Annotated in this window: 113 protein-coding genes, 1 pseudogene and 1 riboswitch (1 of these 115 cut by a window edge); of the genes and pseudogenes, 40 read left to right on the forward strand and 74 right to left on the reverse strand. The window is 67.2% G+C overall.

All coding sequences use genetic code 11. From position 1 onward, the window contains the following. Together bufB and HTA01S_RS11995 are read right to left on the reverse strand one after the other, a co-directional pair. Positions 1-660, reverse strand: partial view of an MNIO family bufferin maturase gene (gene bufB / locus HTA01S_RS11990; protein WP_084236053.1) — the 5' portion only. It extends 318 nt beyond the left edge of the window; 660 of the gene's 978 nt are visible here — the first part of the coding sequence; the start codon lies at positions 658-660; its stop codon lies beyond the left edge, outside the window. A gap of 38 nt (positions 661-698) precedes the next feature. After that, positions 699-953 (reverse strand): BufA1 family periplasmic bufferin-type metallophore, encoded by a 255-nt coding sequence (locus HTA01S_RS11995; protein ID WP_407656107.1) that lies wholly within the window; start codon positions 951-953, stop codon positions 699-701. Between the two features lie 422 nt (positions 954-1375). Between HTA01S_RS11995 and nrtS the strand changes: the two genes are divergently transcribed. From nrtS to HTA01S_RS12010, 3 genes are read left to right on the forward strand one after another with little or no spacing between them, the layout of a single operon-like run. Beyond that, the gene (gene nrtS / locus HTA01S_RS12000) at positions 1376-1600 is read left to right on the forward strand and encodes a nitrate/nitrite transporter NrtS (RefSeq protein WP_068171463.1); all 225 of its coding nucleotides are present in this window, start codon (positions 1376-1378) and stop codon (positions 1598-1600) included. Next, positions 1597-2205: an RNA polymerase factor sigma-70 gene (locus HTA01S_RS12005; RefSeq protein WP_068171468.1), complete on the forward strand. Its 609-nt coding sequence runs from the start codon at positions 1597-1599 to the stop codon at positions 2203-2205. Before nrtS ends, HTA01S_RS12005 begins: the two co-directional genes overlap by 4 nt. After that, positions 2189-2425, forward strand: a complete 237-nt coding sequence (locus HTA01S_RS12010) for a zf-HC2 domain-containing protein (RefSeq protein ID WP_068171855.1) — start codon at positions 2189-2191, stop codon at positions 2423-2425. Before HTA01S_RS12005 ends, HTA01S_RS12010 begins: the two co-directional genes overlap by 17 nt. A 52-nt stretch (positions 2426-2477) precedes the next feature. Here the strand turns inward: HTA01S_RS12010 and HTA01S_RS12015 are convergent, their stop codons facing one another. Further along, entirely contained in the window at positions 2478-3359 is an 882-nt protein-coding gene (locus HTA01S_RS12015; RefSeq protein ID WP_245638073.1) for an AraC family transcriptional regulator, read from the reverse strand. A gap of 149 nt (positions 3360-3508) precedes the next feature. Between HTA01S_RS12015 and HTA01S_RS12020 the strand changes: the two genes are divergently transcribed. Both HTA01S_RS12020 and HTA01S_RS12025 read left to right on the forward strand, forming a co-directional pair. Beyond that, positions 3509-3952, forward strand: a complete 444-nt coding sequence (locus HTA01S_RS12020; protein WP_068171473.1) for a YybH family protein — start codon at positions 3509-3511, stop codon at positions 3950-3952. Between the two features lie 22 nt (positions 3953-3974). Then, positions 3975-4364: a nuclear transport factor 2 family protein gene (locus tag HTA01S_RS12025; RefSeq protein ID WP_068171476.1), complete on the forward strand. Its 390-nt coding sequence runs from the start codon at positions 3975-3977 to the stop codon at positions 4362-4364. Between the two features lie 116 nt (positions 4365-4480). Here HTA01S_RS12025 and HTA01S_RS12030 read toward each other — a convergent pair whose 3' ends face one another. Then, on the reverse strand, positions 4481-5428 hold the full coding sequence (locus HTA01S_RS12030; RefSeq protein WP_068171478.1) for a GlxA family transcriptional regulator: 948 nt from the start codon (positions 5426-5428) through the stop codon (positions 4481-4483). 109 nt (positions 5429-5537) lie between these two features. Here HTA01S_RS12030 and HTA01S_RS12035 point away from each other — a divergent pair, with 109 nt between their 5' ends. The 3 genes from HTA01S_RS12035 to HTA01S_RS12045 are packed head-to-tail and all read left to right on the forward strand — an operon-like array spanning position 5538 to position 8455. Continuing rightward, complete coding sequence (locus HTA01S_RS12035) at positions 5538-6338, forward strand: SDR family NAD(P)-dependent oxidoreductase (RefSeq protein ID WP_068171484.1); 801 nt, start codon at positions 5538-5540, stop codon at positions 6336-6338. Positions 6339-6367: 29 nt separating this feature from the next. Continuing rightward, on the forward strand, positions 6368-7261 hold the full coding sequence (locus tag HTA01S_RS12040; RefSeq protein ID WP_245638074.1) for an alpha/beta fold hydrolase: 894 nt from the start codon (positions 6368-6370) through the stop codon (positions 7259-7261). 9 nt (positions 7262-7270) lie between these two features. Further along, entirely contained in the window at positions 7271-8455 is a 1185-nt protein-coding gene (locus HTA01S_RS12045; RefSeq protein ID WP_068171491.1) for an acetyl-CoA C-acetyltransferase, read from the forward strand. Between the two features lie 45 nt (positions 8456-8500). Here the strand turns inward: HTA01S_RS12045 and HTA01S_RS12050 are convergent, their stop codons facing one another. Further along, entirely contained in the window at positions 8501-8935 is a 435-nt protein-coding gene (locus HTA01S_RS12050) for an Lrp/AsnC family transcriptional regulator (RefSeq protein WP_068171858.1), read from the reverse strand. Positions 8936-9066: 131 nt separating this feature from the next. On the opposite strand from HTA01S_RS12050, the gene ilvB reads away from it, so the two are divergent. Beyond that, entirely contained in the window at positions 9067-10890 is a 1824-nt protein-coding gene (gene ilvB / locus HTA01S_RS12055) for a biosynthetic-type acetolactate synthase large subunit (protein WP_068171493.1), read from the forward strand. A gap of 15 nt (positions 10891-10905) precedes the next feature. Here ilvB and HTA01S_RS12060 read toward each other — a convergent pair whose 3' ends face one another. Then, positions 10906-11457, reverse strand: coding sequence for a Spy/CpxP family protein refolding chaperone (locus HTA01S_RS12060; RefSeq protein ID WP_068171497.1), 552 nt, complete (start codon positions 11455-11457; stop codon positions 10906-10908). 82 nt (positions 11458-11539) lie between these two features. Between HTA01S_RS12060 and HTA01S_RS12065 the strand changes: the two genes are divergently transcribed. Beyond that, positions 11540-12163: a Crp/Fnr family transcriptional regulator gene (locus HTA01S_RS12065; RefSeq protein WP_068171500.1), complete on the forward strand. Its 624-nt coding sequence runs from the start codon at positions 11540-11542 to the stop codon at positions 12161-12163. 52 nt (positions 12164-12215) lie between these two features. Here HTA01S_RS12065 and HTA01S_RS12070 read toward each other — a convergent pair whose 3' ends face one another. From HTA01S_RS12070 to HTA01S_RS12115, 10 genes are all read right to left on the reverse strand, one after another. Continuing rightward, on the reverse strand, positions 12216-12461 hold the full coding sequence (locus tag HTA01S_RS12070) for a DUF2789 domain-containing protein (protein ID WP_068171504.1): 246 nt from the start codon (positions 12459-12461) through the stop codon (positions 12216-12218). 77 nt (positions 12462-12538) lie between these two features. Further along, entirely contained in the window at positions 12539-13819 is a 1281-nt protein-coding gene (locus tag HTA01S_RS12075) for an MgtC/SapB family protein (RefSeq protein WP_068171507.1), read from the reverse strand. A gap of 57 nt (positions 13820-13876) precedes the next feature. Next, positions 13877-14920 carry a YVTN family beta-propeller repeat protein gene (locus HTA01S_RS12080; protein WP_157572073.1) on the reverse strand — a complete coding sequence of 348 codons (1044 nt, stop codon included), beginning with the start codon at positions 14918-14920 and terminating at the stop codon, positions 13877-13879. Positions 14921-14943: 23 nt separating this feature from the next. Then, the gene (locus HTA01S_RS12085) at positions 14944-15426 is read right to left on the reverse strand and encodes a hypothetical protein (protein ID WP_245638075.1); all 483 of its coding nucleotides are present in this window, start codon (positions 15424-15426) and stop codon (positions 14944-14946) included. A 32-nt stretch (positions 15427-15458) separates the two neighbouring features. Then, complete coding sequence (locus tag HTA01S_RS12090; RefSeq protein ID WP_068171512.1) at positions 15459-17150, reverse strand: multicopper oxidase family protein; 1692 nt, start codon at positions 17148-17150, stop codon at positions 15459-15461. A 157-nt stretch (positions 17151-17307) separates the two neighbouring features. Continuing rightward, a complete protein-coding gene (locus tag HTA01S_RS12095; protein WP_218017346.1) occupies positions 17308-17787 on the reverse strand; it encodes a c-type cytochrome in 480 nt (159 codons plus the stop codon). After that, a complete protein-coding gene (locus tag HTA01S_RS12100; RefSeq protein WP_068171516.1) occupies positions 17784-18125 on the reverse strand; it encodes a copper-binding protein in 342 nt (113 codons plus the stop codon). The genes HTA01S_RS12095 and HTA01S_RS12100 overlap by 4 nt, the downstream gene beginning before the upstream one ends. Positions 18126-18135: 10 nt before the next feature. Continuing rightward, complete coding sequence (locus HTA01S_RS12105; RefSeq protein WP_068171518.1) at positions 18136-18627, reverse strand: cupredoxin domain-containing protein; 492 nt, start codon at positions 18625-18627, stop codon at positions 18136-18138. A 51-nt stretch (positions 18628-18678) separates the two neighbouring features. Beyond that, on the reverse strand, positions 18679-20067 hold the full coding sequence (locus tag HTA01S_RS12110; protein WP_157572074.1) for a multicopper oxidase family protein: 1389 nt from the start codon (positions 20065-20067) through the stop codon (positions 18679-18681). A gap of 12 nt (positions 20068-20079) precedes the next feature. Next, positions 20080-21186, reverse strand: a complete 1107-nt coding sequence (locus HTA01S_RS12115) for a TolC family protein (protein ID WP_169804773.1) — start codon at positions 21184-21186, stop codon at positions 20080-20082. 144 nt (positions 21187-21330) lie between these two features. Between HTA01S_RS12115 and HTA01S_RS12120 the strand changes: the two genes are divergently transcribed. Both HTA01S_RS12120 and HTA01S_RS12125 read left to right on the forward strand, forming a co-directional pair. Beyond that, positions 21331-22017 carry a heavy metal response regulator transcription factor gene (locus HTA01S_RS12120; RefSeq protein WP_068171871.1) on the forward strand — a complete coding sequence of 229 codons (687 nt, stop codon included), beginning with the start codon at positions 21331-21333 and terminating at the stop codon, positions 22015-22017. Then, a complete protein-coding gene (locus HTA01S_RS12125; protein WP_068171521.1) occupies positions 22017-23417 on the forward strand; it encodes a heavy metal sensor histidine kinase in 1401 nt (466 codons plus the stop codon). The genes HTA01S_RS12120 and HTA01S_RS12125 overlap by 1 nt, the downstream gene beginning before the upstream one ends. Here the strand turns inward: HTA01S_RS12125 and HTA01S_RS12130 are convergent. Then, positions 23393-24061 carry a Crp/Fnr family transcriptional regulator gene (locus tag HTA01S_RS12130; RefSeq protein WP_068171525.1) on the reverse strand — a complete coding sequence of 223 codons (669 nt, stop codon included), beginning with the start codon at positions 24059-24061 and terminating at the stop codon, positions 23393-23395. The two genes, HTA01S_RS12125 and HTA01S_RS12130, sit on opposite strands and share 25 nt — an antisense overlap. A gap of 151 nt (positions 24062-24212) precedes the next feature. Here HTA01S_RS12130 and HTA01S_RS12135 point away from each other — a divergent pair, with 151 nt between their 5' ends. Further along, positions 24213-24872 (forward strand): LTA synthase family protein, encoded by a 660-nt coding sequence (locus HTA01S_RS12135; RefSeq protein ID WP_157572076.1) that lies wholly within the window; start codon positions 24213-24215, stop codon positions 24870-24872. A gap of 42 nt (positions 24873-24914) precedes the next feature. Here HTA01S_RS12135 and HTA01S_RS12140 read toward each other — a convergent pair whose 3' ends face one another. Then, positions 24915-25628, reverse strand: a complete 714-nt coding sequence (locus tag HTA01S_RS12140) for a Crp/Fnr family transcriptional regulator (protein WP_068171532.1) — start codon at positions 25626-25628, stop codon at positions 24915-24917. 116 nt (positions 25629-25744) lie between these two features. Between HTA01S_RS12140 and HTA01S_RS12145 the strand changes: the two genes are divergently transcribed. Beyond that, the gene (locus tag HTA01S_RS12145) at positions 25745-26098 is read left to right on the forward strand and encodes a DUF1304 domain-containing protein (protein WP_068171535.1); all 354 of its coding nucleotides are present in this window, start codon (positions 25745-25747) and stop codon (positions 26096-26098) included. Between the two features lie 43 nt (positions 26099-26141). Here the strand turns inward: HTA01S_RS12145 and HTA01S_RS12150 are convergent, their stop codons facing one another. The 12 genes from HTA01S_RS12150 to cobM form a co-directional block, all read right to left on the reverse strand. Beyond that, entirely contained in the window at positions 26142-26495 is a 354-nt protein-coding gene (locus HTA01S_RS12150) for a (2Fe-2S) ferredoxin domain-containing protein (protein WP_068171538.1), read from the reverse strand. Beyond that, a complete protein-coding gene (gene cobJ, locus HTA01S_RS12155) occupies positions 26492-27469 on the reverse strand; it encodes a precorrin-3B C(17)-methyltransferase (RefSeq protein WP_084236055.1) in 978 nt (325 codons plus the stop codon). The genes HTA01S_RS12150 and cobJ overlap by 4 nt, the downstream gene beginning before the upstream one ends. Beyond that, positions 27466-28281, reverse strand: coding sequence for a CbtA family protein (locus tag HTA01S_RS12160; protein WP_068171540.1), 816 nt, complete (start codon positions 28279-28281; stop codon positions 27466-27468). The genes cobJ and HTA01S_RS12160 overlap by 4 nt, the downstream gene beginning before the upstream one ends. Before the next feature lie 12 nt (positions 28282-28293). Beyond that, positions 28294-28485, reverse strand: coding sequence for a CbtB domain-containing protein (locus HTA01S_RS12165; RefSeq protein WP_068171543.1), 192 nt, complete (start codon positions 28483-28485; stop codon positions 28294-28296). Positions 28486-28497: 12 nt separating this feature from the next. After that, entirely contained in the window at positions 28498-28935 is a 438-nt protein-coding gene (locus tag HTA01S_RS12170; protein WP_068171547.1) for a cobalamin biosynthesis protein, read from the reverse strand. After that, positions 28932-29684, reverse strand: a complete 753-nt coding sequence (locus tag HTA01S_RS12175) for a cobalamin biosynthesis central domain-containing protein (RefSeq protein WP_068171550.1) — start codon at positions 29682-29684, stop codon at positions 28932-28934. The genes HTA01S_RS12170 and HTA01S_RS12175 overlap by 4 nt, the downstream gene beginning before the upstream one ends. Further along, positions 29681-30475: a precorrin-2 C(20)-methyltransferase gene (cobI, locus tag HTA01S_RS12180; protein ID WP_068171555.1), complete on the reverse strand. Its 795-nt coding sequence runs from the start codon at positions 30473-30475 to the stop codon at positions 29681-29683. The genes HTA01S_RS12175 and cobI overlap by 4 nt, the downstream gene beginning before the upstream one ends. Further along, positions 30472-31773 carry a bifunctional cobalt-precorrin-7 (C(5))-methyltransferase/cobalt-precorrin-6B (C(15))-methyltransferase gene (locus HTA01S_RS12185; RefSeq protein ID WP_068171558.1) on the reverse strand — a complete coding sequence of 434 codons (1302 nt, stop codon included), beginning with the start codon at positions 31771-31773 and terminating at the stop codon, positions 30472-30474. The genes cobI and HTA01S_RS12185 overlap by 4 nt, the downstream gene beginning before the upstream one ends. A 135-nt stretch (positions 31774-31908) precedes the next feature. After that, positions 31909-33018, reverse strand: coding sequence for a cobalt-precorrin-5B (C(1))-methyltransferase (locus tag HTA01S_RS12190; RefSeq protein ID WP_068171560.1), 1110 nt, complete (start codon positions 33016-33018; stop codon positions 31909-31911). Next, the gene (locus HTA01S_RS12195) at positions 33015-33728 is read right to left on the reverse strand and encodes a precorrin-8X methylmutase (RefSeq protein WP_245638076.1); all 714 of its coding nucleotides are present in this window, start codon (positions 33726-33728) and stop codon (positions 33015-33017) included. The genes HTA01S_RS12190 and HTA01S_RS12195 overlap by 4 nt, the downstream gene beginning before the upstream one ends. Further along, positions 33685-34644 (reverse strand): sirohydrochlorin chelatase, encoded by a 960-nt coding sequence (locus HTA01S_RS12200; protein ID WP_068171562.1) that lies wholly within the window; start codon positions 34642-34644, stop codon positions 33685-33687. Before HTA01S_RS12200 ends, HTA01S_RS12195 begins: the two co-directional genes overlap by 44 nt. After that, positions 34641-35450, reverse strand: coding sequence for a precorrin-4 C(11)-methyltransferase (gene cobM, locus HTA01S_RS12205; RefSeq protein ID WP_068171566.1), 810 nt, complete (start codon positions 35448-35450; stop codon positions 34641-34643). Before cobM ends, HTA01S_RS12200 begins: the two co-directional genes overlap by 4 nt. A 203-nt stretch (positions 35451-35653) precedes the next feature. Beyond that, a riboswitch (cobalamin riboswitch) is annotated at positions 35654-35884 on the reverse strand. A gap of 291 nt (positions 35885-36175) precedes the next feature. Here cobM and HTA01S_RS12210 point away from each other — a divergent pair. Continuing rightward, entirely contained in the window at positions 36176-37762 is a 1587-nt protein-coding gene (locus HTA01S_RS12210) for a methyl-accepting chemotaxis protein (RefSeq protein WP_068171569.1), read from the forward strand. Between the two features lie 33 nt (positions 37763-37795). On the opposite strand, the gene HTA01S_RS12215 is transcribed toward HTA01S_RS12210, so the two are convergent. From HTA01S_RS12215 to mdeB, 15 genes are all read right to left on the reverse strand, one after another. Beyond that, positions 37796-38752, reverse strand: a complete 957-nt coding sequence (locus tag HTA01S_RS12215; RefSeq protein ID WP_068171573.1) for an alpha/beta hydrolase — start codon at positions 38750-38752, stop codon at positions 37796-37798. Between the two features lie 62 nt (positions 38753-38814). Further along, positions 38815-39939: an ABC transporter substrate-binding protein gene (locus HTA01S_RS12220; protein ID WP_084236056.1), complete on the reverse strand. Its 1125-nt coding sequence runs from the start codon at positions 39937-39939 to the stop codon at positions 38815-38817. Between the two features lie 54 nt (positions 39940-39993). Continuing rightward, positions 39994-40830 carry an alpha/beta fold hydrolase gene (locus HTA01S_RS12225; RefSeq protein ID WP_068171579.1) on the reverse strand — a complete coding sequence of 279 codons (837 nt, stop codon included), beginning with the start codon at positions 40828-40830 and terminating at the stop codon, positions 39994-39996. 34 nt (positions 40831-40864) lie between these two features. Then, the gene (locus HTA01S_RS12230; protein WP_068171584.1) at positions 40865-43309 is read right to left on the reverse strand and encodes an efflux RND transporter permease subunit; all 2445 of its coding nucleotides are present in this window, start codon (positions 43307-43309) and stop codon (positions 40865-40867) included. A gap of 10 nt (positions 43310-43319) precedes the next feature. After that, the gene (locus HTA01S_RS12235) at positions 43320-44483 is read right to left on the reverse strand and encodes a WD40/YVTN/BNR-like repeat-containing protein (protein WP_084236057.1); all 1164 of its coding nucleotides are present in this window, start codon (positions 44481-44483) and stop codon (positions 43320-43322) included. Beyond that, positions 44483-45841, reverse strand: a complete 1359-nt coding sequence (locus tag HTA01S_RS12240; protein WP_068171587.1) for a DUF1329 domain-containing protein — start codon at positions 45839-45841, stop codon at positions 44483-44485. The genes HTA01S_RS12235 and HTA01S_RS12240 overlap by 1 nt, the downstream gene beginning before the upstream one ends. 19 nt (positions 45842-45860) lie before the next feature. Continuing rightward, positions 45861-47549: a DUF1302 domain-containing protein gene (locus tag HTA01S_RS12245; protein WP_068171589.1), complete on the reverse strand. Its 1689-nt coding sequence runs from the start codon at positions 47547-47549 to the stop codon at positions 45861-45863. Between the two features lie 69 nt (positions 47550-47618). Further along, positions 47619-48386, reverse strand: coding sequence for a coniferyl-alcohol dehydrogenase (locus HTA01S_RS12250; protein WP_068171592.1), 768 nt, complete (start codon positions 48384-48386; stop codon positions 47619-47621). After that, positions 48383-49360, reverse strand: coding sequence for a branched-chain amino acid ABC transporter permease (locus HTA01S_RS12255; RefSeq protein WP_068171596.1), 978 nt, complete (start codon positions 49358-49360; stop codon positions 48383-48385). The genes HTA01S_RS12250 and HTA01S_RS12255 overlap by 4 nt, the downstream gene beginning before the upstream one ends. Beyond that, complete coding sequence (locus tag HTA01S_RS12260) at positions 49357-50277, reverse strand: branched-chain amino acid ABC transporter permease (RefSeq protein WP_068171602.1); 921 nt, start codon at positions 50275-50277, stop codon at positions 49357-49359. The genes HTA01S_RS12255 and HTA01S_RS12260 overlap by 4 nt, the downstream gene beginning before the upstream one ends. After that, the gene (locus HTA01S_RS12265) at positions 50274-51011 is read right to left on the reverse strand and encodes an ABC transporter ATP-binding protein (RefSeq protein WP_068171604.1); all 738 of its coding nucleotides are present in this window, start codon (positions 51009-51011) and stop codon (positions 50274-50276) included. The genes HTA01S_RS12260 and HTA01S_RS12265 overlap by 4 nt, the downstream gene beginning before the upstream one ends. Continuing rightward, complete coding sequence (locus HTA01S_RS12270; protein WP_068171607.1) at positions 51008-51730, reverse strand: ABC transporter ATP-binding protein; 723 nt, start codon at positions 51728-51730, stop codon at positions 51008-51010. Before HTA01S_RS12270 ends, HTA01S_RS12265 begins: the two co-directional genes overlap by 4 nt. Positions 51731-52001: 271 nt before the next feature. Then, positions 52002-53303 carry an ABC transporter substrate-binding protein gene (locus HTA01S_RS12275; RefSeq protein ID WP_068171610.1) on the reverse strand — a complete coding sequence of 434 codons (1302 nt, stop codon included), beginning with the start codon at positions 53301-53303 and terminating at the stop codon, positions 52002-52004. Between the two features lie 36 nt (positions 53304-53339). After that, the gene (locus HTA01S_RS12280) at positions 53340-54815 is read right to left on the reverse strand and encodes a benzaldehyde dehydrogenase (RefSeq protein WP_068171614.1); all 1476 of its coding nucleotides are present in this window, start codon (positions 54813-54815) and stop codon (positions 53340-53342) included. Positions 54816-55064: 249 nt separating this feature from the next. Beyond that, the gene (gene mdeB / locus HTA01S_RS12285; protein WP_068171617.1) at positions 55065-57644 is read right to left on the reverse strand and encodes an alpha-ketoglutarate dehydrogenase; all 2580 of its coding nucleotides are present in this window, start codon (positions 57642-57644) and stop codon (positions 55065-55067) included. Positions 57645-57746: 102 nt separating this feature from the next. Between mdeB and HTA01S_RS12290 the strand changes: the two genes are divergently transcribed. Together HTA01S_RS12290 and HTA01S_RS24695 are read left to right on the forward strand one after the other, a co-directional pair. Then, complete coding sequence (locus HTA01S_RS12290) at positions 57747-58232, forward strand: Lrp/AsnC family transcriptional regulator (RefSeq protein WP_068171620.1); 486 nt, start codon at positions 57747-57749, stop codon at positions 58230-58232. Between the two features lie 398 nt (positions 58233-58630). Then, positions 58631-60385, forward strand: coding sequence for a retron Ec67 family RNA-directed DNA polymerase/endonuclease (locus HTA01S_RS24695; protein ID WP_084236058.1), 1755 nt, complete (start codon positions 58631-58633; stop codon positions 60383-60385). A 484-nt stretch (positions 60386-60869) separates the two neighbouring features. Here HTA01S_RS24695 and HTA01S_RS12295 read toward each other — a convergent pair whose 3' ends face one another. Next, positions 60870-61886 (reverse strand): 1-aminocyclopropane-1-carboxylate deaminase, encoded by a 1017-nt coding sequence (locus HTA01S_RS12295; RefSeq protein WP_068171879.1) that lies wholly within the window; start codon positions 61884-61886, stop codon positions 60870-60872. A gap of 252 nt (positions 61887-62138) precedes the next feature. Between HTA01S_RS12295 and HTA01S_RS12300 the strand changes: the two genes are divergently transcribed. Further along, positions 62139-62609 (forward strand): Lrp/AsnC family transcriptional regulator, encoded by a 471-nt coding sequence (locus HTA01S_RS12300; RefSeq protein WP_068171623.1) that lies wholly within the window; start codon positions 62139-62141, stop codon positions 62607-62609. Positions 62610-62700: 91 nt separating this feature from the next. Continuing rightward, a complete protein-coding gene (locus HTA01S_RS12305) occupies positions 62701-64524 on the forward strand; it encodes a sigma-54-dependent Fis family transcriptional regulator (RefSeq protein WP_068171626.1) in 1824 nt (607 codons plus the stop codon). A gap of 22 nt (positions 64525-64546) precedes the next feature. Here HTA01S_RS12305 and HTA01S_RS12310 read toward each other — a convergent pair whose 3' ends face one another. Then, on the reverse strand, positions 64547-65452 hold the full coding sequence (locus tag HTA01S_RS12310; protein WP_068171629.1) for an NmrA family NAD(P)-binding protein: 906 nt from the start codon (positions 65450-65452) through the stop codon (positions 64547-64549). Between the two features lie 165 nt (positions 65453-65617). Between HTA01S_RS12310 and HTA01S_RS12315 the strand changes: the two genes are divergently transcribed. After that, entirely contained in the window at positions 65618-66001 is a 384-nt protein-coding gene (locus HTA01S_RS12315; RefSeq protein WP_068171632.1) for a winged helix-turn-helix transcriptional regulator, read from the forward strand. Between the two features lie 39 nt (positions 66002-66040). Here HTA01S_RS12315 and HTA01S_RS12320 read toward each other — a convergent pair whose 3' ends face one another. Further along, positions 66041-67309 carry a nitronate monooxygenase gene (locus tag HTA01S_RS12320; RefSeq protein ID WP_068171635.1) on the reverse strand — a complete coding sequence of 423 codons (1269 nt, stop codon included), beginning with the start codon at positions 67307-67309 and terminating at the stop codon, positions 66041-66043. A 316-nt stretch (positions 67310-67625) separates the two neighbouring features. On the opposite strand from HTA01S_RS12320, the gene HTA01S_RS12325 reads away from it, so the two are divergent. From HTA01S_RS12325 to HTA01S_RS12355, 7 genes are all read left to right on the forward strand, one after another. After that, positions 67626-69890 (forward strand): PAS domain S-box protein, encoded by a 2265-nt coding sequence (locus HTA01S_RS12325; protein WP_068171638.1) that lies wholly within the window; start codon positions 67626-67628, stop codon positions 69888-69890. Further along, positions 69887-70318 (forward strand): response regulator, encoded by a 432-nt coding sequence (locus HTA01S_RS12330; protein WP_068171640.1) that lies wholly within the window; start codon positions 69887-69889, stop codon positions 70316-70318. The genes HTA01S_RS12325 and HTA01S_RS12330 overlap by 4 nt, the downstream gene beginning before the upstream one ends. Positions 70319-70345: 27 nt before the next feature. Next, complete coding sequence (locus HTA01S_RS12335; protein WP_068171642.1) at positions 70346-70783, forward strand: universal stress protein; 438 nt, start codon at positions 70346-70348, stop codon at positions 70781-70783. A 471-nt stretch (positions 70784-71254) separates the two neighbouring features. After that, a complete protein-coding gene (locus HTA01S_RS12340) occupies positions 71255-72949 on the forward strand; it encodes an FAD-dependent oxidoreductase (protein ID WP_068171645.1) in 1695 nt (564 codons plus the stop codon). A gap of 21 nt (positions 72950-72970) precedes the next feature. After that, the gene (locus HTA01S_RS12345) at positions 72971-73195 is read left to right on the forward strand and encodes a DUF2783 domain-containing protein (protein WP_068171650.1); all 225 of its coding nucleotides are present in this window, start codon (positions 72971-72973) and stop codon (positions 73193-73195) included. Positions 73196-73220: 25 nt separating this feature from the next. Then, positions 73221-73763 (forward strand): VOC family protein, encoded by a 543-nt coding sequence (locus HTA01S_RS12350; RefSeq protein WP_068171653.1) that lies wholly within the window; start codon positions 73221-73223, stop codon positions 73761-73763. Between the two features lie 143 nt (positions 73764-73906). Next, on the forward strand, positions 73907-74551 hold the full coding sequence (locus HTA01S_RS12355; RefSeq protein ID WP_068171656.1) for a hypothetical protein: 645 nt from the start codon (positions 73907-73909) through the stop codon (positions 74549-74551). A gap of 142 nt (positions 74552-74693) precedes the next feature. Here HTA01S_RS12355 and HTA01S_RS12360 read toward each other — a convergent pair whose 3' ends face one another. From HTA01S_RS12360 to HTA01S_RS12385, 6 genes are all read right to left on the reverse strand, one after another. Continuing rightward, positions 74694-75791, reverse strand: coding sequence for a protein-glutamate methylesterase/protein-glutamine glutaminase (locus HTA01S_RS12360; protein WP_068171659.1), 1098 nt, complete (start codon positions 75789-75791; stop codon positions 74694-74696). 12 nt (positions 75792-75803) lie between these two features. After that, on the reverse strand, positions 75804-76520 hold the full coding sequence (cheD, locus tag HTA01S_RS12365) for a chemoreceptor glutamine deamidase CheD (protein ID WP_068171663.1): 717 nt from the start codon (positions 76518-76520) through the stop codon (positions 75804-75806). Then, on the reverse strand, positions 76507-77385 hold the full coding sequence (locus HTA01S_RS12370) for a CheR family methyltransferase (RefSeq protein WP_084236059.1): 879 nt from the start codon (positions 77383-77385) through the stop codon (positions 76507-76509). The genes cheD and HTA01S_RS12370 overlap by 14 nt, the downstream gene beginning before the upstream one ends. A gap of 50 nt (positions 77386-77435) precedes the next feature. Beyond that, on the reverse strand, positions 77436-79568 hold the full coding sequence (locus tag HTA01S_RS12375) for a chemotaxis protein CheA (protein WP_068171666.1): 2133 nt from the start codon (positions 79566-79568) through the stop codon (positions 77436-77438). Between the two features lie 46 nt (positions 79569-79614). Continuing rightward, the gene (locus HTA01S_RS12380) at positions 79615-79977 is read right to left on the reverse strand and encodes a response regulator (RefSeq protein ID WP_068171669.1); all 363 of its coding nucleotides are present in this window, start codon (positions 79975-79977) and stop codon (positions 79615-79617) included. A 61-nt stretch (positions 79978-80038) separates the two neighbouring features. Continuing rightward, positions 80039-80482: a hypothetical protein gene (locus HTA01S_RS12385; protein ID WP_068171671.1), complete on the reverse strand. Its 444-nt coding sequence runs from the start codon at positions 80480-80482 to the stop codon at positions 80039-80041. Positions 80483-80647: 165 nt separating this feature from the next. On the opposite strand from HTA01S_RS12385, the gene HTA01S_RS12390 reads away from it, so the two are divergent. The 5 genes from HTA01S_RS12390 to HTA01S_RS12410 all read left to right on the forward strand — a co-directional run bounded on the left by HTA01S_RS12390 (position 80648) and on the right by HTA01S_RS12410 (position 85009). After that, positions 80648-81799 (forward strand): hybrid sensor histidine kinase/response regulator, encoded by a 1152-nt coding sequence (locus HTA01S_RS12390; protein WP_068171675.1) that lies wholly within the window; start codon positions 80648-80650, stop codon positions 81797-81799. Further along, positions 81777-82406: a response regulator gene (locus tag HTA01S_RS12395; protein ID WP_068171679.1), complete on the forward strand. Its 630-nt coding sequence runs from the start codon at positions 81777-81779 to the stop codon at positions 82404-82406. The genes HTA01S_RS12390 and HTA01S_RS12395 overlap by 23 nt, the downstream gene beginning before the upstream one ends. Before the next feature lie 85 nt (positions 82407-82491). Further along, positions 82492-84072, forward strand: a complete 1581-nt coding sequence (locus HTA01S_RS12400) for an MFS transporter (RefSeq protein WP_068171683.1) — start codon at positions 82492-82494, stop codon at positions 84070-84072. A gap of 23 nt (positions 84073-84095) precedes the next feature. Then, the gene (locus HTA01S_RS12405; RefSeq protein ID WP_068171686.1) at positions 84096-84557 is read left to right on the forward strand and encodes a methyltransferase family protein; all 462 of its coding nucleotides are present in this window, start codon (positions 84096-84098) and stop codon (positions 84555-84557) included. Then, a complete protein-coding gene (locus HTA01S_RS12410; RefSeq protein WP_068171690.1) occupies positions 84554-85009 on the forward strand; it encodes a hypothetical protein in 456 nt (151 codons plus the stop codon). The genes HTA01S_RS12405 and HTA01S_RS12410 overlap by 4 nt, the downstream gene beginning before the upstream one ends. Before the next feature lie 77 nt (positions 85010-85086). Here HTA01S_RS12410 and HTA01S_RS12415 read toward each other — a convergent pair whose 3' ends face one another. The 3 genes from HTA01S_RS12415 to HTA01S_RS12425 form a co-directional block, all read right to left on the reverse strand. Further along, positions 85087-85440, reverse strand: a complete 354-nt coding sequence (locus HTA01S_RS12415) for a peptidylprolyl isomerase (protein ID WP_157572077.1) — start codon at positions 85438-85440, stop codon at positions 85087-85089. 272 nt (positions 85441-85712) lie between these two features. Next, entirely contained in the window at positions 85713-86894 is a 1182-nt protein-coding gene (locus tag HTA01S_RS12420) for an SH3 domain-containing protein (protein WP_068171698.1), read from the reverse strand. Between the two features lie 90 nt (positions 86895-86984). Further along, on the reverse strand, positions 86985-88670 hold the full coding sequence (locus HTA01S_RS12425; RefSeq protein ID WP_068171700.1) for a DUF262 domain-containing protein: 1686 nt from the start codon (positions 88668-88670) through the stop codon (positions 86985-86987). A 252-nt stretch (positions 88671-88922) separates the two neighbouring features. Between HTA01S_RS12425 and HTA01S_RS12430 the strand changes: the two are divergent. Then, positions 88923-89063 (forward strand): annotated as a pseudogene (locus HTA01S_RS12430) (transposase); the annotation flags it as partial. Between the two features lie 84 nt (positions 89064-89147). On the opposite strand, the gene fliR reads toward HTA01S_RS12430, so the two are convergent. The 13 genes from fliR to fliF form a co-directional block, all read right to left on the reverse strand. After that, the gene (gene fliR / locus HTA01S_RS12435) at positions 89148-89915 is read right to left on the reverse strand and encodes a flagellar biosynthetic protein FliR (RefSeq protein ID WP_068171703.1); all 768 of its coding nucleotides are present in this window, start codon (positions 89913-89915) and stop codon (positions 89148-89150) included. After that, positions 89916-90185, reverse strand: coding sequence for a flagellar biosynthesis protein FliQ (gene fliQ, locus HTA01S_RS12440; RefSeq protein WP_068171707.1), 270 nt, complete (start codon positions 90183-90185; stop codon positions 89916-89918). A 9-nt stretch (positions 90186-90194) separates the two neighbouring features. Continuing rightward, the gene (gene fliP / locus HTA01S_RS12445; protein ID WP_084236061.1) at positions 90195-90971 is read right to left on the reverse strand and encodes a flagellar type III secretion system pore protein FliP; all 777 of its coding nucleotides are present in this window, start codon (positions 90969-90971) and stop codon (positions 90195-90197) included. Continuing rightward, the gene (locus HTA01S_RS12450; RefSeq protein WP_068171710.1) at positions 90958-91323 is read right to left on the reverse strand and encodes a FliO/MopB family protein; all 366 of its coding nucleotides are present in this window, start codon (positions 91321-91323) and stop codon (positions 90958-90960) included. Before HTA01S_RS12450 ends, fliP begins: the two co-directional genes overlap by 14 nt. A 2-nt stretch (positions 91324-91325) precedes the next feature. Continuing rightward, entirely contained in the window at positions 91326-91745 is a 420-nt protein-coding gene (gene fliN, locus HTA01S_RS12455) for a flagellar motor switch protein FliN (RefSeq protein ID WP_068171713.1), read from the reverse strand. Continuing rightward, positions 91735-92739 (reverse strand): flagellar motor switch protein FliM, encoded by a 1005-nt coding sequence (gene fliM, locus HTA01S_RS12460; RefSeq protein WP_068171716.1) that lies wholly within the window; start codon positions 92737-92739, stop codon positions 91735-91737. Before fliM ends, fliN begins: the two co-directional genes overlap by 11 nt. A gap of 17 nt (positions 92740-92756) precedes the next feature. Further along, positions 92757-93323, reverse strand: a complete 567-nt coding sequence (locus tag HTA01S_RS12465) for a flagellar basal body-associated FliL family protein (RefSeq protein WP_084236062.1) — start codon at positions 93321-93323, stop codon at positions 92757-92759. 136 nt (positions 93324-93459) lie between these two features. Next, positions 93460-94863 (reverse strand): flagellar hook-length control protein FliK, encoded by a 1404-nt coding sequence (locus tag HTA01S_RS12470; protein ID WP_068171724.1) that lies wholly within the window; start codon positions 94861-94863, stop codon positions 93460-93462. Then, positions 94860-95333 carry a flagellar export protein FliJ gene (gene fliJ / locus HTA01S_RS12475; protein WP_068171727.1) on the reverse strand — a complete coding sequence of 158 codons (474 nt, stop codon included), beginning with the start codon at positions 95331-95333 and terminating at the stop codon, positions 94860-94862. The genes HTA01S_RS12470 and fliJ overlap by 4 nt, the downstream gene beginning before the upstream one ends. 16 nt (positions 95334-95349) lie before the next feature. After that, positions 95350-96810 carry a flagellar protein export ATPase FliI gene (gene fliI, locus HTA01S_RS12480; protein WP_174545190.1) on the reverse strand — a complete coding sequence of 487 codons (1461 nt, stop codon included), beginning with the start codon at positions 96808-96810 and terminating at the stop codon, positions 95350-95352. A gap of 114 nt (positions 96811-96924) precedes the next feature. Further along, on the reverse strand, positions 96925-97635 hold the full coding sequence (locus HTA01S_RS12485; protein ID WP_084236063.1) for a FliH/SctL family protein: 711 nt from the start codon (positions 97633-97635) through the stop codon (positions 96925-96927). Then, positions 97619-98614 (reverse strand): flagellar motor switch protein FliG, encoded by a 996-nt coding sequence (fliG, locus tag HTA01S_RS12490; protein ID WP_068171733.1) that lies wholly within the window; start codon positions 98612-98614, stop codon positions 97619-97621. Before fliG ends, HTA01S_RS12485 begins: the two co-directional genes overlap by 17 nt. A gap of 42 nt (positions 98615-98656) precedes the next feature. Further along, complete coding sequence (gene fliF, locus HTA01S_RS12495) at positions 98657-100336, reverse strand: flagellar basal-body MS-ring/collar protein FliF (protein ID WP_068171736.1); 1680 nt, start codon at positions 100334-100336, stop codon at positions 98657-98659. A 180-nt stretch (positions 100337-100516) separates the two neighbouring features. On the opposite strand from fliF, the gene fliE reads away from it, so the two are divergent. Beyond that, positions 100517-100831 (forward strand): flagellar hook-basal body complex protein FliE, encoded by a 315-nt coding sequence (gene fliE, locus HTA01S_RS12500; protein WP_068171739.1) that lies wholly within the window; start codon positions 100517-100519, stop codon positions 100829-100831. 113 nt (positions 100832-100944) lie between these two features. On the opposite strand, the gene HTA01S_RS12505 is transcribed toward fliE, so the two are convergent. The 4 genes from HTA01S_RS12505 to HTA01S_RS12520 all read right to left on the reverse strand — a co-directional run bounded on the left by HTA01S_RS12505 (position 100945) and on the right by HTA01S_RS12520 (position 104250). After that, a complete protein-coding gene (locus HTA01S_RS12505; RefSeq protein ID WP_068171741.1) occupies positions 100945-101238 on the reverse strand; it encodes a flagellar protein FliT in 294 nt (97 codons plus the stop codon). Positions 101239-101240: 2 nt separating this feature from the next. Further along, on the reverse strand, positions 101241-101675 hold the full coding sequence (gene fliS, locus HTA01S_RS12510; RefSeq protein WP_068171745.1) for a flagellar export chaperone FliS: 435 nt from the start codon (positions 101673-101675) through the stop codon (positions 101241-101243). Between the two features lie 192 nt (positions 101676-101867). Then, the gene (gene fliD / locus HTA01S_RS12515; protein ID WP_068171748.1) at positions 101868-103283 is read right to left on the reverse strand and encodes a flagellar filament capping protein FliD; all 1416 of its coding nucleotides are present in this window, start codon (positions 103281-103283) and stop codon (positions 101868-101870) included. Positions 103284-103425: 142 nt separating this feature from the next. Then, complete coding sequence (locus tag HTA01S_RS12520) at positions 103426-104250, reverse strand: flagellin N-terminal helical domain-containing protein (RefSeq protein WP_068171752.1); 825 nt, start codon at positions 104248-104250, stop codon at positions 103426-103428. A 614-nt stretch (positions 104251-104864) separates the two neighbouring features. Here HTA01S_RS12520 and flhD point away from each other — a divergent pair. The 6 genes from flhD to HTA01S_RS12550 all read left to right on the forward strand — a co-directional run bounded on the left by flhD (position 104865) and on the right by HTA01S_RS12550 (position 109447). Further along, entirely contained in the window at positions 104865-105203 is a 339-nt protein-coding gene (flhD, locus tag HTA01S_RS12525) for a flagellar transcriptional regulator FlhD (protein ID WP_068171754.1), read from the forward strand. A 133-nt stretch (positions 105204-105336) separates the two neighbouring features. Then, the gene (gene flhC / locus HTA01S_RS12530) at positions 105337-105873 is read left to right on the forward strand and encodes a flagellar transcriptional regulator FlhC (RefSeq protein WP_068171757.1); all 537 of its coding nucleotides are present in this window, start codon (positions 105337-105339) and stop codon (positions 105871-105873) included. A gap of 343 nt (positions 105874-106216) precedes the next feature. Further along, positions 106217-107077 carry a flagellar motor stator protein MotA gene (gene motA / locus HTA01S_RS12535; RefSeq protein WP_068171759.1) on the forward strand — a complete coding sequence of 287 codons (861 nt, stop codon included), beginning with the start codon at positions 106217-106219 and terminating at the stop codon, positions 107075-107077. A 264-nt stretch (positions 107078-107341) separates the two neighbouring features. After that, complete coding sequence (gene motB, locus HTA01S_RS12540; protein ID WP_068171764.1) at positions 107342-108376, forward strand: flagellar motor protein MotB; 1035 nt, start codon at positions 107342-107344, stop codon at positions 108374-108376. A gap of 49 nt (positions 108377-108425) precedes the next feature. Continuing rightward, entirely contained in the window at positions 108426-108812 is a 387-nt protein-coding gene (gene cheY, locus HTA01S_RS12545) for a chemotaxis response regulator CheY (protein ID WP_068171767.1), read from the forward strand. 20 nt (positions 108813-108832) lie between these two features. Then, positions 108833-109447 (forward strand): protein phosphatase CheZ, encoded by a 615-nt coding sequence (locus HTA01S_RS12550; RefSeq protein ID WP_068171770.1) that lies wholly within the window; start codon positions 108833-108835, stop codon positions 109445-109447. Positions 109448-109546: the final 99 nt, after the last annotated feature.

The following is a 109546-nucleotide window of genomic DNA, read 5'->3' on the forward strand; positions in this document are numbered from 1 at the left end:
GGGCAGTTCGCACAGGCTGCGCTGAGGGTCGCGGCCGTGGTTGATGCTGGAGACGTAGACGTTGTTCACGTCCAGCAGCAGGCCGCAGCCGGTGCGGTGAATCACCTCGCGCAGGAAGTCGCCTTCGCTCCAGGTGGAGCCAGTGAACTCGACATAGGTGGACGGGTTCTCCAGCAGCATGGCGCGGCCCAGCCGGGTCTGCACCTGGTCGATGTGGTCGCACACGCGCTGGAGTGTGGGCAGGTTGTAGGGCAGCGGCAGCAGGTCGTTGAAGAACACGCCGCCGTGGCTCGACCAGGCCAGGTGTTCGGAAAACAGCGCGGGCTGGTAGCGCTCCACCAGCCGGGCCACCGCCGCCAGGTGCTCGGCGTCGAGCGGGTCCTCGCCGCCGATGGACAGGCCCACGCCGTGGATGCTCAGCGGGTACCGCTCGCGGATGCGGGTCAGGTGGTGGTGCATGGGGCCGCCGGCCACCAGGTAGTTTTCCGCATGCACTTCGAAGAAACCCAGGTCGGGCCGCTGCGCGTGGACGTGGGTAAAGTGTTCGGGTTTCAGGCCCAGCCCGGCGCGCCGCGGCAGCGGCCCGGGAACGGGCGGGTGGGCCTGGCCGGGCGCGGCCGACGGAACGGGACCGGAGGCAGAAGCGGGGTGAAGGCTCATGGGGGTGTCTCCGGTGTCCGGCGGCCGCGTGGCCTGGGTCAGGCCTTTTCCTGGAAGGCCTTGAGCTGGCCAAAGCCGGTGGGCGACTTGGGCGATGCGGTCTTCTCGCAGCTGCCCTTGGGCACCAGCGACCAGGCGTTGCCCTGGTGGTCCACCTTGGAGGTGCCGGCGCAGGTGGTGCCGGGGCCGGCGGCGCAATCGTTCTTGCCTTTGAGGGCCACGCCAAAACATTTTTCCTTGTCGGCGTTCTGGGCGGCGGCCGGGCTGGCGGCCAGCGTGAGGGCGGCGCCCATGGCCAGGGCGAGAGCGGTGCCCGAGGCGATGCGGGCGGCGTTGCGGCGGGTGAGGGTGTGGTTCATGGTGATCTCCGGAATGGTTCGAGGGTGGGTTGCTTGCCAACAAGATGGGCTTGCAAGGTGTAGTCGCGGTCACGCAGGGGTTCTTACAGGGCACCCCAAGATTTCGCTCGGCGGCCGGCGAGACCCAGGCCGGCGCAGGCCCGCATCGGTGGCCGCTGTAACGAATGGCCATGCCCGAACGACCAGACAGCTCTTCACGCACCGTTTCACACCGGAGGTCCCCATGGGTTGGCTGCTGTTTCGCGGGGCGTGCTTGGACACCGATGCCAGGCGCGCGGGCCTATGCGCGAGAATCCGCCCCTGCGGTGCCATGGGAGCGTGGCGCCGCGCGTCGCATCGTTTCATCGGAGTGGTTCATGCAGGGTTTTTTCAGCACGGTGTTTTCCCGGCCGATCGTGATCGGCGCCCTGCGCGTGTCTTTCGTGGTGGGCTGTGTGCTCAACCTGATCAACCAGGGCGAGGCCCTGTTGGCCGGTGCGGGCATTTCGTGGGGCCACGTGGTGTTGAATTTTCTGGTGCCCTACGCGGTGTCCAGCTACAGCGCGGCCCGCAACCAGTTGACGAACCGGGCCGCACCGTGAGCGCGACGGGCCTGCCGCCGGGGGTCGATCCGGCTGAACTCAGCGCCCTGCGGGGCAAGATGCTCAAATTCGCGTCGCTGCAACTCGGCGACGCCCAACTGGCCGAAGACGCGGTGCAGGAAGCCCTGCTTGGTGCCTTCAAGAACACGGCCACGTTCGCCGGCAAGGCCAGTTTGAAGACCTGGGTGTTCGCCATCCTCAAAAACAAGATCACCGACATCCTGCGCCACAAGCAGCGCCATGTGTCGTCGCAGCAGGTGGTGGGCGATGCCGACGAAGAGGCGGACCTGAACGAGCTGTTCGATGCCCGCGGGATGTGGGCGTCCGACGAGCGGCCAGCCAGCTGGGGCAACCCCACGGAGACCCTGCACGACAAGCAGTTCTGGAAGGTGTTCGAACTGTGCCTGGAGGGGCTGCCCGGGCAGCAAGGGCGCGTGTTCATGATGCGCGAGTACATCGGCCTGGACGCGCGCGAGATCTGCGCCGAGGTGGGGATCACCTCGACCAACCTGAACGTGATGCTCCACCGCGCCCGGCTGCGGCTGCGCGAGTGCCTGGAGAACCGCTGGTTTGCGCAAGGAGGGCAACATGCTGAACTGTCGTGAGGTGACCCGCCTGGTGTCCGAATCCCAGGAGCGCAAGCTCTCGGTCGCGGAGCGGCTGTCGCTCAACCTGCACCTGATGATGTGCGACGGCTGCAAGAACTTCAGCCTGCAGGTGCCGTTCCTGCGCCGGGCCATGCGGGCCTACGCCGAGCGGGTGGATGAGGTGGTGGACGGCGCAGCCGAGCCACCGGCCCGGCCCCAGGGGGACGGCGAAGCCTGAGTGCTTGGGCGGCCCAGTCGATGCGGTGGTGGCTGAGCGCGTTCAGGCGCCGTCACAGCGACATTCTTTGCCCCCGTCGAAACTCCGCCGGGGTGCACGCCTCTTCGCGCTTGAAGAACTTGCTGAAGTTGGTGGGTTCGTCGAAGCCGAGCCTGTCGCCGATGGTGGAGATGGCCAAATCCGTATGCACCAGCAGGCGTTTCGCTTCCAGAACGATCCGTGCCGCGATGAAGGCTTTGGCCGTGATGCCCATGGAGGCGGTCACAGCGCGCGCCAGACTCTTCTCCGTGTAGCCGAGATGGCTCGCATAGTCGGCCACCTGGTGCCATTGCGGGAAGCGTTCCTCCACCAGCTGCTGGAACCGCTGGAAACGTTGCGATGCAGGGGAAACCAGTGACCCTGCTGCTTGTCGCCTGCCTTGCAGAATGCTCAGACGTGTCAGGAGTGCATGGAGCTGATGGCGCAGCAAGGCATGCACGTCTTCTTTGGGCGCGTCGATCAGCGTGTCCTCACGCAACTGCTCAACCAGGCTCGTCACCTTCTGCAGCTCTTGGCCGCTGAGCACCATGTGTTCAGGCAGCCTTCCCAGATCGGGTGCGAACCTGAGATCGTGGGAGGTCGTCGCAGCGGGCAACACGAACGCTGGTTGGAACAGCACGTTCCAGCCGTCCCAGTCTTCGTCCTGTCCGTAGTTGTGGGCCTGCCCTGCGCGCAACACGAGCAGCGACCCCGGCTCACAGGGGATCGACTTGAAGTCGACCACCTGGGTGCATTGCCCCTGCGTGACGCACACCAGGGTGTGGAACTCGTACCGGTGGGTCATGCGCACCTGCTCCTTGCCCCGTTGCCTCAGGTCGGCGACGGAAAAGACCTCCAGGTCGAGGGAGTAGCTGGCATCGGGTTGGTAGCCCAGGCGCTGAATGTCCTTGTTCACTTTCTGCCTTCCTGAGGGGCTATGGTTTTTCATTTTCGATGGATGCCGGTATGTCCGTTATCAATCATTGTTTGTCGGGAATTAACCGGGATTTTCGGTGTAGTTTGTCCAACAATAACCATAAATCAACCAACTTGAACGGACCCGCAATGAAGACCGCAGACGTCAGCAAGATCACCGAAACCATCCTGGCCCTGGAGCTGGCCATCAACGAGCGCTGGAACAAGGGCGATGTCGATGGGGCGCTGGAGGTGTACAGCGAAGACGTGAGCTATTTCGACCCGCTCACCGAGACGCGGTTGGATGGCCGCCCGGCCGTGGAGGCGTACTTCCGCCAGTTCTTTGAAGGCAAGCTCAACATCCTGCGCAACGAATTCCCCAACCCCCAGGTGATCGTCAGCGATGGCGGCGACATGGCGGTGCTGCACTACAACCTGGTCAACTTCATCCCCGACGGACAAGGCGGAGAGAAGCAGGGCGCGCTTTGGAACTCCACCCAGGTGTACCGCCTCATCGACGGCCGGTGGCGCGTGGTGCATGTGAACTGGTCGTTCACGCGCCATCCGGCGGCCATGCAGGGTTTGATGAGCTGAGTTTTCAACACAGGAGCACACCATGAACAACATCGACATTGCCAAAAGCTACATCAAGGCCGTACAAACCGGCGACCAGGCCACGCTGGGCAGCCTCATTTCGCCCGACGTGATCTGGCATCAGCCGGGCCATAACCGGTTCTCCGGCACGCACCGCGGCATGGCCGCCGTGGGCCCGATGCTGGGCAAGATGATGGAAGTCTCCCAGGGCACGTTCGCGATCACCCGGGCCGACCACTACATGGCCAATGGCGACTGGGTGGCCATCACCATCGAGTTCGCCGGTCAGGCCAATGGCTTGAAGCTCAAGCAGCCGGGCGTGGACCTCATCCGCATCGAGGGCGGCAAGATCGTGGAAGTGCGGCTGTTCTCCAGCGATCAGACGCAGGAAGATGCCTTCTGGGGGCAGTGACGCCTGCGTCGCGCGTGGGAAGTCCATCGGTGGGGCCGCTGGGCTTGTGTTCGGCGCGGGTGCCGACTGTCGACAATCGAGGCATGGCAAGACCGTCACCGTCATCTCGACACGCTTCAGGACCCCAGGCGGGCGTCGCGCCTGAGTGACTGAGGCGGCTTGCCGAAGCCCCGCATGAACGCCTCGCGAAGATGGCGCCGATCGCGAAAGCCCGTTTCGCGTGCAACCACCTCCAGCGGATGGCGGCTACGCTCGATCATCAAGCGCGCGGCCTCCACGCGCAAACGCTCTACCGCCTTGGCCGGCGACTGGCCGGTCTCGGCGGTGAACACACGGCTGAACTGGCGCGGGCTGAGGTTCGCGGCCGCAGCGAGTTCTTCCACACCCAGCGGCTGCGCCAGGTGGCTGCGGGCATGCTCCAGCGCGCGCGCGATGCGGTCCGAGCGCGGCGCGAGATTCAGGATCTCCGAATGCTGCGACTGGCCGCCCGAACGGCGCTGATGCATGACCAGCCGGTGTGCCACCGATCGCGCCACGTCGTCGCCCAGGTCCTTCTCGACGAGGCCGAGCGCCAGGTCCAGCTCCGCCGTCATGCCGGCCGAGGTCCAGATCGGGTCATCCGCGATGAAGATGCGGTCCGGCTCAACCTGGACATCGGGATGGCGCTGCTGCAGTGCGTCCGCATAGGCCCAGTGCGTCGTGGCACGTCGCCCTGCCAGCAAGCCGGCCTCGGCCAGCACGAAGGCTCCGGTGCACAGCCCCACGGTCCGACGCGCCCGAGCGCTGCACTTGCGCAGCGCATGCAGCAGGTCGGACGGCGAGGGCGTGGCCAACGGGTCGATCACGCCCACCACCATCCAGGTGTCGGCCGTGCTGCGTGCGGTGAAGGGCCTCGTCTGCAGGACCGTGCCCAGCGAAGCCTCCACGCTGCCGCCGGGCATTGAGTGACAAGTCACCTCGTAGAAGGGTTCGCCCGCCACAAGGTTGGCGAACTCGAAGACCGCCTGCGTGGCCAGCGCCATCACCTGGAAGCCGGCCGGCAGTACGTAGCCAATTTTGTGCATGAGTGGTCCCGGGAGCCTATGGCATAAAACACGACTATAAGCGTCATTTACGCCAGACGCCAGACGGCGCAACATTGGCTCCATCGCAACCCCGAAACGGAGCACCACCATGACGCAGACGAACCTGGGCACCGCCCTCATCACCGGAGCCTCCTCCGGCATAGGAGCCCTCTACGCCGACCGCCTGGCGCGGCGCGGCTACGACCTGATCCTCGTTGCCCGCAACCGCGAGCGCTTGAACCCTTTGGCTGAGGAAATCACCAGCCGCCACGGCCGCGCGGTGGAGGTCTTTCCCGCCGACCTGAACGATCCGGTGGCGCTGCGCAGCGTGGAGAACAAGCTCAAGCGCGATGCCAGCATCACCCTGCTGGTCAACAACGCCGGCATCGGCACGCACACGCCGCTGCTGGAGAGCGACGTGGACCAGATGGCGCGCATGATCGACATCAACGTGACGGCGCTCACCCGGCTGAGCTACGCCGCAGTGCCCGGCTTCGTGGCACGCGGCAACGGTGCGTTGATCAACATCGCCTCCATCGTGGCCGTCTCGCCGGAAACCTTGAATGGCGTGTATGGCGGCAGCAAGGCCTTCGTGCTCGCCTTCAGTCAATCGCTGCAGCACGAGCTGGCCGGCAAGGGCGTGCGGGTACAAGCCGTGCTGCCGGGTGCGACGGCCACCGAATTCTGGGCGCGCGGCGGCCTTCCCGTGGAGCACCTGCCGGCGCAGATCGTGATGCGTGCCGAAGACCTGGTGGATGCCGCCTTGCAGGGCTTCGAGCGCGGCGAGTCGGTGACGCTTCCTGCGCTGCATGACGGCACCCTCTGGGATGCCTTTGAGGGCGCGCGCAAGGCGATGGCGCCCCACCTGTCGAGCAACGAAGCTGCGTCGCGCTACCAGCCCTTGCGCTGAGCCCCCCTGAAAACTCAAGGAAACCCACCGTGTCACCCACCAGCATTGATTCACATTCCTCAATCATGATTCCCGGGACCGGGGAACACTTTCTCGATCCGCTCGGATCAAGCAAGAAACGCCTGGGGCGATTGCGCTATCTCTCGGGTGGAATGGGGCCACCGTTGGTCCTGCTGCACACCGTGCGCACCCAGGCCGAGCACTTCCGCCACCTCATCCCGTTGGTCCAGGATCGGTACACGGTGTATGCCCTCGATCTCCCTGGAATGGGCTATTCGGAGATCGTGCCGGGCGCTTCTTATGACGAGCCCGCGATGCGCGAGGCGGTCAAGAGCCTCATCACCCGACTCGACTTGCGCGACGTGACGCTGCTCGGCGAGTCGATGGGCGCGACGCTCGCCCTCACCACCGCGGCCGATCTGCCCGAGCGGGTGCGGCGTGTCGTGGCGATCAATGCCTATGACTACGCGGGCGGCATCGCGCGGTCCAGCCTGCTGGCCCGGTTCGTCGTGACCGGCGCGCTGGCGCCGGGTGTCGGCCAGACCATCGCGGGCGTCCAACCCAAGCCGATCGTGCGCGCCGTGCTCGGTGGGGGCCTCGGCAACAAGGCCGCCCTGCGCGATGACTACCTCGATGAACTGTTGAAGGTCGGCCGCCGCCCCGGCTATCCGGTCGTCGCTCGCGCGGTGTACGGGAACCTGCCCAGCCTCATCGCGGCCCGCGCCCGCTACCCCGAGGTCAAGGCACCCATCCACCTCATCTACGGAGAGAAGGATTGGTCCAGACCCTCGGACCGACAAGCCAACAAGCAGATCCTCCCCGCGGCCGAGTTTGTCCAGGTGCCTGGCGCCGGCCACTTCATCGTCCTTGAGCGCCCGGACTTGGTCGCCAAGGTGTTGAACGATCAACCCGCAACCACCTGAGGAGCTCTCATGCCTACCCCTGACATCGTTCTCTGCGCGCCGGTTCGATCCCCCATCGGAAGCTTTGGCGGCTCGCTCAAGGAAACGCCCGCGTCCGCACTGGGCGCCGCGGTGATTCGCGAGACCCTGCGTCGCTCCGGTCTGGCCGCGCAAGCCGTCGACACCGTGGTGATGGGACACGTGATTCAGGCCGGCACCCGGATGAACCCGGCGCGACAAGCTGCCATCGGCGGCGGGCTGCCTGTGCAGGTGCCCGCCCTGACAGTGAATCGGGTGTGCGGATCGGGTGCCCAAGCCATCGCAACGGCGGCACTCGAGATCGCGGCGGGGTATGCCGCGGCTGCGGTGGCCGGCGGCATGGAGAACATGGACCAGGCCCCCTATCTGGTACCCGGCGCGCGCTGGGGACAGCGCATGGGGGACGCCCAGATGCTGGACAGCATGCTGCGAGACGGTCTCCACGATGCCTTCAGCGGTCAACACTCGGGCTGGCATACCGAGGATCTTGTCGGTCGGTACGGCATCACGCGCGAGGACCAGGATCGCTGGGCCGCGCGTTCACAGCAACGGTTCAGTGCGGCTCAGGCTGCAGGCACGTTCGCCGAAGAGATCGTCGCCATCGAACTCTCCGGCCGCAAGGGACCGGTGAGCTTCTCCAGAGACGAAGCCCATCGGCCTGACACCACGGTCGAATCACTGGCCAAGCTCAAGCCGGCGTTTCGCAAGGACGGAACGATCACTGCCGGGAACGCGCCAGGGCTGAACAGCGGCGCAGCGGCGGTGATCGTTGCGGAGCGAAGTTTTGCCGAGAAGCACGGGCTACGGCCATGGGCGCGCCTGGTCTCGCACGGCGTCGCGGCGGTTGAGCCGGGCATGTTCGGTATCGGGCCGGTGCCGGCGGTCCAACTGGCCCTGGAACGCGCCCACTGGAAGCGCACGGACATCCAGCGCATCGAGATCAACGAGGCATTCGCCGCGATCACGCTGGCCTGCCTGCGTGAGCTGGACCTGCCGGAAGACATCGTCAACGTCGAGGGTGGCGCCATCGCCCACGGCCACGCCATCGGCGCAACGGGCGCCGTGCTGACCACGCGTTTGCTGCATTCGATGCGACGCGACGGCCTGAGGCGGGGCATCGTGACTTTGTGCATCGGCGGCGGTCAGGGCATCGCGCTGGCGCTTGAAATGCTCTGATGGAAAGGATGGCCATGGGCCTGTACGCAGAGACCCATGCCGCGTTCACAGCGGCATGCGCTCGTCCTTGAGCACGCGCAGCACGAAGCTCGATTTGCTGTGGCGGATGCCGGGGATCTTGTAGAGCTTCTCGCGCAGCAGCCGCTCGTAGTCGCGGGTGTTCTTCACCGCGATGCGGATGTAGTAGTCGTAGTCGCCCGAGATCAGATAGGCCTCCATCACCTCGGGAATGGTCGCCAGCGTCTTGCCGAATTCGTAGAGCGCCTCGTCGGTGTGGCTGTCCAGCGTGAGCTGCACGATGACCGTGTCCTGCCAGCCGAGCTTGGCGCGGTTCAGGTCCGCCGTGTAGCGCTTGATCACGCCCTCGGCCTCCAGGCGCTTGATGCGGCTCCAGCAGGTGGTGGGCGAGAGGTGCACCGCCGCACCGATCTCCTGCAGGGTCTTGCGCGAGTCGGCCAGCAACTCCCGCAGGATGGCCATGTCGTGGCGATCAAAGCTGGCCGGCGAATCTTCGTCAATGGGCTGCTTTGGCAGATGGATTTTCGGCTTTGCCACCAGAAGGTCTCCAATAAATCGAAAACATTCTGGCATGTTTGCAGAAAAATATGCCGATGAACACCGCCACCGCCGAACACTTTTCGGAAACGCCGCTTTCAGAGGCCCCGCTTTCGGAAGACCCGATCACCGCCACCGGGCCGCAGGCCGCCCGCAACGGGGCCGAGCTGCTGCTCGACACCCTGCTGGCCTGCGGCATCGACACGGTGTTTGGCTACCCCGGTGGCGCCGCGCTGCCGCTCTACGACGCGCTGTTCAAGCGGCCGGCCCTGCGCCATGTGCTGGTGCGCCACGAACAGGCCGCCGTGCACGCGGCCGAGGGCTACGCGCGTTGCACCGGCCGCGTGGGGGTGGTGCTCGTCACCTCGGGCCCCGGTGTCAGCAACACCCTCACCGGTCTGCTCGACGCCCACAGCGACGCGATCCCGGTGTTGTGCATCAGCGGCCAGGTGGCCACCGGCGTGATCGGCACGCAGGCCTTCCAGGAATGCGATGCGATCGGCATGTCGCGTCCCGTGACCAAATGGAACCACCAGCTGCGCGACGCCAGCGAGGTGGTGGCGGTCGTACGCAAGGCCCTGCGCATCGCCGCCTCGGGCAAGCCGGGGCCGGTGCTGCTGGACGTGCCCAAGGACGTGCAGCTCCAGTGCCCCGCGACGCCGGCTGGTGAAGACGGTGGCGATGAGTTCACGGCGCTGCCCCCGCTGCCGACCGCGGCGGCCCTGCGGCGCGCCGCCGGGCTGATCCTCGAGGCGCGCCAGCCGGTGCTGTACGGTGGCGGTGGCCTGATCAGCGCCGGGCCCGCGGCCTGCGAGGCCTTCACCCGCCTGGCCCGCTGGCTGCACCTGCCGACCACGCTGACCCTCATGGGCCTGGGTGCCTTTCCCGCGTCGGACCCGCGCTTTCTCGGCATGCTGGGCATGCACGGCACGCTCGAAGCCAACCAGGCCATGCACCACGCCGACCTGATCGTCTGCGTGGGCGCGCGTTTCGACGACCGCGTGACGAGCAAGCTCTCGGACTTCGCGCCGCGCGCGCGCAAGATCCATCTCGACATCGACGCCAGCAACATCAACAAGGTGGTGCCCGTGGATGTGGCCCTGCAGGGCGACTGCGGCGCCGTGCTGCAGGCCCTGCTGGCCAGCCTGCCCGCCGAGCCGCCCTCAGCGCAGCGGCTGGACGCCTGGTGGCAGCGCATCGAGGGCTGGCGCGGCTTTCACAGCCTGGGCTTCACGCCGCGCAGCGACGCCATCCTGCCGCAGCAGCTCATGCACGAACTGCAGCGGCAACTGGCGCCGCGCGACGCCATCGTGGCCACCGACGTGGGCCAGCACCAGATGTGGGCGGCGCAGCACCTGCGCTTTGAGGCGCCCCGGCGCTGGCTCACCTCGGGCGGCGCGGGCACCATGGGCTACGGCCTGCCGGCGGCCATCGGCGCGCAGATCGCGCACCCCGACAAAACCGTGGTCTGCGTCAGCGGCGACGCCTCCATCCTGATGAACATCCAGGAGCTGTCGACCGCCGTGCAGCACGGCACGCCGGTGAAGGTGGTGCTGTCCAACAACGGCTACATGGGCATGGTCCGCCAGTGGCAGGAGCTGGTGCATGGCAACCGCATCAGCCACAGCTGGAACGCCGCGCTGCCCGACTTCGTGGCGCTGGCCCGGGCCTTTGGCTGGGGCGCGCGCCGCGTGGGCGCGCCCGACGAGCTGGCGGATGCGCTGGCCGAATGCCTGGCCCACGCCGGCCCGTTCTTCCTCGACGTGCGCGTGGTGCCGCAGGAGAACTGTTACCCGATGATCCCGGCGGGACGCGGGCACCAGGAAATGATGCTGGGCGACCAGCGCTGGTACGCGTCGGAGCGGGCGGTCGCCGGGTGACGGTGGGCTGGGTGATCAATAGCCTCTGAGCTGGTTGTAGACCGCGATCTGCCGAGCGGTCAGCAGCTCCGACATGCTCAAGTGGTATTCGAGGTGGGCGGCACGCAGCTGCCCCTGTGCGTTCGCCACTTGCAGGGTCGCGGCCAGCAGGTTGTCCCGCGAGACCCGGTGCTCCTTGAAAAGCGCATCCAGCCGGCCTTCGGCGGCGATGACCTCGGCGCCCAGCGTTCGCGCCTGTGCCTTCATCTGCTCCAGCAATTGCTGGGTCCTCGCGCGCTGTTCTGCGCTCAGGCCCAAGGCATCCGCCAATTCCAGCACGTGCGATGGCCCCGGAAAGCCGTTGAGCTCGGCCGCCAAGGCCAGGGACATGCCCTTGCCTTCACGAAGATCGGCGACCTGCTGCGGCGAGAGTGCCTTGATGTCGCGGCCCTGCATGCCGGCGTAAGGCGTGGCCCGTTCCGGCGCCACGGACGGGTGGTGGGCGGCGTGCTGGGCGAGCGCCGCCGATGGCGCCGTGACCAGGATCGGTCCCGACAGCAGCGCGGTGAAAAGAATCGATGGGTGCATCGGCAGAACTCCGTGAGATCGTTACAGGGGACGGCCCGGATGATCCACGCCAGAGCGGCACACACCGTATGATTGTGATCATATGAAGATCGAAATTCCCTTGGAGTTGGAAACACTGCTCACCCCGGCGCTGATGGCGGCTGCGGAACCTGTGACCGTGGGCAAGGGCCTGCCTTTGTTCAGGCAACGGCAAAAGCCCCGGTTCATGCACTTCGTCGTCACCGGCGAGGTGCTGCTGCAGCGCATGGACGAACAAGGCGCCGCACTGGTGCTGCAACGGGTGCGGCGTGGTTTTGTGGCCGAAGCCAGCCTTCAGGCGCTCGTCTACCACTGCGATGCGATCGCGGCGACACCGTCCCAACTGGTTCGCCTTCCGTTGGCGGACCTCCGGATGGCCCTGGCGTCGGACGCCCGCTTCTCACAGAAGTGGATCAGCATGCTGAGCGCTGAACTCCGGCAAGCACGCCTTCAGTGCGAGCGGCTGTCCCTGAAAGGGGTGGGGGAGCGGCTGGTGCACCTGATCCGTACCGAAGGCGCCCAGGGCCGCTTGCCCATGGCCTCCGGGTTGAAGAGCCTGGCCGGGGATCTGGCGGTGACCCATGAAGCGCTCTACCGCGCCGTTGCGGCGCTGGAGCGCGAGGGCCGGTTGCAGCGGGTGGACGGGCATCTGGTGTGGACGCCACCCGGTCAACCGGCCAACCGGTGAATGGAGACCGAAACCCCGCGGTCAACGGGCGCTGACGGCCCTGACCGGCGTCTCAACCGCCGACGGGGGCGCGCAGGGCGATGTTCAACTGATCCACCACTTCGGCCCAGTCCGCATCCTCCAGCAGCTCTTCGCGCAACAGGGCTGCCTGGGCCGGCGTCCAGAAGGGCGCGTCGGCCAGCAGCACATCGTCTGGCAGGGGCGAGTGCGTTTTCAGGAACGCCCGGATGCCGGCCTCGTCCATGCGCAGACCCAGCTGGGCAAAGAGTTCGGAGAAACGGTGGAATGACTTTTCCATGGTGCTGATCCCTCTGTTCACATACGTGCCACATACACAACTTCTGAAGCCGTGGCCGGCGAGGCGTCACGCCAGCCTCACCCAAGCGCCACGCTCAGCGCCAACACGATCGCTCCACACGCCAGCGCGGCCAGGTAACCCAGAAACACAGGCTTGCCGACCTGCGAACCACCCGTCGTCCATGCGATACCGATCTTGGTCACCATGTTCGCCAAGGTCGCGAGGCCGAGCGCCGTGACGCTGGCGACCGTGGACAGTCCACCCGTGCCATGCAGCCGGGCGAGCGAGATCAGGATCGCGTCCACGTCCACCAGACCGGACACCGCCGACAGCACGTAGAGGCCGCTGGTGTCCAGCCACTGTTTCGCTGCGGGCACCAGCACGCTCATGACGGCGAGCAGCGCGCCAAAGCCGAGCGCGGTGCCGAGATCAAAAGGCGCCATGGTGTCGACGGCGCCTTCCCCCACCGAGGTGTGTGCCTGCTTGCGCCACCGCCAGAGCGCCACACCCAGCAACACCAGACCCGAAGCCACCAGGCTGCTGCCCAGGGTGGACAGCAGCGAGGGCTGCACCACGGCCAGCAGCACGAGCATGCGAAAGAACATCACGCCACACGCGGCCAGCGAGCCGGCCGCGGCCGGCCCCGCCAGGCGTGGCTGCTGGCGTGCGTAGCGGGCCAAAGCCAGTGTGGCGGCCGTGGAAGAGGCCAGTCCGCCCAGAATCCCGGTCCACAGCAGGCCTCGCTGCGCGCCGGTGATCCGCATCGCGAAGTGGCCCGTCAGCGACAGGCCCGCGATCAGGATGACCGCCCACCACAGCTGGTACGGATTGAGCGCGCCATAGGGTCCCAGACCGGTGTTCGGCAGATAGGGCAGGATGACCATGGACAACACCAGCAGCTGCAGCGAGGCCGTCAACTCGCGGTGGTCGATCACGCGCAGCCAGCCGTGCAAGGTGGGCTTGAGGTCCAGCAGCACGGCGCCGATCACGGCGGCCGACAGGGCCAGGGTGATGTTGCCGTGGGCCGCAAAGGCGCCCAGCGCCAGCGTCAACAGCATCGCCACGGGGGTAGTGGCGCTGAGATCGCCCGACAGTCGGGCGCGGCGGGCGTAGGACACCGTCAGCAGCAGGGAGAGCCCGAGCAGCGCACCCAGCAAGGGCCAGGCACCGAAATCGGGCTGCAAATGCCCCAGCACACCACCGAGCAGCCCGGTCAGCGCGAAAGTGCGCAGGCCTGCCACGCGGCCTCCCTCCGGCAGTTCGCGGTTGTGCCAGCCGCGCTCCAGGCCGATCACCAGACCGACGGCCAGCGCGGCGACAAGACCCTGGGCACCTGGCAGCAGTTCGTCGCCGTTCATCGCACCTTTCCCATGGCCGCCCGCGCAGCCCCTTGCGGCATCTTACGCACACACCCGTCAAGGCGTGGCGCTGATGCCGTTGGGCGCCTGGCCCACGGGAACGGTCTTCGCGATCTTGCGGTCTTTCAGGTCCAACACGGAGACGGTGTTGGCGTAGGTGTTGCTCACGTAGGCGTACCGGCCTTCCCGGTCGATGGCCACGCCATGGGCGCCGGCGCCGGTCACCACCGTCTTGGCGACCTTGAAACGCTCCAGGTCGATCAGGCTGACGGTGTTGCCGGGCTTCTGGCGCGAGCCCTGGTTGGCCACCAGCAGCGTGCGCGAGTCCGGCGTGGCGTAGAGCTGGATCGGGACCGATCCGACGGCGATCTTGCGGACCACCTGGCGCGTGGCGGGGTCGATCACGGCGACCGCGTTTTCCTGCGACAGCGAGACAAAGGCCCAGCGACCGTCTGGCGTGAAGCCGGTCTGCGCCGGGCCCTTGCCCACAGCCACCTGCGCCACCGCCTTCTGGCTGGCGGTGTCGATCACCGACACCGTGCCACCCTTGAGGTTGGCGACGTAGACCTCTTTGCCATCCGGGCTGATCCGAAGGCCGTGGGGAAACGGGCCGACCGGAATGCTCGCCACGAGCTTGCGTGCCGAGGTGTCGATCACGCTGACCGAGTTGTCGCCTCCGTTGGTGACGTAGGCCAGGCGGCCGTCGGGCGACACCACCACATGGGCCGGGTGCATGCCCACCGGCACCCGGGCGACGATGGCCTGGGTGCCGGTGTCGATGACCCAGACCGCCCCGGGCTGTGCCATCGCGCCGTGGGCGCCTGGGGCCATGCCCTTGTGCGCGGCAGCGTCGGCCATCGGGCCCGGCTCGCCGTTGTTGGTCACCCAGGCGAATTTCCCGTCGGGCGATACCTGCACGTTATGCGGCATCCGGCCCACGCGCACACTCGCCAGCGTCTGGAACGAAGCGGCATCGAGCACGCTGACCGTGTCGGCGCCTTCATTGGCCACATAGACCTGGTCGGCGGCCCAGGTGGCGCCCGACCAGGCCAGCAGGCCCATCTGCACCACGGCCCAGAACCCGTTGTTCCTGTTTGTCATCACGAACCATCCTTGTTGAAACATCAGAGTTGCCAGCGGAAGCTGCGGGGAGCGGATTCGCCCGGGCGGTGAATCCGCAGTTCGACCGCGGCCGGGCGCGGCGCCGGCACATCGAAAGCCAGCACGCCTTCGCGGTGGTGGCCGCCCGGAGGCGCGCCGACCCAGCCCGTGGGCTTGAACGTGCGTCCGTCGTCGGTGGTCAGGGTGGCGCTTTGAACGAGGTCATCGCTCAGGTCGGCACTGTGCGTGTCCAGCACGACCGCGAACTCCCACGGACTGCCCGCCACGCCGATCGACTTCGCGCTCACCTTGACCGTCACGCCCTGCTCGCTGGACGACTGCTCGGCGGCGGCCGCAGGGTTGGTCTGGGCCCAAACGACCCAGGGCGCCGCGACCATCAGCAGGCCGGCCAAGGCCATGGAAGCCATCCACCACCGGCGCCGGCCAGCCACGCCGCCGGTTTCAAAAGCCGTGGAGTGCTCCTTGAATAGAAGATCATTTTGCATACATCCAACCTCCAAAAAAACGAAACGCCTGCTCAGGCTTTCACTGTGTAGCGCAGCATCATTCCTGCTTCCGCATGCTCCAGCGAGTGGCAGTGAAAGACGTAGTCCTGGTCGCCCGCGTGGGGGTGAGTGAAATCAATGGCGATCCGCACCGATTCGCCGGGCCACACGTGCACGGTGTCCATGACGCCCTGGTCCTGCGGCAGCAGGCCCCTGGCGCCGGCCAGCTCGCGCACCAGTGCGGGGCTGCCCAGGCGCTCGATCACCCGGAACGAGAAGCCGTGCAGGTGCATGGGGTGGGGCATGCTGCGCTCGGCGTTCTCGATCAGCCAGGTCTCGCGGGCACCACGCTGCACGCTCAGCGCCGCCGCCTTCGGATCGAAGAGCCCGCCGTTGATCGTCCAGTTGCCCCGGCCGTTGTGCCCGAGCTGCATGCGCCGCGGCGGGCTCGCCGAGGCGATCGTGGCGGCGGGCAGGCTGGAGAGCACGGTGGGCATGCGGCGCTCGTAGGGGGCCGACGGTTTCAGGTCGATGCGCATCAGCGCGCGAGCGTCGCCTTCCATGGCCATCGGGATGGACGGCCCCGCCGTGGGCGCCGCGCCGTGCTGGCTGTGGTCCATGCCGGCCATCCCGGCCATGGAGGGCGCGGCAGGGCCTGCAGGGGCCATGTCGTGGCCGCCCTCGGCGTGCATGGGGTCGAAGGCGAGCGAGGCCAGCGTCACGGGCCGGCCGGGATCGGCTTCGCGCAGGTCCACCAGCACGTCCAGCCGCTGGCCGGGGGAGATGAAGGTCTGGTCGATGCGCAGCGGCTGGGCCAGCAAGCCACCGTCGGTGCCCGCCAGGAAGAAGCCCAGGCGGCGCCCGCCCTGCACGAAAGCCAGCCGGTAGCTTCGCGCGTTGCTGCCGTTGAGGATGCGAAAGCGCACGATGCGGCGCCCGGCCTGGAGGAACGGCCGCTCGGTCAGGTTGACCAGCAGACGCTCACCCACCCAGCCCCCGAAGGACTGGGCCGCGGTGGGCGCGTAGTGCAGCCGGCCCTGCGCGTCGAACTCGCGGTCCTGCAGCACCAGCGGGATTTCGGTCTCGCCCAGGGCCAGGTCCAGCTCCTTGCGCAGCGCGGCCTCGTCGTCGTCTTCCACAAACAGCAGACTGGCCAGGCCGTGGTAGGCCTGCTGCGGGATGTATCCGTGCGCATGGGGGTGGTACCAGTACATGGACGAGCGGTCGCGCAGGGGAAAGGCGTAGTCCATGCGGCCCCCAGGGGGCACCACGTTGAGACCATTGCCGTCGTTGCGCGAATCCACGCTCAGGCCGTGCCAGTGGATCACCGTCGGTTGATCGATGCGGTTGATCAGCCGCACACGCATCTCGTCGCCACGGCGGGCCAACAGGGCGGGGTTCAGGAAGGTCTTGCCGCCCGACTCCACCGCATAGGCCAGGATGGGGGTGCGCCGGCCGGGCAGCACCTCGATCTCGCTGCGCACCACCTGCACCTCGCGGAATTCGGACACCGGGAGCACGCCAAAGAGGCCGCTGCTGCCGGGCAGCCGCAGCGGGTTGGCGAAGCCCGCCGCTTCCTTTTCAATGCCGGTGATGGCTTCGTCCATGGCGCCAGACCCGCCGGGGGTGGCCGCCAGAACACCCGGAACAGAACCGGCCGCGCCCAGCGCGCCCAGACTGCCGAGGAAGTGCCGTCGTGTGAACGTGGACACCCCATGAGACATATCGATTTCCTTTCATGACAGAACCCGGGCCAAGGCGCCTGGAGCCGGCGTGGCGGGCATCGACCCTCGGTGGGCGCCGGAACCGCCAGGCCATGAGGGCACTGTAGAAAGGGGATGGGGTTGGCGAGATGACGCCAGGATGACAAAAAAGTCAGCTTCAGCGGCGGGCTTGCCGGGCCTGCCGGTTGATGCCGTCGTGGGTGGCCTGAATGTCGGCGGGCCACTGGGACTTGATCCACGACAGCACGGCCACGATGTCGGTGTCGCTGAGCGTGGCGCCGTAGGCCGGCATGTTGGATTCGTAGTCCGGCAGGCCGGCGGCCTGCGCCACGCCTTCCTTGGTGATCCGGAACAGCAGCTCGTCCGGGTGGTGCCAGGTGTGCCCGGTTTCGTCGTGGGGGGGTGCGGGCAGGCGCCCGTCGGCGCCGCGTTCGCGCCAGCGGGCCTGCCCTTCCCGCTCTGCGCCATGGCAGCTGGCGCACTGGGCCACATAGACCTTGCGCCCCTGTTCGAGCAACTGCGCATCGTTCGTGCGCAACAGGGCGGGCGGTGGTGCCGCCAGGCCCCACCACAGCGCCAGCCCCGCGAGGGCCAGGGCTGCCGCGGCCCACAAAGTCCAGCGGAATGCCGGGTTCACTGGGCGGGCTGGATGTCCGTCACCACCATCTGGCGGTTTTCGTTGACGACCATGAAGCGCACCTTGTCGCCCACTTGCACCTTGTCGAGCAGGGCCTTGTCTTTGGCCACGAACACCATGGTCATGCCGGGCATGTCCATGTGTTTGATCTCGCCGTGTTTGAGGGTGAGCTTGCCGGTGGCCTTGTCCATTTTCCTGACTTCGCCATCGGTCCAGCCGGGTGCGGCTGCCGCGCCCATCTGGCCGTTGTCCATGGTCGTTTGCGCGAAGGCCGGGCCGACGGCCCAGAACGACAGGGCCAGCAGCGTTGCGCCCAAGGCGGTGAAGATGCTTTTCATGGTGGAGTCCTTATTTCGCCGCCACCTTGACCACGCCCTTCATGCCCGCGTCGAAGTGACCGACGTGCAGACAGGCGAAGTCAACGGCGCCGGCCTTGGTGAATTGCCAGATCACTTCACCCTGTTGGCCGGGGGCCAGCGAAATCTTGTTGGGCTCGTCATGTTCCATGTCGGGGAACTTCTTCATCACCTCGTAGTGCTCCAGCAGCTCCTGTGGCGTGCCCAGGCTGAACTCGTGTTTGACGCTGTCGGTGTTCTTCAGCACGAAGCGGATCGTTTCGCCCTGCTTGACCCGGATGTCCGAGGGCTTGAACCGCATGCCGCTGCTCATGTCGACCTCGATCGTGCGGTTGACTTTCGACGCCACGCCGGGCTTGCCGATCGGCGATTCGTGGTGCCCGCCGGCGTGGTTGCCGCCCGCCATGGCGGCTGTGGTGGCCAGCAAGACGCCGGAGAAAAACAGCGCGGAGCGAGAGGGCAGGAGGGATCGTGCAAAGCTCATGTGGGTTCTTTCAGGTGAGGGTTTTGGAAAAGGAAACGGAACGGGGAACCGTCAGTGCGACATGCCTTTGCCCGTGGGTTTGATCGCCTTGGCGTTGGCGGGGGGCGCGTCCCTGCTGGCCGCGGGGCGCTGTGCAGGAGGGAGTGCGCCGTTCCACTCGTAGGCCACGGTGCCTTCGGGGAACTTGTAAGGCCCGGGGTCTTTGTAGTCGCCCGGCTTCTGGTCCTTGCGCACCTTGAAGACCGTGAACATGCCGCCCATCTCCAGCGGGCCGAACTGGCCGGTGCCGGTCATCATGGGCGCCGTGTTGTCGGGGATGGGCATTTGCATCTCGCCCATGTCGGCCATGCCGCGCTCGCCCATCAGCATGTAGTCGGGCGCGACCTTCTGGATCTTCTTGACCAGGCCACGGTGGTCCACGCCGATCATGGTCGGCACGTCGTGCCCCATGGCGTTCATGGTGTGGTGGCTCTTGTGGCAGTGCATGGCCCAGTCGCCTTCTTCGTCGGCGATCAGCTCGATCTGGCGCATCTGGCCCACCGCCACATCGGTGGTGACTTCGTACCAGCGCGAGCTGGGCGGGGTCGGGCCGCCGTCGGTGCCGGTGACCAGAAACTCGTGGCCGTGCAGGTGGATCGGGTGGTTGGTCATGGTGAGGTTGCCGATGCGGATGCGCACGCGGTCGTTCAGGCGCACGTTCAGGCTGTCGATGGCCGGGAAGACGCGGCTGTTCCAACACCAGATGTTGAAGTCGGTCATGGTGTTGATCTTCGGCGTCTTGCTGCCGGGCTCCACGTCGAACGCGTTGAGCAGAAAGCAGAAGTCCCGGTCCACGGCGCTGATGTGCGGGTGTTGGGCCTTGGGGTGCGTGACCCACATGCCCATCATGCCCATGGCCATCTGCACCATCTCGTCGGCGTGCGGGTGGTACATGAAGGTGCCAGGGCGGCGCGCCTCGAACTCGTAGACATAGGTCTTGCCCACGGGGATGGCCCGCTGGGTGAGCCCACCCACGCCGTCCATGCCGCTGGGCAGCCGCTGGCCGTGCCAGTGCACCGTGGTGTGCTCGGGCAGCTTGTTTGTCACGAAGATGCGCACCCGGTCGCCTTCGACCACCTCGATCGTGGGCCCCGGGCTCTGGCCGTTGTAGCCCCACATGTTGACCATGAAGCCCGGTGACACCTCGCGCACCACGGGCTCGGCCACCAGGTGGAATTCCTTCACGCCGTTGTTCATGCGCCAGGGCAAGGTCCAGCCGTTGAGGGTCACCACGGGGTTGTAGGGCGGGCCGCTGGTGGGCACGAGGGGGGGCGCGGTGTCGACGGAGGTCTGGATGACGGGCTCGGGCAAACCGGCCAGTGCGGAACGGGCCACCGCCAGACCGGCCACGGATGCGGCGGCGCCTGCGAAAAACTGTCGTCTTGAAGGGATGCGGGTCATGAAGGGGTCCTGTCAATGCGCTGCGGCCGCGGGGGCTTCACCACCACCGCCCAGCGATACAAAGCTGTCGGGAGCTCCGCCCTGCAGCACCCACTGCAGATCGGTTTCGGCGACCCAGAAATCGCGCTGCGCCCCGATGGCATCCACCGTGGCCTGCGACTGGTTGCGGACTTCGTCCAGCAGATCCCACACGCTCTTGAGCATGCCGTTGTAGTGCAGCACCGTTTCCTCGGTGATGAATGCACGCGTTTTCAGCACCTCGCCCTGGCTGTCCTGCGCCAGCGCGTGGCTGGCCTGGTAGGCCTGCACGGCCATCGTGGCGAGTGCCCGGTGGCGCATGCGCTCGGCCGCGGGCAACTGGGCCTGAACGGCCAAAGAGCGCTGCGCCAGATCCGCGGCGCCCAGGGCCTGCGGGGGCACGTCCGGCAGCTGATCGGGCAGCGCCACGCCATCGTGCACGCCCATCACACCCAGGGTCTTGAGCAGATGGCCCTGGGCCTGGGCGGCGGCATATTGCGCCCGCCGCAGGTTCATGCGGGCCGTCGATGTGGCCAGCTGGACTTGCGACAGCTGCAGCCGGCTCCAGTTGCCCACGCTCACCATGCGCTGGCCCAGTTCGCTGGCCGCCTGGGCGGCGTCCAGCATGTCGCGCTGGTGCTTCAGCACCTGCTGCGCGGCCACGGCCTGAAACCAGGCCTTGCTCGCCTGGGCCGCCACTTCCAGCAGTTCGTCCATGTCATCGACACGGCGCTGCAGGCCGGGGTCCACCTCAGTCCACCGGCCGCTCGCGATCAACTGCCCGTTCTGGGCGCCGAGGCGGGCCAGGGGGCTGACCAGCTCACGGTGCTGGCGCCAGGCCTGGCGCACGGCGTGTTCGGGCGTGGGCAGGGCCAGGCCGGCGACCGGGGACGCATCCGCCGGTTCGGCCGACGGGTGGGCCTGCTCCCACTTGAGCACGTCGGCGTGGCCGCGCTGGAGCGTTCCGACGGCATCGTTGGCCTGTCGCCAGTCAAGCTCCGGGGGTGGGGTCGCGGTCTGGGCCGACAAGGCCAAAGGCCCGGCGAACGCAGCCGCAGCCAGCAGCCGGCAGGTCGCTCGGACAAGAAAAGGGGAATTCACTGTGATCGCTCCTTTTTGATCTGGATCAAACGAGGCGGATTCTGCTGGGGGCTGTCCGTCGTCATCCTGTCGGGTGGATGACAAATCTGTCATTTTCGTCCGCACGGCGGCGCGCGCAGGCAAACTAGCGTGAGGAGCATGACCGTGAAGATACTGATTGTTGAGGACGAGCCCAAGGCGGGCGACTATTTGAGGCAAGGCTTGCGGGAAGCCGGCTACGTGGTGGATCTCGTTACCAACGGCGTGGACGGCCTGCACCATGGGCTCGAAGGCGACCACGACCTGGTGATCCTGGACGTCATGCTGCCGGGCATGGATGGCTGGCAGGTCCTGAGCAGCCTGCGCAGCCAGGGGCGGGAGATGCCGGTGCTGTTCCTCACCGCCCGCGACCAGGTGGAAGACCGCGTCAAGGGCCTGGAGCTGGGGGCCGACGACTACCTGGTCAAGCCGTTTTCGTTTGCCGAACTGCTGGCCCGGGTGCGCACCATCCTGCGGCGCGGTCGCTCGGGTCTGGAAGCCACCACGCTGCAGGTGGCCGACCTGGAGCTGGACCTGCTGCGCCGTCGCGTGACCCGGGCGGGCAAACGCATCGACCTCACCGCCAAGGAATTCGGCTTGCTGGAGCTGCTGATGCGCCGCCATGGCGAGGTGCTGCCGCGCTCCCTGATCGCGTCGCAGGTGTGGGACGTGAACTTCGACAGCGACACCAATGTGATCGAGGTGGCCATGCGCCGCCTGCGGGGCAAGGTGGACGATCCCTTTGAGCCCCGCCTGATCCAGACCGTGCGCGGCATGGGCTATGTGCTGGAAGTGCCGGAGGCTTCGAACTGATGCTCGGGCGGCTGCCACTGACCGCACGTCTGACCGCTTTCTACGCGCTGGTGTCGGCCACGGTGCTGGTGGGGCTGGCGGTGCTGGTGGCGTTCGCGACGAGCCGCCACTTCGTCGAACTGGACCGGGACTACCTGCAGGACAAGATCGGGCTGGTGCAGAAGATCGTCAGCGAATCCGAGTCGCCGGAACTGCTGTCCCGCCGGCTCGATGAGCTGCTGGGCAGCCACCACGGGCTCTTCATCGAGCTGCGCCAGGGCGACCGTGTGGTGCATGGCACCGAGGGCATGGTGTTCCCCTCGAGCCTGGCACCGGAAGGCGCCACCCCCACCGACTGGACCGAGGGCGATCAAACCCTGCGCGGTCTGAGCGCGCGCATCGAACCGCCCTCCACGCCGTCGAACGCGCCGGGCGCGGGCGGCGCGCCCCTGCAACTGCGCATTGCCCTGGACACCGGGCACCACCGGCATTTCATGTGGGCCCTGAGCCAGACGCTGGCGGTCTACTCGTTGGGGGCCATCCTGGTCAGCGGCGTGTTGGGCTGGTGGGCGGCGCGCCGCGGCCTGGCGCCGCTGCGCGTCATGAAAGAGCGCGCCATGACGGTCACCGCGCAGAAGCTGGACCAGCGCATGCCCGTGGACGCCGTGCCGGTGGAGTTTGCCGACCTCGCCGAAAGCCTCAACACCATGCTCGGGCGCCTGCAGGCGGACTTTGCGCGTCTGCAGGAATTCTCCAGCGACCTGGCCCATGAGCTGCGCACCCCCATCAACAACCTGCTGACCCAGACCCAGGTGTCTCTGGCGCAGAAACGCGATGCCGACGCCTACCGGGACATCCTCGCTTCCAACGCCGAAGAGTTCCAGCGCCTGGCGCGCATGGTGTCCGACATGCTGTTCCTGGCCAAGACCGAACACGGGATCGAGCTGCCCCACCCGGAGGCCATACCGCTGGCCCGCGAGGTGCAGGCCCTGTTCGACTTCTACGACGCGGTGGCCGATGAGAAACAGATCCGCCTGACGCTGGCCGGTGAGGCCGAGATCGTCGGGGACGGTCTCATGGTGCGGCGCGCCATCAGCAATCTGCTGTCGAATGCGCTGAGGCATTCCCCGGAGGCCGGCGAGGTTCTCGTGGCCATCCGGCGCAGCGATCAGGGAACCGTCTTGAGTGTTTCCAATGCCGGAACCATTCACACCGAGCATCCGCTGCGGCTGTTCGACCGCTTCTACCGGGTCGACAAGTCCCGCGCGCATCCGGACTCGGACGGCACGGGGCTCGGGCTGTCGATCACCCGCGCCATCATGGAGGCCCACGGTGGCCGCGTGTCCGTCGACGCCGACCCGCAGCACACCGTCTTTTCCCTGCACTTCCCCCCGGCTCAGAGCAGTTCGATTTCCCCGTAGTGCAGGCGCACCACGCCGCGCGCCTCCAGCGTCTTCAGGGCCTTGTTGACGCTTTGCCGGCTCACGCCCAGCATGTGCGCCAGCACCTCCTGCCCCAGGCGGATGCGGCGGCGCGGGGCGTCGCGGCTGCCGTAGCCCTGGGCCAGCAGCCACAGGCGCTGGCGGATGCGCTCTTCCAGCGGCAGTTGCGCCAGTTCTTCCAGCACCGCGAAGGCCACGCGCAGCTTGCGGCAGGCCAGGCGGGCCAGCTCGCGCCACATCGTCGGGTGCGTCTCCAGCCAGGCCAGCAGCCCGGCGCGCGGCACCTCCAGCACCTGGGTGTCGCCGTCGGCCACCGCGTCGTGGGTGCGCGGCAGCTCGTCGATCATGGAGATCTCGCCAAACCACTGGTAGGGCTCCAGGTAGGCCAGCACGGCGGGCTGCCCTTCGGCGCTCACCGCGCCGATGCTCAGCGCGCCCGCGGTCACGCAGCACAGGCCGCTGGCCTGTCCGCCGCGCGCGAACAGAGACTCGCCGTGGGATAGGCGGTGCAGGCGCGAGCGCGCCAACAGCGCGTCCTGCAGCTCGGCCGGGCAGGCGCCGAACCAGTCGTCGCTGGCCAGCGCGGCGCGCAAGCCGGGAGGGAGGGCATCAGGGCGGGGCATCGGGGGCGCCGTGGGCGGCGGCGTGGTGGGTGGTGGTGGTCGCTGGAGAGAGTGGGCCACCGGGATTGTCGAACTTTTGACAGACGCTGTGGCGCCGCCACGGCATTCTTGGCGCCCCACATCCCCACCCACCTTGAACGCAAGACCCGCCATGCATGCACCCTCCCAGACTCCCTTGCCCGACCGGCGGACGATGCTGATCGCCCTGCTCAGCGCCGCCCTGTTGCTGGCGCTGGCCTTCGTCGGCGCGGACCTGACCAGCGACAGGGCGCTGTTCTCGCTGCAGCCGCCGGGCGGCGGCGCGCCCGACATGCTGCCCGCGCAGCGGCTGGACCTGCACCGCACCTTCTTCACCATCTGGGCCGCGCTGGTGCTGGTGGTGCCCGCCCTGAGCCTGTTCGGGTTCCGGCGCCGCTCGGAGCACGCCGCGCGCTACTGGCTCGCGTTCTGGACCGCGGCCCTGCTGGTCTTTCTGGTGCATTTCTACTGGGCCGTGGTGGTGCTCTTCGGCAACGACTGGCAGCGCATCCTGCACACCCCCCGGGTCAGCGCGCCGCGCCTGGACACGGTGTTCGCGGTCTGGTGGTGTGTGGACGTGCTGCTGGCCTGGACGCTGGGTTCCGAGGCTGTGTGGGTCCGCGCGCAGCGCTGGGGCGTGCACCTGCTGGCCTTTGTGCTGTTCTTCATGGGCGCGGCGCGTGAAGGCGAGCTGCTGTGGTCGCGCGGCCTGGGCTGGTCGCTCGCGGTCTGCGTGGCGATCAGCCTGCTGCTGCTCGCGGTGCGCCGCGCGCGGCCCGGCGTCCGGGGCTGAGCCGGTCCGCTGTCGGCGCACCTCGTGCGCCGGTGCAGGCGCTCACTCGTCGCGCATCGCCTGCTGCCACCCGGGCAGGTTCAGCAGCTCGACCTCGCCGTAGTGCAGCTTCACCAGCCCCTGCAGCTCCAGGTCGCGCAGCACCTTGTTGGCGGTCTGCCGGGTGATGCCCAGCGTGGACGCCAGTTGGTCCTGCGACAGGCGCAAGCGGGTTCGCGGCGCGTCTTCCTTGAAACCGTAGCCGTGGGCCACCAGCCAGAGCCGCTTGACCACACGGGCCCTGGCCGGCAGTTGCGCGTCCAGCGGGATGAGCTGGTAGGCCCGGCGCAGCTTGCTCACGGCCAGGCGGGCGATGTCGCGCCAGCACCCGGGGTGCAGGTCCAGAAACGGCAGCAGGTCTGCGTGGGCGACACACAGCAGCAAGGCCTGCTGCTCGGCCACGGCCACGTGTGAGCGCGGCTCGGCGTCGATGAACGACATCTCGCCGAACCAGTGCGAAGGGTCCAGCGTGGCCAGCAGCGGCATGGAGCCCGAGGGGTCGGGGTAATACGCCTGCACCTGGCCGCTCAGCACGCAGTAGAGCGCGTGGTCGGTCGCGCCGTGCTCGAACACCCAGCCCCCGGCCGACACCTTGCGCAGGCGGCCGTTCTGGAGCAGCGCGTCCTGCAGTACTGCGGGGCAACTGGCGTACCAGGCGTTGCCGAGCAGGGTGGGTTTCCAGACGGCGTTCTGTGCGGTGCGGGAGGCCGGGGTCATGGGGGTCCAATGCAACAAGTGTCGGCGAGTTGATATTCAGGCATCGGCACCCTGCCTAACATGCGGTGCTGGCGCAGAGGTGCGCCCGCCCTCTATTTCTTCCCGCTGGAATCACGATGAAAACGGTCTCCCTGGCTTTGTCTTTGCTGGTCTGCGCTATCCATGTCTACATCCTCGCCGTCGAGATGTTCTTCTGGAACAAGCCACTGGGCATGAAGACCTTCAAACTGACCCCGGAGTTTGCCAGCGCCACCACGGCCATGGCGGCCAACCAGGGTTTGTACAACGGGTTCCTGGCCGCGGGCATCCTCTGGGCCCTGGTCTTCCAGCAGGTGCCGAGCCTGGCGTTCGTGCTGGCCTGCGTGGCCGTGGCGGGCCTGTACGGCGCCTACACCTCGACCGCGAAGGCCTTGTATGTGCAGACCGCGCCCGCGGTGCTGGCCCTGCTGGCGCTGTACTTCTCGCGCTGATCCCTGGCAGGGAGGCCCCGGGCCTGCCGGGCGTGGCCCGGCGTCAAGCGTCCGACCCCTGGGGCCCCTGGTGGAACACCAGGTCTTCGACCACGCGACCGTGCTTGAGGTGCTGGTCGATGATGCGGTCCATGTTGGCGTCGGTCACGTTGTAGTACCAGGTGCCATCGGGCTGCACGCACATCACCGGCCCGCCCTTGCAGGCGGCAAAACAGCTCACACGGCTGCGTTTCACGCGCAGTTCGCCGTCGTGCAGCCCGGCCGCCTTGAACTTCTCGCCCAGGCTGTCGAACAGGTCTTGCGAGGCGCCGTCCTGCGTGCAGCGCGGACCGGTGCAGATCAGCAGGTGGCGTTTGTAGGCGCCGATGCGGGGCTTTTCCACGGTGTCCTGGCTCATCCCTCGGTCTCCTCGGTGGGGGTCGTGGTTTCCGGCTCGTCCACCGCCGCGCTCAGCACCGCCTCGATGTAGTCGGGCGGCAGCCCGTGCTGCTGCGCGAGCGTGGCCACACCGATGCCCTCGGCATGGTCGGCGCGCAGCTGCGCCATCCAGCCCAGCAGCCCGCTCGACAGGGAGCGGCCCGCCTTCTCGCCTTCGCGCGTGCTGCCGCCTTCGTCCAGGTCGTACTTGTTGGCGTAGCCGCGCGGCGTGACCATCAGGCCATGGCGCACGAAGGTGTGGCTGTTGCCGATCAGCACGGTGGTGAGCATGCCGATCTCGCACTCGCTCATGTGCGCCAGCGTGGTGAACTCGACGCGCTCGCGCTTGCGGTAGGCCGACTTGACCACCGCCACCGGCGTGTCGGGCCGGCGGTGGCGCAGGAACAGCGCCTGCGCCTGCACGATCTGCTGGGTGCGCCGCCCGCTCTTGGGGTTGTAGAGCGCCACCACGAAGTCCGACGCCGCGACCGCGTCCAGCCGGCGCGCGATCACCGGCCAGGGCGTGAGCAGGTCGCTCAGCGAGATCGAGCAGAAGTCGTGCGTGAGCGGCGCGCCCACCAGCGCCGCACAGGCGTTGATGGCCGAGGCGCCCGGCACCACCTCCACGCTCACGTCCGACTCGGGTGTCCAGCCGGCCTGGAACAGCACCTCGTAGGTCGGCCCGGCCATGCCGTACACGCCGGCGTCGCCGCTGGAGATCAGCGCCACCTTCTTGCCCTCGCGCGCGCGCTCCAGCGCGTGCACGGCGCGGTCCAGCTCCTCGGTCATGCCCTTGCGGATGACCTCCTTGCCTTCGAGCAGGTCGGCCACCAGCTTGATGTAGGTGACGTAGCCCACCACCACGTCGGCCTCGGCGATCACCGCGCGGGCCCGGTGCGTCATGTGGTCGTGGCTGCCCGGGCCGATGCCCACCAGTGCGATGCTGCCGCTCACGGGGCGGCTTTCGCGGGCGTGCCGGCCGTGGCGTCGGCGGGTTTCAGGGCGTGTTCCAGCGCCGGGCGCAGCCAGCGCCCGAAGGCCGGGCCGCCCACCGCGCCGAGGCTGGCCCAGAAGCCGAGCGACAGCCAGGTGGTGGCCCAGACAAAATCGCCGCCCAGCCGGCGCAGGGTCGCCTGGGCCTCGCCGGTGAACCCGGCCAGCGGATCGGCCGCGATGTGCGGCGCTCCCACCACGAACGGCAGCGCCAGCCACGCCAGCGCGGCGGCCCAGCGCAGGGGGCTGCGCAGTCCGGCCACCGAGGCGCAGGCCAGCGCGGCACTGCCCGCCGCCAGCAGCCACCAGCCCTGGCGCGAGCCCAGACGGGCGGCGTCCATGCCGGGGATTTCGGCGGGCAGACCCAGCGATGGCCAGAGGTGGAACACCAGCCAGCCCGCGGCCGCCGTCCACAGCGCCAGCGGCACGGAGCGCTGCGTGGCGCCCCGCCACAGGCACAGCCCCATCACCGCCAGCAACAGCAGCGCCATGCTGAAGGCGTGCAACAGATGGGCCACCCAGGACCAGAACAGGCGCTCGGCGCCATCGGCCGGCGCCCAGGCCTCGGCGGTGTCGCCATGGTCGTGCGCCGTGCCGTCCGCGTGGTCGTGCGTGGCCGCCATGGCCGGTTGCGGTGCCTCGGCCTTCTGGCTCTCAAACACCTCGGCCGCCAGGATGATGGGCACGGTCTGCAGCTGCTGCAGGCCCGATTGCAGGCTGCCCACCAGCAGGGCCACGGCCAGCGCCGCCCAGATCAATCGTCGAAAAATCATGAAACTCTCCAGTCAATGACAAGGCTTGACGGTGACGTGGCGGACGTCGTGCGCGGCGTTGTGGGCGATCGGGCTTTCGGCGAAGGCCACGCCGTATAGGACGACCAGGCCCAGCGCGGCGCCGGAGGTCAGTTGCAGCAGCAGGCTGCGCGTGGCACTCACGCGCTGGGGGGTGGCAATGGGGGCGGTGGTGGAAGAACTCATGGCGTGCTCCAGTCAGGGTTGGGGAAAAAGAAAACGGTCACAGCGGGCGATGGAAACCGTGGCGTTGCGCCCATCGGCGCCACGGTGTTTGAATTTTTCGACCAGCAGGGCGGTCATGGGCAAGGCCTGTTCGTGGCCGAGCGCGCGGGCCCCCGCCAGCAGGGCCGCGGCCTCGCTGACCGAGGGCGTGCCGGTGTACCGGCGCACGGTCTCCGACGGGTTGGGCACCGGCACCCCGGCGAGCTCGGCGGGGGCGTAAAACGCCATGGCCCAGCCGTGTTCGGCGGCCAGGGCGAGCAGGCCCGGCTCGTCGGCCTTGAGCGTGATGCTGGCCGCGGCCACCACCTGCCCGGCCTGCGCCCCTGCCTGAACCAGCGCCGCCCGCAGCGCGTGCTGCAGCGTGGCCAGTGGCGTGCCGCGGTCGCAGCCCAGGCCCAAGGCCACGTTCACGCCACCGCCTCCAGCGGAGGGCGGTACACGACCAGGCGCTCGTGCAGCTCGGCCCAGTGCGCGTCCGTCACCGGCGCGTGGGTGATCCACAGCACGGCCTTGAAGCGCGCCAGGTCCACGTCGGCCAGGCGCTCGAAGCGCTGGATGCTGGCCGGCAGCGGCGTGGGCCGGGTCCACCAGTGCGGGCTGCCCGCTTCCTGCACCACAGCCACCGGCTCGCCGTTGACCACGTGGGCCGACACGCGGGTGATGTTGATCTTGGGCGCCTCGACCTTCCAGCCCAGCTCGCGGCCCAGGATGTCCACCGGAATGGTCTTGCCCACGTCCGAGGCGGTGGTCAGCACCGGCGTGGCGCCCAGCAGGGCGGCCACGGTCAGGGCACAAGCGTTGGCGCCGCCCACGTGGCCCGACAGCACCGGGATCACGAACTGCGCCGCGTCGTCCACCACCAGCACGCCCGGGTCTTCGTCCTTGCTCTTGAGGTGCGGCGCGATCAGGCGCACCACGGCGCCCAGCGACACGAAGAACACCACCTGGTCGAAGTCGGCGAACAGCGTGGCGATCTCATCGCGGAAGGCGCCGCCGTAGGCGCGCACCGGGTTGGGCAGGCCCGCCATCAGCGGCGCGAACTTGTCGGCCACGCAGACGCTGGCGCCGGGCATCTGGCGCGCCAGATCGGCGGTCTGCTGGGCGCCGTGTTTGGTGATCGCCACCAGGACGACGCGCACGGCGGTTTCGGGGGTGGTCATGTCTGGGTTTCCTCTTCTTCGATCTCGGTGCTGGTTTTTTTGCGGCAGCCGCGTTGCAGCTCGCCGCGCTCGCGCCCGGGGTTTTTCACCAGCAGCAGCGACAGGTAATTGACGGGCGTGCCCTTGAGCTGGGCCACGTCGGTGACGACGCGTTCCAGCGGCGAACCGGCTTTCTCGATGAAGCGGCTGTGCGCCAGCAGGCCGCGCCGCTCCAGCAGGCTGATCAGGTCGTCCAGCAACGGCTTGACCTTCATCAGCACCAGGGTGTCGAAGTGATCCAGCATCTTCTCCACCGCCGCGATGCCGTAGGCGGCGGGCACGATGGCGATGGTGTCGTCCTGCTCCGAGAGCGGCACCTGCAGCCGCGCGCAGGCGGCGTTGAACGAGGTCACGCCGGGCACGATCTCGATGCGGGCATCGCCGTCCAGCTCGCGCAGCACGCGGGCCAGGTAACAGAAGCTGGCGTAGGTGGAGGCATCGCCTTCGACCAGGAACAGCACGTCCTGCCCGCTGGCCAGCAGCTCGCGCACCGTCTCAGCGGCTTTCAACCAGTGGCGCGCCAGCTTCTCCGCGTCGTGCGTCATCGGGAACAGCAGCGACTGGTGTCGCTCGGGCAAGGGCAGGCCGGCGCGCAGCGCGATGTCCAGCGCGTAACTGTCTTTGCGCAGGCTGCGCACCGGGTAGGTCCAGATGGCGTCGCGCCGCTCCAGCAGCGCCCAGGCGCGGCGGGTGATCAGGCCCGGGTCGCCGGGGCCGAGGGAGATGCCGAACAGCGTGCCGGCCCGCGTCATGCCGCACCCCCGGCCTGCGCGCACACGATCCACACCGGGTTCTCCGCCGCCATGCGGTGCATGTGCAGGATGGGCTTGCTGCGCGAGGCCTGCAGCTGCAGCACGTCCCAGCTGGCGCCGAGCGCCTTGAGGGTGTCGACCGCGGCCGCCAGGTTTTCGATCGTCACGAAGTTCATCACCAGCCAGCCCTTCGGTTGGAGTCGTTTCAGGATCAGCGCGATCAGCTCGGCCAGCTCGCCGCCCGAGCCGCCCACGAACACCGCGTCCGGGTCGGCCCAGTCCTGCAGGCCTTCGGGCGCCTTGCCGTGCAGCAGCGTGTGGTTGCTGATGCCCATCGCCAGGCGGTTGCGCTGCACGATGGCCGCGTCGTCGGCGTTCTTTTCGATCGCGTAGACATGGCCGTTGCGGCACAGGCGCGCCGCCTCCAGCCCCACCGAGCCCGAGCCCGCGCCGATGTCCCACACCACGCTGTCGGCGCGCAGCTGCAGGCGCGCCAGCGACACGGCGCGCACCTCGTGTTTGGTGATCAGCCCCTTCTCGGGGTGGCGCTGCTCGAAGCTCGCGTCCGGCAGACCCAGCAGCACCTGCGGCGCGCGCAGGCGGCTGCGCCAGAGCAGCACCACGTTGGGGTCGGCAAAGTCCATCTGCGCCGCAGCGCTGATGGCCATGCCGCTGACGATGCGTTCTTCGGGCTGGCACAGGCGCTCGGCCACTGCCATCTGAAAGTCGTCGGCCAGGCCCTCGGCCATCAGCATGCGGGCGATGCGGTCGGGCGTGTTGTGCGGGCTGGTCAGCACGGCCAGGCGGTCGTGCTGGCGGATGTCGCGCAGCAGCGCGTACAGCCCATGCCCGGGGGGCGAGCCGGGTACCCAGTCGCCCGCGTCCTTGCTGTGCACCGAGGCGAAGCGCATGTCCTGCCAGGGCAGGCCCAGGCGGGCGCAGGCCAGCTGCAGGGTCGACACGTTGGGAACCACTTCGATCACCTCGATACACAGGCGCGATCCGAGGTAGGCCGCGATGCCGTGGCACAGCGGGTCGCCGGTGGCCAGCACCACCACGCGCCGGTGTTCGGCCTGCGCGGCGCGGATCCACTCAGGCACCTGCGACAGCGCGCCACCGAGGTCGCGCTGCTCGGCGCCAGGCGCCATCTGCCCGGCCAGCAGTTGCAGCGTGCGGGCCGCGCCAATGACCAGATCGGCCTGTTGCAAGTGCCGCAGCGCCGTCGCGCCCAGGCTGGCGACACCGTCGTCCAGTACGCCGACGATGCGGCATTTTTCGATCACAGTAGCTGACGCCATTTCAGTGACTCCACAGCGCCCGGCACGGGCCGCGACGCATGAAACGATCTAATCGGGGGACACCGCCGGGCCGGCTTCGCCGGACGGCTGGTGTCGCCCCCTTGAGGGGGTAGCGCGAAGCGCTGCGGGGGTGGCTCACGTCGCCTCCGCTATTTTTTTGCCGTCGAAGTCGCAGACCAGCACCTGCAGCTCGAACTGATCGGGGTAGCGCGTGCGCAGGGTCTGAATGACCTTCTGCGCCAGCGCGGTGTGAAACGCGGTGCCCAGGCCCAGCGCGTCCATGCGCTCGCCGGCGTAGCGTGCCGTCTCATTGCCGCGGATGGCCTCGCAGACCTCGGGTGGCGCGCCCACGCTCGCGGCCAGATCGGCCAGCAGGCCGGTGTCCACCTCGGCGCGGCCCGCGTGGGTGATGGTTTCGCCCTGGGCGATCTTGGTCAGCTTGCCGACCATGCCGCCGATGACGACCTTCCTCAGCCCGGCCTTCACCGCCGCGCCCATGGCGTAGCGCAGGAAATCGCCCATCTGCACGAAGGCCGGCTCGGGCAGTTCGGGCATTTCTTCCATCACGAACTTTTCGGTGCGCCCGCCGGTGGTGAGCACCACCACGCCGTGGCCCAGCGTGCCCGCCACCTGCACGCCCTGCACCACGCTGGCGCGGTAGGCGGCGGTGGAGTAGGGCTTGACGATGCCGGTGGTGCCCAGGATGGAGATGCCGCCCAGGATGCCCAGGCGCGCGTTCAGCGTCTTCTTGGCCATCTCTTCGCCCTGCGGCACGGAGAGTGTGACCCGCAGGCCCACTTCGTCGAGCAGGCCCTGGCCGACGGCGCGCACATTGGCCTCGATGTTGCGGCGCGGCACCGGGTTGATGGCCGGGCCGCCCACCGCCAGGCCCAGGCCGGGCATGGTGACCGTGCCCACGCCGACGCCGCCGGCCAGCAGCACCTGGCCCGGCTGCTCGGGCAGCAGGTGCAGGTCGGCGGTGAGGTGGGCCTTGTCGGTGCAGTCCGGGTCGTCGCCCGCGTCCTTGATCACCATGGCGTGGGCGGTTCTTTGCGCGCCGCTGCCCTCCACCCGGCCGTCGTGCACCACGAAGTTCACCCGGTCGCCGTTGGGCAGTTGGCACTCGACCTCGCCGGGCACCGCGCCCGTGACCAGGCCGATGACCGCCGCACGCGCGGCCGCGGCCGAACACGCGCCGGTGGTGAAACCGGTGCGGGTGCCGCGCGGCGCGTCCTTCTTCATCATGCGGCGAGCTCCTGCGCCTCGGCCAGGCCCAGCAGCGCGTGGATCGCGGCCACCACCAGGGTCGAGCCGCCCTTGCGCCCCCGGATCACCACCCAGGGCACGCCGGTCTGCAGCGCCATCAGGTCCTTGGATTCGGCGGCCGAGACGAAGCCCACCGGCATGCCCACCACCAGCGCGGGGCGCGCGGCCTCTTCATGGATCAGGCGCACGATCTCGATCAGCGCCGTGGGCGCGTTGCCGATGCCCACGATGGCGCCGTCGATCAGGCCCAGCCGGTGCGCCTTGCGCATGGCCTGCACGGCGCGGGTCGTGCCCTCGGCCTTGGCCTGCTCGATCACGTCGGCGTCGCTGATGAACTGGTGCGTGCCCATGCCGAAGTGGCCCAGGCGCGGGGCCGAGAGGCCGACGCAGATCATCTCCACGTCGGCCACCACGCGGGTGCGGCGCGACCGGATCGCGGCCAGGCCCGCAGCCACCGCCTGCGGGTGGAAATCGGTCAGGCCGTTGAAGTCGAAATCGGCGTTGGCGTGGATCATGCGGCGCACGATGGGCCATTGCCCGGGCGTGTAGCGGTGCGAGCGCACCTCGCGGTCGATCACGGCGAACGAGTCGTGCTCGATGGCGCGGCCCGCCGCGGTGAGCTGCTCGGTGACGACGTTGGCCGTGTCAGGCGCGGGCGTGGTCATGGGGGTGTCCGTGGTCGTGTCCATGGGCATGCCCATGTTCGTGCGCGTGGGGGTGTTCATGCGGGTGCGCGTGGTCGTGGTCGTGGCTGTGCGGCAGCGCGTCGTCGTGGTGGTGACCACCCAGGCCGTGTTCCTCGGCAAAGTGGCGGTACTTGCAGCCGTCGCAAGGCATGAGCGCGGCCGGCGCGTGGCGCCGCATGTCGCCCACGCGCTGCTCCAGCAGCTCGAAGATCTCGGGCTCAAAACCGAAGTACTTCGTGGAGACGAAACGCAGCGTCGGGTACTGGGCTTTCAGGTGCTCCACCTGGCGCGCGATGCGCTCCACCAGGGTGCCGTTGAACAGGTAGTACGGCAGCACCACCACCTGCTTCATGCCCAGCAGGTTCTGGCGCTGCACCACCGTTTCCAGCCGCGGGTGGGTGATGCCGGTGAACGCGAGGTCCACCAGCTCGTGCTCGGTCTCCTCCATCAGCCAGCGAGCCATGCGGGCCATGTCGCCGTTGGCCTGCCGGTCGGACGAGCCGCGGCCCAGGATCACCACACCGGTGGTGCGCGGGTCGGGCATGTCCAGGGCCTGGATCGCGCTCTTGAGGCGGCGCCGCAGGATGGCCAGCATCGGTTCGCCCGCGCCCAGGTGGGGCGCGTACTGGAACTGCACCCGCGGGAACTGGAGGCGGGCGGAGGCGATGGCCTGCGGGATGTCCATCTTCACGTGGCCCGCCGCGTTCAGGATCAGCGGCAGCACCCACACGCGCTGCGCGCCGCTGGCCGCGCGCTTCAGGCCCTCGCTCAGGGTGATCTCGGAGAACTCGATGAAGCAGACCTCGATGCGCCAGTCGGGCTGGCGCAGGCGCAGCCGTTCGGCGAAGACCTGTATCTCTTCGTTGCCCGAGGGCTCGCGCGAGCCGTGGCCCACCAGCAGAAGGGTTTCAGACGTCATGGGAACTCCGGGGCGGTGGGGGTGGCGGGCGCGCTGGCGCGGCGGAAGCGGTGGGTGAAGCTGGGGTCGTAGAGCCGGGACTTGGCCAGCGTGGGCCAGTGGCGCGCGCCCAGCGTGGGGCTGGCGATCACCATGGACTGGCTCACCACCTTGGCCTCGCGGCAGCGCTGCCGGATGTCGGCCAGGGTGCCGCGCACGATCAGCTCCTCGCCCGGCCAACTGGCCTTGTGCACCACCAGCATGGGCGCGTCCTCGGCCCAGCCCGCGGCGCGCAGGCCCGCTTCCACCTTGTGCAGCAAGGTGATCGAGAGAAAGATGCACAGGGTGCAGTGGTGGCTGGCCAGGGCGGCCAGGTCTTCGCCCGGGGGCATGGGCGTGCGGCCCTCGACGCGGGTGAAGATCACGCTCTGGGTCACCTCGGGTAGGGTGAAGCTCTCCACGCCGGCCGCCGCCGAGGCCATGGCCGAGGACACGCCCGGCACCACTCGCACCGGCACGCCCGCCGCATCGAGCGGCTGCACCATCTCGATCAGCGTGCCGTACAGGGCGGGGTCGCCGGTCTGCAGGCGCACCACCGTCTCGTGCCGCTGCGCCTGCGCCAGCAGCCAGGCGGCCATCTGGTCCAGCGTCATGTCCTTGCTGTCGGCGATCGCGCAGCCCGGGGGCGCCCAGCGGGTGGCGGCCTCGTTGACCAGCGAGCCCGCGAAGAGGATCGCGCCGGCCCGCTCCACCAGGGCGCGGCCCTTGACGGTGATCAGTTCCGGGTCACCCGGACCCGCACCCACGAACCAGACGGTGCCGGTCATGGCCGTGCGGCCCGGTGGGCAGATATTTCGAAAGCGACGACGAGCCGCCGGCAGGCCTGGGCCTGCCCCGTGCATGAAACCATTCCAACTCTCCAGACGCACACCCGCGCACGAGAAGCACAACGCGGACGCGGGGAGGAATGAAGAAGAGACAGCTCAGGCGCACGTGGGCCTGCCACCGGCTCACATCGCCCACCGCAATGCCGCACATGTCGTCACAGGCCGGTCTCCGGGCTCGCAAGTGAAGAAAGGGCTTCTTCTGCCTGGCGCCTTCCCATGCGTGAGCACAGTGGCTGTCTTGCCAGGTTTGTCTTGCTTACCGTTGCGGGGGCAGCGTCGGAATAGGGGGTCCAGGTTTCTGGGCCAGCGCACCGACTTCCCGTTTAATTCCGTCGACTGAACAGTCTTGGAACACCTCTAACGTGGGGGCGATGCTATCAGAAGGTATCGGTGATCTCGCTGGGGGCGAGGTCTCAGAGGCAGGTCCTTCTTGAAGTTCGTTGGGTTGCTCTACCAAGCCAGGGAAGGCACCGACAGCGGTGGGTCCCGGGCCGAAGCCCGCGAATTGGCGGCGAAATCCGGCTCGCTTCGGGCGTACAGATTGCGTCCGATCGGCCGATAGTTAGGGCTTGCTCCACCATTTTCCAAGATGCGTTGCGGATCGTTCCGCCCTGCATGGATCCCATGACCCGCGCACTTGGCGCCCCTCTCCGACAGGACCCACCATGTTCCAATCGACATCCCTGAGCGTCTCGCGACGCCTTTTCATTCTGGTTGCCAGTGCGGTCATGGGGCTGGTCATCCTGCTGGCCCTGTTCCTCACGTCCGAGCGGGCGCTGATCATGGAAGAGCGCCAGAGCGGCGTGCGCCAGACCGTGGAAACCGCCCATGGCCTGATCACGCACTACCACAGCCTCTCCGCCAAGGGCGGCCTCAGCGAGGCCGATGCCAAGGCCCAGGCGCTGGCCGCCATCCGCGCGCTGCGCTACAGCGAGGTGGAGTATTTCTGGATCAACGACATGAAGCCGGTCATGGTCATGCACCCGATCCGCCCCGAACTCGAAGGCAAGGACCTGAGCGAGAACAAGGACCCCGAAGGCACCTTCCTGTTTCGGGAATTCGTCAACACGGTGAAGAAAAGCGGCGCCGGCTACGTGTCCTATATGTGGCCCAAGCCCGGCAGCGAAAACCCGGTGCAGAAGGTCTCGTATGTGAAGGGCTTCGCGCCCTGGGGCTGGGTGATCGGTTCGGGTGTGTACGTGGACACCGTGACCACCACCATCTGGGACCGCACCGTGAAGATGGGCCTGAGCGCGCTCGCGCTGGCCCTGGCGCTGCTGGGCGTCGGCCTGCTCATATCGCGCAGCATCGTGCGCCAGCTCGGCGGCGAGCCGGCACTGGCCAGCGCCATCACCGAACGCATTGCACAAGGCGACCTGTCGGTGAACGTGCCGATCCGCGCCGGCGACACCCACAGCCTCATGCACAGCCTGCGCTCCATGCGCGACAACATGGCCGACATCGTCAGCCGCGTGCGCCAGGGCAGCGAGTCGGTGGCCATGGCCAGCACCGAAATCGCGCAGGGCAACCACGACCTCAGCGGCCGCACCGAAAGCCAGGCCAGCGCGCTGGAACAGACGGCGGCCAGCATGGAAGAACTGGGCTCCACCGTGCGCCAGAACGCCGACAACGCGCGCCAGGCCAACTCGCTGGCACAAAGCGCTTCGTCGGTGGCCGTGCAGGGCGGTGAAGTGGTCGGTCAGGTGGTGGACAACATGAAGGCCATCCACACCTCCAGCCAGAAGATCTCCGACATCATCTCCGTGATCGACGGCATCGCCTTCCAGACCAACATCCTGGCGCTCAATGCAGCGGTGGAAGCCGCACGCGCTGGCGAACAGGGCCGGGGCTTTGCGGTGGTGGCCGGCGAAGTGCGCCTGCTGGCCGGGCGCAGCGCCGAAGCGGCGAAGGAAATCAAGACCCTGATTGCCAACAGCGTGGACCACGTGGAACAAGGTTCCGCCCTGGTGGACCGCGCGCGCAGCACCATGCAGGACGTGGTGCAGAGCATCCGCCAAGTGACCGACATCGTGGCCGAGATCAGCGCGGCCAGCACCGAGCAGAGCAGCGCGGTGGGTCAGGTCAGCGACGCCGTCACGCAGATGGACCAGAACACGCAACAGAATGCGGCCATGGTGGAACAGATCGCGTCCGCCGCGAGCAGCCTCAAGAGCCAGGCCGGCGACCTGGTGCAGACGGTCGCCGCCTTCCGGTTTGCACCCCGCCACGGCCTTGTGGCACCCGTCGAATAAAGGTCGGGATAGCCCAACCCCAGACGCAGTGCGTCACGCCAGCCGCGCGCGCAGCCAGTCGGCCAGGTCGGCCACCACCTGCCCGCCCACCGGCGAGACGGCCGTGAAGTGGATGCAGGCGTGGATGGCGCCGGGGTAGTGGCGGTGCTCGGTGGCGACCCCCGCCTGCTCGATGCGCTGCGCCAGCGCGTGGCCTTCGTCGCGCAGCGGGTCGTGGCCCATGGTGGCGACCCAGCTCGGCGGCAGCGCGGCCAGCGTGGGCGCGCTCAGCAGGGCGAAGTCCGGGTGCCGGGTGAGTTCGCTGCGGCCGTCCAGGTAGCAGTTGATGAACCATTGCATGACACCGTGGGTGAGGAACTTGCCTTCGCCGTTCTCGGCCATCGAGGCGCTGGGTTCGCTGTGGTGCTGCGCCACCGGATAGATCAGGCCCAGGGCGCGCGGCGCGATGGTGCCGGCCGTGCGCAGGCAGGCCGTGGCGGCCAGCTGGGCCCCCGCGCTGTCACCCGCCAGGGCGATGCGCGACGGGTCGGCGCGCAGTTCTTTGGCGTGCGCTGCCAGCCACTGCAGCACGCAGACCACGTCGTCCACGGCCGCGGGAAACGGGTGCTCCGGCGCGAGCCGGTAGTCCACCGCCACCACCACGGCGCCCACGCTGTGGCACAGGGTGCGGCACACCGCGTCGTGGGTTTCCAGGTCGCCGATCACGTAGCCGCCGCCGTGCACATAGAACAGCGCGGGCAGGGGCCCGGCCGCGTCGGGGTGGTAGATGCGCAGCTTGAGCGGCCCGCCGGGGCCCGCGATGCTGCGGTCTTCCGTGGCGACCACCGGTGACGGCAAGCCCAGGCCCGCGGCCAGGTCGCGGTAGATCTGGCGCCCGACCGCGGGCGGCAGCGCTTCCAGCGGCGGGTTGCCCTGCGCGGCGGCCTGGGCCAGAAAGCCGGCGAGGCCCGGGTCCATGGGCGCGCGGGGGAGGGTGGTGGTGACGGTCATGGGGTCTCCTGTTGGGGGAATGGGAAAAGGGGTTGGGGGTGTGGAAACGGAGGGAAGGGCGGCTAGCGCAGCAGGCGGCCGTCGCGTGCGCGCAGGCCGACCTCGACGAACTCCGAGCCGTGGTGCTGGCCGGGGCCGAAGCGCAGGCGAAAACCGCCCATGTCGAGCGCGCCCAGGGCCTCCAGGCTCTGCGCGATGCGGGCGCCGTCGGCCGACGGGCCGGCCCGGCGCAAGGCTTCGGCAAACAGGCGCAGGTTGAGGTAGGCCTCCAGGCCTTCGAAGGTGATCGCTTCGGGGCCGATGAAGGCATCGGCGTCGCGCAGGAACTCGCGCACCACCGGCAGGCGGGGCGTTTCCGGGTTGGGCACCACGCTGGTGTAGCCGACCACGCGGCCGGGAAACAGCCGCGTCATGTGGGTCAGGCCGCCCGACGACAGCGTGGCGATGGTGCCGGGCACGCCTGTGAAGAGGCTGGCGTCCAGCCGGCCCAGCGCGTCCTGGCCGTCCAGCCCAAGGTGGATGACCAGCGCCTGCTGCGCGCCGGGTGTCATATGCTGCAAGGCGCCTGCGATCGCGTCCTTGGTGGCGTCGACCGTGGCGCGTTGCAGCCGGATGCCCGATGTTTCCAGGGCCTGGGCCAGCGCCTCGCCGCGCGCCGGTTCCGCACCGTCGCTCAGCAGCAGGGCGCGTGTGATGCCGATGGACTGCAGCTGGCGCGCCAGCGCAGCCGCTTCGCGCGCGTCGTCCGGGCGCAGGCTGAACACCTGCGGGAGCGTGGGCGAGCGCAGCGCGAGCGCGCCCGACATCGGGCCGATCAGCGGCAGGCGCAGCTCGCGCGTGGCCTCGGCGGCGGCCCGGCAGGCGCTTTCGCCCAGGCAGTTGAGCACGGCCACCGCGCGGTGCTGGCTGGCCAGGGTGCGCAGGTTCGCCGCATGGCGGCCGGGGTCGCCCCCGTCGTCCAGCGTCACCAGCTCCAGCGGCCGGCCCTGCAGGCCGCCGCTGGCGTTGAACCGTTCCACATAGGCCTTGGCACCGGCCAGCACCCGGTTGGCCACCGGAAAGCCACTGCCCGTGAGCGGCAGCGACTGGCCGATGACGACGGGCTCGGCCGGCATCGCCAGACCGGCCTGGCCGGCCAGCGCCAGCGCGATCAACCAACGAAGCAGGTGGCGCATGGGTATGGGCATGGGGGCGTGTGCTGTGTGGTCAGGCCGTGGACTGCGGACGACCGCGACGGGTCTTCAAACGCATGCGCTCACAAAGCCGTTCAGCGCGCGATTGAACTCGGTCGGCTTTTCCAGCTGTGGGGTGTGTCCGCAGTCTTCCAGCACCAGCAGACTTGAACGGGGTGTGATGGCCTGGGCCGCCACGGAGTGCTGAAGGGGCAGCACGGTGTCGTGCCTTCCGTGCACAAACAGCACCGGCACCTGCATCGCCTTCAAGATGCTGAGGGTGTGCGAAAAGGCCTTCTTGCTTTGACCACCCAGATCGGACATGGACCGCAGCGTGGCCAGGAAGGCCTTGCCGCCTTCGGGTTTGTGAACGTTGCGGCTGATGGTTTCGCGGATCTGTGCGGTGGCCACCGAAGGCTTGTGAAAAATGGCCTGGATCTGACGCTCCACCCCGGCTTTGCCAGGCTTGCTCATCAGCTCGCCCAGCACCGGCAGCGTCATGACCTTGAAGGGTGCGAACACCTCGCGCCCCAGCGAGGCCGAGTTGGCCAGGACCAGGCCGGCCACCCGGTCCGGGGCGAGACCCGCCATGCGCACCGAGACCGCTGCGCCGAGCGAGTTGCCCGCGAGCACCAGGCGCTGGATGCCCAGGGCGTCCAGGAACTGCCACGCAAACCGGGCGAATTTGTCGGCGTCGTAGGGCTGCTCGCCCATGCCGGACAGGCCGTGACCCGGCATGTCCCAGGCGATCAGGCGGTGCGCCTGAAGGTCTTCGCTGAACTGCGAATCCCACAGTTCCAGTGAGCCCCCAATGCCGTGGGACAGCAGGATGGGCATGCCCGGGCCACCGCTGTCGCGGTAGCGGATCGGCACACCCTGGACGTTGATGTGAGCTTCATGGGTCATGGGATGGACTTTCAAAGTGGGGGGACCAACCTGATCAGGCGCTTTGGACGGACGTCGTGCGGTCGGCAGTGGGAGTGGCGGTGGGGGCGTTCTCGATTGGGACGGTGCGGGCGCTGGGCAACAGGAAGTGCGCGAGCGCGGGCAGCAGCACCAGCGCACCCACCATGTTCCAGACGAACATGAAGGCCAGCAGGATGCCCATGTCGGCCTGGAACTTGATGGGCGAAAACGCCCAGGTGCCCACGGCCAGCGCCAGCGTCACGCCGGTGAGCATCACCACGCGGCCGGTGAACTGCAGCGCGTGCGCATAGGCTTCGGCCAGGCTGTCTCCGGCGCGCAGCCGGGCGAGCGTGACGCTGAGCACGTAGAGCGCGTAGTCCACACCGATGCCCACGCCCAGCGCGATCACCGGCAGCGTGGCCACCTTCACGCCCATGCCCAGGCCCACCATCAGCGCTTCGCACAGGATGGAGGTGAGCATCAGCGGCAGCACTGCCACGATCACCGCGCGCCAGGAGCGGAAGGTGATCCAGCACAGGATCACCACGGCGGCGTAGACCCACAGCAGCATCTCGCGCATGGCCTGGCGCACCACGATGTTGGTGGCCGCGTCGATGCCGGCGCTGCCCGCGGCGAGCTTGAAGCTCAGCTCGGGCGAGTCGTTGTCGGCCTTGAAGCGTTCCACCTCGGCCACCACGCGCTCCAGCGTCTCGGCCTTGTGGTCTTTCAGGTAGACGTAGAGCGCCAGGAACGAACAGCTCTGGTTGAACAGCTCACGCGGCGCGCGGGTCTGCACACCACCCAGGGCGCTTTCGTTGGGCAGCAGCTCGAACCACTTCAGGTGCCCTTCGTTGTAGCCCACCATGGCCAGCTTGGACAGCGCGGCCATGGAGTTGGTGGACTCCACCCCGGGCAGTTGCTCCAGCTGCCAGGCCAGCGCGTCCAGCGTGGACAGCGAGCCGTAGCTGGTGCAGCGGTCGGGCGGTGTGGTGGCCATCACGGTCAGGATGTCGGTGCTGGCCGCGTAGTGCGAGATCAGGTAGGCGTTGTCCTGGTTGTAGCGCGAGTCCGGGCGCAGCTCGGGCGCGCCCGGGTCGAGGTCGCCGATGGACAGGTGCAGGCTTACCGCGAAGCCGGCCACGGCCAGCAGCGCGCCCGTGCCCACCGCGATGGCGGCGGCTGGCCGCTGGGTGAAGCGCGTCAGGCCCGACCACAGCCACGAGCGCTGCAGGGCCTGCGCCGAGTCCGCGCGCAGGCTGCGCTCGGCCGCCTTGGGGCTCACGCCCACGTAGGACAGCAGGATGGGCAGCAGCAGCAGGTTGGTCACGATCAGCATGGCCACGCCGATGCTGGCGATCAGCGCCAGGTCCTGGATCACCTTGATCTGGATGATGAACAGCACCGCGAAGCCCACGGCGTCGCACAGCAGCGCGGTGGCGCCGGCCACGATCAGGCGGCGGAAGGTGTAGCGCGCGGCCACCACGCGGTGCGTGCCGCGCCCGATGTCCTGCATGATGCCGTTCATCTTCTGCGCGCCGTGGCTCATGCCGATGGCGAACACGAGGAAGGGCACCAGCACCGAATACGGGTCGAGTTCGAAGCCCAGCAGTGCCAAGGTGCCGAACTGCCAGACCACCGCCACCAGCGAACACGCGACCACCAGCGCCGTGCTGCGCTTGCAGTGCGTGTAGCCGTAGAGCAGGGCCGTGGTGATGGCCAGCGCCAGTAGGAAGAACAGCAGCACCTGGTGCAGGCCTTCGATGAGGTCGCCCACCACCTTGGCAAAACCGGTCACGCGGATCTGCAGCGTGTCGCTGTCGTAGCGCGCGCGCAGCGCCTCGATCTGGCGCGAGAGGTCGCCGTAGTCCAGCGCCTGGCCGGTCTCGGGGTGGCGGTCCAGCAGCGGCACGAAGACGATGCTGGACTTGAAGTCGCCCGCCACCAGCTGGCCGATCTCGCCCGAGCGCTCCACGTTGGCGCGCAGTTCGGCCAGGCTTTGCGGCGAGCCGTCGAAGGCATCGGGGATCACCGGCCCGCCGTCCAGGCCCTCTTCGGTCACGGCCACCCAGCGGGTGTTGGAGGTCCAGAGCGACTTCATGAATGGGCGGTCCACCCCGGGCAGCAGGAAGATCTCGTCGTTGATCTTCTGCAGCGTCTCCAGGTACTGCTGGTCGAAGATCGTGCCCTGCTTGGCCTGCACCACCAGGCGCAGCGCGTTGGTCTGGCCGCCCAGGTCGGCCTTGTGCGCCAGGTAGTTGGCGATGTAGGGGTGGCCGGTGGGGATGGTCTTCTCGAAGCTGGCGTTGAGCTGCAGCCGCGTGGCCTGCCAGCCCAGCACCAGGGTGAGCAGCAGGCTCAGCAGCAGCACCCAGGGCCGGTGGTTGAAGAAGGCGCGTTCGATGACCGAGCCCGAGGCCGGGTCAAAGTCCTCCAGCCGCGTGACGACGGGCTGGGCGTCGAGGGGGGAATCGTGGTTCATGGGAACGGGTTCACTCGATGGGCAATGAAGCCAGGCGGCGCATGCCACGCAGGCTGGCCAGGACCAGGGCGCCGTCGGCGGCCAGGGCGGCGCCGGCGATGGGCACGGCTTCGCGCACCGGCAGGCGGCGCAGGGTGGCGGCGTCGGGTGGGGCGATCAGCACCTCGCCGACCTGGCTGACCAGCACGAAGCCGCCGTTGGGCAATACGGCGCTGGCGCCCAGCGTGGCCGCGGTCTGGCTCTCCAGCCGCTCCCACCGCGCCGCGTCGGGGCCGGCGCGGTAGGCCGAACCGCGCAGCCCGTGGGCGACCAGCTGGCCGCCGGGGGTCTGCAGCAGGCCGAGGAAGCTGCCGTTGTAGGGCGAGCTCAGGGCCGAGAAGCTGGCGCCGCCATCCACCGAGCGCATCAGCAGGCCCTGCTCGCCGGCCACGACCAGTTGGTCAGCCGTGGCCCGCAGGCCATAGAGGTGCAGGCCCTGCGGGTTGGCCGCGCGCGCCGGGAGCGGCTGCCAGGTCTGGCCGCCGTCGGCCGTGGCGAACAGCAGGCCGTAGGCACCCGCGGCAAAGCCGCGCCGTGTGTCGACGAAGCTCAGGTCGAAGAAGGGCTTGTCCGGGCCTTCGTTCACCAGGGCCTGCGCGTCGGCCAGGGCCTCGGCGTCGCCCGAGGCGCGCGCCGCCTCGGCCATGCGCGCGGCGGCGGCGATGCCGTCGAACTGCTTGCGCCAGGTCTGGCCACCGTCGTCGCTGTGCAGGATGGTGCCCAGATGCCCGGCGGCCCAGCCGTGGCGCGCGTCGGCGAAGGTGACGCAGGTCAGCGTCACCTGCACCGGCGTCGGCGCCTGCTGCCAGTGCTGGCCGTGGTCGTCCGACAGCAGCACCGTGCCGCGCTCGCCCACGGCCACCAGCCGGCTGCCGGCCCGGGTCACCGCGAGCATCGCAGCCCCCAGGGCCTTGGGGCTCATCAGGGCCGGGCGCGAGAGCACGGCGGGGACCGCAGCGGTCTGCGCCGCACGGGCGCCAGCGGGCAACAGGCCCGCCACGGCCCAGCCCGCCAGCCCAGCGAGGGCGCGGCGGCGCGCCACGCCGACCGGGGCCACCGCGGAACCGGCTTCGCCGGGCCGCAGGTGGCGCCCCCCTGGGGGGGAGGCGCCGAAGGCGCTTCGGGGGGGGGCCATTACCTGCCGCCCTCGTTGGCCAGCGACGCGGGGCTGAACACCGAGCGCGACAGCGGCGGCGTGACCTCGTACTGCTTGGGCAACTCGTTGGAGGCCATGTTCAGGTAGTAGGCGCCGGTCTGCATGTCATAGCCGCCCCACATCACGAAGCTGGTCACGGCCGGGATGTCGGGCGCGGTCAGCATCAGCGAGTAGTTGGTGCGCCAGAGCTGGCCCTTGGCGTCCCAGCCGTCGAACAGCACGATCTGCCACGTGTCTTCATCGATGTAGTACTTGCGCTTGGGCACCACGTGGCGCTTGCCCGCGCCCAGCGTGGCCTCGACCACCCACACCCGGTGCAGCTCCCAGCGCACCTGGTCCGGGTTGAGCGTGCCCGGGGTCACCAGGTCGTCCACCTTGGCGGCGGCGGCGCGGTTGTTGTTGTAGGGGATGTAGATCTCCTTCTTACCGATCAGCTTCAGGTCGTGCTTGTCGATCGGGCCGAACAGGTTGAAGGCTTCGTCGAACAGGCCGATGCCCGAGGTCACGGAGTCGGGCGTGTCGTAGGCCACCGAAGGGGCCTTGCGCACGCGGCGTTGTCCCACGAGGTACTGCCACAGGCCGCGCGGCGCCGAGGCGTTGACGCCGTCGTGCGCCAGGATCGCTTCGCCGGCCTTGGAGCCCGGGGCGTTGGCCACGAACTTGCCGAAACTGTAGAAGCCGTCGAACTTGTCCAGGCTGCCGGTCTTGTCGTAGAAGGCTTGGCTGATGGTCTGCACCCCGCCCGAGGCCATGTTGCGCTTGCCATCGGCCGTGACCACCCAGACCCGCACCGGCATGGTGTAGTTGCCGCCGCGCCAGGCCAGGCGGTGGTTCCAGATGGCTTCATAGCCGTCCTTCGGAATGGGGAACGGAATGCCACCGTAGGCGCCTTCCACACCGTGGCCTTCTTCCACCGTCTTGGCGCGGGTCGCGTTCTGGAAGGTGTTGTCGTACACGAACTGCGGCATGGCGGCGCTGCGGCGCGTGGGGTAGACGTCGATGCGGAAGTCCGGGTGCTTCTTCATCAGCGCCTGCACACCGTCGGTGAGCTTGTCGGCGTGTTCGGCCATGTTCTTCGCGCTGATCGACAGCAGGGGCTTGTCGGCGGCGAAGGGGTCGGGGCGCGCGTCGCCGTTGCGGTAGGCCGCGGGGGCCTTGCTCAGGCCGCCGTCCCAGGCGGGAATGGTGCCGGCCTTGTTGCCGGCTTTTTCCGCGCCCACGGGGGTCAGCGTGGACTTGAGTTTGGCGGCCTCGTCGGCCGTCACGGCGGCCTGCAGCGGGAGGGCGGTGGCCAGCAGCGCGGCCAGCAGCCAGTGGGGTTTTGCGTTGTGCTTCATGGTGTTTCTCGGGTGGGGGTCAGAAGGTGCGGGAGACGTTGAAGGACAGGTAGTTGCGGTCCTTCTGGGTCTGGCCATAGGACAACATGCGCGTGGGGGTGCGCGGGTCGGCCACGGTGAAGGTGTTTTCCTTGCCGAAGAAGGCCGTGTAGTTCAGACCGATGTTCCAGGCGTTCTGGTACTTGGCCTTGATGCCCACGCTGACGTCGCCCGCCTTGCTGGCGCCGCCGGCGAAGTTGAAGATGGCCGAGGAACGGCCGCCGAAGTTGTAGCCCAGGCCGATCGGGATCGACAGGTCCAGACCCGGCAGCACCTGGAAGTACTGCGGCTCGAAGATCATGCGAAACGCCATGGCGCTGCGGGTGGTGTTGGGGTCGAGCCCGCCAAAGCCCACGGTGCCGGGGTTCTTGTCCACGCTCATGAGGCGGTTCCAGGCCAGTTCGGCCACCAGCGCGCCGCCGTCCCACAGGCCGGACTTGTTGAGCACGTAGATGCCCGAGAGGTTCAGGTGCGCGGTCTTGCCGGTGGCGTAGCAGGGGTTGCCGGCGGAGCCGTCGCAGTTCACCGGCGGCATGAAGGGCGCGCCCCCGAGCACGGCGGGGTCGTTGGCCAGCGGCGCATCGGTGCGCACCGAGCCTTCGAGCGCCCAGTTGAGCTGGCCGATGGAGGACGTGACGCTGGCGCCCACGGTCTTGATGCCGGTGGCATAGACCTTGTGCACGTTGCCGTTGATCAGATCGAACACCGGCACGGCGGGCGTCTTCTCGTGGTAGCGCGCGGCGTAGAAGCCGAACTCGTAGTCGCTGCCCGAGGGGGACCAGCGCAACTGCCCGCCGAACTGTCCGCTGTCGGGCGGGAGCTGGTCCTTGCTGTTGTCGGTCACCAGCACCGGCGGCAGCGGCGGGCCGAAGAACACCTGGCCACCCCCGATGTAGTCCTGGTTCGAGAAGTAGCTGCCCACGCCCGGGATCTTGCTGGGGCGCCACTTGAGCTGGTAGTAGCCGCCCAGCGTCACGCCTTCGGCCACCTCCAGGCTACCCGAAACCTGCTCCACCGGCAGCAGCACTTCCTTGAACTGCCAGTTGGGCACCGAGACGATCTTGGCCACGTCCACCGGGCCCTGGGCATTGGCGATGCCGTTCTGGCCGAAGAACAGGCTCTCGCCGTATTGCAGCGCGTGTTTGCCGACGCGGATGGAGCCGGGCATGTCGCCCACCGAGCCCTTGGCGTAGACGAAGGCGTCGAGCACCTCGCCGCCGCGGCCGTGCTGGCTGCGCGTGGCCGGGATGAAGGCGTTGGCCGGCTGGCCCGGCTGGTTGCTCACGCCCATGGTGCCGGGGTTGTCGTTGCGGCCCAGGTACTTCGAGTCGTACCAGGCCGCGTGGCTGAAGCGCAGGCCCCAGTTGCCGCGGCTGTAGTCGAACTCGCTGAGCAGGTCCAGGCGGTTGGACACCACGCCTTTGCCGAAGTTGAGGTCACCGTCGTTCTCGTTGGTCACGCCGCCGTCGCCGATCGCGGCGGGCGAGGTCAGCAGGGCCGACGGGTCCTTGAGCCGGTAGGCCAGGCTGTATTTGGGCGTGAAGTCGAGCCGGATCTTGGTGTCCGGGTCGTCCGACGCCAGTTCCATGGCGAAGGCTGGCAGCGCGCAGGCCAGGCCGCAGGCCAGGGCCAGCGCATGGCGCCGGTGGTGGGTGAAGGTTCTTTTCATGCTGTCTCCTCGTTGTGGTGGGGGGGAATGGGTCGGGGGCGAGGCGTGGCCGCCCCCTGGTCTTTGGGATCAGATGTAGGTGGAGGCCAGGCCGCCGTCGACCGGCAGGTTGATGCCGCTGACCCAGCGCGACGCGTCGCTGCACAGGAAGGCGATCACCGGGGCCACCTCGTCGCTGAAGGCGGGGCGCTTCATGCGGTGGGCGTCTTTCTCCACGCGTTCGTTGCCCAGCATCTGCACGAAGTCGCCCAGGATGGGCGTGAACACCGGGCCGGGCGCCACGCAGTTCATGCGCACGCCGCGCTCCAGGAACTGCTTCTGCGACTGGGTGTAGGTCCAGACGATCAGCGCTTCCTTGAAGTACTGGTAGCAGGTCTCCTGCGGCACCGGGTGTTTCGCGAGCCAGGCGGCGCCGGCCTCGAAGCTGGCGGTGGCGCCCAGTTCGCGGTGCAGCTCCAGCCGGGCCGGCCACTCCGCGCCCAGGATGGACGAGATGTTGACCACCGAACCGCCTTCGCCCATGCGTTCCACCACGCGCTGCGTGAAGTGGCGCAGGCCCAGGTAATTGACACGGCCCACCAGCTCGGCGGGCGCCGTGCCGGGCACGCCGGCGATGTTGGCCAGCGCGTCGATGTGCGCGGGCAGCTGGGCCATGGCCGCGTCGATGGCGGCGGGGTCGCCCAGGTCGATCTTCACGAAACCGTCCAGCGTGAGCATGGGGTCGTTGCGGTCCACGCCGATCACGCGCGCGCCCTGCAGGCGGGCGAGTTTGGCGAAGTCCGAACCGATGCCCGAGCCGCAGCCCGTGACGACGATGGTTTTTCCTTGGAGGTTCATGGAGCAGTCCTTTCTTGGGGGGTGGAAACAGGGGAAACCAGGGGGCGGGTGACGAGCCGTGACAGGTGGGGGCTCAGTGCCCCCCACAGGCCTTGCGGCAGAAACAGGGCACAGCCGGCGGCCGCCGCGCCCAGGCCGGCGAGGTACCAGGCGCCGAAGTCGCCCATAAGTTCCTGCAGCGCGAACAGCAGCAGCGCGCCGATGTAGGGGCCGGGCCCGCTGCGCAGGCCGCCCACCAGCACCATGAACAGCATCAGCACCGACCACTGCACGCCAAAGTTGGTGCGCGGCAGGAAGGTGATGGCGCTGGCCAGCCAGGCCACACCGGCCAGGGCCGCACCGAACGCGGCCAGCACGTAGATCGCCTGGCGGGTGCGCAGCACGCGCACGCCCAGCGAGGCGGCGGCCGCGTCGTCGTCACCGATGGCCTTGGCGGCGGTGCCCACGTGGCTGCGCAGCAGCACGGCCATGGCCAGCGCCATGCCGGCCAGCGCGGCCAGCGCGAACCAGTAGCCCACGCTGCGGCGCAGCTCGGGCTCCACCGCGTTGAGCGCGATCAGCGAGGTGCCGGTTTCGCCCTGGATCAGCGGGTCCAGCATCACCAGGATGCGGATCACTTCGGCCACCACCCAGGTGCCGATGGCGAACTCGCCGTCCTTCAACCGCAGCACGTAGAACGACATCACCCAGGCCAGCAGCGCCGCGCCCAACGCACCGGCCAGCAGCGCGGGGTAGGCCGGCAGGCCGCCGTCCACCAGGCGCAGCGCGAAGTAGCCGCCCAGGCCGAAGAAAGCCTGCTGACCCACCGACACCAGGCCCGCGTAACCGGCCATCAGGTTCCAGGTGGTGGCCAGCAGCATGTAGATGAAGAGCGTGGTGAGCTTGTCCACCACCGAAGCGCCTGCGAAGGCCGGCACGCAGGCCAGCAGCAGCACGGCGGCGAGCGCCAGTCCGAAGTGTTTGGAAGTGTTCATGCCTGTGCCGCCTTTCCTGCGCGCAGCTGGCGCCAGCCCGGCAGCGCGGGGCGGCCCAGCTGGTGGCGGTGCTGGCGCCACAGGCGCACGCCCAGCACGGCCAGGAACAGCAGGTGTCCGGCGAGCTGGAAGCCCTGCGGCGCCCACAGCGCACCCAGGCTCTGCGCCACACCCAGCAGCACGCCGCCGAGCAGCGTGCCCCACAAAGACCCGATGCCGCCGATGACCACCGCCTCGAAGGCCTGGATCAGCAGGGTGGGTCCGCCATAGGGCTCCACCGTGGCCTGCATGGCCAGCAGCGCGCCGGCCAGCCCGGCCAGTGCCACCGCGATGGCGGCGGCCGCCCGGTGCACGCGCCGCGCGTCCACACCGCACAGCGCCGCGGCCTCGGGGTCGCTGGCGGCGGCGCGGATGGCGCGGCCCAGCGCCGTGTGGCTGAGCAGCAGCTGCAATGCGCCCAGCACCGCCACCGCGATCACGAAGGTGATCACCGGCAACTGGCCGACAACGATGCCGCCGGGCAGCTCCCAGCTGGCCCAGGCCAGATCACCCAGCGCGCTGCCCAGCGAGCGGGCCTCGGAGCCGAACGCGCCGTACAGCGTGTTCTGCAGCACCGCGCCCAGGCCGAAGGTGACCAGCAGCGGCAGCAGGATGCCGGCACGCAGCGTGCGCGCGAACAGCCAGCGCTGCAGCCCGATGCCGATCAGCGCCATCACCGGCAGCACCAGCAACAGCGCCAGCCAGGGCGAGAGGCCGAAACGTTCGGTGAGCGCGATCACGCCGAAGGCGCCGACGATGGCCAGGTCGCCGTGCGCGAGGTTGATGATGCGCATGACGCCGAACATCAGGGACAGGCCGGCCGCGAGGATGGCGTAGAAGCCCCCCAGCAGCAGGCCCTGGATCAGGGCTTCGGTCATGACTGTGTCTCCAGGGAGCGTTCGGCTTCGACGCCGAAGTAAGCCGCCGTGACGGCTTCGCGGGTGAGCGACTCTGCGGGGCCCTGCAGCACGATGCGGCCCTCGCGCAGGCACAGCACGCGGTCGGCGAAGGCCATGGCGCGCGACAGGTCCTGCTCCACCAGCAGCAGGCTGGTGCGCCCGGCCTCGCGCAGGCTGGCGAGGTTGCGGTAGACCTCTTCCACCGCCAGCGGCGATAGGCCCAGCGACACCTCGTCGAGCAGCAGCACGTCGGGGTTGGTCATGAGTGCGCGGCCGATGGCGGCGGCCTGGCGCTGCCCACCGGAGAGCGCGCCGGCCGGCCGGTCGATGATGGGCGGCAGCGCGGGCAGCGCCTCCAGCACCCGGGGCAATGTCCAGTCACCCGGGCGGCCGTGGTCGCCCGCCACGCGCAGGTTCTCGCGCACGCTCATGTCGTCAAACAGGCGCCGGCCCTCGGGCACCATGGCCAGGCCGCGCCGCACACGCTGGTGGGCCAGCAGCGCGGTGATGTCCGTGCCAGCCAGCGTCACCCGCCCCGCCGCGCTGGGGTGCACGCCCGCCAGGCAACGCAGCAGCGTGGTCTTGCCCGCGCCGTTGGCGCCGATCAGGGCCACCACCTCGCCGCGCGCGATGGAAAAACCCAGGTCGCGCACGGCGACCAGCTGGCCGTGCGCGGCGCGCAGGCCTTGGACTTCAAGCAACGCATCGCTCATGCCGCAGCTCCCCCGAGGTAGGCGCTCATCACGCGCGGGTCGGCCATCACCTCGTTGGGCGTGCCCTCGGCCAGGATGGCCCCGGCGTCCATGCAGACCAGGCGGTCGATCACGCGCAGCAGCGCGTGCAGCACGTGTTCGATCCAGACGATGGTCAGGCCGTCGTCGCGCAGCGTGCCGATGAGATCCACGAGCTGGTGCAGTTCGCCCTCTGTGAGCCCGCCACCGATCTCGTCAAGCAGCAGCACGGTGGGCTGGGTCGCCAGGGTGCGCGCCAGTTCCAGGCGCTTGCGGTCGAGCAGGCCCAGCGTGGCGGTGGGCCGGGCCGACAGGGCACCCAGGCCCACGCGGTCCAGCGCCTGTTGCGCCTGCTGCAGCGCCGCCGCGCCGCGCATGCCCGCGCCGTGTTGCGCGGCCACCAGCGTGTTCTCCAGCACCGACATGCCCAGGAAGGGGCGCGGCACCTGGTGGGTGCGCGCAATGCCGTGGCGGCAGCGCGTGGCCGCGGGCCAGGCGCTGATGTCCTGGCCTTCAAAAAACACTTGGCCTTCGCTGGCCGGCAGCGTGCCCGCCAGCACGCCAAACAGCGTGGTCTTGCCCGCGCCGTTGGGCCCCACCACGCCCAGCGCCTCACCGCGCCGGATGCTGATATCCACCCCGCGCAGCACGGCCAGGCTGCCGAAGCGCTTGACGATGCGTGTACCGCTCAAGAGATCCATGATGGCCTTCAAGAAGAGGAACGAAGAAACACAACCGGAGGAGAAAAATGCCCGCGCGGCCCCTGGACCAACCCTCAGCCATCCGCGCGGGCAGGAAAAACAACCAACCGAACAAAGCAAGCTCAAACCGGAGCGCCGCAGGACCGGCCCACCAAGCCCCAAGGGCGCGGGCGGAGGGAGGGGAAGCCCAGCCCAGGGCGCCGTGGAACCGGCTCCGCCGGGCCACCAGCGCCGCCCCCTTGGGGGGTGACGCCGCAGGCGGCGGGGGGGGTTAGGTCCTGCCCATTGCGTAAGCCTTCATCTGCGAAGTCACCGCCACGCGCGGGTGGTCCGCGTTGGAGACGATCTCGACGTCGAACTTCGCTTTCGCGCCCGGCTTGGCGCGCACCCACTGCACGCCCACCAGACCAGTGGGGGCGCAGTTGGGCACCGGGCCGCTGGTGAAGTCCACCAGGCCCACGGCGGTTTCGGTTTTCAGCGTGGCCAGTGCCTTGGCCATCGCCGCGCGGTCCTTGGGGTTGGGGCAGGCGCGCACGGCGGCCAGCGCCGCGTCGAACAGCGAGGCGGTGGCGCCGAGCTGTTGGTTCACACCCTTGCCGCTGGCCTTCTCGAAGCTGTCGGCCAGTTGCGCGCACGACAGGCCGGTGGACGACGACTGGAACGGGAAGCTGCGGTGCCAGTAGGCCCCGGCGTGCAGGCCGTGGCCCAGCGTGCCCAGCGCGTCCAGCTCGGCGGCGAACAGGCCGGCCTTGGCCAGTTGCACGATCTTCATCTGCTGCGCCAGCCCACGCTGGGCCGCCTGGCGCCAGAACACCGCGAAGTCGGGCGGGAAGGGGAAGGTGTTGAAAATCTCCACGCCTTCCTTCTTGAACAGCGCGATCTGCGCCGAGAAGTCGGCCACGCCGTTCTGGTACGGGCCGGCGTCCACCACCGTGAAGCCCGCCTTCTGCAGCGCCGGGATCAGCAGGCCGCGGATCGCGTTGCCGTCGGCGTCGGCCGGCAGCAGCATGCCCACCTTCTTGTTGGTGGCGACCTTGCTCCACTGGTCGGCGTACAGCTTGGCGAAGTTGCCCACGCCGAACGAGAAGTGGTAGGTCCACTTGAACGGCGAAGGCTCGCCCGGCTTGGCGCCGCGACCGAAATAGAAGGCCTCCCAAGGCGAGGTGGTGGACAGCGCCGGAATGCCCGCCGCCTCGCAGGCGTCGGCCACCGGGTTCACCGTCTCGGGCGTGGAGGTGGAGAGCACCAGGTCGACCTTGTCGCTGTTGATCAGCTCCTTGGCCACCTGCGCGGCGCGCACCGGGTTGGACTGCGTGTCCTTGTGGATGAACTCCACTTTGAGGCGCTTGCCGCCCGCTTCGATGCCCCCGGCCGTGTGCTTGCGCACCAGTTCCAACACATGGCCGTCGCCCTCGCCAAAGATGCCCAGCGGGCCCGAGGTGGGGCTGACCACGCCGATGCGCAGCGTGTCGCTCTGCGCGCGTGCCAGCATGGGCAGCGCCGCGCCAGCAGCGGTGGCCACACCAGCGCGCAACACCTCGCGGCGGCCAACGTTCGTTTGTGTCTTGTTCATCTTTGTCTCCTCGTTTTTTTGGGTGGATGGCGCGGATCAGAACGGGAAAGGTGGAGGGGCGTCCTTCACCGTGATCCACTGCCACTGCGTGTACTCGTCGATGTCGGCCGGGCCACCCACGCTGCCGCCGTTGCCACCGATGCCGGGGCCGCCGAAGGGGTTGGTGCACTCGTCGCAGACGGTCTGGTCGTTGATGTGGACCATGCCGGCGCGCAGGCGCTGGCCGATGGCCATGGCGCGACCGATCGAGGGGCTGATCACCGCGGCGGCCAGTCCACCCTGGCTGGTGTTGGCCAGTTGCACGGCCTCGTCGTCGGTGCGGAACGTGACCAGGTTGACCACCGGGCCGAAGGGCTCTTCGTCGAACGAGCGGATGCCGGGCTTCACGCCCGAGAGCACGGTGGGCTTGTAGCAAAGGCCCTCGTAGGTGCCGCCCGCTTCGAGCACGGCGCCCTGCTTCACGCTGTCTTTGATCACCGAGTCGAAGTGCGCGAGCTGCTTCGCGTCGATCATCGGGCCCAGGGCCACCTGGCCGCTGGCGCCGTCGCCCACCGGCAGGTGCGTGGCCTTGCCGACCATGCGCGCCTTGAAGCCTTCGGCGATCGACTCGTGCACCAGGATGCGGTTGGAGGCCATGCAGATCTGGCCCTGGTGGAACCAGGCGCCGAAGGCGGCGGCGCTGGCGGCGGCGTCCAGGTCGGCGTCTTCCAGCACGATCAGGTTGTTGGCACCGCCCAACTCCAGCGACACCTTCTTCAGGTGTTCACCGGCCAGCGCACCGATGCGGCGACCCACGGTGGGCGAGCCGGTGAAGGCGATCATGGGCACGCGCGGGTCGGTCACCAGCGCCTCGCCGGCTTCGGCGTCACCCGGCAGCACCTGCAGCACACCGGCGGGCAGGCCGGCTTCTTCGAACACGCGGGCGATGATGAAACCGCCGCTCACCGGGGTGCGCGTGTCGGGCTTGAGCACCACCGCGTTGCCCAGCGCCAGCGCCGGGGCCACCGCACGCAGGCTCAAAATCAGCGGGAAGTTGAACGGCGAGATCACACCCACCACGCCGTGCGGCACGCGCCGAGCGAACGACAAGCGGCCGGCCGCGGCGGGCAGCACCTGGCCCTGGGCCTGCATGGGCAGGCCAGCGGCCAGGTGGCACAGCGTGATGGACTCGTTCACCTCGTGCTGGCCCTTGGGCAGGATGCCGCCGGTTTCGCGGGCGATGGTCAGGGCCAGCTCGGCGAAGTGCTGCTGGAAGAGGGCGGCGGCGCGGTGGAACACGGCCGAGCGTTCGCGCGGGCCGGTGGCGGCCCAGGCGGCCTGGGCCGCGTGGGCCCGGCCGATGGCGGCGCGCATGTCGGCCGCGCTGGCGATGCCCACTTGCGAGAGCACCTGGCCGGTGGCCGGCTCCTTCACGTCGCGCACGCTGGCGAGTGCGGTGGACCATGTGCCGTCAAACGCTTTGCCGGCAGTGAGGCTGCTGTCGAGCCAGACCGGATTTTCGGAAACACCCATTGCTTTGCTCCTGTTGATCGTTCATGCACACCACACGGTGGCTGCAACAGGTTTTGCAACGGGCGTACCAGCGCGCGCCGCAACGCGGCGCCGGAGCGGCCCACCAGGGCCTTTCCTCAGAGGCAAAGATCGGGAGTTTCCCTAGGATGAAAAAGAGGCCGCTGGCCGGCCCTCAAGCGCCCGGAAAATTGATGAGGTCTGCACATGTTTGATGTGCTTGGTTCATCAAATGGTGAATTGTTTGATGAATTAATGGCCTTTCAAGGCCGCTGCCGTGATGCTGGCGGCGTCGACCTGGAAGTACGAGCGCAGGGCCGCGCGCGTGTCGCTGCGGCCGAAGCCATCGGTGCCGAGGGTGGCGTAGCGCCGGCCCGCTGGCATGAAGGCGCGCACGCTTTCCGGCACGGCGCGCACGTAGTCGGTGGCGGCCACGATGGGGCCGGCGGTATTGGCCAGCAGTTGTGTCAGGTAGGCCCCGGCCCCGCTCGCCTCCTGCGCCATCCCATCGCGCGCCAGCTCGCTCCAGCTGGTGATGCTGAACACGTCCACGCCGATGCCCTGCGCGGCCAGTTGCTGCGCGGCCTGGATCACTTCGGTGAGGATGGCGCCCGAGCCCAGCAGGGTGATCCGCTGCCCGCCCTGCGGCCCGAAGCTGCTGAAGTGGTAACCACCCTTCAGCACGCCCTCGGCCGCGCCCTCGGGCAGGTCGGGGTTGGCGTAGTTCTCGTTCATGAGCGTGACGTAATAGAACACGTCGCGCTGCTCGACCAGCATCTCGCGCATGCCGGCGTCGACGATCACGGCCAGCTCGCCCGCAAACGCCGGGTCGTAGGCCTTGCAGTTGGGAATGGTGGCGGCCACCAGGTGGCTGCTGCCGTCCTGGTGCTGCAGGCCTTCACCGCCGAGCGTGGTGCGGCCCGAGGTGGCGCCCAGCAGGAAGCCGCGCGAGCGCTGGTCGGCCGCGGCCCAGATGGCGTCGCCCACGCGCTGGAAGCCGAACATCGAGTAGTAGATGTAGAACGGCAGCATGGCCAGGCCGTGCACGCTGTAGCTGGTGGCCGCGGCCGTCCAGCTCGCCAGCGCGCCGGCTTCGCTGATGCCTTCTTCCAGAATCTGCCCTTCCAGCGCCTCGCGGTAACTCAGCACCGAGCCGATGTCTTCCGGCGCGTAGCGCTGGCCCACGCTGCTGTAGATGCCCACCTGCTTGAACAGGTTGGCCATGCCGAAGGTGCGCGCCTCGTCGGCCACGATGGGCACAATGCGTGGCCCCAGCGCCGGGTCTTTCAGCAGCGTGCCCAGCATGCGCACAAAAGCCATGGTGGTGCTCATCTCCTTGCTGTCGGCCTTCAGCGCAAAGCTGGCGTAGGCGTCGATGGCGGGCACCGGCACCACCTCACATGCGGTCTCGCGCCGCGGCATCGCGCCGCCGAGTGCCGCGCGGTGCTCGCGCAGGTAGCGCATCTCGGCGCTGTCGTCGGCGGGTTTGAAGAAGGCCAGGCCCTTGGCCTGCTCGTCGGTCAGCGGCAGGTTGAAGCGGTTGCGGAATTCGATCAGGTCGGTCTCGTCGAACTTCTTCTGGCTGTGCGTGGTCATCTTGCCCTGGCCGGCCGCGCCCATGCCGTAGCCCTTCTTGGTCTGCGCCAATATCACCGTGGGCTGACCCTGGTGGGCGTTGGCCGAAGCGTAGGCGGCGTGGATCTTCACCAGGTCGTGGCCACCGCGCTTGAGGCGGTCGATCTGCTCGTCGGTCATGCCCTGGGCCAATGCCGCGAGTTCGGGGTTCTGGCCGAAGAAGTTGTCGCGGTTGAAGCGGCCGTCTTTGGCGGCGAAGGTCTGCATCTGGCCGTCCACCGTGTTGGCGAAGGCGCGCACCAGGGCGCCGGTGGTGTCGCGCGCGAACAGGCCGTCCCAGTCGCTGCCCCAGACGAGTTTGATCACGTTCCAGCCCGCGCCGGCAAAAAGTTTTTCCAGCTCGTCGATGATGCGGCCGTTGCCGCGCACCGGGCCGTCCAGTCGCTGCAGGTTGCAGTTGACCACCCAGACCAGGTTGTCCAGCTTCTCGCGCGCGGCCAGCGTGAGCGCGCTCATGCTCTCGGGCTCGTCCATCTCGCCGTCGCCGAACACACCCCACACCTTGCGGCCCTCGCAGTTCAGCAACTGGCGGTGCGTGAGGTAGCGCATGAAGCGCGCGTGGTAGATCGAGCTGATGGGGCCGATGCCCATGGAGCCGGTGGGGAACTGCCAGAAGTCGGGCATCAGCCACGGGTGCGGGTAGCTGGAGAGGCCGCGCGCGCCGCTGGCCGGCGCGGTGATCTCCTGGCGGTAGTGCAGCAGGTCGGCTTCGCTGAGGCGGCCTTCGAGGAAGGCGCGGGCGTAGACGCCGGGCGCGCTGTGCGGCTGAAAGAACACCAGATCCCCCTGGCGCCCGGCGCGGAAGAAATGGTTGAACCCGGTCTCGAACAGATCGGCCGCGCTCGCGTAGCTGGCGATGTGCCCGCCCAGTTCGCCATACGCCTGGTTGGCCCGCACCACCATGGCCAGCGCGTTCCAGCGCATCAGCGAAGCCAGGCGCTCTTCCACCGCGAGGTCGCCAGGGAAGGCTGGCTGGTCTTCCACAGCGATGGTGTTGATGTAGGGCGTGTTCAGCTCGGGCTGCCAGCCAATGCGCTGGCTGCGCGCCAGGCGGGCCAGCTCGTCGAGGATCTGGCGCACGCGCGCCGGGCCTTCGCTGGCCGCCAGCGACAGCAGGGCATCGCGCCACTCCTGGGTTTCGTCGGGGTTGGTGTCGGCGTTGGCGGCGAGGTGCCAGGCGGGTGTCATGTCGTTCATGGCGAAGGTCTCCTGATCCCGGGACTGTAGGCACAAGGCGCAGGCAGTTGGTGTCGATTTGTGAGGTGGTTCGGCCCGTTCGACCAATAAAATGCCGCACACATGAGCAATCAAAGCACAAACAACCTTGATGCGACCGATCTGAGAATTCTGGAAGAGCTCCAGACCGACGCCAGCCTGTCCAACGTGGAGCTGGCCCGGCGCGTGCACCTCTCGCCCTCGCCCTGCCTGGCCCGGGTGCGTGCGCTGGAAGCGCGGGGGCTGATCCGGCAGTACGTGGCGCTGCTCGACGCGAAGCAGCTGGGCCTGCACCTCAACGTGTTCATCTCCATCAGCCTCAAGCAGCAGAGCCGCGAAACGCTGCAGGCCTTTGAAGAGCGCATCACCCTGCGCGACGAGGTGATGGAGTGTTACCTGATGACCGGCGACGCCGACTACCTGCTGCGCGTGGCCGTGCCCGACATGCCAGCACTGGAGCGCTTCATCCTGGAACAGATTTCACCCATCGCGCAGGTGGAGAAGATCCGCTCCAGTTTTGCGCTGAAGCAGGTTCGGTACAAGACGGCGTTGCCGCTGCACGCGGCATGAGTGAGCTGCCCTCACCAGCCGTACCAGCCTGAAGTTAGCGAAGTCCGTCAACCACCAACGGGCTGCATCATGGCGCTGCGTCGGACTCACGCTGCCGGTCAATACCTGTGTGTTCCAAGCTGTACAAGCGCGCCAGCGTTGTTTCACCACCACCCCTAGCCTCGGCAAGTGGGCCAGCGTATTCAGGATGCCAAGATGATCACACCACTGCTGGACCGGATGACTCATCACTGTCGTCGGATATGCTAAATTGATGGCGGACTCGCAGACAGATTTTTTGCCATGCTTCATGGCATGTGAAACAAACGTCCGCAGGAAATGCTCCTCGGTGTTCCTCGCCATTCGGCTACTCGCGATCATTGCGTTCGCGTAGGAGTGTTTGCGAGTCCAACTAACACATGAAGCTTGAAGAACTAAAGGCAGCAACGAATCTGCGCGATGTAGCGAGACTTTTGCAAGTCAAGCCCGGCATGCTGTCGTACGTTTTGTATACGAAGCCTAAGTCCGAGCTATACACCAAGTTCGAAATACCGAAGCGCACCGGCGGTGTTCGGGAAGTATCAGCGCCATTTAGTCACCTGAAATTAATTCAACAGCGACTGGCTGCAATACTGCTCGAATGCACAAAAGAATTGCGTGAAAAACACGCAAGCAAATCAAAAAACAAGAACTTTGAGTTCCGTGGAGTTTCCCACGGATTCATGCCAGGTCATAGTATTATGACCAATGGGCAGGCTCACACAACAAGGCGCTTCGTATTTAATGTCGATTTATCTGACTTCTTTGGAAGCATAAATTTCGGCAGGGTAAGAGGTTTTTTCATTAAAGACAATAATTTCGCACTTGATGAAAAAACGGCGACAATTCTCGCTCAGATTGCTTGCTTTGATAACAAACTCCCTCAAGGAAGTCCGTGTTCTCCGGTAATATCTAACTTACTAGGGCACATTCTTGATGTCGCGCTCGTGGAATTGGCGCGAAAGAACAAGTGCACATACACCAGGTATGCAGACGATCTTACCTTTAGTACCAACAAGCGCATTTTCCCGTCTGAGATCGCATTGGCGACCGAGGATGATGGAAACTCTTGGCTTCCAGGGAATGAGTTAATAAGAGTAGTCCGGCGCAATGGCTTTGATTTCAACGAGAGAAAAACTCGTATGCAATACAAGGATTCGCGTCAAGAGGTTACGGGTTTGTCTGTGAATAGGAAAGTGAATGTTCCGGCAAGCTACCGATACACGGTCCGAGCTATGGCTAGTAGCTTGTTCAGAACCGGGAAATTCGAACACATTATTAAGTACAAGAGTGCTAGTGGTGACGAGATCGTCTCGAAATGTGATGGCAAGATCAATCAGCTTCTCGGTATGCTCAGTTTCATACATCAAGTAGATGTATACAACGAAGCACTCGCGGTTAAAAACAATCATCCTATAATTGAAACCCCGGGCAGGCTTGAGTTGTACCGAAGAGTTATCTATTTTGATGCGTTTTATGCACCAGAGCGGCCGATAATTGTGTGCGAAGGCAAAACAGATAACACGTACATAAAGAATGCTATACACCGCCTCTCTCAAAACTACCCACTGCTTGGTGGATTGGATTCGGAGGGAAAGCCGCAATTGAAAATTCGTTTATTTAAATATGCTGACAGACGCACGGCATCTATTACAAAACTAGGTGGGGGTGTAGGAGGGTTATGTCATTTGATAAAATATTACAAGGCAGACATAGCGAGTAAATTCAGCGCCCCTCGACCCAAACATCCTGTAATAATGCTAGTCGACAATGATTCGGGTGCTGATGCGATATATGGTGCGATAGCGGGCATTCTAAACGTACAAAAACCCAAAGGTAAAAGGCCATTCATTCGCGTCTATGAAAACCTTTATGTGGTGCCAACCCCATTTGGATCAAATGGTGAGAAAACAAGCATTGAAGATTTTTTCGATAAAGCTACGCTGGCAGTGCAATTAAATGGGAAAAGTTTTGAGAGAAAAAATGATGCTGACAATGAGCATCATTATGGGAAGGCCGCCTTTGCCCGCGACGTAATTGCGAAGAATGCTGCCGCCATTGATTTCAATGGCTTCAAGCCTATTCTGGATAGAATTGAGGCTGCAATAAAAGACTACGCCACACAAACTCAATAGTATATTGGCTGAAATGTGGGCCTTTTTACAAAGTTGGTCGATAAGTTGGCGGTGCACTTGAAGCCCATTTGCATATCCGGTAGGGCATGGCTGGGGCTTTGATGTGGATTAGTCAATGTCTTGTTTAGGTGTCGAGCACCGGTTAGCAATTGGGGGCAGCGGACGTTCAAGACGAAGTTCCGTACTGGCATGTTCCGATGTCGGCCATGTCACTCAACCGGCCATCGTTCTTGCGAGCATCGCTGTCCCTCGGACAACCAGTGCTGGCCACGGCCCCGTCAGGTCACGTTGCGCTCACTGCCGAATCGCCTGTCATGCACAGGCATCGCTGAGCGCTCTGGGCTTGAAAAGCAGGGTTCAAGGTCGTTGACGCGAGGGGGTGTACGGGTTGGCGTGGCCCCTCACCCCAGCCCTCCCCTCAGAGGGGCGAGGGAGTGAAGGCACGGCCCACGCCTTGAGGTCATGTTGTGCGCGGTCGGGGCATTCAGCCATTCCTGAACAGAAAGCTGTACGCATTGAGCGCCGGCACACCGCCCAGGTGGGCGTAGAGCACGCGCGAGCCTTCGGGGAATTCGCCTCGGCGCACCATGTCGATCATGCCGTGCATGGATTTGCCTTCGTACACCGGGTCGGTGAGCATGCCTTCCTGCCGGGCGCAGAGGCGGATGGCTTCGAGCGTGCCTTCGTTGGGCAGGCCGTATTCGGGGCCGCCGTAGCGCGTGTCCAGCACCACGTCGTCGGCGGTGAGGTCCTGGCCCAGCTCCACCAGCAGGGCGGTGTTCTGAGCGATGCGCAGGATCTGCGCGTGGGTCTGCTCGGGCTTGGCCGAGGCGTCGATGCCGATCACGCGGCGGGCGCGGCCGTCCGCCGCGAAGCCCACCACCATGCCGGCCTGTGTGCTGCCCGTCACCGAGCAGACCACGATGTAGTCGAACCGGAAACCCAGCTCGGCTTCCTGCTGGCGCACCTCTTCGGCAAAGCCCACGAAGCCCAGGCCGCCATACGGGTGCTCGGAGCAGCCGGCGGGAATGGGGAAGGGTTTGCCGCCCGCCGTGCGCACGTCGTCCATCGCCTGCTGCCAGCTGGGGCGGATGCCGATGTCGAACCCGGCCGCGTCCAGCCGCACGTCGGCACCCAGGATGCGGCTCATCTCGATGTTGCCCACGCGGTCGTACACGGCGTCGGAGTAGTTGACCCAGTTCTCCTGCACCAGCACGCACTTCATGCCGAGGTGCGCGGCCACGGCGGCCACCTGGCGGGTCTGGTTGGACTGGATGCCGCCGATGGACACCAGCGTGTCGTAACCCCCGGCGATGGCTTCGGGGATCAGGTATTCGAGCTTGCGCGTCTTGTTGCCGCCGAAGGCCAGGCCGCTGTTGCAGTCCTCGCGCTTGGCATACAGGTGCACCTTGCCGCCCAGGTGGGCGCTCAGGCGTTTGAGCGGCTGGATGGGGCTGGGGCCGAAGGTGAGTGGGTGGCGGGGAAATTTCTGCAGGTTCAGGGGGTGAGCGCTTGGGGTGGTCATGGCATGGAGGGGTGGTTGCAACCCAGGTGCGTACAGCGTCATGGCGGCAAAACACGTGGGCATGGGGTGGAACTTCGGTGTCGTGAAACGAAGTTCATCGTAGGGCGGCGGCGCTGCTATGAATTGCGAACTGAGCTTCAGGAATTTGTCTTCCATGCTCATTCCTTGGTGTTTGTCGAATAGATGGTGTGAAATTGCCATCTGACGCAACAAATGAAAGTAACGGCTATGGAAACGCCCCTCGACCGTATCGACCGCAAACTGCTCGAACTGCTGCAGCAGGACGCCTCCCTGCCCAACTTGGAGCTGGCCGAGCGCACCCACCTCAGCCCGCCGGCCTGTTCGCGGCGGGTGGCGCGGCTGAGGGCGTCGGGCGTGATCCGCAAGACGGTGGCGCTGGCCGACCCGCGCGCGCTGGGTTACACGGGGCTGGTGATCATCGGTGTGGTGCTGGACCGGTCCACGCCCGATTCATTCGCCGCGTTCGAGAAAGCGGCGGCCAAGCTCACCGGCTGCCTGGAGGTGCAACTGGTCACGGGCGAGTTCGACTACTTCGTCAAGCTGCGCATCCAGGGCATCGACTCGTTCAACGAGATGCACAGCGCGCAGCTGATCGGCCTGCCCGGTGTGCGCCAGGTGCGCACCTTCGTCTGCCTGAAGGAGGTTTTCGAGACGACGGTGCTGCCGGTCATGGGGTGAACCACGATGGCGCGACAACGCTCAGAAAATTATCATTCATAAACATATTTGATGTGCCCTTCATCAAATGATCACTTCCTGAGCGCGCCCCATGCCCAAACAACGCATTTCCCTGGCCGATCTGGTCCGCACCTCGGGCGTGCCCAGCGGGGCGGGGCCGCTGTCCTCCGCCATGGGGGGCTTTGACACGCGGGACGTCAGCAGCCAGTCGCACCCGACCGTGGCCGATCTCAGCGAGTGCCTGTTTTTCTCGCCCGGGGACGGTCGCATCTGGCTGCAAGACCAGCGCATGATCCTGCTGCACTCGGAGACCCTGGGCTCGCTGCGCCGCGAGCTCATCGACAGCATCGGGCTGGACAAGGCGCGGGGCCTGCTCACGCGCGCCGGCTACGTGAGCGGCGCGCGCGACGCGCAACTGGTGCGCCAGCAATGGCCCGACGCCGACCCGCCGGCCGCCGCCATCGCGGGCACCCGGCTGCACGCGCTCGAAGGGGTGGTCAAGGTCGAGGTGGTGCACGTGCACTACGACGCCGATTCGGGCGACTACGAAGGCGAGTTCCTCTGGCACAACTCCAGCGAGGACGATGAACACATCGCGGCCTACGGCGTGGGCGGCTCGCCCGCCTGCTGGATGCAGGTGGGCTACGCCACCGGTTACGTGAGCACCCTGTTCGGGCGCCTGGTCGTGTTCCGCGAGGTGAACTGCCGTTCCTCGGGCGACGCGCTGTGCCGGGTCATCGGCAAGTCGGTCGAGCGCTGGGACGACCCGCAGGAAGACCTGCGCTACCTGAACGCGCAGGCCTTCGTGGGCGCCGCATCGCCCGACCACCCGGCCGCCGCGCGCGTGGTCGACCTCGACGCCTACGCGCCCGATCGGCCGGGGCCGGACCCGACGCTCGTGGGCGCTTCCTCGGCCTTCAACGCCGCCTGCCACATGCTGCAGCGCGTGGCGCCCACCACGGCCACGGTGCTGTTCACCGGCGAGTCGGGCGTGGGCAAGGAAATGTTCGCCAGCATGTTGCACCGCATCAGCCCGCGCATCGACAAGCCCTTCGTCGCCCTGAACTGCGCGGCCATTCCCGAAACGCTGATGGAGTCCGAGCTGTTCGGCGTGGAGCGCGGCGCCTACACCGGCGCGGGCCAGTCGCGCCCCGGGCGCTTCGAGCGCGCCAACGGCGGCACGCTGTTCCTCGACGAGATCGGCACCCTGAGCTTCGTCGCGCAGGGCAAACTGCTGCGGGCCCTGCAAGAGGGCGAGATCGAGCGCGTGGGCGGCACGCGCACCATCCCCGTGGACGTGCGGGTGGTGGCGGCCACCAACGTGGACCTGCGCCAGGCGGTGCGCGACGGCAGCTTCCGCGAAGACCTGTTTTTCCGCCTCAACGTGTTCCCGATCCACCTGCCGCCCCTGCGCGACCGGCGCAACGACATCCCGCTGCTGATGAGTCATTTCCTGGCGCACTACCAGAAGAAGCACCAGCGCAACGTGCCCGGCTTCAGCCAGGCGGCCGTGAAGGCCATGTTCAATTACACGTTCCCGGGCAACATCCGCGAGCTGCAGAACCTGGTCGAGCGTGGCGTGATCCTGGTGACCGACGGTGAGCCCATCGAAGTGCACCACCTGTTCAGCAGCGGCGAGCCGCTGACGCAGGAGGTGCTGTCGCTGGAGATGCATGGCGACAGCGCCGCCACCTTGAGCCGGGCGCCGCTGCCCGGCGCGTTCGGCCTCCCGGCCCAGCCGGTGGCGGCCGACCCTGCGGCCCGGCCGCTGGAGCAGGCCGAAGTGACCCTGCTGCGCCAGGCGATCCGGCGCAGCGGGGGCAACCTGGCCGCGGCGGCCCGCCAGCTCGGCATCAGCCGGGCCACCGTGGCCTACCGGATCAAGAAATACTGCCTGGACACCAGCCGTCCATAGCGCCGCTCAGGCGCTCAGGCGATCAGGCCCCGGCCAGGGCCGCCTTGTTGGCCTCCAGCCAGGCCGCGAAAGGCTGGGGGTCGGTGCCGGTGAGCGCCTTGAAGTCGCCACTCAGCTCGGCCACCCGGCCGGCGGCGGTGTTGGTGTCGAACGAGGCGAACACGCGGGCCAGGGGCTCGGGCAGACCCGCGCCGACCATGCCCTGCACCAGGCCTTCCAGCGGCACCGGCACCACCTGGAGCGGCTTGCCCAGCGCAGCGCTGACCAGGGACGCGATCTCGGCGGTGGTGAAGGCCTGCGCGCCGCTCAGGGTGAGGGTGCGCTTGCCGCCGGCATCGCTGGCCAGGGCGGTCGCCGCCGCGCGGGCCAGATCGTCGCGCGCGATGTAGGCGACGCGGCCGTCCTCAGCGGCGCTGTACCACTGGCCCGACGCGAGCGCCGAGGGCAGGGACATGAAGAGGTTTTCAAAGTACCAGTGGTTGCGCAGCACCGTCCAGCCCGGCAGGGTGCTGGCGGCCAGGGCCTTTTCCGTGCCCGCGTGGTCGGGGGCGATCAGCAGCGGCGAGCCTTCGGGCAGGGGCATGGAGGTGTAGACCAGGTGCTGCACACCGGCGGCCTGCGCGGCGGCCACGGCGTTCTGGTGTTGCTCCAGGCGGCGGCCCGGGCGGTCCAGCGCATCCGTGCTGATGAGCAGCAGGCGCTTCGCACCTTCAAAGGCGCTGCGCAGCGAGGCCGCGTCGTCGAAGTCGGCGCTGCGCACCGTGACGCCCAGGGCCGCCCAGGCGGCCAGGCTCTCGGGCTTGCGGCTGGTGGCGATGATCTGCGCGGCCGGCACCTTCAGGGTGTGGACCAGGTGCTGCAGCACGCGCTGGCCGAATTGGCCGGAAGCGCCGGTCACGAGCAGGGGATACGACGAGGTCAAGGGCATGAGAGAACTCCGGAAAAAAATGACAAACCACCTGAAAGTGGTGAAAATCGGGCTTCTGGTACCAAATCGGTAGTCAGTTCCGAAATGGTAGTTATGTCCGGTGTGGGCCTCAAGTAGGGAGCCCGCCGTAACCTGGTTACTGGCCAGTAACGAAAGGCTTTCAAGATGGGGCTTCACAAGCCAAAGGCACCGCTGTCAGAGCTGTGCCCGATCCGCGATGTGCTCGATAGGTTGGGGGACCGCTGGACCGTGCTGGTGCTGCACGAGCTCGCGCTGGGCACCTTGCGGTTTGGCGAGCTGCGCAAGCGCATCGAAGACATTTCCCCGCGCATGCTGTCGCAGACCCTGCGGCAGCTGGAAGAGGACGGCCTGGTGGGCCGGGAGGTGTTCGCGAGCGTGCCGCCCCGGGTGGACTACACCCTGACCGGGCTGGGTGAGTCGTTTTTCCAGAGCATCCAGACCATGCTGCAGTGGGCGGTGCAGAACCAGGAAGCGGTGCACGCCGCGCGGCGCGCCTACGTGGCGCCCAAGGCCATCGCGGCCAAATAGGTGGGGTTCAACCCCGCGAGGGGGCCATGAGCGCAGGGCTCAGGGCGTGGTCGCCAGCGCCTGCGGCTCGGGCAGTTGCACTTTGTCGTCGGTGCTGAACTGGTAGTCCTTGAACACGTGTTCCGCGCTGAGCAGTTGGTAGCTGCCGTCCGCATGGCGCACCGTGGTGTCTTTCAGGCGCCAGGTCAGCTGGCCGCAGGTCCAGATGTCGAAGTTGCGCATGTGGGTGCACAGGCAGGTCTTGTCCATCACCGAAATGCGGCGCACGCCCGGGTGGGCCGCCACTTCGCGGTTGTAGGACGTAACGTAGGCGCATTTGCCGTTGGCGTCGAGCAGGTAGCCGTAGGCCTCGCAGTTCGGGCGGATGCCGTCGCCAATGCCGGGGCTGCTCTTGATCATGCGCATCGGGTAGCCGGTGGGCGAGATCTCGTTGACCTCGATGTCTTCCTCGTTGGCCTTGAAGTATTCCTGCTTGATGTCGTCGGGCAGGCCGCACTCTTGGGTGACGGTGAAGCGCGTGGCCACCTGCACGCCCGAGGCGCCCATTTCCATGAAGCGCACGGCGTCGCTGCCGGTGAAGATGCCGCCGGCCGGAATGACCGGAATGTCCAGCTGCTCGGCCTTCAGCCAGGCCAGGATCTCGGCCACGATGGTGGCCAGGTCGTACTGTGCCCAGTCCATGCCGAAACCCAGGTGGCCACCGGCCAGCGGGCCTTCCACCACCACGTAGTCGGGCAGGCGGTTCAGGCGGCTGTTCTTCTTCAGGAACAGCTGCAGCGCGCGCAGCGAGGACACGATGATGCCGAGCTTGGCGTGGCGGAAGCGCGGGTGGTCTTCGATCAGGGCGAACGAGCCCAGGTGCAGGCCGGCGGCCAGCGTGATGCCGTCGATGCCGGCGTCCAGCGCCGAGGCCATGCGCACCCGCAGGGTTTCCTTGGGGCCGTTCATCGTCAGCTTTTCCATGCAGTTGATGAACACCATGCCCGGGCCCTGCTTGCGGGCCATGGTGCGTTCCACGTGCATGCGCGTGGCTTCGGCCAGGTCGCCCAGGTCGAACTTGACGGCCGACTTGTCTTCCGAATTGACGTTGTACTGGTACATCGCCTGTTTGGCCTTGACGTACTTGGTCTTGTAGCGGCGGTCCGTGACCGTCTTGACCATGGCGTCGGAGATGTGGCCCACGCCACCCAGGCGGGCAGCCTGCAGCGCCAGGTCGGAGGACGAGATATCCACGCCCATGCCGCCAATCACGATGGGCACCAGTTCCTGTTGGCCCATCTGCAGGCGGAAGTCGTCCAGACGTTTCATATTCGGTTTCTCGATTTCTCGGTTTCAGCCCGGTTTTGGCCGGCCCAACGATCGTTTGTTGAACCCGGGATTATGAACCGGCGCACCCATGTCGAGGGGGCAAGGCCCCATGGGCGGATCCGTTGAACGGCCGCGTCCCATGTGGAAGTTCACGCATGGTGGCGTGATAGAGGTGACAAAATGCAAGCAAATCAGAGGGGCAAACCATGTCAGGACAGCTTGGGCCACCCCGCCAGGGGTTGCAGCATCGGACGTTGGAGGGAGGTGAGGGCGTGCGCCGCTCCGCCACACTCACGCCCGCCGCGGAGCCGCCTCTGTGAGGCCGGGCCGCTGGCTGGTGCAACTGCCGGGCCGCTGGCTCGCGCCCCTGCTGCTGGCCTCGTTTGCGGTGCTGGCCGCCTTGCTGAACTACGGCCTGCAGTGGCGTGCGATGGACGAGCGGATCACGGCGCAGGAGTCCGTCCGGTTGCGCGAACGCCTGGGCCTGGAGCAGACCCTGGCGGAACTGCAGACCAGCCGTGACACCGGCGTGCTGGTGCGGCGCCTGGTGGGCAGCCTGGGCCCGTACAGCGGCCTGGAGCGGGCCTGGCTGGTCCAGGGCGATGGCCTGGTGCTGGCGTCGATGAGCCATGCCGATGTCGGGCGCCCGCTGCAGGAGGTGCTGGGCGCCGAGGCCGGGCTGTTCGAGCCCTGGGGCGAGCCGTCGGGCTCCAGCCGGCCGAACGAGGTCCGGGTCACCCGCCCGTCCGGCTCGCAGCGCGTGCTGGGGACCGCGCCGATCCAGTCCGACCGGCAGTTGTTGACCGTGGTGAATCTGGGCCCCGCGCTGGCCGTGCGCGAGGCCGAGCTGCGCAACGAGGTGCTGCGCGAGGCGCTGCTGCTGCTCGCGCTCTCGGCTCTGCTGGCCTGGGTGTTGCACCACGTCTGGTTCCTGCGCGCGCAGCGGCTGGTGCACACCCTGAGCGACATCGGCCGGGGCCAGCTGGAGGCACGCAGCGGCTTGCAGGGCCGCGACGAGCTCGCGCGCATCGGCCAGGAAGTCGACCTCATGGCGCAGCGGCTGCAGACCGATCAGGCCGAGATCCGGCGCCTGAACGCGGTGGTGAACCGCTCACCGGTGGTGGTCATCGAGTGGCGCGATGCACCGGGCTGCCCCGTGGACTACGTGAACGACGCGGTGTCCCAGTGGGGCTATGGCAAGGCCGACTGGCTCGATGCCTCATGGCGCTTCGACGACCTGATCCACCCCGAAGACAGGGGCCGCGTGCTGGCGGAGTCCACGCGCCACCGCGAACACGGCCCGGACGAGTTCCAGCAGGAATACCGGCTGCACTGTGCCGACGGCGGCTGGGCCTGGGTCAGCGACCGCACCTCCCTGCGACGCGACGCGGCGGGCCGGGTGGTGGGCTCCAGCGGCATCCTGATGGACATCACGCCTCAGAAAACGGCCCAGGTGGCCGCGATCGAACAGGCCGAACTGCTGCGCCTGTTTTACGAACTGCCCTTCATCGGCATGGCGATCTCTTCGCCCACCAGCCGGCGCTGGTTGCAGGTGAACGACCGGCTGTGCGAGATCCTGGGCTACGGGCGGGACGAACTGCTGAGCAAGACCTGGGCGGAGATGACGCCCGAGCCGGACCTGCAGATCAACATGGGGCACTTCAACGAGATGCTCGCGGGCCGTTGCGAGAGCTACCAGCTGGGCAAACGCTTCCTGCGCAAGGACGGGCAGTTCGTGCACACCGAGATCCACGTGCGCGCAGTGCGCCACGCCAACGGCGCGCTCAAGCACCTGTTCACCACCATCCAGGACGTGAGTGAGCGCGTGCGGGCCGAGGCGGCGCTGCAGGCGTCCAAGGCCGAGCTGGAGCGGCGCGTGGCCGAGCGCACCGAGCAGCTCAGCGAGGCCAACCGCGAACTCGAAGCCTTTTCCTATTCGGTCTCGCACGACCTCAAGGCACCGTTGCGTGGCATCGACGGCTACAGCCAGCTGCTGGAGGAGGAGTACGCCAACCGGCTCGGCGACGAAGGCCGCCAGTTCATCGGCCGCATCCGCCGCGGCGTGCAGCAGATGGGTGACCTGATCGCCGATCTGCTCAATTACTCGCGCATGGAACGCCGTGCCATGGAGCTGCAGCCGGTGGACCTGGGGCAGCTGATGGACGAGGTGATCGAAAGCCATGCCGCCGACATCGACAGCAGCGGCTGCGCACTGCGCCGCACACTCGAACCCATGACCCTGGTGCTGGACCGGGAGGGCATGGCGGTGGTGTTGCGGAACCTGGTGGGCAATGCCGTGAAGTTCAGCCGCGCCAGCACGTCTCCCAGCGTGGAGATCGGCTCCCGCAGTGAGGCGGGCAGGCGTATCCTGTGGGTACGCGACAACGGAGTGGGTTTTGACATGAAGTACCACGACCGCATCTTTGGCATCTTCCAGCGGCTGCACCGGGCCGAGGACTACCCTGGCACCGGCGTGGGGCTGGCGCTGGTGGCCAAGGCGGTGCAGCGCATGGGCGGCCGTGTCTGGGCCGAGAGTTCCCTGGGTGCCGGGGCCACGTTCTATCTGGAGTTTCCTGCATGAGTCAAGCCTTCAACATGCCGCCGATCCTGCTGGTGGAAGACAACCCCATGGACCTGGACCTCACGCTGCGGGCCTTCGCCAAGCGCAAGTTCTCCAACAGCATTCAGGTGGCGCGCGATGGCGAAGAGGCGCTGGCCTTCCTGCCGCGCTGGGCGGCCGGCGAGACCATGCCGGCGGTGATCCTGCTGGACATCAACCTGCCCAAGGTGAACGGTCTGGACGTGCTACGGCAGATCAAGTCGCACGAGCAGTTCCGCCGCATCCCGGTGGTGATGCTGACCTCGTCGCGCGAACACAGCGACCTCAAGGCCGCCTACGACCTGGGCGTGAACTCCTATATTGAAAAGCCGGTGAGCTTCAGCAAGTTCATCGAGGTGGCCGGCCAGATCGAGCTCTACTGGTGTGTGCTCAACGAGCGGCCCGTCTGAATTTCCAGTGCAACAAGGACAAGAACCATGCTGAAAATCCTGATTCCAGTGGATGGATCGGAACTCTCTTTGATGGCCGTGCGCTACGCGATGCGGCTCACGGGCTGGGGGCTCAAGGCGCGTTTCGTGGTGGCCAATGTGCAGCCCACGGCCAATCTCTACGAGCTGGTGGTGGCGCACGATCCGGCGGTGTTGCAGACGGTGGCGGAGGAAGCCGGCCACGATCTCATCGCCCCGGCGGTGCAGTTGCTGCAGGCCGCCGGTCTGCAGGTGGAGCAGGACGTGGCGATCGGCGACCCGGCGCACATGTTGGTGGACATGGTGGAGCGCAACGGCTGCGGCGCGATCATCATGAGCGCGCGCGGCAGCAGTGGTCTGAGCGGGGCGGTGCTGGGCTCGGTGTCGCAGGAACTGGTGCACCTCTCGCCTGTGCCGGTCACGGTGGTCAAGCCGTTGGCCGACTGATTTCCCTGGGCTCCCTTCTGGGGGCTCTTCTGTGTGGGTCCTGCTCTGTGGGGGGCGCGCATGCTGGGCGGCCGACTGCGCTCATGTCCCCCGGGCCGTTCCGGCCCTCCTCCTTTACTTCGCTTCGTCAGCCACCCAGCATGTGCGACTGGCCTGCGGGTGGGCGCTCGACGCGGGGACAGTGCGTTTCTTGTTTCCTGGGCGGACTCCCGACGCAGGCGTGCCTGCACGTCCGTGGCTTGGCGGGGCGGGGTGTTCTGCACAGCGAAGTCAAGGAGGAGGGCCGGAACGGCCCGGGGGACATGAGCGGCGCAGAGCGCCCCGGTCCGCCAAGCCTGCGAGGCAGTCCGACTTCTGTAAATTACGTTTAGAGAAACGTATTTACTGATGTGAAATTATCGGCTACAGTCCAACCCTGACAACGCCGCCGCCATTTCGCACGCGGGGCGACAACGAAGGAGCAGACAACGGATGGCCACCTACACCTACCCCACCTTTCCGTACACCGGCCCGGCCGACCTCATGCAAGGTGCGTCGCAGCGCAAACCGCTGGTCGTCATCGGCGCCGGCCCGGTCGGTCTCGCCGCCGCCATCGACGCCCGCCTGCAGGGGCTGGACGTGCTGCTGTTCGACGAAGAAGACAGCGTCTCCTTCGGCTCGCGCGCCGTCTGCTACGCCAAGCGCGCGCTCGAAATCCTCGACCGCCTCGGCGTTGGCGACCCCATCGTCGACAAGGGCGTGAGCTGGAACGTGGGCCGCACCTTCCTGCGCGAAGAAGAGGTCTACCGCTTCAACCTCGTGCCCGACGCCGGCCACAAGCGCCCCGGCATGATCAACCTGCAGCAGTACCACCTGGAAGAAGCGCTGGTGCGGCGCGCCGAAGCGCTGGGCGTGGATCTGCGCTGGAAATACAAGGTGGTGGGCGTTCAGCCGCTGGGAGATGACGGCAACAGCGGTGCCCGCGTGAGCATCGAAACGCCCGACGGCAACTTCGAGATCGACGCCGACTGGCTGATCGTGGCCGACGGCGCGCGCTCCAACGTGCGGCGCCAGCTCGGCCTGGACATCGAAGGCCATGTGTTCAAGGACCGCTTCCTGATCGCCGACGTGATCATGAAGGCCGACTTTCCGGCCGAGCGCTGGTTCTGGTTCGACCCGCCGTTCCACCCCAACCAGAGCGTGCTGCTGCACAAGCAGAGCGACAACGTCTGGCGCATCGACTTCCAGCTCGGCTGGGACGCCGACCCGGAAGAAGAGAAGAAGCCCGAGAAGATCATCCCGCGCGTGAAGGCCATGTTGGGCGACGACCGCGAGTTCGAGCTGGAATGGGCCAGCATCTACACCTTCCAGTGCCGGCGCATGAAGAACTTCCGCCACGGTCGCCTGCTGTTCGTGGGCGACGCGGCGCACCAGGTGTCGCCCTTCGGCGCACGCGGCGCCAACTCCGGTTTCCAGGACACCGACGACCTGCTCTGGAAGCTGGCGCTGGTCATGAAGGGCCTGGCGCCCGAGGCCCTGCTCGACACCTACGACGCCGACCGCACCTACGCGGCCGACGAGAACATCCGCAACTCCACCCGCTCCACCGACTTCATCACGCCCAAGAGTGCGGTCAGCAAGCTGTTCCGCAACGCGGCGCTGGAACTGGCGCGCACGCAGCCGTTCGCCCGCAAGCTGGTGAACTCCGGACGCCTGTCGGTGCCGGCCTTCCTGGTGAACTCGGCGCTGAACACGCCCGACGTGGACGCCTTCGAAGGCAACATGGTCCCCGGCGCACCGCTGGACGACGCGCCGGTGCGCGTGGCCGGGCAGGACGCCTGGCTGCTTGACCAGCTGGGCAACCGCTTCCAGCTGCTGGCCTTTGCCGACAGCGTGGAGCAGCTTGACCCCGTGGTGCGTGCACAGGCCGCGGCGCTGGCGGGCGGAGCGATTCCCGTGGAGGTGGTGCTGGTCACCGCCCACGCGGGTGAATCGGCCGGGCTCAAGACGCTGCACGACCGCGACGGCCTGATGGCCCAGCGCATGGATGCGCGCCCCGGCACCTGCTACCTGCTGCGCCCCGACCAGCACGTGGCCGCGCGCTGGCGCCGGTTTGACGTCGCCGCCGTGCGCGCCGCGCTGGCGCGGGCCACCGCCCAGACCGCGGCCGAAACCGTGCCTGCCTGAAACAGAACCAAGGAGACCGAGATGCCCCTGCAACTCCAGCCCAACCTCGCCGAACCCGGCCAGCGCTATTTCCGTGACTTCACGCCCGGCGACGATTTCTACGAGGCCCTGATCGAGACCCACCGCGACCTCAGCGACGAACAGAGCCAACTGCTCAACGCCAAGCTGATCCTGCTGCTGGCCAACCAGGTGGGCGACATCACCGTCCTGAAAGACGCCCTGCGAATCGCCCGCGAAGGCGTCTGAACCCATTCACCCGAAGGAGAACACCATGCCCAACATCCGCAAGATCCACCACGTCGCCTACCGCTGCAAGGACGCCAAGACCACCGTCGAGTGGTACCAGAAGCACCTGGACATGAAATTCGTGCTCGCCATCGCCGAAGACCAGGTGCCCTCCACCCACGCGCCCGACCCCTACATGCATTTGTTCATGGACGCGGGCGGCGGCAACATCCTGGCTTTCTTCGAGCTGCCCAACGCGCCCGAAATGGGCCGCGACCCGAACACGCCCGACTGGGTGCAGCACATCGCGCTGGAAGTGGACAGCGTTGAAGAACTCGAAACCACCAAGGCCCGGCTTGAAGCCGCCGGCATCCCCGTGGTGGGCCTGACCGACCACACCATCTTCAAGTCGATCTACTTCTTCGACCCCAACGGTCACCGCCTGGAGCTGGCCGCCAACACCGCCACGCCCGAGATGATGAAGAAGCTCGATGACGTGAAGTGGGACATGCTCAATGAATGGGACAAGACCAAGCGCGCGCCCAAACACGCCGCCTGGATGCACGAGAAAGAGTTCACGGCGGTTTGACCCGCGGGTAACCGATTCACGCTCTGCCGTCCATCGGAAAGTAGGGGGTAAAAGGGCTCAAGTTCTCCCGGCACTGGTCGAAACCCTTGAGAACAGCGGCCGTGTTTTTTCGGATCGCTGACTCAGTGGAGAAGGGATCTGCCATGTTGAGCATCAACTCCGGTCCAGCCGTCGCCTGGCCCACCGCTGCGCCGGTGACGGTCGCACCGGTCAACGCCGTCACCGCCATCACACCCGCGCAGCGCTCATCGGGCGATGGCAACGCGGGCCTGGACTCGGGCCGCCGGGGCCAGACGCCGAACGGCGGCGCACCTGCCGCCGCCGTGGCCGATGCGCCCGAAGCGGCCCCCTTGCTGCCACGCGAACGCACCGACGGCGGGCGTGAGCAGGCATCGACCGACACCGCCGAGGCCGCGGCCAGGGCCGAACTGCGCCAGAAGGCGCTGGAAAAGGCCGAGGGACAGGCCGAGGAAAAGGCGGCGGAGCTGAAACTGCAGGACGTGCTGGCCAATGTCTGGAAAGCCAGCGCGGCGGTGGTGGACGCGGTGCTGGGCCGCAACGCGGCCGGCGCCACGCCGGCACAGGGTGACGATACCGCCCAGCCCGCAAGCGATACCCCCCGGGTGGAGGCCAGGCCCTTGCCGCGTGGCGACACGCGACCGGCCGGCGGTGCCACCGATGCGTTGGCCGATCCGCGCGATGCGCAGGACGTGGTGGCCTACGACGAGCGCGGCGCCAGCAGCCTGGCCCCGCTGGAGTCGGGCAGCCTGGTCAACCAGCGGGTCTGAGACCACCACGGCGGTTCACAGCGCCGGAGCGCCACCCGCAACGCATGAAACGGTCCAGCCCAGGGTACCGCCGGGCCGGCTTTGCCGGACGGCCAGTGCCGCCTCCTTGAGGGGGGCGCGCACAGCGCGGCGGGGGGGTCTGTCAGATGCGGTGGCGCACGCCGCCCGGGCTGCTCGCCAGGCGGGCCAGCAGGGCGTCGGCGATCTGCGTCAGCGGCAGGATCTCGTGGGCCGCGCCGTACTGGATGGCCATGCGGGGCATGCCGAACACCACGCAGCTGGTTTCGTCCTGCACGTAGTTGTAGCTGCCGGCGTCCTTCATCTCGCGCATGGCCTGCGCGCCGTCGGCGCCCATGCCGGTGAGCATGATGCCCAGCGCGTTCGGGCCCAGCACCCGCGCGGCCGACTTGAACAGCACCTCCACCGAGGGCCGGTGCCGGTTCACCGGTTCGGTGTCTTCGACCACGGCCACGTAGTTGGAACCGCTGCGGTCGATGCGCAGGTGGTGGCCGCCGGGGGCGATGTAGGCGTGGCCGGGCAGGATGCGCTGGCCGTCGCTGGCTTCCTGCACCTGGATGCGGCACAAGGTGTTGAGCCGGTTGGCGAAGCTGGTGGTGAAGCCCGGCGGCATGTGCTGGGTGATGACGATGGCCGGCGAGTCGGCCGGCATGCGGGTCAGCACCTCGCGGATGGCCTCGGTGCCCCCGGTGGAGGCGCCAATGCAGATCACCTTTTCGGTGGACAGGCGCGGCAACGGGGCGCGGGGGGTGTCGGCCACTCCGCCGCCGGGGGTCGGGCGGGCGTCGGCAGCGGCCGGCGGGCTGGCCAGGCGGTGTACCTGGGCGCTGGCGGCCACGCGGATCTTGTCCACGATGTCGCCGGCCAGTTCGTTCAGGCCGCTGCTCACGCCGATGCGCGGTTTCGCCACGAAGTCCACCGCGCCCATTTCGAGCGCGCGCAGGGTGGTTTCGGCGCCCTGCTCGGTCAGGGTCGAGACCATCACCACCGGCATGGGGCGCAGGCGCATCAGGCGCGAGAGGAACTCCAGGCCGTCCATGCGCGGCATTTCCACGTCGAGCGTGATCACGTCGGGGTTGAGCTCGCGGATCATCTCGCGCGCCACCAGCGGGTCGCTGGCCGCGCCGATGCAGCGCATGTCGGGTTGCCGGTTGATGATTTCGGTGAGCAGACTGCGCACCAGCGCGGAGTCGTCCACCACCACCACTTTGATCTGGGCCATTGTTGTGTACTCTTAAAACAGGTCGATCGAGCCACCGGATGTCGCCTTGGCCACCACGGCGGCGCTGCCCTTGCGTTCCTGGGTTTCGAGGGTGTCGGGGTGCGAGTGCGCGAGCCGCTTGACCATGGCCTTGCCGCTGGCGGGGAAGTAGCAGACCTTGCGCGGATGGATGTCGAGCACGTCCTTGGAGACGATGGCGATGCGTTCGGTCTGCAGGTAGTCCAGCACGAAGCGGGTGTTGCGCTCGCCCACGTTCAGGCTGGTGAAGTTGTGCATCACCTGGCCGCCGCCGAAGACCTTGGCCTGCATGCTCTCGCGCCGGGCACCGAGTTTCATCATCTCGTTGATCAGCAGTTCCATCGCGTAGGAGCCGTAGCGGCCCGAGGTGTCGGCGCCACCCTCGGGCAGCATGAAATGGTTCATGCCGCCCACGCGCACCTGGGGGTCCCAGATGCAGGCGGCGATGCACGAGCCCAGCACCGTCATGATCAGCATGTCGTCGGCGGTCACGAAATATTCGCCCGGCAGCACCTTCACCGCGTCGTGCCCGAAATGCGGGTCGTGAAAGAAGAACGAGGCCTCGCCCGGCTTGCGTGGCTGCGCCTTGAGCGCGTCCAGCGACGGGCTTCGGGAGATGCTGCTCACACGGCTGACCAGACCCGCGTTGGGCGGGGCCAGTGCGGTGCGCGCGCCGCGGGCCAGCGGCAGGGCGGACTCAGACGCGCTCATAGACCGTCTTTCCCCGCAACTCGAAGAGCTTGCGGGCATCGCTGAAATTCTCGGCGTGGCCCACGAACAGCATGCCGCCCGGCTTCATCACGCGGTGGATGCGTTCGAGCACGCGGCGCTGCGTTTCCGCGTCGAAATAGATCATCACGTTGCGGCAGAACACGATGTCGAAGGGCTCGTTGAACGGCAGCTCCTCGATCAGGTTCACGCTCAGGAATTCCATGTGCTTCTGCAGCTCGGGCTTGACGCGCATCAGGCCCGCGTTGCTGCCCTTGCCGCGCATGAAGAAGCGCTGCAGGCGCTCGGGGCTCAGGCCCTTGACGCCGTCGCTCTTGTAGACCCCTTGCGCGGCGGTGGCCAGCACCTTGGTGTCGATGTCGCTGTTGACCAGGTGGAACGAGCCGCTCGACCCCAGGGCTTCGGTGGCCGTCATGGCGATGGAGTAGGGCTCCTCGCCGGTGGAGGCCGCCGAACACCAGATGCGCCAGTCGTGCGTGCGCCGCGCGCGCATCAGCTCGTCCAGGATGGTGAAGTGGTGCTGCTCGCGGAAGAAGGCGGTGAGGTTGGTGGTCAGCGCGTTGATGAACTCCTGCCACTCGGCGCCGTCGTGCTGCTCCAGCCAGTCCAGGTAGGCCCTGAAGCTGGTGTGGCCGGTGTCGCGCAGGCGGCGCGAGACGCGGCTGTACACCATGGCGTGTTTGCCGTCGTGCAGGCTGATGCCGGCGCGCTTGTAGATCAGGGCCTTGATGCGCGTGAAGTCGCCGTCGGTCCAGACGAACTCGCGCCCCTGGGCCAGCGGGCCTTCTTCTTGAGTGGCCGGCAGCGCAACGGGGGCACGGCGGGGGAGAGTCGTCTGCTGCAGCATGGGGAGTCCTGACCGGTGGGTGGGCGTGGCCTGGGGCCGGTGGTACGGGTTCAGTGGCGTGAGCGCCTCACCAGGCCGGAGGTGTCGAGGATCAGCGCGACCTTGCCGTCGCCCAGGATGGTGGCGCCCGAAATGTTGGGCACCTTGCGGTAGTTGGACTCCAGGTTCTTGATCACCACCTGTTGTTGGCCGAGCAGCTCGTCCACCATGAGCGCCACGCGCGCGCCCTCGGCCTCCACCACGACCATGATCGGGCTGACCGCGTTGTGTTCGAAACGCGGCACCTGGAACACCCGCTCCAGTTCGATCACCGGCATGTATTCGTCGCGCACCTTCACCAGCTGCGCGCCCTGGGCCACGGTGTTGATGTCGCTGGGCTTGATCTGGAACGACTCGATCACCGACGACAGCGGCAGGATGTAGACCTCGTCGCTCACGCGCACGGTCATGCCGTCCATGATGGCCAGCGTGAGCGGCAGGCGCACCTTCACGCTCATGCCGTAGCCTTCGGCGGAGTCGATCTCCACCGTGCCGCCGAGCGAGGCGATGTTCTTCTTGACCACGTCCATGCCCACGCCACGGCCCGACACGTCGGTGACGACCTCGGCGGTGGAGAAGCCCGGCGCGAGGATCAGGCCCCAGACCTCGGCGTCGCTCAGCGAATCGGGCGCGTCCATGCCCTTTTCGCGCGCCTTCTGGAGCAGCTTCTGGCGCGAGAGGCCTTTGCCGTCGTCGCGCACCTCGATCAGGATCGAGCCGCCCTGGTGCGAGGCCGAGAGCGTGATGGTGCCGTGTTCGGTCTTGCCCTTGGCCAGCCGCTCCTCGGGGGGTTCGATGCCGTGGTCGCAGCTGTTGCGGATCAGATGGGTCAGCGGGTCGGTGATCTTCTCGATCAGGCCCTTGTCGAGCTCGGTCGCTTCACCGTGGGTGATCAGCTCGACCTTGCGGCCCAGCTTGCCCGCCAGGTCACGCAGCATGCGCGGGAAGCGGTTGAACACCACCGACATCGGGATCATGCGGATCGACATCACCGCTTCCTGCAGGTCGCGGGTGTTGCGGTCCAGGTCGGCCAGACCCGAGAGCAGCGGCTGGTTGGCGCTGCTGTCGAGCTCGCGGCTCTTCTGCGCCAGCATGGCCTGTGTGATGACGAGTTCGCCCACCAGGTTGATGAGCTGGTCCACCTTGCTCACCGAGACACGCAGCGTGCTCGATTCGAGCTGGGCCGTGCTCGGGGCGCGGGCGTCGACCTTGGGAGCGGCCACCTTGGCGGCGGCGGTGCTTGCCGCCGGTGTGGGGCTGGCGTCCGTCGGCTGGGGCGGCGCCTCTGGCGGCGAGCCCGGGGAGCCTTCGAAGAAGCCGAAGGCCGTGCCTTCACCGCCGGTGACCGGCACCTGCCCCTGGGCCGCCAGGATCGCGGCCGTATCAACGATCTGGATCTGCTCCTTGCTCACATGGAAGGTGAAGAGGTCAAGCAGGTCGGTGTCGCTGGCCGTGGTGAGCGCGCGGAAGATGCGCCGGTCTTTCTGGTCGCAGGGCAGGGGGCTGATCTCGCCCAGGCCCGGGATGTCGCGGAACAGCTCGGCGATGCAGTCGGCGTCGCTCGGGTTCTCCAGCGGGCCGATGTGGATCTCCAGCTCGCGCATGGCCGGGGCGGCCTTGCGCGCCGCCGGGGCGGGGGCAGGCGCGACCTCGATCGGGGCGGCGACCGGAGCGGGTGCGGGCGCCACCGCGGCGGGCGGGGCCACCGGCTCGTCCTCGTCCTCGCTCTGCGCCAGCACGGCGATGCGGGCCACCAGCGCGTCGGTCGGCGGGGAATCGGTGCTGCGGCCCTGGTGGCGCGCCAGCAGCAGGCGCAGCGCGTCGGACGACTCGAGCAGCACGTCCACCATCGCCGTGTTCGGCTTGAGTTCGTGGCGGCGCAGCTTGTCCAGCAGCGACTCCATCTGGTGCGTGAGCTCGGCCACGTCGGTGAAGCCGAACGTGGCGCCGCCGCCCTTGATGGAGTGGGCGCAGCGGAAGATCGCGTTGAGCTCCTCGTCGTCGGCCTGCTCCACGTCCAGCTGCAGCAGCATCTGCTCCATCTGGTCCAGGTTTTCGCCGGCCTCTTCAAAAAAGATCTGGTAGAACTGGCTCAGATCGATGTTGTCACCGAGATGTTGGCCGTCGTTCATCATTTCACCCATGGGGGACTCCTTGCCTGTGTGGCGTGTGTGCTCGTCAGGCGACTGTTCAGCGGATGACTTTCTGGATGACCTCGATCAGGCGGCCCGGGTCGAACGGCTTGACCAGCCATCCCGTGGCGCCAGCGCTGCGCCCGGCCTGCTTCATCAGATCGCTCGACTCCGTGGTCAGGATCAGGATGGGGGTGTTCTTGAACTTGGGGTTCTCGCGCAACCGGCGCGTGAGCCCCAGGCCGTCCAGACGCGGCATGTTCTGGTCGGTCAGCACCAGGTCGATGGCGTGGGCGTGGGCTTTCTCCAGCGCGTCCTGTCCGTCCACCGCCTCCACCACGTGAAAACCAGCGCCAGTCAGGGTGAACGACACCATTTTTCGCATGGAGGCCGAGTCGTCTACGGCAAGAATCGATTGCATGGAGTACTCCGTGTTTCGAACAGATATCGACAGAAAGAGGGTGGGCTTGAACAGCGCATCGTCAGAACAATTCGATGGAACCCGCGTCCATCTCGCTTTGGGTCACCGGGCTGGGGCGCTCGGGCACCGGGTCCAGGCAGATCGGCAGCTCGCCTTCTTCCGGTTCCATGGTCTCGTCGGCCAGCTTCCAGGCACAGCCTTGAAGAATCTTGCCGGTGTGCACCAGCAGCTGGGTCGCCATGTCGTGGAACTGCAGTTCGGTCACGGCCTGGTGCAGGCTGTGGCGGATGCGGCTCAGGTCTTCGTCGTCGTGGCGCGCGAGGTGGGCCAGCGCATGGTTGGCGGAGCCGAAACGCTCCAGCAGATTGCCCGTGGCGTGGTCCAGCAGGCCTTCGAGGCGCTGCAGATCGGTCATGGCCATGAGCAGGGCGTCCTGCACGTCGGCCACCAGACTCACGGGCAGCGAGACGGACGGCTGGGGCTGTGGCATCGTCGGTTGGTCCATGGTGTGGGCTAGGTGTGGCCTGGCGGTTGGAGGGCGGGCATTACAATTTTCCCGACCTGTGACCCTCTGTATCGGCAGATTACGGGCCGAATTCAGCACCATTTCCCGGCGTTGCCCACGCGTCCTTGCAGGGTGCGCCCTACCAGGCGTCCAATCCGTCACACCATGAACGCAGCGCCCACCCCCAGCGACCGACCCCCGGTCCGCATCCTGCATCTGGAAGACTCGCGGGTGGACCACGCGCTGGTCAAGTTCGCCCTGCAGCGCAGCCAGATGCCCTGCGAGCTCACCCTGGTGGACACGCTCGACGACTTCCGCCGGGAACTGGGCAGCGGGCAGTACGACATCGTGCTGGCCGACTACCACCTGCCCGGTTTCACTGGCCTGGACGCCTGGGAGGTGGCCGCGCAGACCCACAGCGAGCTTCCGTTCGTGATCCTCTCCGGTGCCATCGGCGAGACCGCCGCGGTCGATGCCATGCACCGCGGCGTGAGCGACTACCTGCTCAAGGACAGCATGCACCGGCTGTCGCACGTGATCGAGCGCGCCCTGGAAGTGAGCGAGACCCGCCGCGCCAAGGCCCGTGCCGACGCCGAGCTGTCCGACTCGCGGCACCGGCTGGCCGAGCTCGCCGAACACCTGCAGACCAGCATCGAACAGGAGCGAGCCGACATCGCCCGCGAAATCCACGACGACATCGGCGGCGCCCTGGCCGCCGTGAAGCTCGACCTGGCCTGGGTCGGGCGCCGCGTGGCCGACGAAGAAATCCGCGCCCACGTGAACAGCGCCCTGGAAATGCTGCAGCACGCGCTGGGCGCGAGCCAGCGCATCATGATGAACCTGCGCCCGCCCATCCTCGACCAGGGGCTGGTGGCGGCGGTGCAGTGGCTGGCGTCCAGCTTCGAGCGGCGCACCGGCCACCGCGTGCTGGTGCGCCGCTCGTCCGAATTCATCGACGTGCCGCGCGAGGTGCAACTGGTGGCCTACCGCACGGCGCAGGAAGCCCTGACCAACGTCGGCAAGCACGCGCAGGCCAGCGTGGTCGAGATCGACCTGAACGACCGCGAAGGGGTGCTGACCCTGGAAGTGAAAGACAACGGCCAGGGCATGGGCCCCGAAGCGCTGCGCAAGGCCAAGTCGTTTGGCCTGCTCGGGCTCAAGGAGCGCGCCGAAAAGGTGGACGGCTGGCTCGACGTCAGCTCTTCACCCCGGGGCACCTCGGTCATTCTGTCGGTGCCGCTGCGCGCATCGGCGAACCCCGACAATGCAGACGCTGGCAAGGAGGAACGAGACCATGATCAAGGTGATTTTGTGTGACGACCACGCGATGGTGCGCCGCGGCATCCGCGACACCATCGCCGAGGCGGTGGACATCCAGGTGGTGGGCGAAGCCGGCAGCTACCCCGAGCTGCGTGAACTGCTGCGCAAGACCCCGTGCGACGTGCTGGTGCTCGATCTGAACATGCCCGGGCGCGGTGGGCTGGAAGTGCTGGCCGCCCTGCGCGAAGAGGGCTCACCGGTCAAGACCCTCGTGGTCTCCATGTACCCGGAAGACCAGTACGCCATCCGCTGCCTGCGCGCCGGCGCGCGTGGTTACCTGAACAAGGCGGGCGAGCCGGCCGAACTGGTGAACGCCGTGCGCACCGTGCAGCAGGGTCGCAAATACGTCACGGCCGACGTGGCGCAGATGCTGGTGGACAACCTCAGCGCGCCCGAAAGCGAAGAGCTGCACGCCAGCCTGTCCGAGCGCGAACTGCAGACCCTGCAGAAGATCGCCACCGGCAAGAAACTCTCCGAGATCGCCGAAGAACTCATGCTCAGCCCCAAGACCGTGAGCGTGTACCGCGCGCGCGTGCTGGAAAAACTGCACATGAGCAACAACGCGGAACTGACGGTCTACGCGATCCGCAACAGCCTGGTTTGAGGGTGGCGGTTCCGGCTGACGGTCTGCACCATCCGCAATAACCTCGCGCAGCCGCCTTCCCTGGCCGCTCCGGCATACTGGCCCGATGGTGCCATCCCACTCGATCTGGAGCCCCCTGCGACAACCCGCCTTTCGGGGGCTCTGGGTGTGTGGCGGGGTCTTTTTCATTGGCGCGGGCATGCAGACCATGGCCGCGGCCTGGCTCATGGTGGAGCTCACCGGCTCGTCCTTCCTGGCCGCGCTGGTGCAGACGGCCGTGTTCCTGCCCATGTTCCTGCTGGCGCTGCCCGCCGGCGTGCTGGCCGACACCACCGACCGGCGCCGCCTGATCTCGGGCGCGCTGATCGCGCAGGTGGGTGCCTGCGCCCTGCTGGCCGCGCTGGTGCTGGCCGGCTGGGGCGGGCCGGCCTCGGTGCTGTTCCTGGTGTTCGTCTGCGGCTGCTGCACGGCCGTGCTCACGCCGGCCTGGAACTCCTCGGTGATCGACCCGGTGCCGCGCGACGAGTGGCCGCAGGCCATCACCGCCATCGGCATCGCCTACAACGCGGCGCGCGCCATCGGCCCCACGCTGGCCGGCCTGCTGTTCGCGCGGTTGGGCGCGGGCTGGGTGTTCGTGGTCACGGTGTTCACCACGCTGGTGATGTGGGAGTCGATCCGCCGCTGGCCGCCGCGAGCGCACCCGCCGTCGAGCCTGCCGGCCGAGCGGCTGTGGGGCGGCACCCTGAGCGGCCTGCGGTTCGCCTGGCACTCGCGCATGATCCTGGCGCAGCTGGTGCGCGTGATGGCCTTCAGCGCCGCCGGCTCGGCGCTGTGGGCGCTGCTGCCGGTGATCGCGCAGCGCCAGCTCGGCACCGGCGCCGAAGGCTTCGGCCTGCTCATGGGCTGCCTGGGCACCGGCGCGGTGGCCTCGGGCCTGGTGATCGGGCGCGTGCGGGCCCGCTTCGGGCTCGACGGCATCGTGGCCGTCAGTTGCGCGGCGTTTGCCGCCGTCATGCTGGTGGCGGCCTGGGTGCGCGTGCCGCTGCTGGTGTACGCCGCCATGGCCGTGGGCGGCGCGGCCTGGATGGCCACCATGTCCACCTTCAACACCGCCACCCAGGCCAGCGCGCCGCCCTGGGTGCGCTCGCGCGCGGTGGCGCTGCACATCGTCTCCGCGCTGGGCGCGTTTGCCATCGGCTCGGCGTTCTGGGGCGCGGTGTCCGACATCGCCGGCCTGACCGCCGCGCTCTCAGCGGCCGGTGTGCTCATGGCCGCGGGCCTGCTGCTGGCGCGCCCGTTTCCGCTGCGCGTGGGCGAGGCGCACGACGTGACCCAGGGCACGCCCTGGGACGAACTGTTCGTGGAAGCCGAGCCCAGCCCCGAGGCCGGCCCGGTGGCGGTGGAGGTGGGCTACCGCATCCGCCCCGGTGAAGACAAGGCCTTCCTCGACACCATCGCCCGCATGAAGGCCCCGCGCCGGCGCGACGGCGCCACCTTCTGGCGCATCTACAAAGACCTGGGCGAACCCTCGCGCTATGTGGAGCGCTTCATCGTCGCCTCGTGGGCCGACTACCTGCACCAGCGCGCCCGCGCCACCCTGGCCGACGGCGCGATCGAAGCCGAGGTGCGCGCCTTCCTGGCGCCGGGCGAGGCCGCGCGCATGTCGCACTACATTGCCGAGCGCTGAAGCGCCGAACCCCTGGAGCCTTGATGAACGCACTTGAACTGAAGATACCGCCCGTGGCCCTGGCGCTGCTGGTGGGCGCGGCCATGTGGGGCGTGGCGGTGTGGGTGCCCGGGCAGGCCGGGCCGCTGCCCCGCCTGCCGGCGGTGGCGCTGCTGCTCGTGCTGGCCGGCGCGCTCGTGGCCGTGCTCGGGGTGGCGTCGTTCCGGCGGGCGAAGACCACCGTCAACCCGACCACGCCCGGGGCCGCGTCCGCGCTGGTGGACAGCGGCATCTACCGCTACAGCCGCAACCCCATGTACCTGGGCCTGCTGCTCGTGCTGTCCGGGTGGGGCCTGTGGCTGGCCCACGCGCTGGCGCTGCTCGGGCTGCCGGCCTTCGTGGTGTACATGAACCGCTTCCAGATCGCCCCGGAAGAGCGGGCACTTACTGCGGTGTTTGGCGACGCGTTCACCGCCTACCGGCAGAAGGTGCGGCGGTGGATATGAAGCCAGGGTTTCCCCTGCCGCTGTTGCGTGGGCTGTGGGCGGCGTGGCTGCTGGGCGCGTTGCTGTTGCTTGCCGCCTGCGGCAAAGACGACCCGCAGGCCCGGCTGGAGGCGGCGGTACAGCAGCTGCAAGACAACCTGGAGGCGCGCGACAGCGGCGCCGTGCTCGACCAGCTGGACAAACGCTTCCGCGCCCAGGACGAGTTCGACGCGCAATGGGCGCGCAAGACCATGCTGCTGCTGTTCCACCGCTACGCCCAGGTCAAGGTGGTTTCGCTCGGAAGCCAGACCCGCGTCGACCCCGGCTCACCGCTCACCGGCCACACCGAAGCCCAGCTGCTGATCACCGGCGCGCAAGGCCTGATCCCCGAGCGGGTCACGCCCTACACCGTGCGGCTGGAGTGGCGGCGCGACGGGGACGACTGGAAGCTGTATGACTTGAAGTGGGAGTGAGGCTGGGGGAGTTGGCTGATTGGGTGTGCTGTGCCCAGTGCCTGCTGAGGCACTGGATTACCGCACTAGCGAACTGCCTACTTAATGACCAGTTGTTCCTCATCATTCCCCAGTGGCCTGAACCTCTTACAGGCCTCTAGCGGCTTTTCGCGCTTCAAGTTTTCCTGGCAAAACCTGACGTACGCTGCGGCTGTCTCGGCGCGGTCTTCTCTTCGTTGATTTTCGGCGCGTTGGTGCTGCGCTTGCCTATGGGCATTCTCTGCGATCGGGTAGCCGGGAAGGACGACAAAGTAGATCAATGCGACTACCCACTTCAAAAGATACGCCTTGTGGGTTCGAGACTCGCTGCGTGCAAGCCATACCAGAACAACCATCGCTCCCGCACCATAAAGTGCGAGCGTGATGACCAGCCCCATGAGATCGAAGTACACAGGCCCAGCTGCGTACGCGATGGAGGGCGCGAATAGGAAGAGGGATAGTCTTGAGTTACGTGTCATGCGTGCCTGCAAAGAATTGGACTTGCGCGAAGTGCTTCGAATGCCGCTTCTGGCCGACACTGGTCAGCCGCGACGGCTCCATGTCGACCCATTCCGGAGTTTTTCGGGTACAAGCCGAAAAAACCGAATACACGGCAGCCTTCGGGTGATGCGACTTGCCTTTGAGGCTCGTATGGGTTGCGGTGGGCTTCGGCCCATTAGGTCCCCTACGGCTTAGCCTTGGAATAGTTGGCAGGCACACGCTCCAGGTACTTCTTCAAGACCCAGCCAGTGCGGTACTCCTCGTGCAGCCAGTGGTAGTACTCGACCTCTACCCACTTACCGTCTTTGTCAATGGCTCGCACCACTTCGTTGGGCATGAGCATCCCCTCCACGGCAGATCCGTACTTGGGTTTTGAGCGAACAGTGACGGTGCGATCACGCACGACAAAACGCTCTTCCTGGGCTTTGGCAGCCTGTTCCAAAGCTTGCTCAACCAAGCGATTGAGGCTTTCAAGCTGACGCCGTTGCTTGGCGGCCTCCTCGTCGTTCTTGGCCTGTTGCGCTGCCCCTGCAGCGTCTTGATAGTAGAAAATTTGGATCGTCATCCAAATGCCGATGAAGGCTAGCAGCAAGCTAACCAGGGCTACGGCGTCAGCCTGCTTGCGGCTTAAAAGCCCCTTCTCAGGTGCCTCTGTGGGCTCGTGCAAAGAACCATTGGGCTCAATACCCAAATAGGCCAGTTGCTCTTCCAAGCCCTCTTGACCCAAGAGCGTTGCCAATGCGGCAGCTGAGCCCCAGTCGATGGTGGGAAGGGCCACCTTACCGATCTGATCTTGGAGCCCCTTGAGTGAACCCACAAGATTCAGCAGCTCAGGGGACACCCTCCACTGTTTGTTGATCTGCTCGAAGTCTTTGAGGTGCTGACTGATGGCACTACCAAGCTTCAAGCCTTCAAAAGCACTGCGGGTTTGAGCCTGAGTCTCCTCCATCTGCTGGGCCCACATCTTGGCGACTGAGCCAACACCCGAGAGGCCAGAGAGCACGTCCTTGAACTGATCTCGAATCGTCGTGGCACCCATGGCTGTGACTTTGAAGAGCTGCGTGGTGCCGTCATCGAGCATGAAGCTCTTACGAATGTCCGCCAAGGGTTCGAGCATCTTGCGGACATGTGCTTGCTGCGCACTTTGGGATTCCTGCCAGGCCTTGATGGCCTGAGTTGCGGGCAACGTAGTCGCCATGAGCTCCTTGTACTGCTGACCGATCAGGGATGTGGCCGAGCGAACGTGCTCCACGTCTTTGGAGATTTGCGACCAGGCGGAACCTACTTGCGTGAGCTCCTTAAATTGCCGCGCCGCACTCACGCTCTGAGCCAGAGCATCGCGCCACGACGCACGCTCCTGCTCCATCCTCGTCACTTCACGTGCGAGGGTGCTGCCAGCTGTTGCCGCTTGAAGTAGTTCTAGATTGGTCCTCACAGTCAGTGCCCTTCTAGTCGTCTACTTGATGGCCCAAACTGAATCGTAGGCGTACTCGGCTAGCCTGGTAGTGCGCTGCTCAATGTCGGTGTCCGCCCAAGCCGAGGCAGCCGCAATCTCTGGCTCCAAGGCGTAGCCATGCTGCGTGAGCAAGGCCTTTTTATGAGCAAAGGGCTTATCCCCCAAGACCTCACCATTGAACTTCACGGGCACTACCAGCAGATTACCAATGTTGTGCACAGCAGCCGAGCCACCAGACTGCGACATCAGGTGTTCAATCGATGCGGTTGAGCGGTCTATGTCCACCGCAGGATTCATCTTCTTGTAGATCCACCACAGGGTGTAGCGGAGCACCTCTCGCTGGCGTTGGTTCTGGTACGAGAGCTGTTTGAACTTCGAGATAAACGTATCTCGGGATGGCACCTTGCTGACGATCTTCCTCTTGAAGTCCGTGATGCAGATGCCCAGGGCATTGGAGTTTGCAGCGTTGGCAATTTCGCGGGCGTGCGCGGCGTACATCTGACCAACACCACCTGACGATGGCAGCACACTGATGGTCGTGTACAAGAAGTGGTAACGCTCGACCAGCGAAAAGAGTTCACGCACCTGGCCGTCCTTCAAGCGGTTGGCCTTATACAGGCGCAGCACCGTAAGCAAAAGCGGGTTGGCAATCTGAATGTTCAGGATGTCCGAGATACACAGCAGCGAGTCTTCAATGTCGCGTGTAGCTTTGCTCCACAGCGTCAAGCCGCCAGGCTCGGTGATGCCTCTGTACAAGACGGCATCTGACCGCAGCTCATCGAGAACGTCCTTGACGTTTAAAGCTGTGACTTCATCCTTGATCGCTTTAAAAAGCTGCTTCTCGGTGGTGAAGGGGTACTTGGAGAGCCAGTAGTGGTGCAGGAATGTCTTGATCTGGATGGGGCGATCCGCCTCATCTAGCGTGGACTGAATTTCCATCCAATGGTCCTTCGGACGGTCCAGTGCCTTGCCCTTGGCAGGCAGCAACCGCAAGAAGTGGTTCTTCGCCAGGTCTGCTGCCGTAAGGTCCTTGCCACGGGTGTTCAGCGTCTCGAAGATCAGGTACGCATCGTCCTGATTGTCCAGAGTGATCGAAATGACTTTGAGCGCCAAGAGCTTGTTGCGTGCTTGCTCCAACCACTTCTTGCCAGCAGCCTTCGCCTTGGATGGGTCCGCCTTGGAGATAGCCGCATCCACACCGTCCTTGATAAAGCTCGCCAGGGTTTGGTAGGCCAAACTAATTGCCTTCTCCTCCTCGCCGGCCTCAATGTCGGATTGCTCCTTCTCCAAGCTCTGAATCTTGGCCTGCAGGTATGGGTACGAGGTTTCCGTTTTGAGGACGAACTGGGCTTGGTTGTTGAGGTCCCTCGTTTCAATGAGTCGATGCACACCGTTGCCCAAAGCGTCGTGGCGCAGCTCAATAAACTTGTCCCGAATGGCGCACAGGGCAATGGTGATGGTCGTTAGGCGCTGCTGACCATCGACCAAGCCATAGGAGGAGCTGGAAATGTTGTACGTAACGAAGGCTCCAATGAAGTAGTCCTTCTTGACCTCAGCGGTGCTATCGACCCAAAACTCTTCGACGTTCTCCTTGTCCCATGAAAAGGGCCGCTGAAAACGCGGAATCAGGTAGGTCCCGGACTCCAACACCTGGCGAATGTCACGCTCAACGCACTGAATTTTCATATCGCTCCTCCTGTTCTTCGTCTGAGTTTACGGGTGTTCATGGGCAGCAAGTCTGTACACGCGAAGGCCCGCCTCTTCTCCCCAGTTGGTCGCACAATGGTTGCTATGGCGGATTGAAGCACCTCAGCACGACAGTGCAGCGTTGGGCCGACGACCGATTCCGGCGCGAGTAGTCGTTCACCGGTCGAGTTCTGGAGTTGGAGCTGACCCGGTTCCGTGGACACATCATTCTTTGTGTTCAAGGAGTCGCAAATGTCCAAAGTACGACCGCCGTACCCGGCGCAATTCCGCCAGCAGATGGTCGAGCTGGTTCGAGCCGGCCGCTCGCCTGCGCAGCTCTCGCGTGAGTTCGGCGTCACCGCCCAATCCATATCCACCTGGGTCGGCCAAGCCGCTATCGGCCACGGCCCGCCCTAGCCGGGGCCGTTCATTCCATATGGCTTTCGGCCCAACCTTTCGCATGCCGGCTCCGAAACCTCACCCCCCCGTGAAGATATCCGTCGCCAGTTTCATCAGCGCCACCACCGGCGCGTCCAGCATGGGCAGGGTGAAGGCGATGCCGAGCAGGCCGGCTGAGAGGGTGATGGGGAAGCCGATGGCGAAGGCGTTCATTTGCGGCGCGATGCGCGAGACGAAGCCCAGCACGATGTTGATGAACAGCAGCATGCCGATCATGGGCAGGGCGATCCACAGGCCGTAGCGGAACACCACCGCGCCCAGCTCGTGCAGGCGCAGGCGGTTGATGGACTCGAAGGCGCTGGCGCCCACGGGGAAGGTCTCGAAGCTGGAGACCACGGCCTGCAGCACCATGAGGTGGCCGTTGAGCACCACGAACAGCAGCATGGTGGTGTTGCCGAAGAAGCGGCCCACGGCGCTGGTCTGCTGGTTGGTGGAGGGGTCGAAGAAGCCGGCGTAGTTCAGGCCCATCTGCAGGCCGATGATCTCGCCCGCGAGTTCGACCGAGGCGAACACGATGCGCACGGCCAGCCCGATGGCCACGCCCACCACCACCTGCTGCAGCACCACGGCGAAGGCGTTGGGGTCGGTCAGCGCCACCACGGGCTGCTCGGGCAGGCCGGCCTGGGCACACACCGCGATCAGAAACGCCAGCGCCACGCGGCTGCGCACGGGCACCGAGCGCGCCGAGAAAATCGGCGCGCTGGAAAACACCGCCAGCACCCGCAGAAAGGGCCAGAACACCGGCGATACCAACGCCATGATGTCGGCTTCGCTGAAGGTGGGCATCTAAATGGCGTGGTTCGGTATCGAGAGGATCGTGCTGCGGATGAACTCCACCATGGTGGTGAGCATCCAGGGGCCGGCCACGGCGAACACCGCGATGGCCGCGATCAGCTTGGGCACGAACGAGAGCGTGGCCTCGTGGATCTGGGTGATGGCCTGAAACAGGCTCACCAGCAGGCCCACGCCCAGCACCGTGGCCAGCACGGGCGAGGCCACCATGAGGATCAGGAAGAGGGCGTTCTGCCCCATCGTGAGCGCGGCTTGTGGGTCCATGGTTGTTTCCTAGGTGGCGAAACTGGCGGCCAAAGAGCCGATCAAGAGGTTCCAGCCGTCGGCCAGCACGAACAGCATGAGCTTGAATGGCAGCGCCACCAGCACGGGCGACAGCATCATCATGCCCAGCGACATCAGCACGCTGGCGACCACCATGTCGATCACCAGGAAGGGAATGAAGATCATGAAGCCGATCTGGAACGCGGTCTTGAGCTCGCTGGTGACGAAGGCCGGCACGATGACGCGGAAGGGCGCGGTCTGCGCGGTCACGTCGGCGGGGAGCTTGGCGAGTTTGGCGAACAGCTCGAAGTCGCTCTGGCGGGTCTGCTTGAGCATGAAGGCGCGCATGGGCTCCTGGCCGCGTTCCAGCGCCTGCTCGAAGCTGATCTGGTTGCTGGTGTAGGGCGCGTAGGCGTCGCTGTAGACCTTGTCCAGCGTGGGGCCCATCACGAACAGGGTGAGGAAGAGCGAGAGGCCGACCACCACCTGGTTGGGCGGGGCCGACTGCGTGCCCAGCGCCTGGCGCAGCAGCGAGAGCACGATCACGATGCGGGTGAAGCCCGTCATGAGCAACAGCACCGCGGGCAGGAAGGAGAGCGCGGTGAAGAACAGCAGGGTCTGGACCGGCACCGAGTAGGTGTTGCCGCCCGAGCCCTGGCCGATCACCAGCGGCAGCGAGGCGCCAGCGCCGGGCGCGGCGGGCGCGGCCTGTGCCCAGGCGCCGGTGGCCAGCAGGGCGAGCAAGGTGAGCAGCAGGCCGCTGCGCAGCCAGTCAGCGGGGCGCATGGGGAGCCTTGTGGGAAGAAGTGAACTGGGCCAGGCGCGCCGCGAAGCCGGTGGCCATGGGTGGGTTGGTGTCGGCCGATGCCAAGGGTTCGGCGGGCAGCGGCAGGCTGTGCAGCGTGTGCACGCCGCCCGGGGCCACGCCCAGCACAAGGCAGACGCTGTCGGCCCCCTGGCCCACCTGCACGGTGACCACACGTTGCTGCGGGCCGAGCGAGAGCGAGTTGAGCACCTGCAGCGCCGGGCCCTGCTGGCGAGAGACGCCCGGCAGGTGGCGGCGGTAGCGTTGCAGCAGCCAGGCCACACCCACCATCACGATGAGCAGGATCACGGCCGGAGCGGCGTTTTGCAGCATGGTCAACTCTTGCTGATTCTGCGCATGCGCTCGGAGGGCGTCACGATGTCGGTCAACCGGATGCCGAACTTCTCGTTGACCACCACCACCTCGCCCTGCGCGATCAGGTAGCCGTTGACCAGCACGTCCATGGGCTCGCCCGCGAGCGCGTCGAGTTCCACGATGGAGCCCTGGGCCAGCTGCAGGATGTATTTGATGGGCACCTTGGTGCGGCCCAGCTCCACCGAGAGCTGCACCGGGATGTCCAGCACCATCTGGATGTCCTGCATATGGGCGCCGCCGGTGGCGCTGTGGCCGCCGCCGGTGCTGGCCGGTGGGCTCACGGCGTCGAACGCGGGCGCGCCATCGGAGGCGTGGGCGCTGGCTTGTTCTTCCAGGGCCTGGGCCCAATCGTCGGCGACGGCGTCGTTGTCAGTTGACATAGGTATCTCCCAGCCAGTTGATTTCGGTTCCGCGCAGCTTGTTGTCGATGCGCAGGGCGTATTTGCCTTTGTGGGTGCCGTACTGGCACTCGAACAGCGGCACCCCTTCCACCCGGGCCTGGATGTTGGGCGTGCGTTCCAGCTCAATGAAGTCGCCCACCTGCATGGCGAGCAGCTGCTCCACGGTGGCGTCGGTCTTGGCCAGCTCGGCCACCAGGGTCAGCTCGGCGGCCTGGATCTCGTGGCTCAGCAGGCGGATCCAGCGCCGGTCCACTTCGATGGCGCTGCCCTGCACGGAGGAATACAGCACGTCGCGGATGGGCTCCAGCGTGGCGTAGGGAATGCAGATGTGCAGGCCGCCGGTGATGTCGCCGATCTCCACCGAGAAGCTGGTGGAGACCACGATCTCGCTGGGCGTGGCCACGGTGGCGAACTGGGGCTGCATCTCCGAGCGCTGGTAGGCCAGCTCCAGCGGGTAGATGCCGGTCCAGGCCTTCTTGTATTCCTCGGCCACCACCTCCACCAGGCGCGTGATCACGCGGTGCTCGGTGGGGGAGAAGTCGCGCCCTTCGATGCGGGTGTGGAACTTGCCGCTGCCGCCGAACAGGCTGTCGATCACGCCGAACAGCAGCGTGGGCTCGCACACCACCAGGCCGTTGCCGCGCAGCGGGCGGATGGCCATGATGTTCAGGTTGGTCGGCACCACCAGCTCGCGCAGGAAGGCGCTGTATTTCTGCACCTGCACCCCGCCCACGGCGATCTCGGGGCTGCGGCGGATGAAGTTGAACAGGCCCAGCCGCAGGTTGCGCGAAAACCGCTCGTTGACGATTTCCATGGTGGGCATGCGCCCGCGCACGATGCGCTCCTGGCTGGAGAGGTTGTAGCTGCGCACCCCTTCGGTGGACAGCTCCTCCTTTTCCAGTTTCTGGCTTTCACCGGTCACGCCCTCGAGCAGGGCGTCGACTTCTTCCTGGGAGAGAAAAGATTCGGACATGGCGTGGGCCTGCTGGGTTATTGGATGAGGAAACTGGAGAACAGCACGCCCTGCACCGGGTGGGGCTCGCCGGGCGGTTGTTTGCCCTTGGGGCCGGCGCCGGCCTTGGGTGGCGCGGTGTAGTGCATCACGCGCGAGATCTCGTTGATGATGTCGGCGGCCAGCTTTTCCTTGCCTTCGATCTGCAGCATCTCGTCGGAGGTGCGCTGCGAGATCAGGATCAGGATGCTGTTGCGGATGGACGGCATGTAGACCTTGATGTCTTCGCTGGTCTTCTCGTCCTGCAGCTGCAGCGTGATGCCGAGCTGCGCAAAGCGGTTGCCGCCCGCGTCGGCCAGGTTGACCACCATGCTGTCGAGCGGCAGAAAGGTCGGGGGCGTCCGGTGTTCATCCACCGAGGTGGTTTCTTCTTCCGCGCCGTCTTCGCCCTCAGTGGTGTTGGCCTTGAGCAGGAAGAAGGCTCCGCTGGCGCCGATGATCGCGAACACCACCAGACCGATCAGGATGAACAGCAGTTTGCGGCTCTTCTTCGGTTTGACGGGAACCGGGGCTTCGGCGGTCGCGGCGGCAGCGGACATGGGCATTCTCCAGAAGATCGCCCCGGGCGGGGGGCGGACCACGCCGGGAAAGGCGCGGTGTTCGGAAGAATTATTGAGCGCCCCCCCCTGTGGCGCTCCCCGGAAAAGGGCGGGAAAAGCCCCTTATTCCGGTCCGATCCGTTCAGACAAAAAGGTCCAGCGGCTGGCTGCCGTCGGCGCGCGGGCGCGGGGGCACGGGCGCCTGGGTGGCACTGTCCGCTGCGCCCGGGGCGCCGCTGGTGCGGGCCGCGCGGATGGCGGAATCGGCAGGCCGTTGGCCGGTCCCGCCGGAGGCCTGACCCTGGCCGCCACCCACCGACACCCCGCCGAGCTGGATGCCGCTGCGCTGCAGCAGGTCGGCCAGCGACTCGCCGGCGTTTTGTGCCAGGCTGGCCCGGGCCTCGGCGCTGTCGGTGCGGAAGTCCACCTGCACTTCCTGGCCGGACATGGAGAGCTGGATGTCGATCGCGTCCTCACCGCCTTCGCCCACGCGCAGGCTGGCGTGGCGCAGGTTCTGCGTGCCCCAGTGGCCGGCGAGCTCGGCCTCGGGGTCGGCCTCGCCGTTCAGCGCGGCTTCCTGGGCCGACTCGCTCCAGGCCTCGTCGGTGGACAGCTCGGCCTCGCGGCTCTCGGCCACGGCGCCCGGCTGGGCGCCACCGCCGCCGCTGGCGCCGGAACCGGTCTGCGCGCTGGCGCCGCCGCCCGCGCCGAGCGTGAAGGGAGCGGCGGCCGCGCCCTCCGCCGCGAGCGCCGGGGCCTCGGTGATGCTGGCGCGACCCATGCGGTCGTGCAGCGCCACGGTGCTGTGCATGGCCGTGAGCGAGGCCGTGGTCTGGCTTGGGCCGGCTTCGACCGAGAGCGTCGCACTGTGCTGCTGGTGAGCCGAAACGGTGGCGCTGGGCGCGGCGGCCGTGTGTTGGGCCACGGCCCCGGCGCTGCGCCATTGCAGGCTGCGCGTGGTGGGCACCTGGCCCAGGGCCGGTGGGGGCGTCTTGGCCGAGGCCTGGGCCGGGTCGGTGGGGGCGGCCGGTTCCAGCGCGCTCGTGGCGTCGGCGCCGGGTTCGCCCGATGTGCCACGCCCCAGCGCGGCCAGGGTCTGGGCATCGGGCTCGGCCGGGGTGTCGAGCACGGTCATGCCCTGCAGCGCCGGGTCGGTGGCTGGTGGGGTGGTGGTGGAGGGCGGTGTGCCCGCGCCGGCCATGCCCTGGGCCTGAGCCGCGAGGGTGCCCGAGGGTGGGGTCGGGGCCAGGGCGCTGCCCGGGCCGGGCCAGGTCAACAGGGCGGCCAGCGGGTTGGCGTGGGGGTCGGCCGGCGCGTCGCCCGCTGCGGTGTCGGCATCGCCCAGCAAGTCGGTGTCTGGCGTGGCGCTGGCGGGCGGCTCGAAGGTGGCGCTCAGCAGCGAGAGCAGGTTGGAGAACAGGTCGGCGCCGTTGGCCGCGCCCGAGGCCTCGCGTGCGGGCTTGCCGGCGGCATTGTTGCGTGTGGCGCCGGTGGCGTTGGCGCTGGCGTTGTTGCCCTGGGTGGCAGAGGGTGCAGCTGCGCTCATGAACGGACTCCCTGGAGCTGGGCCTGGGCCAGGCTCTGGCGCAGGTGGATGGTGAGGGCCATTTCGTCGGTGTTCTTCTGGTCCTGGCGCTGCACGCGGTGGTCGATGGCCTGCTGCTTGCGCTCGGCAAACCGGCGCAGGCCGGCCACGTCGCGCTCGGCGGCGTGCAGCTGGGCCTGGCCGCGCTCGATCAGCGCCTCGCGGTCCTGCAGCACCCGCGCCTGGAAGTTCATGGCGTGGTCGATCTTCTGCATGAACTGGCGGTGGTGGTGCAGCAGGTTGGCGTCCACGCCCACGCTGCTGCGCGCCGACCAGCGCGCCATGGCCTCCTGCGCGTACGACTCCAGTTGCACCATCTGCTCGCGCGCCATCTGCAGCTCACGCTGTTGCTGGGCCAGCGCGGCCAGCGCCTCGTCGCGGCGCTTCTCGGCCAGTTCCACCACCTTGTTCAGGGTCTTCATGTTGCTCATGTCGGTGCTCCATCATTCATGTGGGTCGTCCCTGGCGGGCATTCGGGTCGCGCGCAGATTTGTTGTTGTCTTCCTGCAGCGCGCCAGCGAGCTGCTGCAGGCTGCCCGCGAGGCTGGCGGCTTCGTGCATGTCCTGCATCAGGAAGCGCTGCAGCGCGGGGTAGAGCACGATGGCGCGGTCGGTTTCCGGGTCGCTGCCGGCGGCGTAGGCGCCGAGCTGGATCAGGTCGCGGCTCTTCATGTAGCGCGAGTACAGGCCGCGGAACTTGCGCGCGAGCTCCAGGTGCTGCGTGGTGGCCACGTTGTGCATCACGCGAGAGGCCGAGGCCTCGACGTCGATGGCCGGGTAGTGGCCCGACTCGGCCAGCGCGCGCGAGAGCACGATGTGGCCGTCCAGGATGGCGCGGGCCGCGTCGGCGATCGGGTCCTGCTGGTCATCGCCCTCGCTGAGCACGGTGTAGAAGGCGGTGATCGAGCCCTTGCCGTTCAGGCCGTTGCCGCTGCGCTCCACCAGCTGCGGCAGCTTGGCGAAACACGAAGGCGGGTAGCCCTTGGTGGCCGGCGGCTCGCCGATGGCCAGGGCGATCTCGCGCTGCGCCATGGCGTAGCGGGTGAGCGAATCCATGAGCAGCAGCACGTGCAGCCCGTCTTCGCGGAAGCGCTCGGCGATGGCGGTGGCGTAGGTCGCGCCCTGCATGCGCACCAGCGGCGGCGCGTCGGCCGGCGCGGCCACCACCACCGAGCGCTTGCGCCCTTCCACACCCAGGATGTCTTCGATGAATTCCTTCACCTCGCGGCCACGTTCGCCGATCAGGCCGACCACGATCACGTCGGCCTTGGTGTAGCGCGCCATCATGCCCAGCAGCACCGACTTGCCCACGCCGGAGCCGGCGAACAGGCCGATGCGCTGGCCACGGCCCACGGTGAGCAGGGCGTTGATCGCGCGCACGCCGGTGTCCAGCGGGGTGCGCACCGGGTCGCGGTCCATGGAGTTCAGCGGCTGGCGGTCCAGCGGCTCGATGTCCACATGGCTGATCGGGCCCAGGCGGTCCAGCGGGTTGCCGTGCGAGTCCACCACGCGGCCCAGCAGGCCACGGCCCAGCGGCAGACGCAGGGCGCCCCGGTCGTCGGGCGAGGGCGGTTTGTTGATCTGGCCCACACGCGGCACGGGCCGGTAGGGCGCCAGCGGCGTCACGCTCGCGCCGCTGGACAGGCCGTGCGTGTCGCCCGCTGGCATGAGGTAGGCGCGGTCGCTGGAGAAGCCCACCACCTCGGCCAGCACCGGCTCTTTCTTGCCGTTGCCGATCAGGCACTGCGAACCCACCGGCACCTTCAGACCCACCGCCTCCAGCACCAGGCCCGCCAGCCGCGTGAGCGTGCCCCGCACCTCCAGCGGTGTGTGCACGCTGGCGTTGGTGCGCACGTCTTCCATGAAATGCCCCCAGCGGTTTTCCGGACCCAGTGTGCTGTCGGTCATGCGGAAGCCCTCGCGTGCAGTGGCTCAACCCAGAGTCGCCGCCGGGCCGGCTTTGCCGGACGGCCAGCGACGCCCCCTGGGGGGTAGCGCGAAGCGCTGCGGGGGGGGACCCATTCAAACATCGGCATTCTCCGGATTCCAAGGCGTGTCCAGACCCAGGTTGCCCACGGCGCGCATCCAGCGTTTTTCGATCGTGGCGTCCACCGAGGTGCTGGGCGATTCGACCAGGCAGCCACCGGGGCTGATGCTGGCGTCGGCGACGAACTCCGGCCGTGGGCCGGACAGGGCTTCCTGCAGCGCGCCCTTCATGAGCGCGAGGTCGCCCGGGTTCATGCGCACGGTGGCAGGCAGGCCGTCGTCCACCAGCTGGGACAGCGCCTCGTGAATCACCGGGCGCAGGTGCTGGGTGTTGACCTGCAGCTCCTGGCGCACCACCTGGCGCGCCAGATCGCAGGCCAGCTCCAGGATGTGGCGCGAGATCTGTTCCTCGCTGCGCGTGAGCTGTTCTTTCGTGGTGTGCAGCAGCTGGGCCATGCGCACGGCCGTCTCTTCGGCCGTCTTGCGCACCGTGGCTTCCAGCGCGTCGCGCACCTCCTGGCTGCCCGCGTCGTGGCCGTGGGCGAAGCCCTCGGCGTAGGCCTGCTCGCGCACCTCGTTCAGCGCCTGCTGGACCGGGCCGTCGATATGGTGGCCGTCGGCCTCGATCTGAGGCGCGGCCGCCTCGTCGCTGCCGTCCATGGAAGAGAACTTCCAGGCCGAGACCTCGTCGATCTCCTCGCGCGGGATGAAGCGCGAGCTCGGGGTGGACCTAGACGAAGCTGTCATCGCCGCCTCCGCCGATCACGATCAGGCCTTCGTCCGACAGGCGCCGCACGACCTTGAGGATTTCCTTCTGCTGGTTCTCCACCTCGGAGAGCCGCACCGGGCCGCGCGATTCAAGGTCTTCGCGCAGACCCTCGGCCGCGCGCGCGGACATGTTGGCCAGGATGTGCTCGCGCAGCTCGGTGGACGAACCCTTGAGCGCGATCACCAGCGAATCGGTGGACACTTCCTTGAGTGCCATCTGGATCGACTTGTTGTCCACCTTGAGCAGGTCCTCGAAGGTGAACATCTTGTCCATGATCTTCTGGGCCAGCTCGGCGTCGAGCGCGCGGATCGACTCGATCACCGCCGTCTCGATCTGGGTGCCCATCATGTTGATGATGTCGGCGGCGGTCTGGACCCCGCCGAGCGAGGTCTTGCGGATCTTGTCGCCACCGGCGAGCACCTTGTAGAGCACCTCGTTGAGGTCGTTGAGCGCGGTGGGCTGGATGCCCTCGAGCGTGGCGATGCGCAGCATCACCTCGTTGCGCTGGCGGTCCGGCAGCTGCTTGAGCACGCCCGCGGTGAGATCGCTCTCCAGGTGCACCAGGATCGCCGCCATGATCTGCGGGTGTTCGTTGCGCAGCAGCTCGGCGATGGACACCGGGTCCATCCACTTCAGGCTCTCGATGCCCGAGACGTCGCTGCCCTGCATGATGCGGTCGATCAGCAGCGAGGCCTTGTCGTCGCCCAGGGCGCGCTTGAGCACGGCCTTGACGTAGTTGTTGGTGTCCGACACCAGCAGGCTGTGCGAGGCGGCCTCGTCGGTGAACTTGCCGATCACCTGGTCCACGCGCTCACGCGTGACCGAGCGCATGTTGGCGATGGTCTCGCCCAGCTTCTGCACTTCCTTGGGGCTGAGGTGCTTGAACACCTCGGCCGCCTCTTCCTCGCCCAGTGACATGAGAAAGATCGCGGCGTCCTGGGTTCCCTGGTCTTCCATATCGGTCTCTCGGTGGTGTGCTCAACGGTGAACCCTGCGGGTTCAAGCCGGGGACTCGCCGTTGACCCAGGTCTTGACGATGTTGGCCACGGCGATCGGGTTTTCCATGGCCAGCCGTTTGGCGTCGGACAGGCGGGCCGCCTCGGAGGTCGGCGTGACGAGGGCCAGCGGCAGGCCGGGGCGCTCGGGCGCTTCGTTGAGCATCGCGTTGAGCTGGGGTACGGAGGCGCCGGCCGGGAGGGCACTGGCGGGCGCCCGCATGAGCTTGATGCCCGGGCGCACCAGGCCCATGAGCACCAGCAGGCCCATGCCCACCATGCCCACCGGCCAGGCCATGGAGCGCGCGAGGTCCTGGTTGGCGGGCTGCTGCCACCAGGCGACGGGCACTTCCTCGACCGGCTTGGCCACGTTGAAGACCGCGTTGACCACGTTGACCGAGTCGCCGCGGTCCTTGTTGAAGCCGATGGTCTCGCGCACCAGCGCGGTCATCTGTTCGAGCTGCTCGGGCGGGATCGGGGACGAGACTTCCTTGCCGCTCTTGTCGGTGGCGCTGCGGTGGTTGATCACCACGGCCGCGCTCAGGCGGCGCACCGTGCCGCTGGCTTCGCGCACCACCTTCACGGTCTTGTCCACCTCGTAGTTGATCACCGACTCGCGCCGCGAAGAGCCAGGCTTGTCGCCGCCGTTGCCGGCCACGCCCAGCGCGGCGGCGGGGCCGTTGATGGGGGCGCTGCCGGTGGCGGGCGGCTGGTTGCTCACCGCGCCGGGCACGCCCGCGGGCTGGGCCGTGGCGGGGCTGCCGTCTTCCACCAGCTGCTGGCTGCGCACCGCGCCGGGCTCACCGCCCTGGTTGGGTTTGTGCAGCTCGCTGGTGGACTCCACCAGGGAGAAGTCCACGTCGGCGTTGACCTGGGCCTTGACGTTGCCCTGGCCCACCAGCGGCTCGATCATGTCCAGGATGCGGCGCGTGTACATCTGCTCGATCTGCTGGGTGTACTGCAGCTTCTGGGTGTCGGCACCCTGGGCCACGCCGTCGCTGGAGGCCGAGAGCAGGGAGCCCGCGTCGTCCACCACGCTCACGGCCTTGGGGTTCATCTCGGGCACGCTGGAGGCCACCAGGTGCACGATGCCGGCGATCTGCGCCTTGTCCAGCGTGCGGCCCGGGTGCAGGGTGAGCAGCACCGAGGCGCTGGGTTTCTGCTGTTCGCGGAAGAAGCCGTTCTGGTTGGGCAGCGCGAGGTGGATGCGCGCGGCCTGCACGGAAGAGAGCGACTGGATCGAGCGCGTGAGCTCGCCTTCGAGACCCCGCTGGAAGGTCAGGCGCTCCTGGAACTGCGTCATGCCGAAGCGGTTGGCCTCCATCAGCTCGAAGCCGTTGACCGTGCCCTTGGGCAGGCCCTGCGAGGCCAGGCGCAGGCGCGTGTCGTGCACCTTGTCGGCCGGCACCATGATGGCGCCGCCGCCCTCGCTGTGCTTGTAGGGCACGTTCATCTGCGTGAGCTGCGCGACGATGGCGCCGCCGTCCTTGTCGCTCAGGTTGGTGTAGAGCACGCGCCACTCGGGCTGCTGGCCCATGAAGAACAGGGCCAGCGCGATCGCCAGCAGGGCCAGCGCCCCCAGGCCCAGGCGGATCTTCTGGGTCTGGTCCATGCGCGCCAGGCCCGCGCCGAAAGCGCTGCGGCTTGCGGGTTGAAGGTCCAGTTCTGCGACGGTGTTGCTCATGGTCGGCTTCGGAGGTTCGGGTTTGCTGGGGGAAATCACCCCCGTTGCGACCGATTATTCGACCCCGCCGCCCGCGGCATAGCTGTGAAAAGGCCCCGGTTTGTGCCCCTATTCCCGCCGCGCGCCGGCCGCGGGCTCACTAGCATCAAAGCGTCACGTTTTATGTGGAAGGAATCCGCCATGGACCTGCGAATCAACCCCATGCCCAGCCAGGCACTCACCGGCGTGGGGCAGACCGGCATGAAGCGGCCCGCCGCCACCGGCGGCGTGGGCGGCGGCTTTGCCGAGAACTTCAAGACCGCGCTGAAAGACGTGAGCGCGGCACAGAACGAAGCCTCCCGTCTGCAGACCGAAGTCCAGCTCGGCAACCCCAAGGTCAGCCTGGAAGAAACCATGCTGGCCATGCAGAAAGCCCAGATCGGCTTCCAGGCCACGCTGCATGTGCGCAACCGGATGGTGCAGGCTTATACCGACATCATGAACATGAGTGTCTAGAGATACCCCCCCGCGCCGCCTGCGGCGTCACCCCCCAGGGGGCGGCACTGGCGGCCCGGCAAAGCCGGTTCCGCGGTGCCCTGGGTTGGGGCCCGCTCTCCGGCTCGGTGCCTTCAGTGCACCGGTTTTGCGTCCATTAATTGTTCTAGGTCGCTCAGCCACGGTTCGGCCAACACTCTGATCTGGGCGTCGGCTCTGAGGATGCGCTGCATGATGCGGCTCTTTTCCTTGCGTTCTTCCGGGGCCAGTTCGGTGTGGCGCGACTTGTGGCGCAGCTGGGCGATGAGTACCGCACAGGTGCTCTCCAGGTGCACCACCGCGTCCCAGTCTTCGGCCTTCGCCGCTTCCAGCATCCGCGCGCTGGCGTTTTCGATGGCGGTGTAGTAGTCCAGCAAGCTGTGCTCCATGATCAGACTCCACGGCCCGCGACGGGCGGAAGGTAGGCGGGCCCCGGGCCCTTGATTTGTTTCCACGACTGCGCCAGCGGCTCGATGAGCAGGGTCACCTCTTCGAGCGCCTTGGGGTCGTTGCGCAGATTGGCCTGGGTCAGGCGCAGCACGCTGTAGCTGTAGAGCTGGTGCAGGTTGGCGGCGAGGTCGCCTCCTTGCTGCAGGTTCAGGCCCGCCTTGAGTCCTTCTTCGATGATGCGCACCGCCTTGCCCAGCGCGGCGCCCTTGGCCCCTGCGTCATCGCGCGACATGGCGCCGCGCGCTGCGGCGATGGACTGGAGCAGCGCATCGAACAGCAGGCCGACCAGCTGGTGCGGGTCCGCGCCCTGCACGCTGGTTTCGGCGGCAACGCGTTTGTAGGCGGCGGCGGCGCGAGAGTTGACAGAGGTGAACATGGTGTCATTTCCTTGTGTCTGATGCCTTTTAGTATCGGCACCGCCGGCAGGGACTGTAGTTTCCGTAGCGGGCTTTTGGGGCGGAAATGTCATGGTGTTTCAACGCTGCGCGTCGCTCCCAGGCGCTTCAAACACAAAGGCCCGACGCATCGCCTGGGGCGCGCTCGGGCCGGCAGGGGTGGGTCGGTTTCGTCAACTCTTGTTCCACAGCGTGATCTGTTGCGAGACGAAGGCACTCAGGCCATTGAGCTTGCCCACCGCCGTGTCCATCGCGGTGTACTGCGCCAGGTAGCGCGCTTCGGCGCGCTGCGCGCGCTCGTTGACCTTGTCCTGCTCCAGGCCGTTGCGCTTGATCGAGGCCTGCAGGGCCGTGGTCTTGTTGGCCACCAGGCCATCGGCGTCGACCAGACCCTTGGCGAAGGCCTGGATCTTGCGGCCGAACCCCTCGGTGGTGGTCACGCCGGTTTCGATGGTGAACAGCGACTTGAGTCCGTCCATGTCGGCAATCGCGGCGTTGAACTTTTCGCTGTTGATGCTCAGCTTGCCCCCGGTCTGCAGCTCGATGCCGACGTCCGCCAGGCGGGTGTAGGGGCTGCTGGAGGTGACCGAACGCATCATGCTGCGCAACGCGTTGTGCAGGCCGGTGGCGGTGGAGTCGCCTTGCAGGGCGCCCGCCGTCTTGGTGGCTTCGTCGTAGCGGGTGGCGTTGGCCAGGGTGGCGTTGATGGTGTTGTAGGCGTCCACGAAGGCCTGCACATTGGCGCGCACGGCATCGGTGTCGGAGATCACCTCGATCTCCACCGGCGCGGTGGTGACCTGGCTGAGCTGCAGCGTCATCCCGGGCAGGGTGTCGCTCAGCCGGTTGCTCGCCGAGCTGATGGACACGCCGTTGATGGTGGCCAGGGCGTTCTGCGCGCTCTGCGACGACGCCATGCCGTTGGCATTGCCCACGGCAAAAGCCAGACGCGAGAGGCCGCTGGCGTCGGTGTTGTTGCCGTCGTCGTCGGCCACCGTGATGCGAAAGCCGTTTTCCAGGCCGGTCTCTTTCGAGCGCACCAGCAGGCGTTCGCCGCTGGCGTCCTTGAGCACGGTGGCGCTCACGCCCGCATCGGCGTCGTTGATCTTGGCCGCGATCTCGGTCAGCGTGTCTTCCCCAGCGTTGATTGTCACCGCCACCGGTGTGCCTGCGCCGGCGGTGAAGCTGCTGCCGCTCCAGCTGCCGAGCTCGATGGTCATGCTGCCCGTGCCCATGGCGGTGTCGGTGGCCACGGCGCTCGACGCGGTGGACTGCGCCTTGGCCAGTTGCTGCACGGTCATGGTGAGCGAGGTGGCGGGCGCTCCGGCGGTGACGGTCACGCCGATGGCGCTGGGGTTGGACGAGGTGGCGCTGACGGCGTTCCAGCCGCTGGCGCCGGCCAGCTTGCCCGCGGCGTCGCCCAGGGCCGTGATCTGCGACTTGATGGTGCCGTAGGTGGAGAGCCTCGTCTGGAACGAGGAGGCCTGTGTCTGCAACTGCTTGAGCGGTGCTTTTTCCAGCGCCACCAGTTGCGTGACGATGCTCTGCACGTCGAGCCCGCTGCCGATGCCGGGCGAAGAGATGGTGGCCATGGTGTGCCTTCCTCAGGATGGACGCACCGCACGCGAAGGCATGCGGTCTGTGCATCCCACGAATGGGAGCGCGGCGGGGCAGGGGACTGCCGCCGCCGCTGGCTCGCACCACCCTCGGGTGGTGCGCAGCGTTCGGTGCCGATCAGCGCAGCAGAGACAGCACGCCCTGGGGCAGCTGGTTCGCCTGGGCCACCATGGCGGTACCGGCCTGTTGCAGGATCTGGCCGCGCGACAGGTTGGAGGTCTCCGTGGCGAAGTCGGCGTCCATGATGCGGCCCCGCGAAGCAGCCTGGTTCTCGGCCGCGACCTGCAGGTTGGAGATCACGGCGTCGAAACGGTTCTGCACGGCACCGTAGGTGGCACGGGCGGTGGTGATCTCGTCGATGGCATCGTCGAGGTCGTCCATGGCGGCCAGGGCGTTGGTGTCGGAGGTGATGTCACCCGCCGTCACGGCGGCCACACCCGTGCCCGTGGTCAGCACGGTGGTTGCAACGTCGATCTGATCGGTGGTCACGTTGTTCGCACCCACCTGGAAGGTCAGGGTGGCGGCCGTGTTCAGCAGATCCACGCCGTTGAACTTGGTGCCCGTGAGCACGCGGGTGACTTCGTCGTTGAGCTGCTGGTATTCGGCGTTGAGGTTGGTGCGGTCCGACGTCGAGTTCGAGGCGTTGGCCGACTGCACGGCCAGTTCACGCATGCGCTGCAGCGAGTCACCGACCTTGCCCAGCGCGCCTTCAGCGGTCTGCGCCAGGGAGATGCCGTCGTTGGCGTTGCGGATGGCGACGTTCATGCCCTTGACCTGCGCGTTCATGCGCTCCGCAATGGCGAGGCCGGCGGCGTCGTCCTTGGCGCTGTTCACACGCAGACCCGAGGACAGGCGCTGCATGGAGGTGGCGAGGGAGCCCGCGGACGCATTCAGGTTGCGCTGGGCATTCAGAGACATCACGTTGGTGTTGATCGAGCTCATGTTTAACTCCTAAAAAAATGACAAAGTAGTCCGGCATCACTGCCAGTCCCAACGACAGCCATGTGGCTGGCCGCCATGACCGGAGCTTCCGTCGTGCCAAGCCGGTCAGGCCCTGTGGCCTCCGACCGTCTCGCCGCTTCTGCTTGCCGGACGACGAACCTTTTTAGAAGTCCGTTGAGTTCAATTTCGGTGGTCCGGGCCTATTCTTTAGCGCCCTGTTGCAAAGATTTCCTTGGATAAGCGTGGGATGGGTGTGCCATTTCTCGCGTTATCGCCGTTGCGTGGTGTGCGCAGCGCCTTCGGTGGGGGTACCGTTGGCCTGACATCGGCGCGCCGTCACATCTCTTGATGAGCGCGGGTGGGCAAGGCACCAGAACCACCACCACGCCCCGGCCCATGCCGGCCGCACCCGCCACCGGGGTCCGTCACCACACCCCGCCGCGTGTACCAACGATGTAAGAAAAAACCTGACACGCCACGGCGCTGTGCCTGACAGCTCAAACAGCCATTCGCCGATTCAAGAAATTTTTACGGTCGACACAATTAAACACATCGGGAAAGCAGATGTAAGCAAGTCGCTCACCAAGCCGACCCGGGACCTCAAGGAGAATTTCATGGACAGCGAACAACTCTTGGCCGAAATCCGCGAAGCGAACCTGACCTACCTGATGCTGGCGCAGAACCTGATTCGCAAGGACCGCGCCGAAGCCCTGTACCGCCTGGGCATCACCGAAGAGGCCGCCGACCTGCTGGGCATGCTCTCCACCGCCCAGCTCCTGAAGATCGCGTCGAGCAACATGCTGCTGTGCCGCTTCCGGGTGGACGACGACCTGGTGTGGAACCTGCTGACCAACCACAACGTGAAGAAGGTGGACAACACCACCACCACGCAGCTGCACGCCTCCATCCTGATGGCAGGCCGGTTTGCTGAGTCGATGGCTGCTGCACATTAAGAATCCCCCCGCGCCGCCTGCGGCGTCACCCCCCAGGGGGCGGCGCCTGAGGCCCGGCGAAGCCGGTTCCTCGGCGCCCTGGGTTGGCTGGCATCTCCTCGGTTTGTTACCTCTTCTCTCTCGGAGTCTCATCATGGCCACTGTCAAGAGCATCCTCACCGAGTCCCGCGACATCGAGCGCGCGGTGGCCCTGATTCAGCTGGGCGCGCGCCTGCAGGTGCTGGAGTACGAAACCGGTCTTTCTTATGAGCGCCTGCTGCGCCTGTACAAGGAAGTGGCCGGCAAGTCGCCGTCCAAGGGACAACTGCCGTTTTCGACCGACTGGTTCCTGACCTGGCAGCCCAACATCCACGCCTCGCTGTTCCTCAATATCCACGAGTACCTGTCCAAGACCAGCGAACTCGAAGAGATCGACACCGTGATCAAGGCCTTCCGCCTGTACAGCGAGCAGATGACAGCCAGCGCCATCGAGCCCCTGTTGTCCATCACCCGCGCCTGGCGCCTGGTGAAGTTCGTGGACAACGGCATGCTCACCTTGACCAAATGCTCCTGCTGCGGTGGCCACTTCGTCACCGAGCCGTACCAGAACCGCCATTTCGTGTGTGGCCTGTGCCAGCCGCCGGCGCGTGCGGGCAAGGGAAGTGCAAACGGCGGACTCCGCCTTCATTGACCCCCCCGCGCCGCACCTAAGGGCGCGTCACCCCCCAGGGGGCAACACCTGCGGCCCGGCAAAGCCGGTTCCGCGGTGTTCTGGGTTGGGGACACTTCGCTCCGATTGTTCAAAGTTTGAAAAGGACCCCCATACGGGTCCTTTTCGCATTCATGGGCTGGGGCGATCGCACCTAAAGTTGCTCAATGGAAAGTGCATTTGAACCCCTATGCACGCGCCGGCTGCGGTGGTGTCGCAGCCCAGGTCAGCGCGGAACCGGCTGTGCCGGGCCGCTGCTGGCGCCCCCTTGAGGGGGTGACGCCGAAGGCGGCGCAGGGGTGTTTTTTCTCTCAGGGTCTAGAACATGTTCGTCATCATCGGTTTCGTGATCTCGATGGTCTGCATCTTTGGCGTGTTCATTGGCCATGGAGGCAACATCGGTGTGGTGCTCGCGGCCTTGCCGTTCGAGCTGACCACCATCCTGGGCGCTGCGCTCGGCGCCTTCCTGATCAACAACCAGATGAAGGTGGTCAAGGCCTCGGCCAAGGGGCTGGCCAGCTGTTTCAAGGGCAGCCGCTACACCAAGGCGCGTTACATGGAACTCATGGCGCTGCAGTTCGACATCCTGCAGAAGGCCCGCAAGGAAGGCCTGATGGCCATCGAGCAGGACGTGGAGACCCCCGAGCAGTCGGCGCTGTTCAAGAAGTACCCCACCATCTCCGCCGACCACCACGTGGTCGAGTTCATCACCGACTACCTGCGCATGATGGTCTCGGGCAACCTCAACGCGCACGAGATCGAGTCGCTCATGGACGCCGAGATCGAAACCCACCACCAGGAAGCCCACGCGCCCGTGGCTGCCATCGCGCGCCTGGCCGGCGGCCTGCCGGCCTTCGGCATCGTGGCCGCCGTGCTGGGTGTGGTCAACACCATGGGCTCGGTGGGCCAGCCCCCGGCGGTGCTCGGCGCCATGATCGGTTCGGCCCTGGTGGGCACCTTCCTCGGCATCCTGCTGGCCTACGGCGTGTTCGAGCCGCTGGGGGGCCTGATGGATCAGAAGGTGGAAGAAAGCGGCAAGGAATTCGAGTGCATCAAGACCACCCTGCTCGCCAGCATGCAGGGCTACGCCCCCGCCACGGCCATCGAGTTCGGCCGCAAGGTGCTGTTCTCCGACGTGCGGCCCAACTTCATCGAACTCGAAGCCCACGTGAAAGGCAAAAAGTGAAAAGGATGAGCCACCCCCTGCGCCGCTTCGCGGCTCCCCCCTGGAAGGGGGGCGACATCTCGGTCCGGCAAAGCCGGCCCCTCGCTGTCTCTGGCAGAGACGTCGCTCCGGAGCGCGTGACTTGTTTCAGAACACTGCGGCGGGGCGGATCCACCTTTCCGGAGTGCGTGACTTGTCCAAGGGCACCGCGGAACCGGCTTTGCCGGGCCGCCAGTGCCGTCCCCCTAGGGGGAAGCCGCGTAGCGGCGCAGGGGGGGACACACCATGGCTGATGGTAAGAAGCTCCAGCCCATCATCGTCAAGCGCATCAAGAAAAGTGCGCACGTGCCGCACGGGGGCGCGTGGAAGATCGCCTACGCCGACTTCGTCACCGCCATGATGGCGTTCTTCCTGCTCATGTGGTTGCTGGGTTCGACCTCCCGGGGCGAGCTCAACGGTATCGCCGACTACTTCAACAACCCGGTGAAGGTCACGCTCATGGGCGGGGTCGGCACCGGCAACAGTGACAGCATCCTGCCCGGGGGCGGGCGCGACCTGAGCCAGACCTCGGGCCAGGTGGCCGGGGGCGAGGCCGAGCGCGCTGCCAGGCTCATGGGCGCGCAGATGGCGCGTGCCGAACTGGCCCGCAAGGAAGCCCAGCGCATCGACGCGCTGGAGAAGAAGATCACCGAGGTGATCGCCCAGAACGCCTCGATCGCCGAATACGGCTCGCAGATCCAGCTGGAGAAGACCGGCGACGGCCTGCAGATCCAGATCATGGACACCCAGAACCGGCCCATGTTCGACGTGGGCAGCGCGCTGGTCAAGCCGCACATGCGCGAGATCCTGCGCGAGATCGGCGCGGCCATCGGCGACATGGACAACCGCATCGCGCTCTCGGGTCACACCGACGCCACGCCCTACGGCAGCGGCACACGCGGCTACAGCAACTGGGAGCTCTCGTCCGACCGCGCCAACGCCTCGCGCCGCGAGCTGGTGGCCGGCGGCATGTCCGACGACAAGCTGGTGCGGGTGGAGGGGCTGGCGTCGAGCCGCCTGCACGACGAGGCCAACCCCACCGCCGCGGCCAACCGCCGCATCAGCATCATGGTGCTGACCAGCGAGGCCGAGCAGCGCCTGCTGCCCATGGCCGCACCCTCCAACGTGCCCTTTCCCATTCCCGAGACGGCACCCGCCCCCGGGGCGCTGCCCGTCCCGGCGCCCGGGGCGGCGCCCGCGCCCCTGACCGGGCCGGAGGCCGCCGAGGGGCTTCAGATTTCTCCCGAATTGCCGAAAACCCTTGCACAGGCCGGTGGTTGAAACCTCGCCGACCCGCTCCCTTGTCCCTTTTCCTCCCGCGGAGGTATCCATGTCCACCCCGATGAAGTTCCTGATCGTTGACGATTTCTCCACCATGCGCCGCATCGTGCGCAACCTGCTCAAGGAGATCGGGCACGCCGATGCCGACGAAGCCGAGGACGGCGTGATCGCGCTCAACAAGCTGCGCGACGGCAACTTCAACTTCGTCGTCTCCGACATCAACATGCCCAACATGAACGGCTTCGAGTTGCTGGCCAAGATCAAGCAGGACGACAAGCTCAAGCACCTGCCGGTGCTCATGGTGACGGCCGAGGCGCGCAAGGAAGACATCGTGATGGCCGCGCAGGGTGGCGCGGCCGGCTACATCGTCAAGCCCTTCACCAAGGCCACGCTGGAAGAAAAGCTCGCCAACATCTTCAAGAAACTCGGCCTGTAAGCCGCCGTCGGAGACATGCCATGACACACAGCGTTTCCAAAGAAGCTTCCGGCAGCCCGGAGATGTTCCAGCAGCTCGGCAACATCACGCGCCAGCTGCACGACGCGCTCAAGGAGCTGGGCTACACCGACAAGCTCAAGGGCACGGTCAACCAGTTGCCCGACGCGCAGAGCCGCCTGTCCTACATCGCGCGGCTGACCGGCGAGGCGGCGGAAAAGGTGCTCAACCACGTGGAGGCGGCCAAGATCGAGCAGACCCTGATCATCGAGCGCGGGCGCCAGCTCTCCGGCACCATCGCGGCCGTGCCCGGCCTGGCCAAGGCCATGCCCGAGCTGCTGCAGTGGTCCAAGGACGTGGTGGAGACCAGCGAAAAGAGCGATGCCCGCCTGACCGAGATCATGATGGCGCAGGACTTCCACGACCTCACCGGCCAGGTGATCGGCCGTGTGGTGCAGCTGGCCAGCACCATCGAAGAACAGTTGCTGGGCCTGCTGCTGCAGGCCGCGCCGTCCGGCCAGCCCGGGCATGACCAGGCCTACGAACTGGCCGGCCCGGTGGTGAACGCCGAAGGCCGCACCGACGTGGTGAACGACCAGAAGCAGGTGGACGACCTGTTAGCAAGCCTCGGCTTCTAGTCGGGGCTGATGGCCCACCCCCGCCGCGCTGCGCGCGACCCCCTCAAGGGGGCAACACCAGCGGCCCGGCAAAGCCGGTTCCGCGGTGTTCCGGGCTCA

This window comes from Hydrogenophaga taeniospiralis CCUG 15921, assembly GCF_001592305.1.
Classification (GTDB): domain Bacteria; phylum Pseudomonadota; class Gammaproteobacteria; order Burkholderiales; family Burkholderiaceae_C; genus Hydrogenophaga; species Hydrogenophaga taeniospiralis.

Excerpts from the sequence above, each read along its gene's own strand:
- HTA01S_RS12345 (WP_068171650.1), top strand. The coding sequence starts at position 72,971 with ATGCCCCTGCAACTCCAGCCCAACCTCGCCGAACCCGGCCAGCGCTAT.
- HTA01S_RS12085 (WP_245638075.1), bottom strand. The coding sequence starts at position 15,426 with ATGCAAAATGATCTTCTATTCAAGGAGCACTCCACGGCTTTTGAAACC.
- HTA01S_RS12385 (WP_068171671.1), bottom strand. The coding sequence starts at position 80,482 with ATGGACCAACCGACGATGCCACAGCCCCAGCCGTCCGTCTCGCTGCCC.
- HTA01S_RS12140 (WP_068171532.1), bottom strand. The coding sequence starts at position 25,628 with ATGACCCCGGCCTCCCGCACCGCACAGAACGCCGTCTGGAAACCCACC.
- HTA01S_RS12350 (WP_068171653.1), top strand. The coding sequence starts at position 73,221 with ATGCCCAACATCCGCAAGATCCACCACGTCGCCTACCGCTGCAAGGAC.
- HTA01S_RS12110 (WP_157572074.1), bottom strand. The coding sequence starts at position 20,067 with ATGACCCGCATCCCTTCAAGACGACAGTTTTTCGCAGGCGCCGCCGCA.
- HTA01S_RS12080 (WP_157572073.1), bottom strand. The coding sequence starts at position 14,920 with ATGACAAACAGGAACAACGGGTTCTGGGCCGTGGTGCAGATGGGCCTG.
- HTA01S_RS12360 (WP_068171659.1), bottom strand. The coding sequence starts at position 75,791 with ATGGCCCAGATCAAAGTGGTGGTGGTGGACGACTCCGCGCTGGTGCGC.
- HTA01S_RS12340 (WP_068171645.1), top strand. The coding sequence starts at position 71,255 with ATGGCCACCTACACCTACCCCACCTTTCCGTACACCGGCCCGGCCGAC.
- HTA01S_RS12100 (WP_068171516.1), bottom strand. The coding sequence starts at position 18,125 with ATGAAAAGCATCTTCACCGCCTTGGGCGCAACGCTGCTGGCCCTGTCG.
- fliQ (WP_068171707.1), bottom strand. The coding sequence starts at position 90,185 with ATGGACCCACAAGCCGCGCTCACGATGGGGCAGAACGCCCTCTTCCTG.
- fliG (WP_068171733.1), bottom strand. The coding sequence starts at position 98,614 with ATGGAAGACCAGGGAACCCAGGACGCCGCGATCTTTCTCATGTCACTG.
- HTA01S_RS12130 (WP_068171525.1), bottom strand. The coding sequence starts at position 24,061 with ATGCCCCGCCCTGATGCCCTCCCTCCCGGCTTGCGCGCCGCGCTGGCC.
- HTA01S_RS12520 (WP_068171752.1), bottom strand. The coding sequence starts at position 104,250 with ATGAGCTCGATCAACACCAACGTGATGTCTCTGAATGCCCAGCGCAAC.
- HTA01S_RS12245 (WP_068171589.1), bottom strand. The coding sequence starts at position 47,549 with ATGAAAAGAACCTTCACCCACCACCGGCGCCATGCGCTGGCCCTGGCC.
- HTA01S_RS12420 (WP_068171698.1), bottom strand. The coding sequence starts at position 86,894 with ATGGAGCAGGAGCGTGCGTCGTGGCGCGATGCTCTGGCTCAGAGCGTG.
- HTA01S_RS12465 (WP_084236062.1), bottom strand. The coding sequence starts at position 93,323 with ATGCCCATGTCCGCTGCCGCCGCGACCGCCGAAGCCCCGGTTCCCGTC.
- HTA01S_RS12125 (WP_068171521.1), top strand. The coding sequence starts at position 22,017 with ATGCTCGGGCGGCTGCCACTGACCGCACGTCTGACCGCTTTCTACGCG.
- HTA01S_RS12335 (WP_068171642.1), top strand. The coding sequence starts at position 70,346 with ATGCTGAAAATCCTGATTCCAGTGGATGGATCGGAACTCTCTTTGATG.
- HTA01S_RS12090 (WP_068171512.1), bottom strand. The coding sequence starts at position 17,150 with ATGTCTCATGGGGTGTCCACGTTCACACGACGGCACTTCCTCGGCAGT.
- HTA01S_RS12300 (WP_068171623.1), top strand. The coding sequence starts at position 62,139 with ATGGAAACGCCCCTCGACCGTATCGACCGCAAACTGCTCGAACTGCTG.
- HTA01S_RS12075 (WP_068171507.1), bottom strand. The coding sequence starts at position 13,819 with ATGAACGGCGACGAACTGCTGCCAGGTGCCCAGGGTCTTGTCGCCGCG.
- HTA01S_RS24695 (WP_084236058.1), top strand. The coding sequence starts at position 58,631 with ATGAAGCTTGAAGAACTAAAGGCAGCAACGAATCTGCGCGATGTAGCG.
- HTA01S_RS12150 (WP_068171538.1), bottom strand. The coding sequence starts at position 26,495 with ATGAGCCAGGACACCGTGGAAAAGCCCCGCATCGGCGCCTACAAACGC.
- HTA01S_RS12195 (WP_245638076.1), bottom strand. The coding sequence starts at position 33,728 with ATGGACACGACCACGGACACCCCCATGACCACGCCCGCGCCTGACACG.
- HTA01S_RS12255 (WP_068171596.1), bottom strand. The coding sequence starts at position 49,360 with ATGAACACTTCCAAACACTTCGGACTGGCGCTCGCCGCCGTGCTGCTG.
- HTA01S_RS12450 (WP_068171710.1), bottom strand. The coding sequence starts at position 91,323 with ATGCTGCAAAACGCCGCTCCGGCCGTGATCCTGCTCATCGTGATGGTG.
- HTA01S_RS12240 (WP_068171587.1), bottom strand. The coding sequence starts at position 45,841 with ATGAAGCACAACGCAAAACCCCACTGGCTGCTGGCCGCGCTGCTGGCC.
- HTA01S_RS12380 (WP_068171669.1), bottom strand. The coding sequence starts at position 79,977 with ATGCAATCGATTCTTGCCGTAGACGACTCGGCCTCCATGCGAAAAATG.
- motA (WP_068171759.1), top strand. The coding sequence starts at position 106,217 with ATGTTCGTCATCATCGGTTTCGTGATCTCGATGGTCTGCATCTTTGGC.
- HTA01S_RS11995 (WP_407656107.1), bottom strand. The coding sequence starts at position 953 with ATGGGCGCCGCCCTCACGCTGGCCGCCAGCCCGGCCGCCGCCCAGAAC.
- HTA01S_RS12375 (WP_068171666.1), bottom strand. The coding sequence starts at position 79,568 with ATGGGTGAAATGATGAACGACGGCCAACATCTCGGTGACAACATCGAT.
- HTA01S_RS12235 (WP_084236057.1), bottom strand. The coding sequence starts at position 44,483 with ATGGCCCCCCCCCGAAGCGCCTTCGGCGCCTCCCCCCCAGGGGGGCGC.
- HTA01S_RS12225 (WP_068171579.1), bottom strand. The coding sequence starts at position 40,830 with ATGACCCATGAAGCTCACATCAACGTCCAGGGTGTGCCGATCCGCTAC.
- HTA01S_RS12320 (WP_068171635.1), bottom strand. The coding sequence starts at position 67,309 with ATGAAACGTCTGGACGACTTCCGCCTGCAGATGGGCCAACAGGAACTG.
- HTA01S_RS12405 (WP_068171686.1), top strand. The coding sequence starts at position 84,096 with ATGAACGCACTTGAACTGAAGATACCGCCCGTGGCCCTGGCGCTGCTG.
- HTA01S_RS12260 (WP_068171602.1), bottom strand. The coding sequence starts at position 50,277 with ATGACCGAAGCCCTGATCCAGGGCCTGCTGCTGGGGGGCTTCTACGCC.
- ilvB (WP_068171493.1), top strand. The coding sequence starts at position 9,067 with ATGAACACCGCCACCGCCGAACACTTTTCGGAAACGCCGCTTTCAGAG.
- fliN (WP_068171713.1), bottom strand. The coding sequence starts at position 91,745 with ATGTCAACTGACAACGACGCCGTCGCCGACGATTGGGCCCAGGCCCTG.
- HTA01S_RS12290 (WP_068171620.1), top strand. The coding sequence starts at position 57,747 with ATGAGCAATCAAAGCACAAACAACCTTGATGCGACCGATCTGAGAATT.
- HTA01S_RS12550 (WP_068171770.1), top strand. The coding sequence starts at position 108,833 with ATGACACACAGCGTTTCCAAAGAAGCTTCCGGCAGCCCGGAGATGTTC.
- flhD (WP_068171754.1), top strand. The coding sequence starts at position 104,865 with ATGGACAGCGAACAACTCTTGGCCGAAATCCGCGAAGCGAACCTGACC.
- nrtS (WP_068171463.1), top strand. The coding sequence starts at position 1,376 with ATGCAGGGTTTTTTCAGCACGGTGTTTTCCCGGCCGATCGTGATCGGC.
- HTA01S_RS12485 (WP_084236063.1), bottom strand. The coding sequence starts at position 97,635 with ATGACAGCTTCGTCTAGGTCCACCCCGAGCTCGCGCTTCATCCCGCGC.
- HTA01S_RS12210 (WP_068171569.1), top strand. The coding sequence starts at position 36,176 with ATGTTCCAATCGACATCCCTGAGCGTCTCGCGACGCCTTTTCATTCTG.
- HTA01S_RS12390 (WP_068171675.1), top strand. The coding sequence starts at position 80,648 with ATGAACGCAGCGCCCACCCCCAGCGACCGACCCCCGGTCCGCATCCTG.
- HTA01S_RS12275 (WP_068171610.1), bottom strand. The coding sequence starts at position 53,303 with ATGAACAAGACACAAACGAACGTTGGCCGCCGCGAGGTGTTGCGCGCT.
- HTA01S_RS12330 (WP_068171640.1), top strand. The coding sequence starts at position 69,887 with ATGAGTCAAGCCTTCAACATGCCGCCGATCCTGCTGGTGGAAGACAAC.
- HTA01S_RS12035 (WP_068171484.1), top strand. The coding sequence starts at position 5,538 with ATGACGCAGACGAACCTGGGCACCGCCCTCATCACCGGAGCCTCCTCC.
- HTA01S_RS12165 (WP_068171543.1), bottom strand. The coding sequence starts at position 28,485 with ATGAGTTCTTCCACCACCGCCCCCATTGCCACCCCCCAGCGCGTGAGT.
- HTA01S_RS12220 (WP_084236056.1), bottom strand. The coding sequence starts at position 39,939 with ATGCCCATACCCATGCGCCACCTGCTTCGTTGGTTGATCGCGCTGGCG.
- cheY (WP_068171767.1), top strand. The coding sequence starts at position 108,426 with ATGTCCACCCCGATGAAGTTCCTGATCGTTGACGATTTCTCCACCATG.
- HTA01S_RS12215 (WP_068171573.1), bottom strand. The coding sequence starts at position 38,752 with ATGACCGTCACCACCACCCTCCCCCGCGCGCCCATGGACCCGGGCCTC.
- HTA01S_RS12280 (WP_068171614.1), bottom strand. The coding sequence starts at position 54,815 with ATGGGTGTTTCCGAAAATCCGGTCTGGCTCGACAGCAGCCTCACTGCC.
- HTA01S_RS12395 (WP_068171679.1), top strand. The coding sequence starts at position 81,777 with ATGATCAAGGTGATTTTGTGTGACGACCACGCGATGGTGCGCCGCGGC.
- HTA01S_RS12050 (WP_068171858.1), bottom strand. The coding sequence starts at position 8,935 with ATGGCCATCCTGCGGGAGTTGCTGGCCGACTCGCGCAAGACCCTGCAG.
- HTA01S_RS12025 (WP_068171476.1), top strand. The coding sequence starts at position 3,975 with ATGAACAACATCGACATTGCCAAAAGCTACATCAAGGCCGTACAAACC.
- HTA01S_RS12250 (WP_068171592.1), bottom strand. The coding sequence starts at position 48,386 with ATGAACCTCCAAGGAAAAACCATCGTCGTCACGGGCTGCGGCTCGGGC.
- fliE (WP_068171739.1), top strand. The coding sequence starts at position 100,517 with ATGGACCTGCGAATCAACCCCATGCCCAGCCAGGCACTCACCGGCGTG.
- HTA01S_RS12270 (WP_068171607.1), bottom strand. The coding sequence starts at position 51,730 with ATGGATCTCTTGAGCGGTACACGCATCGTCAAGCGCTTCGGCAGCCTG.
- HTA01S_RS12020 (WP_068171473.1), top strand. The coding sequence starts at position 3,509 with ATGAAGACCGCAGACGTCAGCAAGATCACCGAAACCATCCTGGCCCTG.
- HTA01S_RS12105 (WP_068171518.1), bottom strand. The coding sequence starts at position 18,627 with ATGAGCTTTGCACGATCCCTCCTGCCCTCTCGCTCCGCGCTGTTTTTC.
- HTA01S_RS12230 (WP_068171584.1), bottom strand. The coding sequence starts at position 43,309 with ATGAACCACGATTCCCCCCTCGACGCCCAGCCCGTCGTCACGCGGCTG.
- cobI (WP_068171555.1), bottom strand. The coding sequence starts at position 30,475 with ATGACGCGGGCCGGCACGCTGTTCGGCATCTCCCTCGGCCCCGGCGAC.
- motB (WP_068171764.1), top strand. The coding sequence starts at position 107,342 with ATGGCTGATGGTAAGAAGCTCCAGCCCATCATCGTCAAGCGCATCAAG.
- fliJ (WP_068171727.1), bottom strand. The coding sequence starts at position 95,333 with ATGAGCAACATGAAGACCCTGAACAAGGTGGTGGAACTGGCCGAGAAG.
- fliS (WP_068171745.1), bottom strand. The coding sequence starts at position 101,675 with ATGTTCACCTCTGTCAACTCTCGCGCCGCCGCCGCCTACAAACGCGTT.
- HTA01S_RS12370 (WP_084236059.1), bottom strand. The coding sequence starts at position 77,385 with ATGCTGCAGCAGACGACTCTCCCCCGCCGTGCCCCCGTTGCGCTGCCG.
- HTA01S_RS12070 (WP_068171504.1), bottom strand. The coding sequence starts at position 12,461 with ATGGAAAAGTCATTCCACCGTTTCTCCGAACTCTTTGCCCAGCTGGGT.
- HTA01S_RS12470 (WP_068171724.1), bottom strand. The coding sequence starts at position 94,863 with ATGAGCGCAGCTGCACCCTCTGCCACCCAGGGCAACAACGCCAGCGCC.
- HTA01S_RS12505 (WP_068171741.1), bottom strand. The coding sequence starts at position 101,238 with ATGGAGCACAGCTTGCTGGACTACTACACCGCCATCGAAAACGCCAGC.
- fliM (WP_068171716.1), bottom strand. The coding sequence starts at position 92,739 with ATGTCCGAATCTTTTCTCTCCCAGGAAGAAGTCGACGCCCTGCTCGAG.
- HTA01S_RS12310 (WP_068171629.1), bottom strand. The coding sequence starts at position 65,452 with ATGCCCTTGACCTCGTCGTATCCCCTGCTCGTGACCGGCGCTTCCGGC.
- HTA01S_RS12185 (WP_068171558.1), bottom strand. The coding sequence starts at position 31,773 with ATGGCGTCAGCTACTGTGATCGAAAAATGCCGCATCGTCGGCGTACTG.
- HTA01S_RS12145 (WP_068171535.1), top strand. The coding sequence starts at position 25,745 with ATGAAAACGGTCTCCCTGGCTTTGTCTTTGCTGGTCTGCGCTATCCAT.
- HTA01S_RS12425 (WP_068171700.1), bottom strand. The coding sequence starts at position 88,670 with ATGAAAATTCAGTGCGTTGAGCGTGACATTCGCCAGGTGTTGGAGTCC.
- flhC (WP_068171757.1), top strand. The coding sequence starts at position 105,337 with ATGGCCACTGTCAAGAGCATCCTCACCGAGTCCCGCGACATCGAGCGC.
- HTA01S_RS12175 (WP_068171550.1), bottom strand. The coding sequence starts at position 29,684 with ATGACCACCCCCGAAACCGCCGTGCGCGTCGTCCTGGTGGCGATCACC.
- HTA01S_RS12315 (WP_068171632.1), top strand. The coding sequence starts at position 65,618 with ATGGGGCTTCACAAGCCAAAGGCACCGCTGTCAGAGCTGTGCCCGATC.
- HTA01S_RS12135 (WP_157572076.1), top strand. The coding sequence starts at position 24,213 with ATGCATGCACCCTCCCAGACTCCCTTGCCCGACCGGCGGACGATGCTG.
- fliI (WP_174545190.1), bottom strand. The coding sequence starts at position 96,810 with ATGACCGACAGCACACTGGGTCCGGAAAACCGCTGGGGGCATTTCATG.
- HTA01S_RS12060 (WP_068171497.1), bottom strand. The coding sequence starts at position 11,457 with ATGCACCCATCGATTCTTTTCACCGCGCTGCTGTCGGGACCGATCCTG.
- HTA01S_RS12305 (WP_068171626.1), top strand. The coding sequence starts at position 62,701 with ATGCCCAAACAACGCATTTCCCTGGCCGATCTGGTCCGCACCTCGGGC.
- mdeB (WP_068171617.1), bottom strand. The coding sequence starts at position 57,644 with ATGAACGACATGACACCCGCCTGGCACCTCGCCGCCAACGCCGACACC.
- HTA01S_RS12030 (WP_068171478.1), bottom strand. The coding sequence starts at position 5,428 with ATGCACAAAATTGGCTACGTACTGCCGGCCGGCTTCCAGGTGATGGCG.
- fliR (WP_068171703.1), bottom strand. The coding sequence starts at position 89,915 with ATGCCCACCTTCAGCGAAGCCGACATCATGGCGTTGGTATCGCCGGTG.
- HTA01S_RS12045 (WP_068171491.1), top strand. The coding sequence starts at position 7,271 with ATGCCTACCCCTGACATCGTTCTCTGCGCGCCGGTTCGATCCCCCATC.
- HTA01S_RS12400 (WP_068171683.1), top strand. The coding sequence starts at position 82,492 with ATGGTGCCATCCCACTCGATCTGGAGCCCCCTGCGACAACCCGCCTTT.
- HTA01S_RS12160 (WP_068171540.1), bottom strand. The coding sequence starts at position 28,281 with ATGATTTTTCGACGATTGATCTGGGCGGCGCTGGCCGTGGCCCTGCTG.
- cobM (WP_068171566.1), bottom strand. The coding sequence starts at position 35,450 with ATGACCGGCACCGTCTGGTTCGTGGGTGCGGGTCCGGGTGACCCGGAA.
- HTA01S_RS12265 (WP_068171604.1), bottom strand. The coding sequence starts at position 51,011 with ATGAGCGATGCGTTGCTTGAAGTCCAAGGCCTGCGCGCCGCGCACGGC.
- HTA01S_RS12190 (WP_068171560.1), bottom strand. The coding sequence starts at position 33,018 with ATGATGAAGAAGGACGCGCCGCGCGGCACCCGCACCGGTTTCACCACC.
- HTA01S_RS12355 (WP_068171656.1), top strand. The coding sequence starts at position 73,907 with ATGTTGAGCATCAACTCCGGTCCAGCCGTCGCCTGGCCCACCGCTGCG.
- cheD (WP_068171663.1), bottom strand. The coding sequence starts at position 76,520 with ATGAGCGCGTCTGAGTCCGCCCTGCCGCTGGCCCGCGGCGCGCGCACC.
- HTA01S_RS12200 (WP_068171562.1), bottom strand. The coding sequence starts at position 34,644 with ATGACGTCTGAAACCCTTCTGCTGGTGGGCCACGGCTCGCGCGAGCCC.
- HTA01S_RS12410 (WP_068171690.1), top strand. The coding sequence starts at position 84,554 with ATGAAGCCAGGGTTTCCCCTGCCGCTGTTGCGTGGGCTGTGGGCGGCG.
- fliF (WP_068171736.1), bottom strand. The coding sequence starts at position 100,336 with ATGAGCAACACCGTCGCAGAACTGGACCTTCAACCCGCAAGCCGCAGC.
- fliP (WP_084236061.1), bottom strand. The coding sequence starts at position 90,971 with ATGCGCCCCGCTGACTGGCTGCGCAGCGGCCTGCTGCTCACCTTGCTC.
- fliD (WP_068171748.1), bottom strand. The coding sequence starts at position 103,283 with ATGGCCACCATCTCTTCGCCCGGCATCGGCAGCGGGCTCGACGTGCAG.
- HTA01S_RS12065 (WP_068171500.1), top strand. The coding sequence starts at position 11,540 with ATGAAGATCGAAATTCCCTTGGAGTTGGAAACACTGCTCACCCCGGCG.
- HTA01S_RS12010 (WP_068171855.1), top strand. The coding sequence starts at position 2,189 with ATGCTGAACTGTCGTGAGGTGACCCGCCTGGTGTCCGAATCCCAGGAG.